The sequence below is a fragment of the Paenibacillus sp. Negev47 genome (genome assembly GCF_058313655.1).
The window spans coordinates 6,629,691-6,745,033 of sequence record NZ_CM177754.1; the positions used below are offsets into that span (position 1 = coordinate 6,629,691).

General features: G+C 46.2%; 95 protein-coding genes (2 of these 95 cut by a window edge). 28 read left to right on the plus strand and 67 right to left on the minus strand.

The window, feature by feature from the left end:
* From AC4G47_RS29765 to AC4G47_RS29775, 3 genes are all read left to right on the plus strand, one after another.
* Positions 1–407, plus strand: the final stretch of a protein-coding gene (locus tag AC4G47_RS29765; protein ID WP_491104114.1) for a leucine-rich repeat domain-containing protein. 1,111 nt of this gene lie to the left of the window's left edge; 407 of the gene's 1,518 nt are visible here — the last part of the coding sequence; the start codon falls outside the window, past its left edge; its stop codon occupies positions 405–407.
* Positions 408–691: 284 nt separating this feature from the next.
* The gene (locus AC4G47_RS29770) at positions 692–2,032 is read left to right on the plus strand and encodes a glycoside hydrolase family 30 protein (protein ID WP_491104116.1); all 1,341 of its coding nucleotides are present in this window, start codon (positions 692–694) and stop codon (positions 2,030–2,032) included.
* Between the two features lie 309 nt (positions 2,033–2,341).
* On the plus strand, positions 2,342–3,520 hold the full coding sequence (locus AC4G47_RS29775) for an MFS transporter (protein WP_491104118.1): 1,179 nt from the start codon (positions 2,342–2,344) through the stop codon (positions 3,518–3,520).
* A gap of 121 nt (positions 3,521–3,641) precedes the next feature.
* Here the strand turns inward: AC4G47_RS29775 and AC4G47_RS29780 are convergent, their stop codons facing one another.
* On the minus strand, positions 3,642–4,604 hold the full coding sequence (locus AC4G47_RS29780) for an endo-1,4-beta-xylanase (RefSeq protein ID WP_491104119.1): 963 nt from the start codon (positions 4,602–4,604) through the stop codon (positions 3,642–3,644).
* A gap of 251 nt (positions 4,605–4,855) precedes the next feature.
* Between AC4G47_RS29780 and AC4G47_RS29785 the strand changes: the two genes are divergently transcribed.
* Positions 4,856–7,144, plus strand: a complete 2,289-nt coding sequence (locus AC4G47_RS29785) for a 5'-nucleotidase C-terminal domain-containing protein (RefSeq protein WP_491104120.1) — start codon at positions 4,856–4,858, stop codon at positions 7,142–7,144.
* 137 nt (positions 7,145–7,281) lie between these two features.
* Here the strand turns inward: AC4G47_RS29785 and AC4G47_RS29790 are convergent, their stop codons facing one another.
* On the minus strand, positions 7,282–7,971 hold the full coding sequence (locus AC4G47_RS29790; protein WP_491104121.1) for a hypothetical protein: 690 nt from the start codon (positions 7,969–7,971) through the stop codon (positions 7,282–7,284).
* 51 nt (positions 7,972–8,022) lie between these two features.
* Positions 8,023–8,955, minus strand: coding sequence for a macrolide 2'-phosphotransferase (locus AC4G47_RS29795; RefSeq protein WP_491104122.1), 933 nt, complete (start codon positions 8,953–8,955; stop codon positions 8,023–8,025).
* 430 nt (positions 8,956–9,385) lie between these two features.
* On the opposite strand from AC4G47_RS29795, the gene AC4G47_RS29800 reads away from it, so the two are divergent.
* The 4 genes from AC4G47_RS29800 (at position 9,386) to AC4G47_RS29815 (ending at position 13,043) form a co-directional block, all read left to right on the plus strand.
* Positions 9,386–9,742: a hypothetical protein gene (locus AC4G47_RS29800; RefSeq protein WP_491104123.1), complete on the plus strand. Its 357-nt coding sequence runs from the start codon at positions 9,386–9,388 to the stop codon at positions 9,740–9,742.
* 67 nt (positions 9,743–9,809) lie between these two features.
* Entirely contained in the window at positions 9,810–10,421 is a 612-nt protein-coding gene (locus tag AC4G47_RS29805; RefSeq protein WP_491104124.1) for a TetR/AcrR family transcriptional regulator, read from the plus strand.
* Positions 10,422–10,520: 99 nt separating this feature from the next.
* A complete protein-coding gene (locus tag AC4G47_RS29810; protein WP_491104125.1) occupies positions 10,521–11,474 on the plus strand; it encodes an SDR family NAD(P)-dependent oxidoreductase in 954 nt (317 codons plus the stop codon).
* 123 nt (positions 11,475–11,597) lie between these two features.
* Entirely contained in the window at positions 11,598–13,043 is a 1,446-nt protein-coding gene (locus tag AC4G47_RS29815) for a DEAD/DEAH box helicase (protein WP_491104126.1), read from the plus strand.
* Between the two features lie 388 nt (positions 13,044–13,431).
* Here AC4G47_RS29815 and AC4G47_RS29820 read toward each other — a convergent pair whose 3' ends face one another.
* Positions 13,432–14,022: a hypothetical protein gene (locus tag AC4G47_RS29820; protein ID WP_491104127.1), complete on the minus strand. Its 591-nt coding sequence runs from the start codon at positions 14,020–14,022 to the stop codon at positions 13,432–13,434.
* Positions 14,023–14,251: 229 nt separating this feature from the next.
* Between AC4G47_RS29820 and AC4G47_RS29825 the strand changes: the two genes are divergently transcribed.
* Positions 14,252–15,112: a GNAT family N-acetyltransferase gene (locus AC4G47_RS29825; RefSeq protein WP_491104128.1), complete on the plus strand. Its 861-nt coding sequence runs from the start codon at positions 14,252–14,254 to the stop codon at positions 15,110–15,112.
* A gap of 90 nt (positions 15,113–15,202) precedes the next feature.
* Here the strand turns inward: AC4G47_RS29825 and AC4G47_RS29830 are convergent, their stop codons facing one another.
* Both AC4G47_RS29830 and AC4G47_RS29835 read right to left on the minus strand, forming a co-directional pair.
* Complete coding sequence (locus AC4G47_RS29830) at positions 15,203–15,472, minus strand: CD3324 family protein (protein ID WP_458124664.1); 270 nt, start codon at positions 15,470–15,472, stop codon at positions 15,203–15,205.
* Between the two features lie 263 nt (positions 15,473–15,735).
* Positions 15,736–16,644: a helix-turn-helix transcriptional regulator gene (locus tag AC4G47_RS29835; RefSeq protein ID WP_491104130.1), complete on the minus strand. Its 909-nt coding sequence runs from the start codon at positions 16,642–16,644 to the stop codon at positions 15,736–15,738.
* Between the two features lie 69 nt (positions 16,645–16,713).
* On the opposite strand from AC4G47_RS29835, the gene AC4G47_RS29840 reads away from it, so the two are divergent.
* Positions 16,714–17,256, plus strand: a complete 543-nt coding sequence (locus AC4G47_RS29840) for a dihydrofolate reductase family protein (protein ID WP_491104132.1) — start codon at positions 16,714–16,716, stop codon at positions 17,254–17,256.
* 121 nt (positions 17,257–17,377) lie between these two features.
* Here the strand turns inward: AC4G47_RS29840 and AC4G47_RS29845 are convergent, their stop codons facing one another.
* The 3 genes from AC4G47_RS29845 to AC4G47_RS29855 form a co-directional block, all read right to left on the minus strand.
* Positions 17,378–18,508, minus strand: a complete 1,131-nt coding sequence (locus tag AC4G47_RS29845; RefSeq protein ID WP_491106832.1) for an SGNH/GDSL hydrolase family protein — start codon at positions 18,506–18,508, stop codon at positions 17,378–17,380.
* A 219-nt stretch (positions 18,509–18,727) separates the two neighbouring features.
* Complete coding sequence (locus AC4G47_RS29850; protein ID WP_491104133.1) at positions 18,728–20,047, minus strand: ATP-binding protein; 1,320 nt, start codon at positions 20,045–20,047, stop codon at positions 18,728–18,730.
* Between the two features lie 231 nt (positions 20,048–20,278).
* Positions 20,279–21,430: a response regulator gene (locus AC4G47_RS29855; RefSeq protein ID WP_491104134.1), complete on the minus strand. Its 1,152-nt coding sequence runs from the start codon at positions 21,428–21,430 to the stop codon at positions 20,279–20,281.
* 258 nt (positions 21,431–21,688) lie between these two features.
* Here AC4G47_RS29855 and AC4G47_RS29860 point away from each other — a divergent pair, with 258 nt between their 5' ends.
* Entirely contained in the window at positions 21,689–22,759 is a 1,071-nt protein-coding gene (locus tag AC4G47_RS29860) for an SDR family oxidoreductase (RefSeq protein ID WP_491104135.1), read from the plus strand.
* 75 nt (positions 22,760–22,834) lie between these two features.
* Here the strand turns inward: AC4G47_RS29860 and AC4G47_RS29865 are convergent, their stop codons facing one another.
* The 6 genes from AC4G47_RS29865 to AC4G47_RS29890 all read right to left on the minus strand — a co-directional run bounded on the left by AC4G47_RS29865 (position 22,835) and on the right by AC4G47_RS29890 (position 27,272).
* The gene (locus tag AC4G47_RS29865) at positions 22,835–23,197 is read right to left on the minus strand and encodes a winged helix-turn-helix transcriptional regulator (RefSeq protein ID WP_145324899.1); all 363 of its coding nucleotides are present in this window, start codon (positions 23,195–23,197) and stop codon (positions 22,835–22,837) included.
* A 31-nt stretch (positions 23,198–23,228) separates the two neighbouring features.
* Positions 23,229–23,648 (minus strand): MarR family winged helix-turn-helix transcriptional regulator, encoded by a 420-nt coding sequence (locus AC4G47_RS29870; RefSeq protein WP_458124671.1) that lies wholly within the window; start codon positions 23,646–23,648, stop codon positions 23,229–23,231.
* Positions 23,649–23,714: 66 nt separating this feature from the next.
* Entirely contained in the window at positions 23,715–24,449 is a 735-nt protein-coding gene (locus AC4G47_RS29875; protein ID WP_491104136.1) for an SDR family NAD(P)-dependent oxidoreductase, read from the minus strand.
* Positions 24,450–24,632: 183 nt separating this feature from the next.
* Complete coding sequence (locus AC4G47_RS29880) at positions 24,633–25,595, minus strand: SMI1/KNR4 family protein (protein ID WP_491104137.1); 963 nt, start codon at positions 25,593–25,595, stop codon at positions 24,633–24,635.
* Positions 25,596–25,809: 214 nt separating this feature from the next.
* Positions 25,810–26,190, minus strand: coding sequence for a polysaccharide lyase family protein (locus tag AC4G47_RS29885; RefSeq protein ID WP_491106833.1), 381 nt, complete (start codon positions 26,188–26,190; stop codon positions 25,810–25,812).
* A gap of 209 nt (positions 26,191–26,399) precedes the next feature.
* Positions 26,400–27,272, minus strand: coding sequence for an AraC family transcriptional regulator (locus tag AC4G47_RS29890; protein WP_491104139.1), 873 nt, complete (start codon positions 27,270–27,272; stop codon positions 26,400–26,402).
* A gap of 295 nt (positions 27,273–27,567) precedes the next feature.
* Here AC4G47_RS29890 and AC4G47_RS29895 point away from each other — a divergent pair, with 295 nt between their 5' ends.
* Both AC4G47_RS29895 and AC4G47_RS29900 read left to right on the plus strand, forming a co-directional pair.
* Complete coding sequence (locus tag AC4G47_RS29895) at positions 27,568–28,305, plus strand: glycosyltransferase family 2 protein (protein WP_491104140.1); 738 nt, start codon at positions 27,568–27,570, stop codon at positions 28,303–28,305.
* The gene (locus AC4G47_RS29900; protein ID WP_491104141.1) at positions 28,305–29,030 is read left to right on the plus strand and encodes a glycosyltransferase family 2 protein; all 726 of its coding nucleotides are present in this window, start codon (positions 28,305–28,307) and stop codon (positions 29,028–29,030) included. Before AC4G47_RS29895 ends, AC4G47_RS29900 begins: the two co-directional genes overlap by 1 nt.
* 81 nt (positions 29,031–29,111) lie before the next feature.
* On the opposite strand, the gene AC4G47_RS29905 is transcribed toward AC4G47_RS29900, so the two are convergent.
* Together AC4G47_RS29905 and AC4G47_RS29910 are read right to left on the minus strand one after the other, a co-directional pair.
* Positions 29,112–31,220 carry a TerD family protein gene (locus AC4G47_RS29905; protein WP_491104142.1) on the minus strand — a complete coding sequence of 703 codons (2,109 nt, stop codon included), beginning with the start codon at positions 31,218–31,220 and terminating at the stop codon, positions 29,112–29,114.
* Between the two features lie 316 nt (positions 31,221–31,536).
* Complete coding sequence (locus AC4G47_RS29910) at positions 31,537–32,673, minus strand: response regulator (protein WP_491104144.1); 1,137 nt, start codon at positions 32,671–32,673, stop codon at positions 31,537–31,539.
* A gap of 418 nt (positions 32,674–33,091) precedes the next feature.
* On the opposite strand from AC4G47_RS29910, the gene AC4G47_RS29915 reads away from it, so the two are divergent.
* Positions 33,092–35,938 carry a hybrid sensor histidine kinase/response regulator gene (locus AC4G47_RS29915; RefSeq protein ID WP_491104146.1) on the plus strand — a complete coding sequence of 949 codons (2,847 nt, stop codon included), beginning with the start codon at positions 33,092–33,094 and terminating at the stop codon, positions 35,936–35,938.
* Between the two features lie 211 nt (positions 35,939–36,149).
* Here AC4G47_RS29915 and AC4G47_RS29920 read toward each other — a convergent pair whose 3' ends face one another.
* The 16 genes from AC4G47_RS29920 to AC4G47_RS29995 all read right to left on the minus strand — a co-directional run bounded on the left by AC4G47_RS29920 (position 36,150) and on the right by AC4G47_RS29995 (position 50,285).
* The gene (locus AC4G47_RS29920) at positions 36,150–37,655 is read right to left on the minus strand and encodes a malate:quinone oxidoreductase (RefSeq protein ID WP_458124682.1); all 1,506 of its coding nucleotides are present in this window, start codon (positions 37,653–37,655) and stop codon (positions 36,150–36,152) included.
* A 368-nt stretch (positions 37,656–38,023) separates the two neighbouring features.
* Positions 38,024–38,992: an ABC transporter ATP-binding protein gene (locus AC4G47_RS29925; protein ID WP_491104147.1), complete on the minus strand. Its 969-nt coding sequence runs from the start codon at positions 38,990–38,992 to the stop codon at positions 38,024–38,026.
* Complete coding sequence (locus tag AC4G47_RS29930; RefSeq protein ID WP_491104149.1) at positions 38,989–39,789, minus strand: ABC transporter ATP-binding protein; 801 nt, start codon at positions 39,787–39,789, stop codon at positions 38,989–38,991. Before AC4G47_RS29930 ends, AC4G47_RS29925 begins: the two co-directional genes overlap by 4 nt.
* Positions 39,786–40,640, minus strand: a complete 855-nt coding sequence (nikC, locus tag AC4G47_RS29935; protein ID WP_491104151.1) for a nickel transporter permease — start codon at positions 40,638–40,640, stop codon at positions 39,786–39,788. Before nikC ends, AC4G47_RS29930 begins: the two co-directional genes overlap by 4 nt.
* Positions 40,637–41,584 carry a nickel ABC transporter permease gene (gene nikB, locus AC4G47_RS29940; RefSeq protein WP_491104153.1) on the minus strand — a complete coding sequence of 316 codons (948 nt, stop codon included), beginning with the start codon at positions 41,582–41,584 and terminating at the stop codon, positions 40,637–40,639. The genes nikC and nikB overlap by 4 nt, the downstream gene beginning before the upstream one ends.
* Entirely contained in the window at positions 41,584–43,134 is a 1,551-nt protein-coding gene (gene nikA / locus AC4G47_RS29945) for a nickel ABC transporter substrate-binding protein (RefSeq protein ID WP_491104155.1), read from the minus strand. Before nikA ends, nikB begins: the two co-directional genes overlap by 1 nt.
* Positions 43,135–43,370: 236 nt before the next feature.
* Entirely contained in the window at positions 43,371–43,547 is a 177-nt protein-coding gene (locus tag AC4G47_RS29950; protein WP_491104157.1) for a hypothetical protein, read from the minus strand.
* Between the two features lie 153 nt (positions 43,548–43,700).
* Positions 43,701–43,892 carry a hypothetical protein gene (locus tag AC4G47_RS29955; protein ID WP_491104159.1) on the minus strand — a complete coding sequence of 64 codons (192 nt, stop codon included), beginning with the start codon at positions 43,890–43,892 and terminating at the stop codon, positions 43,701–43,703.
* A gap of 60 nt (positions 43,893–43,952) precedes the next feature.
* Positions 43,953–44,450, minus strand: a complete 498-nt coding sequence (locus tag AC4G47_RS29960; RefSeq protein ID WP_491104161.1) for a hypothetical protein — start codon at positions 44,448–44,450, stop codon at positions 43,953–43,955.
* Between the two features lie 64 nt (positions 44,451–44,514).
* On the minus strand, positions 44,515–44,844 hold the full coding sequence (locus AC4G47_RS29965; protein WP_491104163.1) for a hypothetical protein: 330 nt from the start codon (positions 44,842–44,844) through the stop codon (positions 44,515–44,517).
* Positions 44,845–44,877: 33 nt separating this feature from the next.
* The gene (locus AC4G47_RS29970) at positions 44,878–45,354 is read right to left on the minus strand and encodes a hypothetical protein (RefSeq protein WP_491104164.1); all 477 of its coding nucleotides are present in this window, start codon (positions 45,352–45,354) and stop codon (positions 44,878–44,880) included.
* A gap of 295 nt (positions 45,355–45,649) precedes the next feature.
* Complete coding sequence (locus AC4G47_RS29975) at positions 45,650–46,396, minus strand: hypothetical protein (protein ID WP_491104165.1); 747 nt, start codon at positions 46,394–46,396, stop codon at positions 45,650–45,652.
* Positions 46,397–46,795: 399 nt separating this feature from the next.
* Positions 46,796–47,203 carry a contact-dependent growth inhibition system immunity protein gene (locus AC4G47_RS29980; protein ID WP_491104167.1) on the minus strand — a complete coding sequence of 136 codons (408 nt, stop codon included), beginning with the start codon at positions 47,201–47,203 and terminating at the stop codon, positions 46,796–46,798.
* A gap of 100 nt (positions 47,204–47,303) precedes the next feature.
* Positions 47,304–47,870, minus strand: a complete 567-nt coding sequence (locus tag AC4G47_RS29985) for a hypothetical protein (protein ID WP_491104169.1) — start codon at positions 47,868–47,870, stop codon at positions 47,304–47,306.
* Complete coding sequence (locus AC4G47_RS29990) at positions 47,845–49,296, minus strand: WXG100 family type VII secretion target (RefSeq protein ID WP_491104171.1); 1,452 nt, start codon at positions 49,294–49,296, stop codon at positions 47,845–47,847. Before AC4G47_RS29990 ends, AC4G47_RS29985 begins: the two co-directional genes overlap by 26 nt.
* Before the next feature lie 185 nt (positions 49,297–49,481).
* Positions 49,482–50,285: a DNA-binding protein gene (locus AC4G47_RS29995; RefSeq protein WP_491104173.1), complete on the minus strand. Its 804-nt coding sequence runs from the start codon at positions 50,283–50,285 to the stop codon at positions 49,482–49,484.
* 164 nt (positions 50,286–50,449) lie between these two features.
* Between AC4G47_RS29995 and AC4G47_RS30000 the strand changes: the two genes are divergently transcribed.
* The gene (locus tag AC4G47_RS30000; protein WP_491104175.1) at positions 50,450–50,797 is read left to right on the plus strand and encodes a helix-turn-helix domain-containing protein; all 348 of its coding nucleotides are present in this window, start codon (positions 50,450–50,452) and stop codon (positions 50,795–50,797) included.
* A 74-nt stretch (positions 50,798–50,871) separates the two neighbouring features.
* Here AC4G47_RS30000 and AC4G47_RS30005 read toward each other — a convergent pair whose 3' ends face one another.
* The 5 genes from AC4G47_RS30005 to AC4G47_RS30025 all read right to left on the minus strand — a co-directional run bounded on the left by AC4G47_RS30005 (position 50,872) and on the right by AC4G47_RS30025 (position 58,022).
* Complete coding sequence (locus AC4G47_RS30005; protein ID WP_491104177.1) at positions 50,872–52,563, minus strand: histidine kinase N-terminal 7TM domain-containing diguanylate cyclase; 1,692 nt, start codon at positions 52,561–52,563, stop codon at positions 50,872–50,874.
* Positions 52,564–52,903: 340 nt separating this feature from the next.
* Complete coding sequence (locus AC4G47_RS30010; protein ID WP_491104179.1) at positions 52,904–53,674, minus strand: AAC(3) family N-acetyltransferase; 771 nt, start codon at positions 53,672–53,674, stop codon at positions 52,904–52,906.
* A 160-nt stretch (positions 53,675–53,834) separates the two neighbouring features.
* On the minus strand, positions 53,835–55,253 hold the full coding sequence (gene araA, locus AC4G47_RS30015) for an L-arabinose isomerase (protein ID WP_491104180.1): 1,419 nt from the start codon (positions 55,251–55,253) through the stop codon (positions 53,835–53,837).
* A gap of 273 nt (positions 55,254–55,526) precedes the next feature.
* Complete coding sequence (locus AC4G47_RS30020; RefSeq protein ID WP_036611813.1) at positions 55,527–56,222, minus strand: L-ribulose-5-phosphate 4-epimerase; 696 nt, start codon at positions 56,220–56,222, stop codon at positions 55,527–55,529.
* A gap of 198 nt (positions 56,223–56,420) precedes the next feature.
* Positions 56,421–58,022, minus strand: a complete 1,602-nt coding sequence (locus AC4G47_RS30025) for a xylulokinase (RefSeq protein ID WP_491104181.1) — start codon at positions 58,020–58,022, stop codon at positions 56,421–56,423.
* Between the two features lie 441 nt (positions 58,023–58,463).
* On the opposite strand from AC4G47_RS30025, the gene AC4G47_RS30030 reads away from it, so the two are divergent.
* From AC4G47_RS30030 to AC4G47_RS30050, 5 genes are all read left to right on the plus strand, one after another.
* Positions 58,464–59,555, plus strand: coding sequence for a GntR family transcriptional regulator (locus AC4G47_RS30030; RefSeq protein ID WP_491106834.1), 1,092 nt, complete (start codon positions 58,464–58,466; stop codon positions 59,553–59,555).
* A 423-nt stretch (positions 59,556–59,978) separates the two neighbouring features.
* The gene (locus AC4G47_RS30035; protein ID WP_491104182.1) at positions 59,979–61,061 is read left to right on the plus strand and encodes an iron-siderophore ABC transporter substrate-binding protein; all 1,083 of its coding nucleotides are present in this window, start codon (positions 59,979–59,981) and stop codon (positions 61,059–61,061) included.
* On the plus strand, positions 61,054–62,094 hold the full coding sequence (locus AC4G47_RS30040) for a FecCD family ABC transporter permease (RefSeq protein WP_491104183.1): 1,041 nt from the start codon (positions 61,054–61,056) through the stop codon (positions 62,092–62,094). The genes AC4G47_RS30035 and AC4G47_RS30040 overlap by 8 nt, the downstream gene beginning before the upstream one ends.
* Positions 62,091–63,122, plus strand: a complete 1,032-nt coding sequence (locus AC4G47_RS30045) for a FecCD family ABC transporter permease (RefSeq protein WP_491104185.1) — start codon at positions 62,091–62,093, stop codon at positions 63,120–63,122. Before AC4G47_RS30040 ends, AC4G47_RS30045 begins: the two co-directional genes overlap by 4 nt.
* Positions 63,122–63,922 (plus strand): ABC transporter ATP-binding protein, encoded by an 801-nt coding sequence (locus tag AC4G47_RS30050; RefSeq protein ID WP_491104186.1) that lies wholly within the window; start codon positions 63,122–63,124, stop codon positions 63,920–63,922. Before AC4G47_RS30045 ends, AC4G47_RS30050 begins: the two co-directional genes overlap by 1 nt.
* 62 nt (positions 63,923–63,984) lie before the next feature.
* Here AC4G47_RS30050 and AC4G47_RS30055 read toward each other — a convergent pair whose 3' ends face one another.
* The 7 genes from AC4G47_RS30055 to AC4G47_RS30085 form a co-directional block, all read right to left on the minus strand.
* A complete protein-coding gene (locus tag AC4G47_RS30055; protein WP_491104187.1) occupies positions 63,985–65,199 on the minus strand; it encodes an ATP-binding protein in 1,215 nt (404 codons plus the stop codon).
* Positions 65,200–65,397: 198 nt separating this feature from the next.
* On the minus strand, positions 65,398–66,537 hold the full coding sequence (locus tag AC4G47_RS30060; RefSeq protein WP_491104189.1) for a 5-methyltetrahydropteroyltriglutamate--homocysteine S-methyltransferase: 1,140 nt from the start codon (positions 66,535–66,537) through the stop codon (positions 65,398–65,400).
* 161 nt (positions 66,538–66,698) lie between these two features.
* Complete coding sequence (locus AC4G47_RS30065; RefSeq protein ID WP_491104190.1) at positions 66,699–68,552, minus strand: hypothetical protein; 1,854 nt, start codon at positions 68,550–68,552, stop codon at positions 66,699–66,701.
* 11 nt (positions 68,553–68,563) lie between these two features.
* Complete coding sequence (locus tag AC4G47_RS30070) at positions 68,564–70,855, minus strand: glycosyltransferase family 2 protein (RefSeq protein ID WP_491104192.1); 2,292 nt, start codon at positions 70,853–70,855, stop codon at positions 68,564–68,566.
* Positions 70,855–71,943, minus strand: coding sequence for a GtrA family protein (locus AC4G47_RS30075; RefSeq protein WP_491104194.1), 1,089 nt, complete (start codon positions 71,941–71,943; stop codon positions 70,855–70,857). The genes AC4G47_RS30070 and AC4G47_RS30075 overlap by 1 nt, the downstream gene beginning before the upstream one ends.
* Positions 71,944–72,215: 272 nt before the next feature.
* Positions 72,216–72,992 (minus strand): class B sortase, encoded by a 777-nt coding sequence (gene srtB, locus AC4G47_RS30080; RefSeq protein ID WP_491104196.1) that lies wholly within the window; start codon positions 72,990–72,992, stop codon positions 72,216–72,218.
* A 22-nt stretch (positions 72,993–73,014) separates the two neighbouring features.
* Positions 73,015–79,242 carry a DUF7601 domain-containing protein gene (locus AC4G47_RS30085; protein ID WP_491104198.1) on the minus strand — a complete coding sequence of 2,076 codons (6,228 nt, stop codon included), beginning with the start codon at positions 79,240–79,242 and terminating at the stop codon, positions 73,015–73,017.
* Positions 79,243–79,590: 348 nt separating this feature from the next.
* Here AC4G47_RS30085 and AC4G47_RS30090 point away from each other — a divergent pair, with 348 nt between their 5' ends.
* Complete coding sequence (locus AC4G47_RS30090; RefSeq protein ID WP_491104200.1) at positions 79,591–80,982, plus strand: CAP domain-containing protein; 1,392 nt, start codon at positions 79,591–79,593, stop codon at positions 80,980–80,982.
* Positions 80,983–81,146: 164 nt separating this feature from the next.
* Here the strand turns inward: AC4G47_RS30090 and AC4G47_RS30095 are convergent, their stop codons facing one another.
* Positions 81,147–83,270, minus strand: a complete 2,124-nt coding sequence (locus AC4G47_RS30095) for a 5'-nucleotidase C-terminal domain-containing protein (RefSeq protein WP_491104202.1) — start codon at positions 83,268–83,270, stop codon at positions 81,147–81,149.
* Between the two features lie 514 nt (positions 83,271–83,784).
* Here AC4G47_RS30095 and AC4G47_RS30100 point away from each other — a divergent pair.
* A complete protein-coding gene (locus AC4G47_RS30100; RefSeq protein ID WP_491104203.1) occupies positions 83,785–84,408 on the plus strand; it encodes a hypothetical protein in 624 nt (207 codons plus the stop codon).
* 178 nt (positions 84,409–84,586) lie between these two features.
* On the opposite strand, the gene AC4G47_RS30105 is transcribed toward AC4G47_RS30100, so the two are convergent.
* On the minus strand, positions 84,587–85,951 hold the full coding sequence (locus AC4G47_RS30105) for an ABC transporter substrate-binding protein (protein WP_491104205.1): 1,365 nt from the start codon (positions 85,949–85,951) through the stop codon (positions 84,587–84,589).
* A 202-nt stretch (positions 85,952–86,153) separates the two neighbouring features.
* On the opposite strand from AC4G47_RS30105, the gene AC4G47_RS30110 reads away from it, so the two are divergent.
* Together AC4G47_RS30110 and AC4G47_RS30115 are read left to right on the plus strand one after the other, a co-directional pair.
* Positions 86,154–86,867: a response regulator transcription factor gene (locus AC4G47_RS30110; RefSeq protein WP_491104206.1), complete on the plus strand. Its 714-nt coding sequence runs from the start codon at positions 86,154–86,156 to the stop codon at positions 86,865–86,867.
* 40 nt (positions 86,868–86,907) lie between these two features.
* Positions 86,908–88,806 (plus strand): sensor histidine kinase, encoded by a 1,899-nt coding sequence (locus AC4G47_RS30115; RefSeq protein ID WP_491104207.1) that lies wholly within the window; start codon positions 86,908–86,910, stop codon positions 88,804–88,806.
* Positions 88,807–89,021: 215 nt separating this feature from the next.
* Here the strand turns inward: AC4G47_RS30115 and AC4G47_RS30120 are convergent, their stop codons facing one another.
* The gene (locus AC4G47_RS30120) at positions 89,022–89,690 is read right to left on the minus strand and encodes a DNA alkylation repair protein (protein ID WP_491104208.1); all 669 of its coding nucleotides are present in this window, start codon (positions 89,688–89,690) and stop codon (positions 89,022–89,024) included.
* 218 nt (positions 89,691–89,908) lie between these two features.
* Between AC4G47_RS30120 and AC4G47_RS30125 the strand changes: the two genes are divergently transcribed.
* Positions 89,909–90,889: a YndJ family transporter gene (locus tag AC4G47_RS30125; RefSeq protein ID WP_491104209.1), complete on the plus strand. Its 981-nt coding sequence runs from the start codon at positions 89,909–89,911 to the stop codon at positions 90,887–90,889.
* Between the two features lie 223 nt (positions 90,890–91,112).
* Complete coding sequence (locus AC4G47_RS30130; protein ID WP_253504582.1) at positions 91,113–91,565, plus strand: HEAT repeat domain-containing protein; 453 nt, start codon at positions 91,113–91,115, stop codon at positions 91,563–91,565.
* 131 nt (positions 91,566–91,696) lie between these two features.
* On the opposite strand, the gene AC4G47_RS30135 is transcribed toward AC4G47_RS30130, so the two are convergent.
* Entirely contained in the window at positions 91,697–93,187 is a 1,491-nt protein-coding gene (locus AC4G47_RS30135) for an aldehyde dehydrogenase family protein (RefSeq protein WP_491104211.1), read from the minus strand.
* A gap of 28 nt (positions 93,188–93,215) precedes the next feature.
* A complete protein-coding gene (locus AC4G47_RS30140; RefSeq protein WP_491104212.1) occupies positions 93,216–94,301 on the minus strand; it encodes a 5-methyltetrahydropteroyltriglutamate--homocysteine S-methyltransferase in 1,086 nt (361 codons plus the stop codon).
* Between the two features lie 196 nt (positions 94,302–94,497).
* Here AC4G47_RS30140 and AC4G47_RS30145 point away from each other — a divergent pair.
* Positions 94,498–95,855 (plus strand): IS3 family transposase gene (locus AC4G47_RS30145; protein WP_491104213.1). Its coding sequence is split into 2 segments (ribosomal slippage): positions 94,498–94,951 and positions 94,951–95,855, totalling 1,359 coding nucleotides; the frame shifts between segments, so codons are not numbered across the junction.
* A gap of 191 nt (positions 95,856–96,046) precedes the next feature.
* On the opposite strand, the gene AC4G47_RS30150 is transcribed toward AC4G47_RS30145, so the two are convergent.
* The 9 genes from AC4G47_RS30150 to AC4G47_RS30190 form a co-directional block, all read right to left on the minus strand.
* Positions 96,047–96,943, minus strand: coding sequence for a sensor histidine kinase (locus AC4G47_RS30150; protein ID WP_491104215.1), 897 nt, complete (start codon positions 96,941–96,943; stop codon positions 96,047–96,049).
* A 21-nt stretch (positions 96,944–96,964) separates the two neighbouring features.
* On the minus strand, positions 96,965–97,729 hold the full coding sequence (locus tag AC4G47_RS30155; protein ID WP_491104216.1) for an ABC transporter permease: 765 nt from the start codon (positions 97,727–97,729) through the stop codon (positions 96,965–96,967).
* On the minus strand, positions 97,722–98,645 hold the full coding sequence (locus tag AC4G47_RS30160) for an ABC transporter ATP-binding protein (RefSeq protein WP_491104218.1): 924 nt from the start codon (positions 98,643–98,645) through the stop codon (positions 97,722–97,724). The genes AC4G47_RS30155 and AC4G47_RS30160 overlap by 8 nt, the downstream gene beginning before the upstream one ends.
* The gene (locus tag AC4G47_RS30165) at positions 98,645–100,090 is read right to left on the minus strand and encodes a serine hydrolase domain-containing protein (protein WP_491104220.1); all 1,446 of its coding nucleotides are present in this window, start codon (positions 100,088–100,090) and stop codon (positions 98,645–98,647) included. The genes AC4G47_RS30160 and AC4G47_RS30165 overlap by 1 nt, the downstream gene beginning before the upstream one ends.
* A 90-nt stretch (positions 100,091–100,180) precedes the next feature.
* Positions 100,181–100,873: a response regulator transcription factor gene (locus AC4G47_RS30170; RefSeq protein ID WP_491104222.1), complete on the minus strand. Its 693-nt coding sequence runs from the start codon at positions 100,871–100,873 to the stop codon at positions 100,181–100,183.
* 57 nt (positions 100,874–100,930) lie between these two features.
* The gene (gene rlmH / locus AC4G47_RS30175) at positions 100,931–101,410 is read right to left on the minus strand and encodes a 23S rRNA (pseudouridine(1915)-N(3))-methyltransferase RlmH (RefSeq protein ID WP_491104224.1); all 480 of its coding nucleotides are present in this window, start codon (positions 101,408–101,410) and stop codon (positions 100,931–100,933) included.
* A 469-nt stretch (positions 101,411–101,879) separates the two neighbouring features.
* Complete coding sequence (locus tag AC4G47_RS30180) at positions 101,880–102,047, minus strand: CxxH/CxxC protein (RefSeq protein ID WP_017691462.1); 168 nt, start codon at positions 102,045–102,047, stop codon at positions 101,880–101,882.
* 235 nt (positions 102,048–102,282) lie between these two features.
* Positions 102,283–102,816, minus strand: a complete 534-nt coding sequence (locus AC4G47_RS30185) for a hypothetical protein (protein WP_491104227.1) — start codon at positions 102,814–102,816, stop codon at positions 102,283–102,285.
* Between the two features lie 394 nt (positions 102,817–103,210).
* Complete coding sequence (locus AC4G47_RS30190) at positions 103,211–104,485, minus strand: S1C family serine protease (RefSeq protein ID WP_491104229.1); 1,275 nt, start codon at positions 104,483–104,485, stop codon at positions 103,211–103,213.
* A gap of 714 nt (positions 104,486–105,199) precedes the next feature.
* On the opposite strand from AC4G47_RS30190, the gene AC4G47_RS30195 reads away from it, so the two are divergent.
* Positions 105,200–105,412: a hypothetical protein gene (locus tag AC4G47_RS30195; RefSeq protein ID WP_036611899.1), complete on the plus strand. Its 213-nt coding sequence runs from the start codon at positions 105,200–105,202 to the stop codon at positions 105,410–105,412.
* Here the strand turns inward: AC4G47_RS30195 and AC4G47_RS30200 are convergent.
* The 8 genes from AC4G47_RS30200 to AC4G47_RS30235 all read right to left on the minus strand — a co-directional run.
* Positions 105,381–106,187 (minus strand): MBL fold metallo-hydrolase, encoded by an 807-nt coding sequence (locus tag AC4G47_RS30200; protein ID WP_145324957.1) that lies wholly within the window; start codon positions 106,185–106,187, stop codon positions 105,381–105,383. The genes AC4G47_RS30195 and AC4G47_RS30200 overlap by 32 nt on opposite strands.
* 6 nt (positions 106,188–106,193) lie before the next feature.
* Entirely contained in the window at positions 106,194–106,937 is a 744-nt protein-coding gene (gene yycI, locus AC4G47_RS30205) for a two-component system regulatory protein YycI (RefSeq protein ID WP_491104230.1), read from the minus strand.
* A 273-nt stretch (positions 106,938–107,210) separates the two neighbouring features.
* Positions 107,211–108,491 (minus strand): YycH family regulatory protein, encoded by a 1,281-nt coding sequence (locus AC4G47_RS30210; protein ID WP_491104232.1) that lies wholly within the window; start codon positions 108,489–108,491, stop codon positions 107,211–107,213.
* Positions 108,475–110,325 carry a cell wall metabolism sensor histidine kinase WalK gene (gene walK / locus AC4G47_RS30215; RefSeq protein ID WP_458124760.1) on the minus strand — a complete coding sequence of 617 codons (1,851 nt, stop codon included), beginning with the start codon at positions 110,323–110,325 and terminating at the stop codon, positions 108,475–108,477. The genes AC4G47_RS30210 and walK overlap by 17 nt, the downstream gene beginning before the upstream one ends.
* Positions 110,325–111,047, minus strand: a complete 723-nt coding sequence (gene yycF, locus AC4G47_RS30220; RefSeq protein ID WP_074092884.1) for a response regulator YycF — start codon at positions 111,045–111,047, stop codon at positions 110,325–110,327. The genes walK and yycF overlap by 1 nt, the downstream gene beginning before the upstream one ends.
* 246 nt (positions 111,048–111,293) lie before the next feature.
* On the minus strand, positions 111,294–112,826 hold the full coding sequence (locus AC4G47_RS30225) for a peptidoglycan DD-metalloendopeptidase family protein (protein WP_491104235.1): 1,533 nt from the start codon (positions 112,824–112,826) through the stop codon (positions 111,294–111,296).
* A gap of 526 nt (positions 112,827–113,352) precedes the next feature.
* Positions 113,353–114,120: a hypothetical protein gene (locus AC4G47_RS30230; protein ID WP_491104236.1), complete on the minus strand. Its 768-nt coding sequence runs from the start codon at positions 114,118–114,120 to the stop codon at positions 113,353–113,355.
* Positions 114,121–114,344: 224 nt separating this feature from the next.
* Positions 114,345–115,343 carry the 3' portion of an adenylosuccinate synthase gene (locus AC4G47_RS30235; protein ID WP_458124764.1) on the minus strand. It continues 288 nt past the right edge of the window, so only the last 999 of its 1,287 coding nucleotides appear in the window; the start codon falls outside the window, past its right edge; the stop codon is at positions 114,345–114,347.

A 115,343-nucleotide genomic window follows, 5' to 3' on the forward strand; every position in this document is an offset into this window, starting at 1 on the left:
CCCAGGGCAGCTTCCAGCGTCTGATTGAGGGGTCTACCACTGCCTATGTAGGTGATCGTGCTTATGCATTGGATGCTGCACCTTTTATTGATGAAGGCCGGACCTATGTGCCTCTGCGTTTTGTCTCGGAGCAGTTAAATGCCAGTGTGAACTGGAATAGCGATAAGCGGGAAGCCGTGATCACACAAAATGATAAGAACATTCGCTGGACTGTGGGCAACAAGCAAGTTATCGTGAACGATACGCTTGCGATTAATGATGCTCCTCTTTTGATGAAAAATGGCAAAGCATTTGTACCGGTACGCTTCATCTCGGAGCAATTCAATACGACGGTTGCGTATATCGGGAGCAGCAAAACGATTCTGATCTTCGAAAATAAACCACTTGCTGAGCGTACAGAGCCTTGAGTCGTATCTCAAATTCATTTCCAGCCATAAGAATCACAGCGAAAGTCCCTGTCTGAACCATCGGCGGGGATTTTTTGTGTTATCACATTGGATAATGGTATATGGACAGAGTCGTGTACAAGAAAGTACAGCATATTAACTGTCTGTACAGACTTGAACTTGTGACAGCCCATCTTGGATTAGGGTAAATTTTACACGGTTTAGCATATCTTCTTTTGCAGCGGGAGTTGTTATACTGAATCTAATTCATATGACAGCTGGGGTTCAAACGAGGAGGAAATCACATGACATTCACGTTCAGCGGCTATTCCACAACCCAAGACAGCCCGTGGAAAGAGTTATCTTTTGTACCGACAAATGAAAACGCTAACTTAAAGCTCACAGGGGAGCAGAACCAGCTTGTCGAAGGGTTTGGTGGTTGTTTCAACGAGCTTGGTTATATGGCTCTATCCCACTTAAATGAGGAGCAGCGCAACGAGGTATTCCACTCTCTCTTCCATCCGGATGGTGAGCATAAGTTTAACATCTGTCGCCTGCCGATTGGCGCAAGTGATTATGCAGAGCAGTGGTATAGTCACAACGAGGTGGACGGCGACGTGGCCATGGAACATTTTTCGATCGAACGTGATTTCAAATATCTGATTCCTTACATCAAGGAAGCTCTGAGTTATAACCCGAACCTGCAATTCTTCGCCTCCCCATGGAGTCCGCCAACATGGATGAAGTCGCCCAAAGCCTATAACTATGGCACACTGCGCTGGGAGAATGACATTCTGGATGCGTATGCCCTGTATTTCGTAAAATTCGTACAGGCTTACCGTGACGCAGGCATTACCATCCATCAGGTGCATGTGCAGAACGAAGTGATTGCAGATCAGAAATTCCCTTCTTGCATGTGGACAGGCGAGCAGCTTCGTGAGTTTATTGCCGATTATCTCGGCCCCGCTTTTGACAAGCATGGTCTGGATACGGAAATCTGGCTTGGAACGATCAACGCCCCTGATCCATGGGAGGAATTAACTAAGAAGAAAACCAATGACTTCGACGAGTACGCCGGGCTGGTGCTGAGTGATCCGAAAGCCTATTCCTACATCAAAGGTGTTGGATATCAATGGGCAGGCAAAAATGCCATTCAACGTACCGCGGCAAGCTATCCAGAGCTTCGTTACATGCAGACCGAGAATGAATGCGGCGATGGCAACAACTCATGGAACTACGCCAAATATGTATATAACCTCTACCAGCATTACTTCAGCAACGGGGTGAACGCGTATATCTACTGGAACATGGTTTTGGAACCCAAAGGCCGCAGCACATGGGGCTGGGAGCAGAACTCCATGATTACGATAGATCCTCACACAACGGAGGTTACTCGGAACCCTGAGTATTATGTGATGAAGCACTTCGCGCATCATATTGTTCCTGGTGCTCGAAGAGTCGGCCTGTCTGGCGCCTGGAGCGGTAAATCCGTCGCTTTCCGCAACCCGGACAACAGTCTCATCATTGTCATTAATAATCCATTCCAAGACCGTCGGGATCTGCATCTGACCTTCGAGGAAGGGCAGACCCTTCACATTGAGCTGGAGGGCGATTCCTTCAACAGCATGGTTATTCAACCGAAATAACAAACTTAACACATCGTTAAAAGCATAAACATCAATAGCGTCAGGCTCAGGAATTTCCCGGGCAGGCGCTATTTTTCATGGCGCAGGTCATGCTATTGTTATCATTTTTTCTTCTGTAGAACGCAAGCTGTAGATGAATTGAAGATAAGCCCTTTAACTTTTCATATTTACAAATCTATAAATCTAGATATAATGTAGTCCAGAGAACCTACTCTCATGTCCATCACATTATAGGAGGAAAGGCAGTCCCATTTTAGCATATTATATCTATTTATCTGTATATTTAAATACAATGGAGGTACGCTTTACATGAAATCACAACAGGTCAATCCGCTCCTTATCTTGATGCTGGCACTCGGAGTATTCGGGATTATTACAACGGAAATGGGAATCGTGGGGGTATTACCTCAGGTTGCGGATAAATTCGGTATCTCGGCTGCACAGGCAGGTTGGCTGGTCAGTATTTTTGCGCTGGTCGTAGCCATTGCGGGCCCTTTTCTTACCCTGCTGGCGTCGGGGATCAATCGTAAAATCATCCTTTTAGCTGCTGTGCTGATGTTTGCCATCTCGAACGTCGTATATGCCTACGCTACAACATTTGATACCATGCTTATCTTTCGAATGATTCCCGCACTGTTCCATCCCGTCTTCTTTTCCGTAGCCCTTGTCACCAGTGCCCAGCTCGTTCCAGCAGAGAAAAGCAGTCAAGCTGTTGCTAAAGTCTTTACCGGAGTTACCGCAGGCTTTGCCTTTGGCGTGCCACTGACATCGTATCTTGCTGAACGCCTATCTCTCGAAATCGCCTTTCTGTTTGGAGCGATGGTTAGTGTAGTCGCTTTGATCGGCATTTGGATCTGGTTACCCTCGATGCCCATCAAGGAAAAGATGTCCTATGGTAAGCAGCTCGGTATTCTGCGCAAACCTGGATTATGGCTGAATGTTGCCGCAGTCATTTTTATATTCGCCGCCATGTTCTCCGTGTACAGCTATTTCGCCGAGTATCTTGGACAGGTTACCCAGATGAGTGGATCATGGATCAGTGTCATGCTTACCGTCTTCGGTGTCGTCATGATTATCGGAAATTTGGCATTTGGACAGTTTCTGCGCAAGAGCGTGGTCCGTACTGTTCTCCTGTTCCCCTTGCTCTACATAGCAGCTTACGCACTCGTCTACTGGGCTGGTAATCACTTCATGTGGATGATTATTGTAGTCATCATCTGGGCATCCGTTCATTCGGGAGGATTGATTGTAAGCCAAACCTGGTTAACCGCTGAAGCGCAGGACGCACCTGAATTCGGCAACAGCTTGTATGTATCCTTTTCCAACCTCGGAATTACCTTGGGTACTGCCATCGGCGGATGGTTTATCGCAAACCTAGGGACACATCAACTGATCTGGAGCGGGATAATATTTGCACTCATCGCTTTTGTCTTGATTTGGATTAAAATCAAATGCTTCACTACACCAGGAATTGCGAAAAACAATTGAAACAATGCATCCGCACACAAGTAGCACCATGTCCCCATACTTATCAAGAGGAACATGGCGCTATTTGGTGGTATATAATCACCAGATTTAGATAAGAGCACAGACTCGTCCAAACGCAAGCTTAAGGATTGTTCGCCAAGTAATTTCTCAGCCATTGCATGGCTGGACGTTCTGTACCATTGCTGTTGACCAAGTGGGAGCCAGCCTGCCAGGTTTGATTCTGGTTGTAGCCCCACAGCGTCACACCTTTAACAGCAGAGTGTTTCCACAGGACGGGGAACTTCTGCTGATAACGCTGCAACTGTGTATTGTCATCACCTGTCATATCCAGCTCGGATACATAGATCGGCAACCCTGTCGCTGCAAGCTTGTTCAATACCGTGTTCATCGTGCTTACAGAGACATTGTCCATATTGAAGTAATGCGCTTGGATTCCAATACCATCGACTAAGCCTCTGTTTTTCAGAAGGTTAATAATCTGGATATATTGGTCCGCTTTAGCCGGATCGCCGATAATACCGTATTCATTGATCAACAATTTGGAGTTAGGGAAGGCTTGTCTCGCCTGTTGGAATGACCAGATAACCCAATCCCACCCCGTTGCTCCATCTCCGCCAATGGCATTGCGGTAAGATGGTTTCGCATGCAGAGGTTCATTCACCACATCAACGAAGGCAGACTTCGAATACCGCTGCCCTGCGGCCTTGATCCATTGTGTCACTTCAGCCTTCTGATCTGCGGCCGAGAGACCGTTAATCCAGGTCGGCTGCTGATTTCCCCATACGAGCGTATGGAACTTGAACGGAAATCCATTGTTGTTAGCATAATTGTACGCTATGTCCGCCTGGCCCCAATTCATTACGTTGCGTGTGCCTTCCACAGCATCCCACTTGGTTGAGTTCTCCGGAGTTACCTGATTCCAATACGGGCTAAAATTCGAAGGAACCTGGTTGGCAATAATATTGCCCAGAAATTTGCTGCCTTTCGCTAAACCTGCACTCACACTACCAACCGCAACAGATGCAGCGAGAATCCCTACCAATGCCAATGAGCCGACCGTCTTAAACCATTTGGACTTGATCAATGTATTTCCTCCTTCGTTTCTTATATTTTGTTAAGCGTTTACAATTACCACCTTACTGGATAATTATGGTTTTAGAAACCTGGCAAATTATAGTATTTTATCCCAATAATAGAATTATATATATATTTCTATCGATTTATCTGCTTAAACCCAACATAATTCTTACATTGGAGTTTACATTCCCCAAATGTTTATCTAGTATGAAATGATACATATCTTTACATACACTAGATAACAAGGGAGATTACAACATGCGCAAAATTTCAACGAAACGTATCGCCGGATGGCCCTTATCGTTCCTCTTATGTGCCTCCATTTTGTTCGCCCCATTTGCATCCACCCCGGTGAAGGCTGCTGAAGCAGACAAAGAAACCAAAATCACACTACTGGGAACATCCGATATTCATGGTCGATTCATGCCATGGGATTACGCGCTGGACGGCCCTAATGCAACAGGGAGTCTAACTCAGCTCTACACCATTGTGAAGAAGATTCGTACAGAGAATCCCAATACCATTCTGTTGGATATCGGGGACATGATCCAAGATAACTCGGCCGAACTGTTTAACGATCAACCGCAATCTCCCATGATGGTTGCAATGAACGAGATGAACTATGACGCATGGGTCATGGGTAACCATGAATTTAACTTTGGACTGGACGTACTGGAGAAGATATCTTCACAGTTCAATGGACAGCCTCTCGTGGGTAACATTTTTAAAGAAAACGGCGACCGCTACATGCCGGCCTATACGATTATTGAAAAGGACGGAATCAAAGTTGGCCTCATCGGGATGACAACACCCTTAATTACGGAGTATGAAAAAGGTACGGATCATCTCGACGGCGTTATCGTCAAAGATCCCGTGGAAGAAACGAAAAAAGTCGTTGCCGAGTTGAAGGGCAAAGTCGATGTCATGGTTGGAGTCATGCACATGGGACTCGAAAATGAGAATGGGAACCCGGGAACGGGAGTGACGGATATTGCCAATGCGAACCCGGAGCTGGCTGCCATCTTTGCCGGACACATGCATGCACTGATTGAATCCGAGACGGTGAACGGCGTATTGATCTCCGAACCGAATAAATATGGCTCACATATCTCGCGAATTGATCTGACATTTGCTAAAGACGGCGACAAAGTTGTGCTGAAAAGCAAGGAAGCTCAAGCCCTCGCTGTAAAAGCAGCTGACGGAACGTATGAAGTCTCCGATCCTGCGCTGGAAGAGACATTGCACCCGTTCCACGAGTTCGCTCGTGCCGATGCCAACATCGAAGTGGCTGAACTGAAAGGAACGAACCTGGTCCCTGCGGACGAAATCAAAGGCATCCCTGCTGTGCAGATTCAGGAGACTCCACTCTCGGACTTCTTCACCGAAGTTATGCTGCATTATAGCGATGCCGATGTGGTCGCGCACCAGATAGATAACGACAAGGCCAAGCTGGATGTAGGCCCGATCAAGAAGAAGGATATTGCGTTCAACTACCAATACACCTTCGGTGAAGTAACCGTGTATGAAGTGACCGGGCGTGATCTGATGGATTATATGGAGTGGTCTGCGGGGTACTTCAACTCTACACGCCCTGGTGATGTGACCATTAGTTTCGATCCGAAGCGTCGTGCTTCCAAATACAGCACCGATGATTTCTTTGGCGGCGTGACGTATGAGATTGACCTGACCAAGCCATATGGAAGTCGGATTACGAATCTCAAGTACAGTAATGGTACGGCAGTAAAAGAAGACGATACGTTGAAACTTGGCATGAACGCCTATCGAATGGAAGCCCTGATTGCGAAAGGCGGCGCCATGGAAGGACGTAAGTTCAAGCAGCTCTGGTCTTCCAAGGATGCCTCGGCATTTGGTGAGATCCAAGGTACGATTCGTAACCTGTCCATCGCCTATCTGAAAGATGTCATGAAGGGTGTCTACGAACCGAAGATTCAGCACAACTGGAAAATCACCGGCGTAGACCTGACTGCACCAGAACGTGCAGATGTGGTGGAGTTAATTAACGATGGCATCATGTCTGTGCCAACAACGGAAGACGGCAAATACACCAATATTGCCTCCATTAACATTTTGGATGCGGTGACTCAAGAAGAGATTGATGCTTTATCTGCCAAAGCAGGTGTGAGTGCAGCACAATTCGCAGGCGTGAAAACCAATGGAGCGTTCTATCAACAGCTGAACAAAGCTCGTAAAGCAGTTGGTAATGACGAGGAAGAAACCACACCTGAGAAGCCTACAACACCAACAGTACCAAAATCAACACCAACTCCAGGCACGCCGAAATCCGGCAAACCATCCACACCAAACACAGGTAAACCAGGTACCGTCACCAAAGGCAAACAAGCCAAGGTTACTGCAGCTTACCTGAACGTACGCGCTGGCGCTTCATCCAAAGCCAAGGTCGTATCTGCTGTACCGAAAGGCACCGTACTTGAAGTAATCAGCACAGACAAGTATGGCTGGGTAAAAGTGAAGCTGGATGGACGTGTAGCCTTCGTATATGGGAAATATGTAAGCATGTTGAAATAGCATAATCGTTACGCACCACGCTTAACGAAAAAGAAAAAGGGCGATTCTCCCATGGAAATCATGGTCGAGGTCGCCCTTTGTTATATTAACAAACCGTTAGGAGTATCGCTGTAACTGCTCTACGGGAATGAAGTCATTTAGCCTTGTGGCAGGTTCTTGATTTTATCCCTAAAAACGTCAAGTTTTATGCCATTCGTTTCTTCTGTGAAAACGCGTAATTCCTCCGATTCACCCTCATAGGCGGCAAGTACGTAATCCTCATCGACAATATAGTACGTGCCATAACGGGTGAAGGAATAGCCTCCGATCTGTTCTCCTGTCGTCCCTTTTTTGACTACAGCGATAATCTTCATACCCGGTTTAAGTTCCGGCTCCATACCTGCGAAGTCAGCGTTGTAGAACAGAAAAGTGTCCTCAGCTATATCATCCCCTGTTACCACTTCATGTATCTTCACCCCATAGGAGATGAATCTAGGCTGGTAGGGTGTCATCCCACTAGCCCTATCCTTATCAGCCATCTTTCGTTCAGGCGTGCCTGGTTCAGTCGACAGCTCCACACGAAAGCTCGGCATAACGTTCACAACCTCCGCCACAACGACCCCATCCCCAAATGCCATGACCTCCTGGAAGCTCACTTCTCTTATGTTAATCGTCGCAGGGACACCCGTCGAAAGTGGATATTCCTCGCGGAGTTCATTCATTCGATTAGAGGACAACCTGTTCCCCGCACCATTAGGCGATTCGGGAAATGGGGATGAGCACCCGGATAGGCTGACCACCGTCAATACGATACATAACAACGAACCAATCATCCGTACCCGTGCCATATATTCAACCCCCCTCATCTGACATCATTAAGATTCATACATCTTCGATGCTCAGCCCCTCTTCACATCCCAGCTCGCCAGCATGCCTCTCGCCATTTCCATCGTCGACTCTTCCCCTGTGGTTAGAGCAAATTTGGCAACCAGTGCCGGGTAAGCAGCCCATTGTTCCCGAATATGCTCAAACATCTGAGGCCATGTCCTTCCCCCTGCCTTCTCGTATCGCTTCAGCAGATCGCGCAGTCCATCATCTTGGAAAAGTCCATAAAGGATTACAAAATCCTTACCCGGATCAGCGATCTCCGCTTCCGTCCAGTCGATGAGTCCGGTTACCCGCTGTGTATCATCGACAATGATATGCGGTGGGTGCAGATCACCGTGATTAAACGTCGAGTGCTTCGGCCAATAGCTACCTACAGACAGCCACACCGTCCAGCGTTCAACTAGCTCGGTTGGCACCGAAAAGTTCTGCTTAATCTCCTCAATATTGGCTGCAAATTCTTTGCGAGCTTCCATAGGTGTCTTGATCCGCACTCCACCTTTCTTCGCCTTGTCGGGATCGATATTATGCAGCTTGGCGAGAGTCGTTGCCAGTGAATCTAGGAACTCGTCAGACAAGGTCTCCTGCGGGAAACGCCACGCATATCCTGCACCAGCAGGATCTACCACTGCAATCGGGTCGCCATCCAATAGTGGATAAGCGATAAGTTCGGGCGTGCAGATTCGCCAGTCCGGCACCTGTGCCGGAACACTCCCCCGGACCACATCCAACACCCTGCGCTCATTTTCGGCTCGCTCCCATACGTCTTCGCGTCGCGGCTGACGCAGAACCCACTTTTGTCCACTTATATCAGTGGCGAAGGCTACCCGGAAGTCCATCCCGGACTCATTGATTTCCATCGATTCCTTACGGATTTGAAGCCCATTTTGTTCAGCCAGCAACCATATATCCTGTGTGAAATCCACTTGTTCATTTGACTTTGTCATATCCAAACCTCCCCTTTTCCTTGGAAAAATAAAAAACACAGACATTCATGCCTGTGCTTTCGATCTCGGAATAGGGCTATACCTATTTTTGCGCATCCCCATAGTGGTACATCAAAGAACCACTCTTATGCAAGAGTGTCCACTACAAATAACGGCATACGTGTAAACAGGCAAACTTCTCCCGATGATCTGCACACAGGCAGTGAAACAGCAAGCGCAAGCAAACGTTCCGCTACTATCTCAATCGAAAAAAATTTACCACACGTATCCCTCCGTTCAGTAAGTTAACTATATGCTAACATATTCCAATTTTTAGTGCCATACTGAATGGACTGATTTTCGTTTTTTATGGATGTACAGGAACTTCGCTGACTCAGGTAACGTCCATAGTTATAGCTACACTAAAAAAGGATGAGAGGTGAGTAACCCAATGTACATTGTACGAAGATTATCCTTATTACCAGTCCTCTTGTTTCTGCTAACGCTCGGATGTGCAGAGCAATCTGAGGAACAAGGGAAAGAGAAGCCACATGTACGAGGAATTATTACGGATTATGAGGAAGAAAGAGGTCAGGTACTCATCGACAATAAAGAAGATGGAGGTGTTGAATCAGGACCGATTTGGATTTCGCTCAGCAAGAACGCCGAACTCATCATCGAAGGAGAGACTGTGACCGTCTCTTTGGATGAGACACTCGTTGGTCGAAGTGCAGAAGTGTGGATCAATGGAGTTATTGCTCAATCTTACCCTCCCCAAACCAAGGCTGTGAAGATGGTCATTCATTAACACAAGATTGAACACATGATATGTTATAATAACGAAATAATCTTATAAGGAACAGGGAAGGATTCGCATGGAAGCTAAACAACCCCCAGATCAGGAGAATCCCATTTCTCGTGGTCGACCAAGGAGTACAGAAGTTCACAAACGCATACTGGATGCCACGTTAACCTTACTTGGCGAAGTAGGTGTGGAGAAAATGAGTATGGAGTCTGTCGCACAGCTCGCAGGCGTAGGCAAAAGCTCAATCTATCGGCGTTGGAGCAGCAAGGAAGCGCTGGTCGTGGATGCACTGGAACGTCTCAAGCCGGAGTTCAGCACAGCTGTACAAGGCGAACTACATGAAGTGTTGTACGAGTTGGCCCAAAGTTTTGCCCATCAGATGAACAATCCGCTTGGGAAGCAGATGCTCTCTTTGCTGATTTCTACCCTATCTGGCAGTTCACAGATTTCAGAGTCGTATTGGGAAAACCATTCACTGCCGAAGACCAAGGAAATCTCCAGTCTGCTTGAACGTCATATCCCGAAGGAAAAACTCCGTCAAGGTACAGATCTGGATCTGGTGTCTGATTTTATAATCGGTTTTATTATGTATCAGCTATTGCTCAAACCGACTTCATTCGATCTGGATAACGAACTGAAACGCGGTATTGATATGATTTTAAACGGAATACAATCCAAATGATTTAGGTCTCGCTATGATTAGCAAGACCTTTTTTATTGACAATTAACGATACGATACAGTATCGTATATAATATAAAATCATACAAGGGAGTGTAGTCCATGAGTAAATCAAATAAAACAGTGATTATTACAGGCGGTAATACCGGTCTTGGATACGAAAGTGCCAAAGTGATTGCTTCATCTCAGAAGTGGCATGTCGTTATTGCTTCTCGCAGCCTAAGTAGAGGGAACGCTGCAGTGCAGACATTGATCCAATCTACGGGTAACCCCAATATCTCGGCTATGGAGCTAGATTTGGCTTCAACGACATCCATAAGGAAACTTGCAGCGCTATATATCCAAGCCGATCTTCCACCTCTCCATGCCATCGTTTGCAATGCCGGATCCCAATTTGTGCAAAATACACAATCCACTACGGATGGTGTCGAGGCAACCTTTGGTGTGAACCATCTGGGGCATTTCCTCCTCGTCCGCTTGCTGCTTGAGTCGCTTCAGGAACAGGGGCGAATCATCGTTGTATCCAGTGACACACACGACCCAGGAGCCAAAACCGGTATGCCTGCTCCTCGCTATGCTCATCCCAATATCATGTCTGATCCTGCCCAGTCTGATCAATTTCTCGCCGACCTCTCTCCTTCTGCCCGGGGACAACTACGTTATACAACATCGAAGTTATGCAATTTGTATTTCACCTATGAACTCACCCGCCAAGTCCAACAATCTGGCAGATCTGTTGCAGTCGCTGCATTTAATCCTGGGATGATGCCTGGCAAAGGTTCCGCTCTCGCCAGAGAGTATCGCCCGCTCCTTCGTTTCATGTGGAATTATGTAATGCCTCTGATGCGTTTCTTTAATGCTGGCATACGCACCACCAGGCAATCAGGAGCTGACCTTGCAAGCCTCGTATTACATCAACCTATAAGCGAATTGAAGGGAACATACTGGGATGGACCGAAGAAAATCCCTTCTTCCGAGGAATCCTACAGCCCTGAGCGTGCCGTAGAATTATGGGACTGGAGTTCAGAAAGACTTGGTTTGCATAATACGATTTAAACATCATTGTGAATTACTCCGTTAGGTTGCCCGCATATAGAGTATAATAAAAAGGTATACGATCAATGTACGGTGCAATGCTTGTATGTAGAGTATTCAAAACTAACGCAAAAGAGGTAAACAATGAGCGAGCAACAATTTAAAGATTATGGACTTGGTGAAGAGATCGTAAAAGCACTGGACAGTCTGGGCTATGAGACACCAACCGAGGTTCAAACTAAAGTTATTCCGGTAGCATTGGAGAACCAGGATCTTGTGGTCAAATCACAGACAGGTAGTGGTAAAACAGCTGCCTACGGCATTCCGCTCTGCGAGCTGGTGGATTGGAATGAGAATAAGCCACAGGCTTTGATTCTTACACCGACCCGGGAACTGGCTTTGCAGGTTAACGAAGATATTACGAATATCGGCCGCTTTAAGCGTATTAAAGCAACCGCACTATACGGACAGTCCCCTTTTCATATTCAAAAAGCGGAGTTAAAACAAAGAACCCATGTGGCTGTTGGTACGCCGGGTCGGGTACTGGATCATATCGAACGCGGCACGCTGCCACTCGAACGGATCGCTTATCTCGTTATTGACGAGGCCGATGAGATGCTGAATATGGGCTTTATTGAGACAGTACAGTCCATCATTCAGAAGCTGCCACAGGAACGAGTGACCATGTTGTTCTCCGCAACGTTCCCTGAAGATGTCGCCAAGCTGTCACGTAAATACATGAACAAACCGGTGGAGATTGAGATCAAGGCAAGCGGACTGACAACAGCCACCATTGAACATGCTGTAATTCACGTACCAGAGGTGAACAAAACCGCGTTGCTTCAGGATTTGTTCATTGTGGAGAATCCAGATAGTTGTATCGTGTTCTGCCGTACGCAAGAGAATGTAGATAAGCTATTCCGGGTCATGGCTGACCTTGACTATCCAGCAGATCGTATCCATGGAGGCATGGAGCAGGATGAGCGGATCGAAGTGATGAACGCATTCCGACGGGGACAGTTCCGTTATCTGATTGCGACGGATGTAGCTGCACGCGGTATTGATATCACAAATATTACTCATGTCATCAACTACGATATTCCTTTGGAAAAAGAGGGATATGTGCACCGCACAGGCCGTACGGGTCGCGCAGGCAAAACAGGTAAAGCCCTTACGTTGATCACACCGAAAGATGGCAGACGCCTGGCGGAGATTGAATCCTATATCGGATTCCAAATCCCTGTCGTGAAAGCTCCTTCCGAGGAAGCTGTGGATCGCCGCAGAGAAGACTTCGAGAAGCGATTGAAGATCGTGCCTGAACGCAAAAAGGACAAGCGTGAACAGCTGAATCAACAGATCATGAAGCTGAACTTCAACGGAGGCAAGAAGAAGAAACTTCGCGCCGTAGACTTTGTAGGTACCATCGCCAAGCTTGAAGGAGTGACTGCAGACGATATCGGGATCATTACGATTCTGGATAATGTAACGGATGTAGAGATCCTGAACGGCAAAGGCCCACTCGTACTGGAGCTCATGCAAAACACAACGATCAAAAAGATGCAGCTCAAGGTTCGCAAAGGTCATAAGTAGTTTAGTAGATGGGTTAAATAAATAGGTCCAGACCAAAAAAGGGTAATCGACTTGGAAAACATGTCGGCTATCCCTTTTTTCCGTGCTTTCGTTGTTGGTCAAATGGCTGCTTGTACGAAACATGAATTTTGAAAAAAAATTAACCCCGCTATGGCTTTACGACCGATGCTGTGCATTTCACAGCCCGTTATGTTGCGGATCAATATGGTGAACGCGGTTTTGTGGAATAATCCGGGTAACTGGTACACCCCACCCCAATGGTGAATACCAAAATCCGCCGTAACCAAGAAAAGGCCACTTCTTCAGAATAGAAACTTCTGAGAAGTGGCCTTTCTTTCGCCTACGGACGAACCAATGGACCGTTTTTTTTTGCCAAACTATACATGAACTATAGTGAATTATTGATGATGTCCGAGAATGCATCCCTATTGTAGGTATCATCCTGAATGCGCCATTCTCCCTGATCCTGCAAAAAGGTGATATCGCCCGATAGCGGAATAGACCTGAACTCCTTGTCGTTCTCATCTGTAAATTTCAAATCAAGTGTGTATTCCACAAGAATCCAGTCGCTCTTGCTATCTTTGATCTTGGTTTGTATATTTTCAGGATGCACCTTCGCTTGTTCGATGTGTGCTACCTGAAGAGGCAACACAATATATCGATTAGCCATGTACGCCTCATAATTTCTGGATGTCAGGAATTGCCTCATGGTGTCCCCTTTGGCCAATAACCCTTCCATTTCTAGCGTATCCTCATAGTCCTTGCCATCCACAGTGAGTTCTGTTGTTTTATACTCCAGCGACATTTCGAGCGCTTGCTGCTGCTCCGCCGTCGCCTTCTGTTCACTTACATCACTCGGCTGTTCTGCTTCTGGAGGAGTAACGGGTTTAGTGCTTTCCGCTGATTCAGATGAAGTGCACCCCGCTAACATGGCGGCGGAAAGAAATAATGTACCCCTCACATAAGCTAACTTGCGCATAGTTGATCAAACCCTTTCGCATCTTTAATACTCTCAATTATCTCTTCAATAGGATATAATATCCAGTTATTGGTCACATCTGAACAGACATCCAGTGAATTACATCCATTGGGTGTCATCTTCCTCATAGATTGTGTTATAGTCATCGGGAAGTGGACCGAATCTCGAAGGATAGCGCCTGCGGGTCCAATAACTGCGTGTTTCCTTCAACAATGAAGGTGTGAAAGCTATGTCAACCTATCAAATCGTTCCTATGGTCTATAATTCCAAGGAACAGATTGATGCTATTATTTTGCTCGAACAACAATGTAAACAGCTCGATTCCATTCATCTGAAGGCAGACCTTGACCATATCAGCAAAAAAGACGGAGACCACGCGCTTCTTGGTTATCGTGAAGGTGAATTGGTAGGACTCCTCAGCTGGTATCCTTCCGACGCCATAACCGGAAATATTAATGCCATCGTACATCCGCAGTATCGTCGCCAAGGTGTGTTCAGTAGTTTACTGAAACGGGCCATCATAGACATGAAACCACAGGGTATCAACCAACTCAGTTATCGCGTTCCTCAGGGCTTATCTCCGGGTCTTCTTACCGCTCAATCCCTTGGAGCCATTTATGATCGTGCGGAGTACTCAATGCTATTTACGAATGAAGTCCTTTCGGTCGTGGAGCCACCTGAACTAACGTTGTCCGTGGCAGAAGAAGAGGATATGGAGTTTATGGTCACTTGCTCATCCCAAGCCTTTGGAGATTCGGAGGACTGGACACGCAATTACTTCATGCAAACGAATGAACCCAGCCGAGTCACCTATGTAGCATGGCAGGATCAAAAGCCTGTTGGGTTGGTACGGGTTAACTCCATTAATACGACAACTGCTTTTATTCATAATTTCTGTATCTTACCTGCTTATCAGGGACAGAAACTGGGGCGCACCGCGCTTAGTATCCTGGTTGATCTCCTAAGGAAACAAAATTATACAGATATTCGCCTATCCGTTGTTACCGAGAACGAACGTGCTTTGAACTTATACCGCAGTGTTGGTTTTGAAGTGAATTCTGAGTACCACTATTTCAGCGGTAATTTGTAAAAGGCAGGTATCCTTCGTATGGCACCTACGTACTTGTAATATGTAAAGCAAAAAGCCACATTCGATTACTCGAATGTGGCTTAAATAGTTTTATCCCTTTTTGCCATATACAATTTTCTTGATGCTATCAACGGATAAACAGAATTGATCTGCAAGCTGATCGATGGTTCTACCCGCAGTGAATAGCTGGCGAATCTCGTTGTTCCGCTCCTGGACAACCCTTCTGCTGCCCGAGTCCTCGCCCCACTTCTTATGGGCATCCTTGGGCCTCGGAATATAGATCAGGCCGCCGGAGATATGACGCTGTATTTCTTTGAGTAATTCTTCCGGGAAGATCGTATCTGCATTAATATATTTCACGCTGCTCCACTCCTTAAAAGTTAAAATCTTTAAGGCAGCAGAGTCTTACAATGAACGCATTAGATATGCACTATAATGGTATGGCGGAAATGAATTTCAGGCTCTATGCAAACAACCGCCGTTGTTCATCGCATGGACTCTGCATAGAGCGGGTCGTTAAATTTATTATGAATCGAATCATGGTAGCCCCCCATTCAGTCAATCAAGATCAGGTTACTTTAGATGGTACTCCTATATCTTCCATGTCAGAACCTTATATCCTTCTACTCATCGATATATTGGCTTACACTCCGTTCCAGCAATTCTCTAACCTGCTGCCTCAACTCAGTCGGTGAGATCACCTTCACTTCTGGTCCATAGGAGAGTAACTTTCGCGCTGTAAAAGAAAACTCTTCAGGCGGAACCAGTCCTCGCCATGCATGACCTTGAACCGAATTAAACAAAACATCTGACGCAGCAATCCTTGCTCCGAATTCCGTGAATTGCAGTACCACTTCTACGCTTGCTCTGTCTTCTTTGGCATATAACCACGCTTTCAGACTCGGAACGGATTCATCCACCGAATCCATAACAGCCAACTGCTGCATGCGATCCACCCGATACAACAATACGCGATCCTTATTCCGGGCTGGCATGTACCAATGTCCCTGCTCATAGTAGATGCCATAGGGGTAGAGCTTGACTTTTTTAGGACCATTGCGGGCATGATACATAAACTCGATTTCTCTCTTTTCTACTGCCGCACCCAATATCTCAGTTGTTAATGGCTCCGCATGCTCACCGGGATGCTGGACAAAGGTGATATGTTCCCTCATTCGCATAATCAGATCCTGTACATCCTCAGGCAAAGTAGAAAAATACTGCTCAGCCAGATGTCCACGCATGGAACCGTACGGAAAATCCGGGACTTGCTGTAGATATTCCAGCATCATAAACAGTCCTAATGCCTCCTGCTGTGTCAGTTGAAGGGGTGGCAAAATCCGATTAGGCAACACCCGGTATCCGCCGTTCACGCCAACTTCTGTGTACAAGGGAAAACCCAGTGCCTGCAATGCATCCAGATCTCGCTGAATCGTGCGAACCGAGACGTCGAACCGTTCTGCCAATTCTCGGGCCGTGAACTTCTGTCTGGAATCCATCAGGCGCATGATGGCCAGCTTCCGATTATTCATGAATTCAACATCCTAACTACGTCATCTTTTGTCATAGTTAGAGTGTATCATACATTTTAGAAGGGAGCGATGAACATGTCTGATAACAAAACCATTTTGTACATTGCTATGAGTTTGGATGGATATATCGCAAGACTGGACGGTTCGGTAGATTGGTTATTTGATGTGGAGGGTGATGGTGGAGACAACGGATATGCTGCCTTTTATCAAACGATTGGTAGCGTCGTTATGGGACGTTACACGTACGAAGAGGTGCTCACACTATCTGAGGAATTCCTCTATGCGGATCGCCCAACGTATGTGCTATCCCGCTCAGAACAGCCGACTGCTCCACATGTACAGTTCACAACCGAGTCGGTAGAAACGCTCATTCCTAGGTTAAAGAAAACTTCTGATGGAGACGTATGGATTGTGGGTGGTGGTAAGCTCGTTCAAGCAGTAATGGAGAAAAAATTATTGGATGAGATTGAAGTTGCTATCATTCCAAAAATTCTTGGCGAAGGCATCCCATTGTTCCCGGTAGGCACTGTGCCAAGTCAATTCAAAATGATCCGAACCCAGACACTCGGGCAGATCATTTCGATTCGTTATGAGGTAAAACAGCTGAAATAGCCGATAAATGAAAAGAAGACAGCCCGATATGCAGTACTCCCAATGGTCCGATATATACACATTCTGCCTTTGGCGTATTGCACGATCTGGAGCTGTCTTTTATTTTAATTCTCTACATGGGTCACTTCGATGACAGAATCCCATTTAAGTATGCTGTCAGCACTTCTGCCGTCCTACGGTGAGATAACTCGCCGGGATGACTTCGAGCGCCCACCGTTTCCTCAGTCGTATCGGGAAGCTGAATGATCGAGACCTTAAGATCCCCCGTCTCTTTCGTATACGCATCAACCGCACGGTAGATGGCAGGCATCATTGGGAAACCAAGCATGCCATAAGCCCATACGAGTTGAGCATCTGGATTATTTTTTCGAAGCTTAGTCAGGAACTGTTCCACCGCTTTCTCAAAAGTGGCCAAATCCTCTTCATGATACGTACCATCTTCGTTCAGACGCTGCTTATACACCTTACCGGTATCCGGGTCTTTCCACTCAGGTGACTGAAACGCACCCCCATCATTGCTACCCAGATTTACAACCACCACATCCGGCTGCCAGGAACCAAAATCATGCTGATCTCCTGCGCCGAGCGCTTCGTTACGTCCACCGGTGAGCAGTCCACAGACTTGCTCATAATAATCGGGAATGTTCCCTTTGGGATTGTTATCCCAGCTTGTCAGCACACCCCAGCCACTTTGCGAGGTGACCCGGTATTCTGCATTCAATGCCTCTGCTGTCATAAACGTATAATTATGTATGGCGCTGAACCACATCGGTACCCAGTCTTCCTCCGCCTTCGCCCCAATGGCACCTTCACCGGATGTAATGCTGTCACCGATAAACTCAATCTTGTACGGTTTTTCCTCCACAGGCCGGAACGCTCCATCTGTCTTCACCGCATGAATCTGCAAGGAAGAACCCGGGTCGCCACTCATCGCTTGAACATCTTTAACGATCCGTATATTCTTCACCACATCTGCGTTCATGCCTCGATACACACAGACCCAGTACCGCCCTTCCATTAACATCTGTCTGCTCACCGGGACACCGTTGATCAGAATGCTGATCCATGACTCATATATATCATACTGCGACTCTACCTCAACCCATAGTTCGGAGCCCTGTACATTGAGTTCGACTGCACTCCCCGTCCAAAACAACGTCAACGGTGATCGCTCTCCAGTTGTTCTGCCATGCACTTTCAGATAAGTCAGTTCCGATAACGCATAAACCTGTAAACCGGTATTCGCCTGCACACTCACCTGTTATTCCCCCCTCATTAATTCAATAAAAAAATAATTATTAAGCGCTTTCTTTTGTATCGATAAAATGTCCCTCAGCAAGCCATGTTCAAGTCCATCATATCAGATGTGCTCAATCCATCGTTCGCCATCAGGAGATTTATTATTATTTTTTTGTTCACTTAACGCTCATACTTCCACTGTTCATTCACTTTGCTGAGTACATGCACCACATCATCCACGATCATGATAGAACGTGTCATCGACATCGGCCCCCTTGATTAGATTCATTTTGGGAATAGCTATAGCAAATGTTGTCCCTGTTCCTTCCGGAGGTCCCGATTCTACCTTAATTCGTCCCTCCAACGACTGGACGATATCACGTACATGGGACAGACCAATGCCTGTTGCGGCAATGCCAACTTCATTGAACTTGGTTGTATAGCCCGGTTCGAAGATAACCTCCCGTTTGGCTTCAGGTACGCCTTTTCCAGAATCCATCACGACGAAATGCACGTCATCTTCTTGCTCATACACACGAATTCGGACCGTCCCCTCACGCTCAATCGCCTCTACCGCATTGGCAATCAGGTTATTCATTACCGTGAGAAGAGGAATGTAATACGGAGACTCACAATCATACTGTTGCTCGATGTCGATCTCGACCTGCTTATGCAACATTTCGCTGTATTTTCGATTTGCTTTGCTGGCAAAGTTCAGTACTTCTGACAGGCTCATATTGACTGCCTTTTCGTTATCATACAGTTTCAGCAGACCCGCCAGAATGCGTTGTGAATCCTTCTTCACTTCATGAATCTGCTGAGCAATGCCCAGGGTACGCTGACTGTATTGGTTCATGTCCTGCTCCCGGAGATCACGATATAGATCATAGCTGTCTGCTGTAATGCCTTCTATCGTATTCATCGCTTTTTTTAGGTAAAAGACCTCGCCATACAGACCCGAGTTCACACTCAGCATCTGCTCCATCCGCTTCTCCTGCTCGGCATGTAAGAGCCGCATCTGCCTCACGGCCAAGCTGTTGTAGAGCCCAATCACAAAGTAACTTCGCAGACCGCCTACCACAAGCAGATACAACCATTCCTTCATATAAAAGATATTGGTCCCGCTTAACATTCCGCGAAGAAGTAGCTCAACAAGATTGGAGGAAAAATCGATGCAGGTAATCAGCCCGCCGAGCAGCAGAGGTTGCATTTCGTGAAGCCGATGCTTGAGCTTGCTAAGTCCATAGGCAAAGACCACGTAATACAAGCCTGCCCCCAGATTATCCCGCATGCTTTCCAGAATGGATACGGTCTGTACATGATTGATGAGATCTGCCGATTGAAGAAGGAAGTTCGCGATACCTGTCAGGATTCCTGTCTTCACATAAGACAGGTTCGGCATAATCATCAGCAGAAATAAAAGAATGCTAACGCCCAGCCCGATTCGGAAGTAATCTTCCCGGAACGGATTAATCTTAAATTGTGCCCCTACCGCTGTGGCAAAGGCAATGGCCGTCATCTGCACATTCTCATTTTTGACCCAATTGCGCATCGATCTCTTCACCCACTATACCAACGTTTAGCGCCCACTGCCTAACCCGCGCTTCTAATGTAAAATATACTAACATATGAAAGAAGCATTAGAAATAATTAAGATTAGGGAATGAACGCGCAAGCAACATAAAAAGGCCGGAAGTCTTCACTTCTACGGCCTTTTCCTTATAATTATCATATATCTGTAACGTATTACAGGTTTTATTTGCAGTGAATTCATAGATTATCATTACCTGACTTTGGTTAAACCGAGCTTCCAGTCCTGATACCATTTGCTAATATTCTCACTGATGGGTATCTCCAAATCATGCTCCATTCTGGTGGTTAAGAGACGGTACTGCTCCTCCACACCGAGATCGTTGTGCATTTCATCATAGAGTTTCATTAAAATAAAATAACTTTCTTCCTCATCCGGAAGCATATGCTGGATACGTCTTGTGCTCTCAATGACTTTCTCCCCTAGCCCCTCCTTCTGGTAATAGAGACTTAATTGTCTCATGTGATACAACCACAGGTAGCGTAACCTTTCTCGTTCAGGCTCCGCCCACATGTACTCGTAATTGCCAAGGTACGTGCCCTTATACAGATGAAGCGCTTGCTCATATGCATGAACTGTACTTGAGTCTACAACTTTCCATTGCCTGATTTCCTGTTCCCACTGCTCACTATCTAACTGAGCTCCACCCAATTCAAGCCTGTAGCCTGCTTCCAAGTGACCACTTTGAATTGTAATCATATCCATTCCGCATGTCTTGAGGGTTTGGCGGACATGATACATGGCAGTATAGAGTTGATGTACCGTCTTGTCCTCTTCCAATTCAGGCCACAGCATCTCAAGCAGTACACTGCGATGAATGGTCTGATTCCGATGATGGAGCAGATATGCAAACAGCTCCTGTGCCTTACTAGTGCGCCACTTGGCAACTTGGATCTCCTTGTCTGGAAGCTTGAATTGAATCTGATTAAAACAGCAAATTAAAGGCACATTTGTATTATTTGACCGCTGCTTGCGTTTTGAACTCAGTTTCTCCCGTACTCGGCTCACCGTCTGCTTTAGTCGATCCTTCTGAATGGGCTTCATGACATAATCCAACGCCTGTAGATCGAAGGCATGCACTGCATATTGGTCGTAGCTGGTCACAAATATAATTTCGACCCCAGGTGCTGTGGCCTGAATCTGTTTTCCCAGATCCATACCGTCCATCTCTGGCATATGGATATCCAGAAATACCACATCAGGCCGGTGCTCCATAATCCCCCCCATAGCCTCTGTCGGATTCATATATGTAGCGATAATTTCAATACCGCTTACTTCCTTCTCTAGTGATTTTTGAAGGCCTATCAACGCTAGACGTTCGTCGTCAACCAATATCACTTTCACCGGAGCTTCCTCCTCGACCCTAAAGTCTTGAGATTTATTTACACTATTATACCATATCAGGTAACAGATCCGGACTAGAAGAGAGGAAGGTTCCATATGTCAGATGCGAATCAAAGCTTTGGGGAAACCTTATAACGCTCATATCCTGTACCAGGCTCATATATTACTTCAAAGTACGTATGTGACTTTGAGGTGCGTACTTCTCATCCTTCTTTTTCTGACCCACAATATGAACAGAAGAAGAGAGGAGCATGTCCATTGAAACCCGAACAATTGGTTACCCGTTACACTGCGCTTGTCATCGGTGCTGGAGGCGTTATTGGGAGAAACCTTATTGATCATCTGATGACACTCCCGCAATGGAATGTGATTGGTGTATCACGCCGTGGAGGGCACGATGCCCCCAGGTTACGTTATATATCAGCCGATTTACTGAACAAAGTGGACACGCAAGACAAACTGAGTCATTTAACGACAGTTACTCATATCTTTTATGCTGCTTATCAAGATCGCCCAACCTGGGCCGAATTGGTGCAACCCAATCTGGCCATGCTCGTCAATGTGGTGAATGCGATTGAACCGATTGCCCCAAATCTCGAACATATCAGTCTGATGCAAGGTTATAAGGTGTACGGTGCACATCTGGGTCCATTTAAAACACCTGCCAAAGAAACGGACGCACATCATATGCCTCCTGAATTCAATGTCGACCAGCAGCAGTTTCTTGAGGATCGGCAACCCGGAAGCAGCTGGACCTGGTCAGCTCTGCGCCCTTCTGTTGTATGTGGATTCGCTCTGGGTAATCCAATGAACCTCGCGATGGTGATCGGGGTATATGCCTCTATCTCCAAGGAACTTGGCTTACCACTTCGCTTTCCTGGGAAACCAGGAGCGTATCATTCCCTTCTTGAAATGACTGATGCGACATTGCTGGCTCATGCAACCGTCTGGGCAGCAACCGAACCTCGATGTGCCAATCAGGCATTTAATATCACCAATGGCGATCTGTTTCGCTGGAATGAACTCTGGCCCAAAATCGCTTCATTTTTCGAACTGGAAACGGCTCCTCCACTGCCCCTCTCCCTTACAACGGCAATGGCAGATAAAGAAGCTCTTTGGAGTTCCATGATTGAAAAGTATGGTTTGGTAAACACCCCTTATGATGATGTCTCTTCCTGGGCATTCGGTGACTTTGTCTTCTCGTGGGATTACGATTTCTTCGCAGATGGTTCCAAGGCTCGCCGATTCGGATTTCACGAATTCATCGACACGGAGGCTATGTTCATGAATATTTTTGGGAATCTGCGTGATCGCAAAATCATTCCATAAAAGAGAGAAAAAACATAATAAGCCGAATCCTGAATTGCAGAATCGGCTTATTATACTCCTTCAACCATCCAACCGTCAGGTTGGCGGTTTAAACAGAATTTCCCCTCTGTCGCCATACACTTTCTCCACATGTGTATCACCCCATCTACACATCAGATGAAGAATTTCTTTAAGACTCCACCCATACTCTGTTAACTCATACTCCACTTTAGGAGGGACCTGGTGATGGGAAATACGGACAATAACCCCCGCCTCCGTTAGTTCACCAAGTTGCTGAGTCAACACTTTCTGGGTGATCGCAGGGATCAGCTTCATCAGTTCGCCATTACGTTTCTTGCCAAAGGTAAGATGGAATAGTATAACGGGCTTCCACTTGCCCCCGATCACTTCAAGAAAGGCTTCAACTGCGGTGTTATATACTTTGAGCGGTTCCTCCATATCACCTTCTGTCTCCCTTCCAGACTATTGCTCAATCTTCCCGATTCATCTTCTCAAAAATATGAACTAATTGCGCTCGATCCTCTTCGTTTAATTTCTGGAATAATTTCTTACGCAACTTCTGGCCTTCCAATATTGCTCTTTCGAGGACTTCCACCCCTTTATCCGTAATGTTCAAATAAATAATGCGGCGGTCCGCTTCATCTACCATTCTATCGGCTAATCCCTTGGCTACCATCTTGTCAGATAAATAACTGAGTGTAGGTGGAGTTAACCCCAAAATCTTGGCAATATCCGAAGGTCGGCTTTTTCCATTTTGGTGGAGATGGCTGAGTACAAGCACATGAGAGACACCGAGGTCCTCATTGAATGATTTGTTCCATTGTATAATCAATTTATTAGTGAAATTATCCATGTTGTGTATAAGCTCAAAAATGTTCTGTTCTTCCATTAGATCCTCCTCGAAAAAATAAACAACAGCCCTCATTCAACTTAAGGGCTGTCATCATTTTACACGCTATTGGGCTGAGTAGCCACCATCGATCACCAGTTCAGATCCCGTAATGTACGAAGAATCATCCGACGCCAGGAACAACGCTGCGTTGGCGATATCAATAGCCTGTCCCAGACGCTGCAAAGGTGTTGCCTGAATCAATCGTTCTAGCAGTTCCTTCGATGTGTTCAGGGATTGGGTCATTGGTGTTTCGATGATCCCGGGAAAAAGAGCATTCACCCGAATACCTTGACGTCCGAAGGTGGTCGCAGCGGCTTTGGATAATGCACGTACCGCGCCTTTGGATGCCGAGTAATGGTTAAAACCTTGTCCAATCAAAGCGGTGTAGGATGAGATATTGACGATGGAACCTTTCTTCTGGGCTGCCATATAAGGAGTGACATGCTTCATGCCAGCGAATGGGCCGAAACCGTTAATGGAGAGCATTTTCTGCCAATCCTGTACATTGATTTCCTCAAATGGTTTCTCAGAAGAAATGCCTGCATTGTTGACCAGAATGTCAATTTTCCCAAAACGTTCATTAACTACTTTCGCCAGTGCCTGCCAATCCTCATCCGAAGATACATTCAACTTCATTCCGTACACATTCTCTTTTTGGCTTGCTTTCTCCAGGGCTTCCTCATTAATGTCTGCAGCAATGACGATGGCGCCTTCCTGCGCAAATAGATCAACGATGCCCTCCCCGATTCCCGAGGCTCCGCCAGTAATAATGGCTACTGAGTAACTGCCTTTATGCAACGAGCACGCCTCTATATACTTATTTTGGATTCCTTAGCGAAGCTAACGGAGCTGAACAAAAAGCTCGGTATTGGCGACATTTCCGGCATATCGCACATAACTGCGCAGCATAAAAAAACTGCATCCGTCATTTACGGATGCAGCCTTTTCAACGGTTCGTATAAAGAGAAGCTCTTAACCTTACTACAGTGAACCCTGAAGGTTTGCAGGTTGATTTCCCTCATTCACCAGGCCTTGAATAAAGGTTTCGAAATTAGGCGCAAGCCAAGTGATCTTGTAGCTTTCTTTTTTATCCACATGAACAACCTCGGGCTCACCCGCATTGCCGGATTCACGATAATCCAGCATCACTACCTCCGAATCGGAAGGACACTCACATAGAACAACACCGATTTCGGGGTAACCCCCCTGTTCGATGATATACCGGCTGCCAGCTTCGCCACCTAACGAATGTGCTTTCTCCCGTCCAATACCCAATATTCCCGCTACCTCAACGCGGATCTTCTTGGCAGCCTCTGCTTGGCTAACAGGATAATACCGATAGTGGGGAACACCACCATTATGTAACTTCATCATGTTAATATAGGAAGTTGGCAGCTTGAACACCAACTGCTCCTCCACTGACTCGACCTGTCCATCGGTAGGCGGGGCCAATACATATTGATCCACAGCTTCAGCGCTGTCATTCCAAAAACCCATTGGTTCCAGATGGCTAACACGAACAGGTGGTGCGATTGAGATTTCAGTGACTGATGGGACGGTATCCACGGGCTTCTCTGCAGATTCGGACGGCTCCTCCATTTTGCTTCGAATCCACTCCAGAAATTCCAGCGTATCTTCATCTTCAGGATCCAATTCATCCGCTCTTTCGAACGCCTGCAGCGCATGAGCATATTGCTCCAGATAGTAATAAGCCAGTCCAATCCGATAATGCCAGAGTGGGTCACCTGTGCCCTCTTTAACAACCGTCAGGAATTGTTCGACTGCCTCTTCATATCGTTCCAGGTTATTCAGCGCTCGTCCCAGATGGTTTACCAGCTCATAATCCCTTTCTTCCACAGGAATCGCTTGAATTGCATCTACAATTTCTTGAAATTCATCTTCTTCATGCCACTCTTGCAATTGAACCAACAGATCGTCTCTCATTCCTTTGGCCTCCCCGTTCATTCTCTCATGATTACGTATTGAAAATTATACCACTATCCGGATCACCATCTCCAGCAAAGCAAGATCCTTAGGGATATCAGGAATCGATATCTTTTCATTTCCGATGAAAAGGCTAAAAAAGGTAACCTGAACCCTGTTAAAAAAACCAGGCAGGCTACCTCCTTTATTCCTTCCACTACATTGCATTCTTCATTCAATTCAGCAACTCAACACAATCGTAGACCCAACCCGCACTCAACCAGTTCCCCAAGTCACTGGAACCGCTAATCGGCGTAATGGTTATGGTATTGGAACCATTCACGAAGTAGGATGCTGGAACATTCCAGCTAAAGGTTGTGTTGTTGCCACGATAGGTACCAATGGTGAAACTGCGAGAATTGGGCTGTGAAGACGCGGCAGGATTAGTTAATGCATGTCCATTAACCGTTACGCTAGGTCTGCCATTATTGTAGGCTGCGGTAATACCGATGTTGAGCATATGAGAAGATGAAGCTTGAGATGCATTCAAGTTAAACGTTATTGTAGTTGGAGAATTCTCACCACGGAACTGGATTGCCGGGAATCGGTTGGAAATACCTCCTTGGAATCCATTTTATAAAGCGCTTACATTATAATCCATAACAACCGAAACTTCCGTCTCATATCTTACAATTCCAATAAAATAATACCATTATATTACATATATTTGCAATGAAAACAGAGCATTGACCTGATAGAAAATTCTGAAAACGAAAAAACGCAGCTTCAAAAGCTGCGTCCGCGGATACTCATCCAGAGAAGATATCATCTCTTCCGAACAGGTATCCATATCTCACTTCTATATTGCTCTACAGTAATATCCTTGTGCTCATTCCATAGCATTTCCGGACCCTCACTAAGCTCATAGTCTGATGAAGGAAACCACTCTGCGTAGATCCGGCCCCACACTTCCTGAAGCGTGTCTGGAAACGGACCAACGACGGTAAATACGGCCCACGTCGAAGCAGGAACCTCAAGCTGTGCCAGACCTTCAGGCGCTTCTTTGGTCGTAGCTGCACCAATGTAATGATCCAGTTCTCCCTGTTCCGCCATTCGCCCTTCACTGAAATGGGCCGATGCACTGATTAAGCCCGTAGGCTGGATGTTCGATAAACCCTTTATCGTATCGATCAGTTCCGGTGTAAGATGCTGGTACATCGCAGCGATCTCCGGATTCACCCCGTGAAATATGATCGGCACCCTTTTACTAATACCCACGATTCGAAAAGCCTCTTTGTCTTCAATACGGTAGTTCATTTCGCTTCCTCCTTGAATGGTCAGTTGAAATGTCATCCGCGGGAAAGCTTTAAGGGATGGGCCATGGCTTCGCGCCTCGGAGGGTGTAGTGCCATGCATGCTTTGAAAAGCACGCGAGAAAGAATCCGGCGAAGTATACCCATATTTCAGCGCAATATCAATGATTTTGCTGTCACTTTGGCTTAACTCCATGGCTGCAAGCGTCAAGCGGCGACGTCGAATATATTCCGAGAGCGTTACACCACTAAGAAAAGAGAACATGCGTGTAAAATGATACTCCGAGCAACAGGCAATTCGGGAAATCTCCTTCATATCCAGGACGTCCATCAGATGCTCCTCCATATAATTCAACGCTTCATTTAACCGCCTCAACGTATCCATATCATCCCTCCCACGTTAATTCAAGCTTAGCAAAGTCTTTCTCTTTGCATCCGACATTTCCTGCACCATTCTGCAGGTAGCTCCCACATCGTTCGAATCTTCCTGAAACAGGAAAAAACCTGGAAAGGATATGTTCATCTAGAAAAGAATCGAATGAAGACAATGGAGCAGACAGGTACATTGACAAGTTTTGTGCGTATTCTCCATTTTGCAGATATGCCGTTCCTCTTATTTGCCGTTCACATATTTTAAAGAGAGATAGTTTTGATCATAACGGATAAGGGGAGCGGTCAAAATGGGAGCCAGGCCAACAAGATCTATCAAAAAGCAGGGAGTTTCTATTATTGCCTGCACGAAACGCCAAAGCTATATAAGAAACCTGTTTAATAACTACAGCCGACAGAACCACGCCAAGAAAGAACTTATCATTATTGTTAACAACGATAACATCCCCCTTACTCCTTATCTAAGCTTAGCCAAAAAACTTCCAAACGTACACGTTTATCGTCTTCCGGAAAGTACCTCCCTCGGCGCTTGTCTAAATTACGCTATTAAGAAAACGAAATACAACTACATTGCCAAGTTTGATGATGATGATTATTACGCTCCCTACTACTTGACGGAAAGCGTGCAGACCTTTCAAAGAACCAATGCCGATGTCATTGGCAAGCGGGCACATTACATGTATTTACGCGGATCAAAGACGCTTATCCTTCGTTTTCCACAAGATGAACATCGACCTGTGACCCTAATCCCTGGCGCAACGCTTGTCTTTAAACGCAAGGTAGCAAACAAAGTTCAGTTCCCGAATCGAAGCGTCGGTGAGGATGATCTTTTTTGCATTAGAAGCAAACGAATGGGGTACAACGTTTATTCTGCTGGAAAAAGTAATTTTGTCGCGATACGCCGGAAAAACTCATCCAACCATACATGGATCATTAACGACAAAGAACTCATCTCCCAAAGCCAAAAAATACCATCCGTTACGCATTACAAGAGATATGTGCAGAAAAAGCCAAAGGGCGTATTATAATGGCGAACTCAGGGAATTCTCGTGATCTGAATGGGGTTTCCATCATCGTTTGTACCAAACGGCGACAATGCATGGGTAACCTTTTTCGTAACTACAACAGGCAGAATTATAGGAGTAAAGAGCTTATCATCATATTAAATAATAATAATCTGCGTGTGAACGAATATATGAAGGAGGCAAAAAAATATAGGAACGTAAGGATCGTTTCACAGCCGGAACATGTATCGCTTGGCTATTGCCTGAATTATGGGGCTTCACTATCTAAGTACAATCTCATTGCTAAATTGGATGACGATGATTATTATGCTCCGCGCTATTTAACGGATAGCGTGCACACCCTGTTAAAGACCAACGCAGATATTGTAGGGAAACGAGCCCACTATATGTATTTGAGCAGCAAAAATCTCCTTCTGCTTCGTTACCCTACCAAGGCGAATCAATATGTTCCCCTGATTCAAGGAGCGACCCTTCTCGTAAAACGACATGTGATAATCGATGTTGGTTTTCCGGATCAAAATCGAGGAGAATGCGTAACGTTTTGTTCCGATAGCCTGGCAAAGGGCTATACGATTTATTCAGGAGGTACAGCTAACTTCCTTGCGATTCGCAGGAGGAACTCCAAAGATCATACTTGGATCGTAAGCGATAAAGATCTCTTAACAAGAAATGTTAAGGTACTGAAAGTGAAAAACCCAAAAAAATTTGTATGTCGAAATGCAAATTAACGGCAGATTGAATCTCAAAAAAAAGAGCAGCATTCCGCTGCTCTTCTCTGTTCTCGACCCGATAGTCATATGTGCTTGGACTCAAGCCAGATATTCCGCCATGATCTGCTCAATATTGAATGGGGTGACCCCTTTCTCCACCGAATAGATCGTATCGGCCTCATCCAACGTATCCACCAGTTCACCTCGGGCCTTGGCATGGAGCGTGAACAAGTCGTACAGGTCCGGTTTACGCAACGTGGTCAGGGCTTTGCCCATCAGGACCATCCCTTTTTGATTGCCCTCGACATTATTGTAATAATCCGGGTGTCTGGTTAGCGCCAGATCCGTCCAGATTACCGTACGCTCCACCAGATCCATAATGACGGGAATCGCTATCTGCGTATCCGCACTGATATCAATCTTGTTAGCCACCATGGACGGCTCGAAGATCTCGCCAGAACCCGGCTTCTTCCGCATCATCCAACCCACAAAACATTCCGGCAAATCACAATACGGATGACTCGTAAAGGAAAGCAGACTCGCGACCACATAACGTCCGCCATAATCAACGATCGAAGGAATATGCAGATCAATGAATTCACTTGCCCCTTGAGGCGCTGTCACGATATCCCCACTGTGAACGGCCCGGTACTTGGATGAACGCAGATTGGTATAGGAGATATGCTCCACATAGTTCCAATCCTTATCGTACATCACCGCAGACAGGTCAATGTCCACGCGCCCTGTTGACTTGCCATCCACGTCCCCCTCTTTCCACCAGTTGAAGAAACGAATCGTATCCCCCTCTGCCATCGGCACACGGCTTCCACGAACAATGGTATGAAGAGCCTTGCTTGCTGATCTTTGGGAAAAGGGCACCAGATAACTATGGAGCTGCGGATCGACATAGGTCTTCCCAAGCGGGGAAAGGTTAGCGAATCGCTCTACCAGCGCTTGCTCGCACAATTGTACGACATCCTGACACGTTGCTTCATCGATCTCTGGCAGCTCATTCGGAACGGCAAAGGCTTTGGCTACATTACCTTTCGGGAAAAAGATACGCAGATCCTGCGGTTCATTACGGTGGGCAAAATGCTGTCGCACCTGTAACAATACTGGGGTAGATACCTGTGGTATAACTTCACCAAATGCCAGCAGTACATATGCTTCATCTTCAGTCATCCGCAGCAAGTGATCCAGTCTTCTCGCGAATTCACCTGGACGCTGTGACAACAGATCGATTAGACTCCAGACATTTCGATATTGAAAGGCAAGCTCCACACTTCCGTTGAAGGTCGCATACGGCTTATCATTACGCAGAATATCAAAGGCTTCTTCGCATCGCGGATACCGAAGCTTATATTCCGAAGGATGAAGAATTTCGCCGAGGCGAATCCAGCGGTCCTTATACCGCAGCATATCCTCCGTTATTGAACCACATTGCTCCAGCAATCCGAGTAGTAGTCGTCTTTCGCGACGTTTGAATTTCCGGAAGGGAGAAGCCTCAGCCAGACTAACGTCACCATTGGACCACGCAACAGCCAGACGGAGAACATCACTTGCCGTTTTAAAATACAGGCCGATTCGGTCGATACCTGCTTTTTCATGCTTCAACAGTGAGGAGACAACGAAGCCTACATTTTCCTTGAACGGAATTTCATCAGGCAGAATCGCATCCACTTCACTTGGGTCTGCATGCTCCAATACTGTATCGATATCTTTCTTGTCCGTTTCAGAGATGGAACCCTTGGCTTCAATGATCTGACGGATTAGCCCCTGAAACGCTTGTTTGTTTCCTAAACCGATGACTTTCAAGTCCGTCTTCTCCAGCAGAGGCATTCTCTCCACCGATGGTTGATCAGGATAGACAACATTCAGGTGAGTTAGATAATGAATAATCGCATTAAGATATAACTCTGCTTCATCCACTTGCATCACCTGCATCGGGAATCCTGCATACATCGGTTGGTACTTCACATGTGCGCCGACCATGACTCTCAGATCAGCCACAAGTTGAATATATACTGCTTCAAATTGTTCTTTGGACAGCTGCCGCATTGCTTGCATCAACTCATCCGAGAAAGTGTATCCGAGTGCTTCGATATTTTTAAGGGCAGTCGCCAGATGAGTCTTCGGCAACTGTTGCTTCCCTTCGTTTGTTTCGATAATAAGTTTGTTCGCTCTGCGCAAATAGATCGTATTGTTCATGATAAAAGAGTCCAGGAAAGCCACATCCCTATAATATTGGATTAGGGTAGAAGGAAGGAATGTGATAGCCTGGACGCCTCCTCTCTGAAATGAAATCTTCAGGAGAGCTGCGACCCTATTTTCGCCAATGAAGTTAGAAGGAAGGATCGCAATAGCCTGAAGGCCAGCGGTTCGAAGTTCGTCACCCGAACCTCTGGTGAACCCATCATCTCAGATTCCACGATCTTCCAACAGGGTGAAAGTATTACGACATGAATTTAATGATGTAACAAAAAAACAGCCTCGCAAACAAAGCTGCGAGGCTGTGTATTTCCAATCAAATATTTGAATGTTTCCACTGTTGGTACCACAACTCAACTTCCAAGCCAGGACGTATGCCCGCCTCTTGTTGTAACGCAGTAACTAACTGATTATACTGAGCGATCACGGCATCTTTATTGCCTAATCGATCATAGGTCTTCATTAACGCCAGTCCGACTTCCTCCAATGATGGCTCGAATTGCTGTACCCGGTGATATAGCGCGAGTGCTTCCGTATTCTGTCCCAGTCCGATGTAATATTGTGCGAGTTGCATGGCATGATTACGCCATAGTGCATGCAAGCGCTGACGCTCCAACTCAGCCCATACGTAATCGTCCTCACCATAATACTTGCCTTCATATTGATCTGAGGTCTGCCGATGCTCGACCATTGTAGTCGACGACAATGGAGATAACCGGTTAAGACGACTTTCCCATTCTTCCACATCAACCCTGAACTCTCCTGTTTCCAATAGATAGCCAAACTGTTGATAACGAATGGACATCTTGTCCTCGCCCATGAATTCGTTCATCATGCTGCGCAAGCGATGGATACCACTATGCAGATTGGATATGCCTCGCTTCTCATCCAACTCTGGCCACAATAGTTCAAGGAGCTTATCCCGTTTAATCCGTTTGTTCCGATGGTGAAGCAAATAGGCAAATAACTCTCTAATTTTGCTTGTTCTGAACTTCATATGCTTCGGTGGCTCATTCGGATGCGTTTGGACCTGAAGCATCCCCAAACACCGTATTACCATGGATGGCTTTTCTGCCATATTCGGACTGTTTGGCACACATCGGCGTTGATATATCTTCATCGTTTTTTCCAAACGGTCTCGCGTTACAGGCTTCATGATATAATCCAGCACTTCAAGTCCATAGGCCGTCAGTGCATGTTCATTATGTGCTGTTGTGAAGATAACCTCTGTTTCTGGGGAAACTTCATGAATGCGTTCGGTCGCCTCGATTCCGTTCATTCCGGGCATCTGGATGTCCATGAAGACGATTTCCGGCAAATGACGTTCGATATGATCTATGGCTTCCTCTGCCGTCAGAAAAGAGCCGATAACTTCACAATCCTCTCTTTCTTGCAACAGTTTGTTCAATCTGCTCAGAGCGAGATATTCATCATCTACCAAAATCATTCTCATACGTACAACTCCTCTGGCTCACTGATCATCATTTAATCTATAATTTTACCATAAATCCTTGAGTGGTACCGCTATCGTATGAATAAAGAGATAACGTTTCGATATTCAAAAAAATTCCTCTTTGTCAGAGATTTTGCAGGAGTTTGAAGTAAAATGTCGAAAACTAAAGTCTGCCATGAAACTAATAACCTATAAAAAGATACCCCGATATGTATTGCTGTCGATTTTATTCCTAACTATTTCACTTGGCTTTCGTTGGATATGGTCCGAGTCCTTCACTATACCCGCACATCCTGAACCAGCCGAAGGCGTGTTGGACCTTCGAGGATGGGACCTCACCAACGCTTCACCCATATCCCTGAATGGAGAATGGGGATTTTACCCCCAGGCGTTAATCTCTAATCGTGACGTAAAAATAGTGGACAACCCATCCACACGGATTCAAGTTCCCGGTGACTGGCGGAATGCATTACCACAATCCTCATCGTCATTCGGATATGGAACGTATCATCTTCGCATCCTTTTAGATTCATCTGTGAAAGAAGTCTCTCTCTGGGGTCAGAAAATCCAGACCTCATCGATCATCGAGATGAACGGGACCATTGTTGCCGAATTCGGTCAACCTGCCACCCATGCCGAAGCCTATCGACCGGAGAGGACTGCATTTACGACTTCCTATGCGCTTGGCGGTTCCACCGAAATCAATCTTCTGGTGCAGACCGCTAACTTCGATGACCCTTATAGCGGTGGGATCACACGCTCTCTCTATTTTGGTTCTCCAGAAGCCATTGGAAGTGAACGAGGATTGTCTATCGATCTGCAAAAGATCACGTTCGCCATACTGATCTTGCACAGTTTATACGCTTTTATCATGTTTCTGTTTATCCGGAAGGAACGAGCTCTGCTGACGTTCTCGATGCTAACACTGGTAGCTGCCCTAACGGTCACCTCCGACCATGACAATCTGTTATTGAGTTGGATGCCACTCAACTTCACTTGGATCGTTAAGGCCAAAGCATTGTCCTATCCGCTGTTCGCATTCTTTCTTCTACAGATGGCCAGAAGTTTCTCCCATAGTTTACAAGGGCGTAAACTGTTTCGTATCTACGCCAGCGTGCTTGGTTTGTATTGTGTATTTTTGCTAATCGCACCGGTGACCCTGATCTACCATGTACTTGAGATTGGACTATCTGACTTCCTTTATCTGTTTGCCATTGGCTGGTCTGTATACCTGTTCTTCCGAATGGCAGCTGAGAAACGAAGTGACGCCAGCTTTTTGCTCTTTGCGGCAACCAGCAGCCTATCCAGCGTGCTATGGGGAATTGTGAACTCGCGTAGCGAGATCACCAACGTGTATTATCCGATTGATGTGATCGCGGCCATATTCGGCTTCTCCGCCTATTGGTTCAGGAAATACTTCCGCAATTCAAGTCAGATTGAGCAGTTGTACGAACAGCTCAAAGAGGAGGATCGGCAGAAGGATCAATTTCTTGTGAATACGGCTCATGAGCTGCGTACACCGTTGCATGGCATCATTAATATAGCCGAGAGTATCGCGGTCCGTGAACGGCGTAAATCAGGTGGGCAGCAGGCAGATGACATGAAACTGTTAGTTACCATCGGTCGACGCATGTCCCAACTGGTTGATGACCTGCTTGATGTCATTCGTCTGAAGGAGAAACGTATTAAACTTCAAAAGAAACCACTTTCCCTTGCATCTGTCATCCCAGGTGTGATCGGTATGTTCCGATTTATGGCAGAGGGAAGGCCTGTCCACATGAAGGTAGATATTCCTGAATCACTGCCGTTAATTCAAGCCGATGAGAGAAGACTTGTACAGGTGCTCTATAACCTGTTGCATAATGCACTCAAATTTACCGATGAGGGTACCATTACAGTATCTGTTCGGGAACAAGGAGATTATGTCTTGATCCAGGTCTCGGATACAGGCGTTGGCATGAGTGAAGAGATACAACAGCGAATATTCGATGCATACGAACAGGGAACCCCAGAGGCTCGCTTGAGCGGAGGAATCGGCTTGGGTCTAAGTATCAGCAAACAGCTCACTGAGCTCCATGGTGGACAGCTCACCGTGCAGTCTGTGCCTGGGGAAGGATCGACCTTCCAGATCTCACTTCCACGGGAAGATACCGAAGCGCTCTCTGACCAGACTGAGCAGCGCTGGGACACTCACAGCTTTGATGAAGTTGCGATCGCGGAGCCGCAGCAGCAAACCATATCTCACGATAAGACTGCCGCCCGTATTCTTGCTGTCGATGATGATCCTGTAAACCTGCGAGTGCTGATCTCCATGCTTGCAAATGAACCGTATCATATTCAACCCGCGGCCTCGGCGCTTGAGGCACTCGAATTACTGGATCAGGAGCCGTGGGACTTACTGATTGCCGATGTTATGATGCCTCATATCTCCGGCTATGAACTGACCGAGAACGTACGCAAACGTTATTCGATCTCTGAGCTTCCCATCCTGTTATTGACGGCCCGTAACGAACCGGCCGACATCTATGCCGGATTCATGGCCGGAGCTACAGACTACGTCACCAAGCCTGTTGATGCCGTTGAGTTAAGACATCGCATTGGATCACTGATCGCGCTGAAACAATCCATCGATGAGCGGTTGCGTATGGAGGCTGCATACTTACAGGCACAGATTCAGCCACATTTTCTTTTTAATACCTTGAATTCCATCATGGTACTTAGTGAGATTGATACGGAGCGAATGCAGAAGCTGGGTGATGCCTTTACGGAGTATCTTCAGACCAGTTTTCATTTTGTTAATTCGGAGAAAATGGTTGAAATTATACACGAGTTGGAGCTTTCACGTGCCTATCTCTACATTGAGAAGGAACGATTTGAGAATCGATTGAATGTGATCTGGGATATCCCAGACGAACTTGATCTATCCCTGCCCCCCCTCACCATTCAACCGCTTATTGAGAATGCAGTTCGGCATGGCGTTCTAAGTAAAGTGGTTGGCGGAACTGTCTGTATCCGGATTATGCGTCAGGCAACAGGTACTTTGATTGAGATCGAGGATGATGGTGTAGGGATGCAACCGGAACAGATCGAACGGGCATTGGCATGGCCCAAGAAGGGACCAGGGGGAACCGGAGGCATTGGATTAACCAATACACATCGCCGGTTGACACAGATGTATGGACAAGGCTTAAACATCGTCAGTTCACCGGATCAAGGTACGAAAGTATCCTTTGTTATCCCCTTGGACCGCAACACAGGAGTCTAAGCGATAAGATAGTTCTATAACTCTACAACTGGCATTCTGTACGATCAGATCCGTATGCTTTATGTAAGAGTAAGGTGAACGCGATGATAGCAGGATATGTTCAGCTTCAGGTTCAGATATACCAAATAAACCAAAAGAGAGCTAAGCACGGTTCATCCCGGCTTAGCTCTTTCCTTTGGCTTGACCATTATCTAACACGATAGGCTAAATGTTATACGTGAAGGACATGTTTTTCATCCGATAACCCCAGCGCCTTGGCTGTAGAAGAATGAACCTCTTTGAGAAGATCCAAATTCTCCACAAGGGATATGCCATAGGAAGGAATCATTTCCTTGATCTTCGGCTCCCATGCCTCCATCTGCTGCGGGAAGCACCGCTGAAGAATCTCAAGCATGACCTGAACTGCGGTGGATGCACCTGGTGATGCACCTAGCAAGGCCGCAATGGTTCCATCTGCAGACGTGACCACTTCCGTACCGAATTGCAACGTTCCCTTGCCACCCTGGACGGTATCCTTGATCACCTGCACACGCTGCCCCGCCAGAACCATATCCCAATCCTCGCTCTTCGCACCCGGAACAAAGTCACGCAATTCTGCCATACGTTGTTCTTTGGATAACATCAGTTGTTGAATCAGGTATTTGGTCAAAGAGATTTCTTTGACACCTGCTGCGAGCATCGTAAGCAGATTATGCATCTTAACAGACGTAATTAAGTCGGCATTGGAACCCGTCTTCAGGAACTTCGGCGAGAACCCGGCAAACGGCCCGAATAGCAGCGACTTCTTATTGTCGATAAAACGGGTATCCAGATGCGGAACGGACATCGGCGGAGCCCCTACGGAAGCCTTGCCATATACTTTGGCATGATGCTGTTCCACAACTTTTTGATTTTTGCACACCATAAAGATCCCACTGACAGGGAATCCACCGATATGTTTACCTTCCGGAATGCCCGTCTTCTGGAGCAAATGCAGACTTCCGCCGCCTGCGCCGATGAAGACGAATTTCGCCTTATGGCGTTCGACTGCACCACTCTTCAGGTTTTTCACGGATAATTCCCATTGTCCATCGCTGGTCCGTTTCATATTCTTCACGCTATGTTGGTAGTGGATATCCACGTTTTGTTCCTTCAAGTGTCTGAGCAGCATACGCGTTAAAGCACCAAAGTTAACGTCCGTACCGGAGTCAATCTTGGTCGCTGCAACAGGTTCATTACTTGTACGATCTTTCATCATCAGCGGCATCCATTTCGCCAGCTCTTTTTTGTCATCTGAGAATTCCATACCTGCGAATAGCGGGTGATTCGATAAAGAGTCATACCGTCTTTTCAAAAACTGGACATTGCTCTCTCCATGCACATAACTCAAATGAGGAATCGGCATAATGAAGTCCCGCGGATTACGAATCAGACGGCTCTTGACGAGATAGGACCAAAATTGCTTTGAGATCTGAAATTGTTCATTCACTTTAATCGCTTTGCTAATATCTACGGTTCCGTCTGGTCGTTCAACGGTATAGTTAAGTTCGCACAATGCAGCATGCCCGGTTCCGGCATTATTCCATTCGTTGGAGCTTTCCTCTCCTGCAGTGGCTAGCTTTTCAAAAACCTTAATATTCCAGTCTGGTGCCAATTCTTTTAGCAAAGTTCCCAAAGTTGCACTCATAATTCCGGCACCAATCAAGATAACATCTGTACTCGTTTGTCCCTGGCTCATGTCTACCGTCCTTATATCCTATATTTGCCAAAAGGATGTAAGCGTTATCGATTTGGCATTTGCAGCAAGCCCATTCTTGAACGGGGTCGCACCTTCTCTGAATGAATATAACCTTGATCTAGTGTATCAATAATATAGAGCAATTTAAATATGCAATTTCAAGATATTTGCTATTCCATCAGTATACGCTAGTTTACATCGGAACGTTAGCCCGGTTATAGGCCTGAAAGATATATTTGTTCAAAACAAAGAAAGGAGCCTCGTTTAGCCGTGAAAATGGATGCGCCAAAAGCCGCTCTCGAATCTCTTCGTAAGGCGGCTTTATATTTAAAATTAACTATTACCACCCCCGGCGTTTCGGGGAGTACTCAGAAGATCGAAATTAGTTCTTTCGTATAGGGATGGCGTTCTTCAGCGAACAACGCATCCGCGCCAAAGCGGTCAACGATCTGACCTTCCCGCATAACGATGATGCGCTGGCTCATGCGATGTACCGCAGCCAGATCATGCGAGATGAACACGTATGACAGACCCAGCGATGTCCGGAGATCCGTAAGCAACTGCAAAACTGCACCTTGCGAGATCACATCCAGGCTGGCTGTCGGTTCATCCAGAACGACAACGTCCGGCTCAATGCCAATAGCTCGTGCGATCGTGACACGCTGACGCTGTCCACCACTTAGCTCATGCGGATATCGTCCAGCCATATCGCTTGGAAGTTCGACAGCTTCAAGCAGCTTTTGGACGTAAGCATCCTTCGACGTATAGGTAAAGTGGGACAGCTCGGCGTTCCGTCCAAGTTGTTCGTACGGGTCGATCAGCGAATCGGCAATCTTGAGCTTCGGATTCAGTGCTGCCATTGGGTTCTGGAATACAATCTGAATCTTCCGGCGATGAGGCCGTAACCGTCGGCCGCTCAGCCGCGCGATATCCTGTCCGCCCAGTGTAATCGAGCCCTTATCCGCATCTTCGATCCGCAGTAGACAGCGGGCAAGTGTACTCTTGCCACAGCCGCTCTCGCCAACCAGGCCTAGACACTCGCCGCGGTTCAGGGAGAAGGAAATATCATTCACAGCCGGTCGGTCTGCACCTGCATACGTTCGGCTGAGATGTTCCACGTGAAGCACAGGATCGCCGGAGATGCTGAACGATGAAACAGTCTCTGCACCGGCGATATCTATATCAGCATCTGTATCTGCATGATCTGTATCTGTAGTATTTATGACTGTACTACCTGTGTCTGCATGGTTTACGTCTTTTGCAAAGTCATGGCTTTGCACACCGTATTCTTCGGACTGCACAAGTCCACGGCGTTCTTCATTGGTGGTCGTCTTCATTCCGTTCCTGCCTCCTTCAATCCCGACTTCAGCGAGCGACTCAAAACGGGAGCCGCATTAATCAGCTGGCGCGTATATTCATGCTGAGGATGATCGAGAATGCGATGCTTCCCGCCAGATTCGACGATCTGCCCTTCCTTCATGACTGCCAAACGGCTGGCATAGCGACGTACATGGCGCCAGTCGTGCGTGATAAACAGAATAGCGCAGCCCGTCTCCGCTTGCTTGCGTGCCAGCAGCTCCAACACGCGATGCCCGGATACACTATCGAGCGCCGTCGTTGCCTCATCTGCAATCAGCAGACGAGGAGACAGCATCAGCGATGTAGCAATTGATGCCCGCTGAAGCTGTCCCCCGCTCAACTGAAACGGATAGCGGCGCAGCAATTCTGCACCAAGACCAACGGATTCCAATGCTTCCTCAGCCCTTTTCTTGCGGGTGGCAGAAGACTTTTCCCCATGTACCTTCTGGTATTCATCAAAGTGCCCACCAATGCTGCGAAATGGCGTAAATGCTCCCTGATAGTCTTGAAAAATATATGAGATGCGGCTTCCCCGCAGGGCGCGCATCTCCTTCGGCTTCCGTTCGAGCAGATTGCTACCTTCGAACATGACTCGCCCCGACGCATGCAGGTTGGGCGGCAGCAGACGACCAATCGCTTGCGAGAGCAAGCTTTTGCCGCTACCGCTCTGTCCAACGAGTGCCATGAACTCGCCTTCGCGAACAGCCAGAGAGACTTGGTCTACAATAGTACGATCCCGACTGGAGATGCTCAGTTCCTCAATGGAGAGAATCATGGCTGCACCTCCTTCTTCACGTCAAACCGGTCTCGCAGATAGTCACCCAGCATGTTGGCAAGCAATACTACCGAGACAATGGCAAGGCCCGGGTAGATCATCAGCTCTGGCCGAGACTGGAAGTAAGGCCGTGAGTCGTTCAGCATCGCACCCCATTCAGGTGTTGGCGGCTGTGCGCCAAGCCCGATGTAGGACAATGATGAGATGAGCAGGATGATTTTGCCGAGATCGAGACTGGCTAACACGAGCACATGCCCTGCGATATGCGGAAGCAGATGCTTTCTCATGATTCGACCATCCGATAGTCCGTTGGTCCGAGCGATACGAATGTAATCCTTCTGTGACTCCGATAAAACCGTACTTCGAACGAGGCGGGCGTAGCTAACCCACTTCACGATCACGATGGCCAACACCAGATTGCCAATTCCCGCGCCAAGCAGGCCACTGAGCACAATCGCCACGATGGTATCAGGGAAAGCAAGAAAGGCATCGGCAATCCGCATGAACAGCTTATCGACCCAACCACGTTTGTATCCTGCGATCAGTCCAAACGGAATGCCGATCAGCAATGCAGCACCGAGTGCCAGCAGGCTATAACCCATTGTTTGCCCGCCGCCAAGCAGCAGACGTGTCAGTACATCACGGCCCAGATGGTCGGTGCCGAATGGATGGAGAGCACTTGCGTCCTGCAATCGTCCGCGAAGATCGGTTAAGGTATGATCATGTTTCAGAACTAAAAAGGCATATACGGAGGCCGCGATGACTAGCAGTGCAAATAGCAAACCAACGATCGCCTGCCAGCTATGTTTTTTAGATTTTGTCGTTGAAATGGGCAGGGGCATGGTTTTCATCGGTGGGCCTCCTTTTCCTTGAGTTTCATTTCAGGATTCAAATAACGATAAGATAGATCAACCGCCGTATTCACGATGAATACAAAGATAGCCATGATCAGGATGTAACCCTGGATCAGTGGATAATCACGCTGGCGGATGGCGTCGACGACAAGCTTGCCGATGCCCGGATAAGCGAACAACACTTCAATCACGACGACTCCACCAATCAGGCTACCGAGGCTGACGCCGAATACTGTAATTACAGGCGGCAGACTGTGCCGAAACGCATGAAGCATGAAGATCCGACCTTCGGATAACCCTCTTGCCCGGGCGGATCGAACGAACTCCTGACTTAGTGAATCTAGCAGGCTGGAACGCAAAAGACGCACATAGACGCTGGAGATGGCTAGTCCCAGCGTCAGAGATGGCAGAATAAGCGATGTGAATCCATCCCGGCCCATGGTCGGCAGATTGCCGAAGCGTACGCCGAACATGTCGATCAGGATTAGACCCAGCCAGAAGCTCGGCACCGCCGCACCCACAATGGAGAGCATCCGGCTGCCGCGGTCAATCCAACTGCCGCGATGGAGCGCTGACAGCGAGCCGAGCGGGATCGCTATGACGAGCATGACCAGCAGTGCGCCTATCGTCAGTTCAGCCGTAGCTGGCAGCGCACGCATCAGGGTCTGCATGACGGGCTGGCCTGTCGAATACGATACACCGAAGTCGAGCCGAACGAAATCGAGTAACCAATTGCCGAACTGGACAGGAAGCGAATCGTTGAAGCCCATCTCCTCGCGTACAGCTTCGACCTGCTCCTGACTGACGGACAGTTCGTCTACGTTCAATATCGTCAGCACGGGATCACCAGGAGCCAGACGAATGAACAGGAAGCTTACAAACATAATGAACAGCAGAAAGATAAATACCTCAAGGAACTTTCGAAGCAAAATGCGAAACATTACATCACATCCAGCTTATTCGTAATCATGTAATATTCACTGCGGGTGGTAACCCAGTTCTTAATCTTCTTACCGTTATAGGCAACGATCGTACCAGGATGCAACACGAATGAATTCAGCACGTTGTCATGTACGTAGTTGGCTGCCTTCTCGGCAAGCTCTGCGCGCTTCTCCGGTGCAACTGTGAGATTCAGTTCGTCAATGATCTTGGTAAGTTCCGGATCTTCAGATCCACTGAAGTTAAGAGCACCCTTCGGATGGTAAGTCGCATTCAGGTAATAACCAGCATCCCCACGCGGAGCTGTCAAATTACTATACGTCGCAATATCCCAGTCGCGGTTGGACGCCATATAATCTTCCGGGGTGTCAATCTGGCGGATCTGCACGTCGATACCGATCTTCTTCGCATCAGACTGGAACACTTGAGCAATCAGTGGCAGATCGGCACGAGCTGAATACGTCAGCAGCGTCAATTGCAGCGGCTTGCCATCTTTCGTCATCACGCCATTTTGCAGCTCGTATCCAGCTTCCTTAAGATAGTTCACTGCGGCGTCAGGCCCAGATTGCTTAGCAGTCTCTGCATAATTCGGCGCGAACGGCAGCGATGGCAGGAACGGACCGATGGCTGCTTCGCCGTATCCGAGAAGGATCGTGTCCACGATGCCCTGACGGTCGATCAACGCATCCACCGCACGACGGACGTTAATGTCCTTCATACTCTCCCGCTGCATATTCGTCGTCATCTGATGCACGCGGAACGTCGACGTGGACTCCACAGTCATGCCATCCATTGCTTTGAGCGATTCGAGGCTCTCGACCTCTGGACGGTATACGATATCAACCTGACCAGATTTGAGCGCTAATGTGCGGGCATTGGCATCTTCATTGAATGAGAATGTGATGGAATCCAGTGGAGATGCTCCATCCCAATATTCATCGTAGCGATCCAGATCCAGCTTGCTGCCTGGGGTAAAAGAGGTCAGCTTGAACGGGCCCGTACCAATGGGCTTGTTCACAAGGTCCGGCTCACTCACGTCGATAATCGCCGTGTTCGGATTCACCAGCTCTGAAGCAAATTCCGGGAAAGGCTGAGTTGTGGTAATCTCCAGCTTGTCACCCTCGGCTTCTATCGTATCGATCTTCAGTGCGTTCTGAATCGCTACATTCTCTTCCAGCGCCCGCTCAAGGGATGCCTTAACGGATTCACCCGTCATCGGCTTGCCGTTCTGGAAGGTCACGTCATCTCGCAGGTCGATCGTCCAATGCTGCCCATCTTCGCTCTCCCAGCTCTCGGCGAGCCATGGAGCAACCGTTAGATTCTCTTCATCGAGACGAACCAGCGTTTCCGTAATGCCCGCGCGCAGCGGCACATAGCTGGAATCCACATGTGGATCTAACGAACTGGTGGAGAAGTTATATAGGAAGTGAACATTTTTATTATCGGTGGATGGTTGCGCAGCGGGACTGGACTCAGATGATCCGCAGGCGCTCAACAGTCCAGCGCTCAAGGCCAAGGAGACCAGCGCTAGCAGTGGCGTCTTTTTATTCAAGGTAATGCCCCTCTCTCTTAATCGTAATCATTATGATCTAAACAATGAGTATTATCATATCGTAATGATTACGTTTTGACAAGAGTTATATTGGTGGTGTAACGAGAAAAAATCCGACTCCCGGATGAGAGCGGATTCTTCATGTTTTTTGTTACATATGAGGGCTTGATTAGTAGGCATTTCCTTTGCAATTCGAGATTGTTTACAGGTAGAACCATGCAAGATTTCTCGAAGAGTTACAACCCTGTTTCGTAGTCTTCTAGCAAATGTGACCAGTAACCTTCGTCATTCTTCATTGCTATCGGATCAATCTTCTCAAAATAACCACGAAGTGCTCTAGCATACTCATCTGAGGTATATGTACCTTCCAGTCTCATTTTAGTTGCCAGTTCACTTCTAATTAGATGAAACAAAAAGAAGGTTCCCAAATTCTTATTGAGCATATATACGTTGGACTTATCCAATGATGACGTTGCGAAAAACATATCGCTCCCTTGTTTTAGATAGAGACCATACGAGTCACGCATACCATAACTTGCGAAGTGACCAATCTGAATATATTCCTCTCATTCAATAACTTTCACTTGGAAAGCTTCAGATTCATAAAAGGAAAAATCATCATATTGTTCTGGAACTCCTATGTCGATTAAAAAATGAGCATTCTCTTCACTTATGCCCAAATCTTTTAGATTAGTACAGTCATAATTAATTATTTCCGTGTCATAGTAGTCCTTTATCTCTACGATATCAAAATACATGATCTCACTCCTCTAACTTTTAAAATGCTTGAGCTAGAGCCATACGACTGATCTAAGAAATCACTGCTTCACCCAGGCTTCCAGTCCCTCATCACTTATATCAATTGGTGCCTGCTTAGACATGTATTCGGCATGCGCTAGAGGAAAAGCATAGCCACCTGTAATAATCTCACCATGCTGTCTTCTAATGGTTCCTCCTCTTTCGATTAAAAGAATCAAAGGTTCATACAAATCATTAAACTCCGACGCAATTTCATTTCCGGAATCAAATAATAACAACCATTCCAAATATGCTTCACACGTTCCTTTTAGGAAATTTTTTTTTAGTCCCTTTAATTGAGGACATTTTTCAGTTATATCCAGATCAACTTCATATCCGAACGAACGAGAAGCGTTGAAGAAAGGATACGATGTTTTCAAACGGTATGTAGTGGTCAATATTGCTGCTCTTCTAATATACTCCTGTAATAATGCCATGTTTGAGGGCTCATCTGTTCTACCGGAAGTACCCCAATTGATGCTGTTTATTCTTTCTATACCTTTACATAATTGATTCATTAATACCTCCTCCTCTAGAGTCAACTATTCAATTCTAATAACTTCCCATATAAAGCTACCAACCTCAGAATATATACAGATTTGTACTTTCACTAATAAATGCGCTAGGTAAAATATCTTGTAAATTTTCAATTCTACCCGTCATATAATCTAACTCACTCCCGTTTAAATGTTCCTTTGCCCACTCCCTTAATCGTTTTAACTCAACTACTGCAGCTTCTAATTGGTGAAAATATATTTTAGATCCATCCCGAATCAGGGCTATTCCTAATTCATGTATTGCTGCCTCCCAGTATTCATCATAAAATTCCTGAGTAGCAATATTCTCACTGAGTGTAAGCTCACAATTCCGGTCTTCTATATCCCCGTTATATCTGTATAGACCTACGGACATTAGTATCCCCCCAGTTTGATCAACATGATCCTTTTAGATGTCGCTAATATCTTGTACTGAAACATTTAAATGTCTCCAATAATTAAGAGGATACGCTGAACTACCTACAACCATTTCGCCTTGTCTTATGATGAAACTCCCGCCTCGTTCAAAGAATTTTATCATTGGCTCGTAGAGGTCGATATATTGAATTGCTTCATCCACTCCTTGATCTGCTAATTCGGAGACTTCTAAATAACCGCAGCAAATTACCTTCACATAGGGGTTTTGTATTTTGTCCAGTTTGGAACAGGCTCGATATACTTTTTCATCTATGGCTTTTCCAAGGATTTTAGCAAAACTAAATAGAGGATATTGATCTATTGAAGCATCCATTTCATTTAATAATTGATTAACACGTCTCAGATATTCTTTAATCAGAATATGAGACGATTCTAGTGAGCTATCTTTGGTATCCTCCAATGAAATAAACGACAAACGTTCAATAGCTTTGGTTAGTAGATGCCCCATGTTTTGCTCCCCTCTCATCGATTATTAAATCTATTCAAAGTTCCTTAAAAGGTAACGACTAAATAACGCAGCCCTAGCAACTGCGTTATCGTTTGAATTTATGTTCCTTGATCTCAATCACTTTGTCCGAAATCCTCCATTATTTCTGCGGCTATAATACAACCAGCCAAGGACAAGAAAATAAAATCCTAGACTGTCACCGTTTCTTGAATCTATCGTACCCGATAGTTAAGTCACTTATAACGAACTATACCCGCATGCCAATGAATTCTTCCGTCAATATGGCCGGCCATGGCTAGTTCTTCAATGCGTTGATTTCATCACTCATCAGTTGAATGAGATCTTCGCGAGCATCTATTATGGCCGGATTATACAACTGAATGAAATCATTCGAGTCTATCTCTATCTGGATCTCTTTCTGTTCTTTCCCCACTATAGGCTTTTTAATCTTATTGCGTTCATAAATATACTCTTCTATATACTGTTCAGTCGATATTCTGCTAAGACTTGATTGGTACTTATCTATCGCTGCATCAATTTCTGGTCCAAACATTGCTTTGGCCATATAGAAAGATCCGTTTAACTCTATCGAAGTTCTGTCGAATTCGTCTGCATATTTATATTCCAACGGAAAGTCTTTTTCCATTTTTTCGTATAACTTCCCATTCTGCTCAGTCGTCAAACTTTTCCCGTAGGATTGAACGCTAAACGCCAATGCAATAAGCAACTTAGAGTGGATCAGCGATTGTTGCTTGGACATGTTTGCGGAAATGTCCTCAAATATAGCGAATTTCCTTTCGTCAATATTATTTTTCAGATTATCTTGTTGCGTCGCTTTGTACTGTGTTTCCCATGAATTTTGTGTAGTCTCGGCAATTACCAGAGCAGAAATTACGGCCGTCAACATCCCTCCTAAGATCGTGATTAGATGCAAGATCAATGGATTTCGCTCTGCCCTCCCATTGACCTTGTTACCAGAAATTCTATATCTACTTTTGTTCTCCGTGTTATTGCTTCGAATCATTCTTAATCTCCGACTCATGTTCTTCTCCTTTTATCTAGTTGTCTTATCAACAATAACAAACAGATTCCTATTCTTCACAGTCGTCGACACCGATGATACCCCTGGAGGAGAAATCGGAACTGCTGTCGGTAGCTTAATGGCGTTTTCAGTCTACACTTTAATTTCCTAGTCTACAACTTTATTTTCTTCGAACCGCTGCAGCTGCCTGGCCATCTGCACCGCCTGCCGTCCGGGAACCAGGAACGTATATATGTAACGTCTAAGAACTGAGACATGGAATGGAAATCTATGTTGTTCAGACTAAGATTATCATAATTACAGCTACTCAACTTCCTGTAATCGTAGCTTCTCACCTTCTTGACCATTAGTCTCAACCCATTTTTTGTGAAGCTCAAATTTAAGGTCTAATTCATAACTTTAAAGGCCAACCTTTTTCAAAAAAAGTTCTAATAACTCGGCGTACTTCTCCTGATCTTCTTCATCAGCCCATTGGAATTGAGAAAGATCACTCTTGATAGTCTGGAGTAATCTTTTGAGTTGTGATAAGTCTCTGAAATTATTCGTTTCAATAGAATAAAGAAGCTTCAACAGATGTCCATCATACATCTCCCCAGCAAGAGGATCTTCTGATAAAATTTCTATACCCTTTTCTATACCAAGATCTATAAGCACATGTTGGCCCAACATTCTACTAACATCTTCTAAGTCAATCTCACTCATTTTCTTATTAATAAGTCTATCATACCAATGATCCAAAGGTGAATCAGACTTATCAGTCTGAATATTTTGATCTATTGAATATATTTCTTTAATTAATTTATTCATTTATTTTGTTCAGCTCCTGCATTTAAAAAAGGCCTATCTACAATCTTATAGGACGCAGGTAGGCCGCTTCATTTAAAAATCGCCTCGAAGGGCAAGGAAGTTATTGATTCACCCAAGCTTGCAAGCCTTCATCACTAATATCAATAGGTGCCTGTTTTGACATGTAGTCAGCGTTTGCCAAAGGAAATGCATAACCCCCAGCAATAATATCACCATGTCGTCTTCTAAGGGTACCTCCTCTTTCAATCAGAAGAATTAGAGGTTCGTACAAATCATGGAATTTCAATGCAATCTCATTTTCAGTATCCTGCAAGTTTAACCACTCTAGATAGGCTTCACACGTTCCTTTCATAAACGCATTTTTTAATCCACCCAACTCAGGACACTTTTCTGATATACCCAGATCACTATCAAAGCCAATTGCATGAGAAGCTTTAAAGAAAGGATACGGTGTTTCTAGATCATATAATGTAATTAGCACTGCTGCTCGTCTTATATATTCTTGTATTAGTGCCATATGGGAAGGCTCGTCTACAGTACCAGATAGATTCCAATCTATATTATTTATTCTTTCTATTCCTTTGGAAAAATAACTCATCGTTGCCTCCACTTTCCCGATTTTTTGTTTAGTATTTTTGCGATTATTTAAATGGATCAAAGCCTTCAAATGTACCATACTCCGGTTGCTCAGGTGCCTTTCTGTGTGCGCCATCATTCGGAGGTTGATCAGTATACGTTCTCTTATCATCTGACCATGACTCTATACGTCTGTACGGAATTCCCTCCCTCATTAATTTTGCTTCAGTAAGTTCATGATCGGCTAATTGTTTAAACCAATCCTTCTGGGCTTGATTGAGTTCTTTTTTCTGAGCTAATTGCCATGCATATGCTATTTCATCGTCAGGTGAGAAATGTTCTTTTTTGATCAGAATGCCTCCTGCTTTCGGAATTTCATGTTTCTCTAAAAATAAATGTTTCTTTAAATTTGTAATGTCTGAAATATTTAAACCAGTATTCTTAGCAACATCGGGAACATCCTCTAATTGCATATTCCTGATTTTATCATATGATTTCATACCGTAATCTGAAATGCTATCTTCAAAGAGGATAAGTTCATCCAACTTGTTAAACGAAGAATTCGGCATGTCATCTTTGTTGATTCTTACCACTTTATTATCATGTGTAACAATTTCAGAATAATTATCATATACAGTCACCTTTTTAGCATGTTTACGAATATCCTGTACATTATCTCCAGAGACTATTTTTCTTATCGCATTTTCAGTTTCAATGTTAGGTTTTCTTAATGCCTCTGTAGCTTTACCCTCTGTCTTACCATTCTTCGCCTTAGCAGCCTCAATATGCTGCTTAATCTTCGCCACAGCGGGATTGGAAGCTGGCAATCGATATGGCCCTTTACCACCCGGCATACTCCCGCGAACCATCTGAATCGCCATGAATATCTGACTAAACTTCAGAGAGGTCACCATCATCTGAGCATACTTATCTGATACAGGCTCTCCCGTCATAGGATGAATGCCCATCTCAAACGCCTTGATCTGTAACGCAAAAATATCTTCTCCAGGCGGTTCAACGTTCACAGCTTGCATGCGATTAAAGTCCAGATTTCCCTGATCCCTCTGATAAGCCTGAAGAGCAGCCTGATCCGCAACACCATTCTCGTTGACAGGCATCCATACCCACTTACCGAACATATTGATTTGCGCCATCCGATAGCCCTTATCACCCGAACCTGAATCACCTGTTGATTTGGTCATCATAGCTGCGGCACCGACTGCTCCAAACGCACCACCCAGACTTCCCTTCTGAGCATCTGCATCTTGGAAACGCGTGGCGATATCCTTCAATTCCTTCGATGTGTTCACCATACTCTCCAGCGCTTTATCCAGTATAGGTCGTGACTGCTCGAACTCATAGTAAAATCGCTCCTGCGTCGCGCCCATCCACATCATCTGAACAAACATGATCTGTCTCGTCAGATCACTTCGTATACTCTCCAACTGTTGTCTGGCTTGATCCACCTGATTCGATACGTGATGTAGTTGTTCAGGGGTAACTTTGATTGTACTCATACGTTTCTCCGCTCATTCGAAATAGGATTATCCTATGTTAGCAGAAGTGTAATATGTAAACTATCCGGCTAACATCCTGATTTCACCATGGTAAAAACACAAGCTGTGCTAATCATCGGTGCTATGGTCCTATATGCATATACCCACTTCAAGGCATATCCTACCAGTTTCAGTAAATACCTTTCCTACTTCATTTCCTCCAACATCACTCTATACCGTCCAATCTGCTCCGCTGTCGCCTCTTCCCGCAATGATTCCAACAATGCCGTACACCTTATAAAATACCGATCCATCCCTAGCTTATCCCCTAACCTGATTGCCTGCAAAATGAATTCCACGGCCTCTTGCGGTCTTCCCATCCACCGTTCATACAAAGCCCGCTGATAACAGTAATGGTACATATCATCGTTGTTTGAAGAATCCATTTCTCTGCCAACACCCTGTATCTGATCTTCAAACATATATAAAACCCGATCAATCTGCCACCTATGCCGCACTGCTGCTTCCGTAATCACTTTCAGACCTGCCAACCATTCCTCCGGATGCTCAAGCAAAAAGTTCACAAACTCCTCCAGCAATTGCACCTGCCCGGCTTCAATCTCAAGAGCATACCGATTCACCTGTGCCTTATGCTTGAACTCCTGAACCACCTTCATACCTACCTCATCCAGATCCTCCATCCACCCCAGTTCTGCATATTGGTCGATACATGCCCTCGCCTGATCTACCTGTCCCATCTTCTGGTGAGCCATACCCCGCATTAAGTGACTGAACCCGTAATAGTAGACCAAGGGCCGCTCGATGTGTATATGTGGTGCAGGCACTCCCTTTGACCGATACTCCTGCCGCTCTTCATGGATCGACTGCACACATTGATATAACATGTCCGCCCTCTCCATCACCTTGTTCCAATTTTCAAAAGCCACAGCCATGTCCAACATTTCACCAATGATGTCCGGTTTGAGTGACTTTAGGATAGATTTCCGCAAAGATAATCCTCCTTAATTATCCATTTTCATATAATTGTATAGATAAACCATAAGAAGATCAATATAAATTGTACTTATAAGTACTTTTATTTAAGGATACAGTTTGCACATATTAGTCTGTAAGGATTCTATAACCTCTTCTAACCTTAAGTGGAGGTGATCAAATGAGTTTACCAGAGGACGTAGGAAATCGAATACGTGAGTTAAGGAAGGCAAAAGGCTGGACTCAGGAACAACTGGCAGAAGCAGCAGGCCTTCATTACAGCTATATTGGTGGAGTTGAACGGGGAGATCGTAACATTTCATTGGAGACTCTTGAGAAAATAATGAATGGATTACAGGTTACTGCTGAAGAAATATTTAAATTCCAAGAAGACTCTGAGTACAAAAGAGCCTTGGACGAACATATAACTTTAATAAGCGGCAAAGGTACAGATACACTCATATCATTGACCAAAATCAGTAAAGAAGTTTTAAATGCTATCGAAAAATCACATAGAAGTTCCGATTAAATATAACTACATCAACATCATGTGCTAACAACAAAAAGAGTGGAGTAACCTCCCACTCTTTTCTTGTTTCTTTTTCAAACAACTTCCCGCTCAAACGCCGCAAACTCAATTCGATTTCGCCCATTCTGCTTCGCCTGGTACAACGCCTTATCCACCGCAGCGAACAGTTGGATCAAATACCCCTCTGGATTGTCTGGTACATGCTCAACCTCAAAATCCTCAAAGGACAGAATCCCAATACTAATCGTAATGGACACCTGCTTAATCTCGTGATCCACCATAATGCGGTTGGACTCCACAGCTAATCTTACGTGCTCCGCGATCTGGTTCGCCAAATCATGCTCTGTGTGTGGAAGGTAGATCATGAACTCCTCCCCGCCATAACGCGTCAGTATATCGGTACTGCGAATCGATTGTTTGACGGCTTCCGCCGTGCGAACGAGCACTTCATCCCCGATAACATGTCCGTAGCGATCATTAATCGCTTTAAAGTAATCAATATCCAGGAGCAGGAGTGAGAACGGGGTTTTATATTGAATATTGGTGCTTACTTCATGCGTCAGCTGCTGGGTCAGATATCGGCGGTTGTAGCAGTTGGTTAAACTGTCTGTAAGGGCCAATTCCTCAAGTTTGCGATTAGCCTCGGATAACTCCTGACGTATCAAGTCTAACGCCTGATTTCGCTCCTGAAGCACCTCATTCTGCCGATTCATTTCTTTCACATAGAAGCGCTCTTGGGAGACATCCTGAAACGTAAGGATATGGCCAATAGGCAACCGAGCAGGGCCAACAATTGGAGACGCCTGAAGGATGAAATGACGTTCGGTGCCACGCTCCATGACGACTTCAATTTGAGATACGATACTTCTCTTTCGCTTATACTGATCCAGAAACTTCTGGCTGCTGCCCTCTACACGAACAGACCCCAGAAACGTCTTCATATCAAAATAGTCCCCCACATGCAGATCCATAAAGGATCGGGAGGCTTTGTTCACTTCAATAATGGTTTGATTCTTATCCAATACCAGAATGCCATAAGGAATCGTATTGATCACATCCTCATGAGCAATCGAGACCAGATCGAACACATTATATCTTTTGATCACATAGACGAAGAAGAGGTCGGACAGAAATATCCCTAGCGAAGTCATGCCAGGAATGATCGGCAACCAGCGGGCTAGAACAACATTCAGAATCGCATCAATCGTAGCAAACACAGCCAATACCAAGATACCCCATAGGGTGACTTTCACCTGTTTTTTGATCATGGAGGACATCCGAGAAGAATACTGCGCCTTGAACAGGACAACGAGCGAAGATACGAAATAGATCATTAGAATAACCATCACAACCCAGAACCACGGGCCGTAATCTCGCTCGATATATCCACCCTCCAGTGAAATGACGAACCCGTTCCATGGATTTACGACCACACCTATAGCCCCGATCACCGCTGGGACAAATAGCAGAAAGGTCCCTTTTGCATTCAAACGCTCCGCATAACCGGAAATGAAGATCGTCAGCAGAAGCCAACCACTCCCAAGCAGGGATACGGCGACAAAGGATAGCGTTACATAGAATAGTTGCAATCCAGGATCATCCGTCAACGTAGACGCGAATTGGCAGAAAGGCCAGAGCATCATCAACCCATGGAACAAAAAGTAAACCTTATGTAATTTCGTAATTCTAACCGTAGCAAATACATACACACCTACACCAAACAATAGGACAAATAAAAAGAGATCATACCATACTAATGGGTTCACGAATCTTCTCCTTCTTAGATGCTACAATGACAACGTGGTTGTTCATGATTTTATCGTGATACTTATTTAGAAACTTCGATAAACACTTATATTCCATATTGCTACGCCAATCTTATTGGTTAATTTAACCATATCTTATCACACCACTATAAGGGTGAGTAGCCCATACACTGGAAGTCCGACCAACCTCTGATCGAAATCCTGATCTATTTCTGATTATTTGTGAATGCTTTTGAAGGCTTAGAGTACAAACAGGAGAGGAAGGTCATCTGCTCGGGAGATATTGGGACATTGTCATGTGATTCATATTGAGCCATCCGGCTACCGGACGGCTCTTACATTATTCGTTTACTTCATCCAGAGGGAGATTATCCGTGAATAGATCGGGGTTATCCTTGAGCATCTCCGTAATTACCTCTGCTGTCTTAGCCGCATCACATACTCTTACGACCGCATCGCCGAGCTTTCCTTTACGCATCGCACCTTCGCGAACCAGCACCTCATCTACTTTCCAGAAATGCTCTGACCATGGCAACCCACAATGTCTGCGGGACGGTACTGAAATCTGGGTTCCATCTGGTAAAACCGTATAAAGTCTCTCATGCTCGTCCGTCATTCGTCCAGGGATGTCCACCCACTCTTCGACCCCATGGATAAATGTATTCCGCTTCAAGTCAACGCCTACTAACAATATTGTCGCTTTCCGATCAAGCAGTTTCCCCCATGCCGAACCTCTCGCACACGGTGTATCGAAGAGATGATCATCCTTCGTAAACGCCTCTGCGTCCCCTCCCAGTGCCGCTACCGAGTGCGTCGGGTGCCACGAACGAACTACGCCCGGCCGTTTACGAAAAAGTTCAGGCAGAATGCCCACGCAACAGGTAGAATTTTCCACGTGGAACAATGGGTTATCCGCATTAATGGTAGACCATGTATGGGTGGGAAGCACCAGTAATCCGTCCTTCATATAGTCGCTAAAGGCATCCAACACTGTATCCGCTCCACCTTCAACCTCGCCTAAACTCTTCATTGAAGAGTGAATAAGCAACGTGCCTTGCCCATCCAAACCGAGATACTCTAGTTGCTGAATTAAACTTTCTTTTGTGTACATGTCTGTCCTCCTCCATTTCTTATCCCTTTTCGATGGAAAAGCAACTCCTTGCTCAGCTTCACATCATGCTTCCCAGCATAACAAACAAAGGGCCGAGGGTTAACCCCCGGCCGCAGACAACGAATTTGTATGAGTTCAGGCAGTAGCTGCCAATCCACTTTTACTTAATAATAACGTACTCCAGATTCACCAGCTTCGCATACGTCACGATCTGATCTGTAGTCAGGTTCAAGGATACAACCGTATGGTGACCGCCACCATTTTCGATCCATGCTTTTACCCCATCCTGGAAGTTCGGCTTCACGCTCCACAATACACGCGCTACCGGCAGGTTAGGCGCCGGAACGGTTGGCTCGAATGCAGATACTTCATTGATCAGCAATTTGTAGTGGGTACCGAAGTCTGCCATGGATACCACGACACCTTCGCCTGCTTTGCCGTCGAATACGAGACGTGCCGGATCTTCACGATCGCCAATGCCCAGTGGGGACACGATGATTCTCGGTTTCGTGCTAGCCAGTGTAGGATCTACTTCAAGCATGTGAGATTGCAGGATCGCTTCCTGTCCAGCAGCCATCTCGTATGTGTAATCTTCCATGAAGCCCGTGTTCTCGTTATGGGCCATGATTTTCAGCAAGCGATCCAGCGCAGCCGTTTTCCAGTCACCCTCACCGGCAAATCCGTACCCTTGAGCCATCAGGCGTTGTACAGCCAGACCCGGAAGCTGTTTCATGCCATGCAGATCTTCGAAGTTCGTAGTGAAGGCACTGTATCCACCTTCGTCCAGGAAACGTTTAATGGCAATTTCATAACTCGCTTGCACACGTACGCTGGCTTCCCAAGCTTCCTTGCTGTTCGTGCCATAATCGAATTCGTACAGGTCCTTATACTGAGCGATCAGATCATCGATTTCCTGCTCCGTTACGGCGTTCACGTATTGCACGAGGTCGCCGATGCCGAAGTAATCAACCGTCCATCCGAATTGGATCTGTGCTTCCACTTTATCCCCTTCGGTCACGCCCACGTTGCGCATGTTATCACCGAAGCGAGCGACTTTGAGGTTGAAGCCTTCGTTATAAGCAACTGCTACGTCCATCCAGTCTGCAACCTGCTGTTGCACTTCCGGGCGCTCCCAGTAGCCAACAACGATTTTATTTTGTTTTCTCAGACGGGCATTAATGAAGCCATATTCGCGGTCACCGTGTGCCGCTTGGTTCAGGTTCATGAAGTCCATATCGATGGTTGCCCACGGAATGCTTTCGTTGAATTGGGTTGCCAAGTGCAGCAAAGGTTTTTGCAGCAATTTCGTACCACGAATCCACATTTTCGCCGGGGAGAATGTATGCATCCATGTGATGACACCTGCTACTTCGTCGCGATAGTTGACTTCTTTCATCGTACTCGTGATTTTATCTGCGCTTACCGCCAGATCCTGCAATACGAGCGGGTACGGCAGTACGCCACTTGCATTAAGGGCATCCGTGATTTTCTGTGCATTGGCTTTTACTTCGCCCAGTGCTTCTTCTCCGTACAAGTGCTGTGAACCGACCACAAACCAGAATTCTTTTGCTGCTGACATATAATCATCCTCATTTCATTATTTTATAGTTGAACTAATGGGTTTACACTAGCACACTGCGCAGCCAGAATAATCTTTCGATCGCTGGTTATCCCCGGATTTTTTTGATTCCCTTTTTTAAAGGGAAAATCCTGTGATAAAGGCGAACGCTCCGCTTCTCCAGCTTTCTTCTGTCTTCTCCGTTATCGTGTAAAAAGTATAGGTTGAACAAATCATTCCCACACTAATCCACTTGTAAGCCAGAACATGCTTCCAGTCACTGTTATAACCAAATTACTTCTGTCCGTAATACGCGTCTTTTCCGTGTTTTCGCAGATAGTGTTTATCCAAGATGCCTTGTGGCAGTTCTTTCGCGAAGTTATTTAACTGCCGCGCGTACAGGTTCATTTTGCACACTTCCTCCAGCACGACACTGTTCACCACTGCAGACTTGGCATCTTTCCCCCACGTAAACGGTGCGTGACCATGGAGCAACACTGCCGGAACCGCCATAACATCAATCCCACGCTGTTCAAACGTTTCAATAATGACGCGCCCTGTCTCCGCTTCGTATCCGCGATCAACCTCGTCCTGATTCAGGAAACGCGCACAAGGTACCGCCCCATAGAAGGTATCTGCATGCGTGGTGCCCATCACAGGTACGTCCAGTCCGGCTTGCGCCCAGATGGTCGCCCATGTGGAGTGCGTGTGCACGATGCCGCCAATCTCCGAGTAATGCTTATATAGTACGGCATGTGTTGCGGTGTCCGAGGAAGGTCTCATCTCACCCTCCACCACGTTACCATCCAGATCGACCACAACCATGTCGCTTGCTTTCATCGTATCGTAGCTGACACCACTCGGTTTAATAACGAACAGACCGCTTTCCCGATCAATTGCACTAACGTTACCCCATGTGAATTTCACGAGTCCGTGCTTTGGCAGTTCCAGATTCGCCTGGAATACCTCTTCTTTCAGTTGCTCTAACATATTATTCCCTCCCGTTCTCTAATAGTGCGTGTTCAAAAAGTCGGTTTTCAGTACCGAGAAGATGGGATGAAGCTAGAAATGGAGTAGCGGAGCGTAGATAGAGCTACGTGAGCAACGGACATTTCGGCTGAATTCCATATTCGATGTTGATGATGCCACTAGGCATCCTTCGTAATCAAAAGCGTCTTTTTGAACAACCTATACCAGATGATCTACAGCTGCCTGCTCAATTGTGAGTCCACTCCGGTAGCGTTCGATAAATGCTTCAAACCCTTTCACATCCGATGCATCCGGCGCCACTTCGACTCCCTCAACATCGTTAAAGACCTTCTGCTCCAGGAACACATCCAGGCTCTCCTCTTGATCCTTGTTGATCATGTACGAAGCCAGAAGTGCCATACCCCATGCGCCGCCTTCACCAGCAGTAGACATTACCGATACGGGCACGTTCATCGCAGCAGCTACAATCCGTTGTCCAACAACAGGGGTTTTGAATAGGCCACCATGAGCCAAAATACTGTCAATGGCCACATTCTCTTCCTCTGTCAAAATGTCCATACCAAGCTTGAGTGCACCGAAGGCACTGAACAGATGTGTCCGCATAAAGTTCGCCAGATTGAAGTTGCTTTCCGGGGAGCGGACGAACAATGGACGGCCTTTCTCAAGTCCCGTAATGTTCTCACCTGAGTAATAACCGTAGCTGAGCAAGCCGCCACCATCTGGGTCTGCCTCCAAAGCCTTGTTAAACAACACGCTAAACAACTTGCCGTTATCCACTTCATATCCCATCGCTTGAGAGAATTCACGGAACAATCCAACCCATGCGTTGATATCACTGGAACAGTTGTTGGCATGTACCATCCCTACTGGACTGCCATCTGGCGTGGTGACCATATCGATCTCGGGATACACTTTGGATAATTCCTTCTCCAGTACGATCATCGCAAATACGGATGTGCCGACGGAGATGTTCCCCGTACGTTTTCTCACGCTATTCGTTGCCACCATACCCGTTCCAGCATCGCCTTCTGGCGGGCAAAGTGGAATGCCTGCTTGCAGATCTTGCGAAGGGTCGAGCAACTTGGCTCCCGCTTCCGTTAATGCACCTGCCTGCTCACCAGCGAGATATACCTTGGGAAGAAGGTCCTCGACTTTCCATGGATAACCTTTGCCTGCAATCTGTTCGTCGAACTGTTGAATCATGGATGGGTGATAGTTATGTGTAGACTCGTCAATTGGGAAAATACCTGAAGCATCGCCGATCCCAATCGCCTTATTGCCCGTTAGCAACCAGTGGATGTATCCAGCCAAGGTTGTCAGGTGATCGATCCGTGGCAGATGCGCCTCTTCGTTCAAAATCGCTTGGTACAAGTGGGCGATACTCCAACGTTCCGGAATATTGAATTGCAGAAGTTCCGTCAGCTCTCTTGCAGCTGCTCCCGTAGTAGCGTTACGCCAGGTGCGGAAAGGTACCAGCAGTTCGCCTGCGCTATCCAATGCGATATATCCATGCATCATGGCCGAGAATCCAATAGAACCGACCGTTCGCAGCGTGACTCCGTATTTCTGTTCCACATCTTGCTTCATCTCACGATAAGCCGTTTGCAGACCTTTGATGATATCCTCCTGGTTGTACGTCCAATATCCATCTTTCAGAAGGTTCTCCCATTCATAACTGCCTGAAGCGATGGTTTCAAAACGTTCGTCAATCAACACCGCCTTAATCCGCGTTGATCCAAATTCAATTCCAAGTGAAGTAGCGCCCTTGGTAATGGCTTCTTTCAAGTCCAATTGACTCATAATCACGTGTATCCCCTCTCCGGTCGCGATTTTACATCCCAAAAGATGCGTATATAAGGTGAAGCTTTTACTTATGGCAATAGCTAATAATGAATTTTGTATAAAAGGTTGTTCAAAAAGTCTGTGTTTTCAAAGAATACGCTTTCCTTTTCTGACAGCCTTAGTATATTTTTTGTACGTACATTTGTCAATAATATATAATAGTTATACTTACAAAGTACACATATTGCACTCTATTTGACCATTCAAAGGTCTTAAATAGCTATATAATGGCTATGCTGTAAGGTACACCTCTATGCAATAAGTCCGAATATGTACGGTTCAGTTCGAAAAATGTTCTGTTTTGTTTTCATCCCAACTGAATCATGATAAAATATGTACGTACAACTATTTGAACAACAACGTTTATATAGATGAGTAACGATGAAAGAAGTGGACTACGTGAAGCCAAAATACCAGGTCATCATTGATGATATAAAGAGTCATATCCTCTCGGGGACATATAGCATAGGCGAACAGATTCCAACAGAGTCCGCATTACAGGACAGCTACAACGTAAGTCGCCAGACGGTGCGGAAAGCCATTTTGGAGTTATCGAACGAGGGGTTTTTACGAAGTGAAAAGGGTTCAGGAACCTACGTTAGTAATCAGTACCGATCACGATCAGGCGGTCATACCTCGAAGAAAACGATCGGTGTAATCACGACATACATCTCGGATTACATCTTTCCTTCCATTATTCGCGGCATCGAGAGTCGTCTGAATGAGGACAACTACTCGTTACTGCTGGCCAGCACCAATAATGATGTGGCACAGGAGAAAAAAGCCCTCGAAATGATGCTCTCCTACGGCGTGGATGGTCTGATTGTCGAACCAACCAAAAGTAATCTGTATAATCCCAATATTGCATACTATCTGTCGTTCAAGGAGCAGGATGTGCCGTTTACGATGATTAATGCGTTCTATGAGGAGCTGGAGGTTCCGTTCTTCTGCCTGGATGACGTGCAATCCAGCTATCTTGCCACTCGGGAATTGATCTCCAAAGGCCATACCCAGATCGGCATTATTGCCAAAATGGATGACCTACAAGGAAAGTACCGGTTGAAGGGGTACATTAAGGCATTGGGTGAAGCGAAGTTACGGTTCCATCCTGAGCAAGTACTCTCCTTTGATACAGCATCAAAACCAGAGTTATCTTCTAATGTAGCAACGTATCTGGACGAAAACAGAGATGCGCTTACCGCGATCGTCTGTTATAACGATGAGGTGGGACTGGAGGTCGTGCACGCCTGTAGGCAACTGGGCATCTCGATCCCGGATGAGTTATCCATCATTGGGCAGGACAATTCGTACATCGCCAAGAACGCCAACATAAGGCTAACAACGCTAACCCATCCCCAAGAACAAATGGGCCGCGATGCTGCCGACTGGGTGATCAAAAATCTGCAAGGCAAAAAGGATCTGCCGACGAACACCTACTATCAACCCGTGCTGGTTGAAGGAGAGACGGTGAAGGAGATCGAAGTGGAATAACATTGGTCTGGAACGGAGCGATAAAGGTGTTTCAGAGCGTTTCTGTCCAACATGCATGAAGAAGGCCGTTAGAATCATCTGCGGCCTTCTTTGTTCTTGTTTAATATAATTTGGAATCAACTTTTTCCTACATATATATCTTCTCTAATAGAAACTACTTCGTCTGATCCGCTTCATCACTCACCAAACTTACAATAACGCCTTTCTTCCCCCAAAAATATAACCCTAATATGATATGAGCCTTTACAATTTTTTCATTGACACTCCCTTTGAATAAAAGATATATTTATTGATGTTGATAATCATTATCAGATACATAAAACGTTTTATATATTTACTTGTTCACATCCTCATGGATGTAATAGATCAACCCGGATATTCAGCACCATCAAATATATTTTAAGATTCAGGAAGGGGAAACACATGAACACAAAGAGAAAGCTTTCCTTAACAACATTACTTCTATCACTGGTCTTCATCTTGGCATTGGTAGGTTGTGGCAACCAAACAGCTGAGCCAGCAGCAACTCCTGCTGCAAGTGATTCGACAGCTCCAGCTACAGAAACACCAGCCGCTACAGATGAGAATGCCGGATATCCAATTACAATCAAGCATGCTTTGGGTGAAACGGTTATTGAGAAAAAGCCTGAACGTGTAGCTACTGTACAATGGGCGAACCAAGATGTCGTTCTCGCGCTTGGACAAGTTCCTGTAGGCTTCTCGGCAGCTAACTTCGGTGTTCAGGATGACAGCGGACTGCTGCCTTGGACAGCTAAGAAACTCGATGAACTCGGCGTAACAGACCCGAACGTTTTCCAAGATACAGATGGACTTGATTTTGAAGCGATTTCCGATTCCAATCCAGATGTCATTCTTGCAGCATACTCCGGTATCACTCAGGAAGATTATGATCTTCTTAGTGAAATTGCTCCGGTTGTAGCCTATCCAACGGCTCCATGGGCAACAACATGGCGTGAACAGGTTACTTTCAATGCGAAGGGTATGGGAATGGAAGCAGAAGGTGAGCAATTGATCAAAGATACTGAGGCCATGGTCAACGAAAAATTAGCCGCATATCCTCAGATCAAAGACAAAAAAGTGGTTTGGGTTAACTTCTCCGCTGAAGACATGTCCAAACTTCATATCTATACACCTGTAGATTCCCGCGTGGCCTTTCTTGGTGAGCTGGGATTGGTTGTCCCAGAGAGTATTACCAGCCAGATTGAAGATCCTAACAGCTACTCCCTGAGTCTAAGTGCAGAGAATGCTGAGGCTCTTAATGATGCAGATATCCTCGTTGGTTATGGTAATGCCGAGTTGCTGAAAGCCATTCAGGCTGATCCACTGCTAGGTAAAATCCCTGCGGTTAAACGTGGTTCCGTAGCATTCATTGAAGCAGACACACCTTTGGTTGCTGCTGGAACGCCAAACCCGCTGTCCATTTCCTATACTATTGATGATTACCTGAAATTGATTAGTGGAGCCATCGACAAGATCAATGAATAGTACATCGCTTTCGAACGATAATCGAATACGAGCACATGTCCCCAAGAACTTCATCTTGGTGTTAGTCATTTGTTTCATTCTGCTTGCTGCAACTATGATTGCCTCACTGGTCTTCGGCTCTAGACCCGTGAGGTTTCATGAGTTAATCGACGGATTATTTCACCCAGAGGTAGACTCATATGGGGCAAACATCGTGCGCAAACGGATCTCCCGAACGGTCTTCAGTTTGTTATGCGGAGTAGCACTCGGCGTGTCAGGAGCACTTATGCAAGCCGTTACCCGGAACCCGCTTGCCGACCCAAGCATATTGGGCGTCAATACAGGGGCATCCCTGTTTGTGGTGATGGGTATTGCATTCCTGAACATCAGCAGCGCCAATCAATATATCTGGCTGGCACTAGCTGGAGCGGCAATAACGGCCGTGTTCGTATTCGGAATTGGCTCAATGGGGCGTGGCGGAGCCACGCCCATTAAGCTTGTTTTAGCCGGAGCGGCCATAAGTGCCGCGCTCTCCTCACTCGTCACCGCCATTATGATCCCTCGCTCCTATGTCATGGACCAGTTCAGGTTCTGGCAAGTGGGCAGCGTAGGATCGGCAACCTGGAGTGGAATCAGTACGTTCATCCCTTTCCTGGTCATTGGGGTACTTATTGCATTTCTGACGGCGCCCGCCCTGAACGCGCTGGCCCTGGGTGACGATGTTGCGACAGGACTCGGTGTTCGCACAGGTACGCTTCGATTCATTGCGGCTCTTGCAGGGGTTTTGTTGTGTGGTGCAGCTACTGCACTTGCTGGGCCTATTGGTTTCATCGGATTGTTATCTACACACGTCATACGCCTTATACTGGGTCCTGACTTACGTTTTGTCATACCTATGTCAGCGGTAGCTGGAGCGATCATTCTAACCATATCCGATGTCGGTGGCAGACTCATCAGCAACCCTGGAGAGCTTGAAGTTGGTGTCGTTACTGCCTTTATAGGGGCTCCAATACTAATCATCCTCTCGATGCGATCGAAAGTGCGTTCATTATGAGAGATCAGTCGATTGAATTTATTATGGCGGGCAGACGTCATCGACGTCGCCGCTGGACACTTGTCACCAGTCTCCTTGCCATACTTGCATGTGCTCTTTGCTGCGCCATGCTTTTGCTCGGCAACACAATCTATCCGGTTAAAGATGTCATCAGCTCCCTTGCGGGAGAGAAGATCAAAGGTGTGTCTTTTGCCGTGAATACGATACGTCTACCAAGAATGCTCACAGGTCTCTTTGCCGGATTCGCCTTCGGCATTGCAGGTTATACCTTCCAGACCATGTTGCGGAATCCGCTGGCGAATCCTAATGTCATCGGGATCACGTCAGGTTCAAGCGCTGCCGCTGTGTTCTGTATCGTCGTACTTCATGCAAGCGGAGCCATTGTTTCCTTAGCTTCAGTGATTGCAGGTCTGGCTACGGTGATGTTCATATATGTACTCTCCAGAGGAAAAGTGTTCTCCATCGGACGGTTAATACTTATCGGGATTGGTATTCAAGCTATGCTTGATGCGGTGATCTCTTACCTCCTGCTGGTTAGTTCTGAAAAAGATATTCCTGCCGCAATTCGATGGCTCACAGGCAGTCTGAACGGATCTCAGATGAGTGCACTACCACCTCTCGTGATTACCGTACTAATCTGCTCACCCATCATCATGATGCTGGGTAAACATCTCAGTATATTGGAACTCGGAGAACAATCGGCATTTTCACTAGGTGTAGATACGGACAAAACCAGAATTGCACTTATTGTCAGTTCCGTCTGCATGGTTGCCATTGCTATCGCGACTACAGGTCCGATTGCCTTTGTCTCTTTCCTTGCGGGACCTATTGCGAAGAGGCTCGTAGGTGTTGGCTCCTCGAACATCCTCCCGGCAGGTCTGGTTGGCGTTAATCTGGTCCTGGCCTCCGACCTCATCGGACAGTTTGCTTTTGAGTACAGATTCCCCGTAGGCGTCATTACTGGATTACTCGGAGCACCGTATCTGATCTTCCTGTTAATCCGAATGAATCGTAAGGGGGAGTTATAATGAAACCGACACATGTATTTGAAGCGAAACAACTCGTTGCGGGATATGAAAATAAAACGATTATCCACGGTGTGGACATTGTCATACCGAGTAATAAAATTAGCGTCATTATTGGCTCTAACGGCTGCGGTAAGTCTACCCTTTTGAAAACGATGGCCAGGCTCATTAAGCCTACTTCGGGCAGCATTACGCTGGACGGCAAAGCCATTGGCAAAATCCCGCCCAAGCAATTGGCTCGGGTGATCGGATTACTCCCGCAGTCTCCCATTGTTCCGGAAGGCATTTCGGTAGCCGATCTGGTGGGTCGTGGAAGGTTCCCACACCAATCCTTGTTCAGTGGGTGGACCAAGAAGGATTATGAGGCTGTGGCCGAAGCCATGACCATCATGAACATCACCGAGTTTGCCAATCACAATATTGATGAACTCTCAGGCGGCCAACGTCAGCGTGTGTGGATTGCTATGGCGCTGGCGCAACAGACGGATATCCTGTTTCTCGATGAGCCGACGACCTTCTTGGACATCACCTATCAAGTCGAGATTCTGGACCTGCTTACGGAGCTGAATCGCAAACACGGAACGACCATTGTGATGGTACTGCACGATATCAACTTATCAGCGCGATATGCGGATCATATCTTTGCGCTTCATACCGGAAAGCTTGTGGCTCAGGGTAAACCTTCAGAGGTAATAACCGCCCCACAAGTGAAAGACATTTTCGGATTGGAATGTACGGTCATTGAAGATCCCGTTTCAGGATCACCGATGGTGGTGCCCAAAGGGCGATATCATGCGAGATAGACGAATAGCGGCAGTTGAGACAAAGATCCCTTTGTCCTAACTGTCGCTTCTTATTTTTACGCCTATACCGTTTTAGCTAAAAAGCGAATAGTCACCGAGGTCCCCTGACCTTTTGCGCTGTGATATTCGATCGTTCCCTCATACTTTTCCACGATATTATAGCAGATCATTAATCCAAGCCCCGTCCCATTTGTTTTCAATGAATAAAACGGAGTCCCCAGTGACTTCACCTCTTCCTCAGTCATGCCGTTTCCCTGATCCGATATTCTTATCTCTACCCATTGCTTCACTCGCTTCGCTGTTACTTGGACGGTTGTACCCGCATCCGAAGCTTCCAGCGCATTTTTGATAAGATTGATCAGCAACTGCTTGAACTCAATTGTATTAATAAGAATTATGCAATCCTCATCCACCTGCACATCCATATGTTTGTCCGACAACATCGCATAGGAGCTGAGCAGACCCATCACACCTTCAAGGACCTTCCTCACATCGAGCTTCTCTGGTCTCAGTTCTCTATTGGGTTTGGCAAGGGTCAGGAACTGAGAGGTCACCTGCTCTACGGTATTCAATTCATCAATCATTAAGGCAAACTTATTCCTCACCGGCTGCTCAAAAGAGGGATCTTCTCGATATAGCTGCAGAAAACCTCGCACCACCGTCACTGGATTACGAATCTCATGGGCAACAGCAGCTGTTAGATGAGCGATCATCTTCAAACGCTCTGATTGTTGTAATTGCTCAAAATAAAGTTCCTGCTTTCTCATTTGAGAAAAGGTCAGATGAAAAATGAGAAATAAAATGACCTGACTGCCCATAATATTGATAAAATTGCCTGCCACATCCGTATGTATATATGCATACTCATTCCCTTGGTTATACAGAAGATTGTAACCAAACGTAATGAGGAGCAATATTCCATTAAGAATTAACGAGAAATAAAATAATTTCAGATCATAGAACAGGATGGCGAGTGCTGGGAGTAGACATATGAGAATATAGGTTGTCCACGATTCGGGATATAAAATAGCAAGCGTATAGAAGTATGTAAATCCGATAAGAATGATGCTCAATCTGAAGGGAAACGTCTCAACCTTGGGGTACACCAATAAACATACGGCAAGAACGGTTACGCATAGGCAGTGGATAATATAACCTACCGTAATCCCGTTCAATTCTGTCGTGGACAGGATTAATCCCGATAACATCAGAGCAATAATCACTAGCATAGAAATATAATACGTTTTCCGATTCATCTGACTGTGCAATTCTTTCATGAATTCACCACTTTTAAATGGATTTCTACAGTATCATTGTATCTTATTTGGCGACCTGCATACTATGGGCCATGATCAAACATCCACTCCGAAAAAAGATTACAATGAAAAGCCATACGGATGATGTCCGTACGGCTATTTGGCAGTTGTTTTTGTTCATGCATAACATATGATGACTGACCATTGAAGATGCGAATGTTACTTCCAAAGCTCTTCGGCAATTTCCTTAATGAACGCAAGCTTGCGCCATTGTTGTTCCTCGGTCAGATGGTTGCCTTCTTCCGTGGAAGCGAAGCCACATTGTGGGCTCAGGCAGATTCGATCCAGATCAACATATTGTTTGGCTTCCTCGATCCGTTTCAGGATATCTTCCTTGTTCTCCAGCTCTCCGAATTTGGAAGAGAAGAGTCCAAGTACGACCTGTTGATTATCCTTCAGGAAACGAAGTGGCTTGAAATCCCCAGCCCGTTCCGTATCGAACTCCAGGTAGAAGCCAGAGTAGTTATCGATGCTCAGAAGTGTCTGCGCAATTGGCTCGTATCCCCCACCGACTCCTGCAAATGTCGATACATAGTTACCGCGGCAGACATGGGTCGTTACCACGAGATCTTCCGGCAGGCCGGATACCACTTCTTCGTTCAGTTTTGCGAGTTCGTTTGCATACTCTTCCACATTGACGCCAATCTGCTCCATCACTGTGATGAACTGTTGATCACATAGTGCGCCCCAAGTGCAATCATCGATCTGGATACTGCGGCATCCAGCTTCATAGAAGGCCAGAATGGATGCTTTGTATGCCCCAGCAATGTCCGAAAGAAGCTCTTGGCGGTTCGGATAGACAGCCTGTGTGCTTTCCTTATTATCTGCCCGGTCCAATTCGAATAGGAACTGTGCGGCCGCTGGAATGGATTGACGGGCAACAACGTCGTCGCCAGCCGTATCTTTTAAGAAGGCATAATGCGCTACAAATGGGTGATTGCTGTAGCTTATTTTGCCAGTCAGACGAGCTGTCTCCGGTCTGGATGTTGCACCGTTGAATCGATAGCCCTCATCAATGATTGTCCGCTCTACGCCATCCAGTCCCCAGAAGAAGTCCAGATGCCACCAAGAGCGACGGAATTCACCGTCCGTTACAGCCTGAAGACCAACCTCTTTTTGTTTCTGTACGAGTTTCACAATCTCAGCGTTCTCTACTTCATTCAACTGTTCCGTGGTAATTTCGCCGTTCTGGTATTTTAATCTGGCATCTTTCAACGCACTTGGGCGCAGGAAACTGCCAACAATATCATATCGAAATGGAGTGACGGTTCTTTGTTTAGGTTCGGTTTGTATGTTCATAGGTTAATCTCCCCGTTTATCATTATAGAATTAAATATAACATATCCGATCGGATTTATCGTTCTACGAAAGAGCTATAGCCTGTTATAGGTTTTAGCTATAACAGGCTATATTTAAGGAGACTCTATGTTGACCTTAACAGCACTTCAACGCCTATGATCTCACGTCAAAGTAAGAACGATCTGATCCCCGGAACGGGTGATTTTGTAGATACCCTCTTTCATGTCGATGCCATAATGCTTTTTCAGCAACCACTTGGCGTTAAGATCCGTCTCGACGACCACCAGATAATCGTAGCCGCTCAACAGATTGTCCATATTATCCTCATAGAACAACACGATCCCATCCACATGTGGAGCATACAAGAAATACTTTCCTACATATTGCATGTAATAGTTCGTGACCTGCTGGTCCCTGTCCGAGGCGTAGAAAAGATATCTGTTATTATCCTCCTGCCCTCCCTGGTACCACCGATCACCAGTAACCGCATGAATCTTGTAAGGGAGCGTTGTATCATAGCTTTGGGCTATGGAGACGATACCATTGTATTCAGACAAAAGAATCGTGGCAGCAACCGCCATACAACCGATAATCCCTTTTTGATAGTGACCCTTCGACTCAACCGTCTTAAAGGCTTGATAATCAGGCACTTCACCAATCCTATAGTGGAATGAACGTTCCAGGTCGATCGCAGCGCACAACACCAGCCCACCGGCGAACAGCACCACGATACTCGATGCATAACGCTCAAACCCAGCCAGGACAATCGCCTCATCCAGTGGCATGGAGAAGAGATACAACGCCAGTATGCCTGCATAGTACAGTAACAGTACAACATCCAATGCTATCAATGCTTTCCACAGGTTCCACTTCTTCTTGAGCACAACAACGGCAAATACCGAAGCTGCGATCGCGATAAGCTGGAAAAGAACAATTCCGATCACTGGGCGCGTCGTCAGATCCGTACTGGACTTCAAGAAAAGCCATAGAATCTCACGCATCTGCTCTGACGTCTTGCCGGCCTGAATTCCCGTGGTAGCCACATCGAACTTGTTATCAATCCCTTGGAATACCGTCGCCATACGCCAGCTCCAGCCGAAGTAAGGAATCAGTGCTCCACAGATCGTACCCACCACAGCGAGCGCCGTTTTCCAACTGAACTTTTGCCGATGCTTTAGCCACGTATATACCAGGAAGATGAGACCGATGGCTGCGAAAATAACCCCTGTGCTTTTGATAATGGTCAGCAATCCCGCAAGCGGGAGAACAACAATACATGCTTTTTTTATCTCATTACGATACTGGTAAACGACCGCCAGGATGGCGAGCGCGTAGATCGGAAGCAAGAAGTCTACAAGTAAGTTGGTGATCCGAATCGTAAGGTTGAAAAATGAAAGCGTAGATAACCCAAGTCCGAGAAAAGCATACAGAAGAAAGCGTTTCTTCTCCGAAACGATGCCAAACATGGCATAAAAGCAGGAAAAGATAAGTAGACCTTGTGCCAAAAGCATCACGGACTGGGAATGTCCCATGAAGCGACAGACATAATAAATAAATGACGAAGTCCCCAGCGGATAGTTTTTAAAATCAATCAGGCTGGAGTCTGGCGTCGGAAAAGCATCTGTGCTCAACATCTGCTTCAATACGATAGCCCAGTGGGAAAAATTATCGTAGTGTGTTAATTGGTTCTGAAAGAGTACCAGCAAGAAAACAAAAGTCCCTGCTAGAAATGAAAACTGGAATAAGGAAAAAGACATGCGAAAAGAGGTTCCTCGGCGTAATCCGAGAAGCACCATTCCCCCATACAAAAGCAAACCTACAATCAGAATGACAAGGCTGCCCGTAAAGAGCTGCCCTGCCAAACCACTAAGAAAAACAAGACAAGCAACCGAGGAAAACACAAATACGGGGATGAACTCCCAACGTAGGGAAAGTGCCTTCCGTACAAACTGCATATAGCCAAGAAAGGAGAATATCAATAAAACTCCCATCACAAGTTGAAGCATAATGAGCATCTCTATCTCTCCTAACCCTCTCTGGTGAAACTCTCGCTATGTGGATGGGTCAAATCTTTCAATAACTGACTAATCAGGCCACGCTCCACAATATCATCGATATTCTCAATGGAGAGAAGCACTTCGCGATGATTGGCCGTTGTTTTGCCCGTGTGTTGTAATAGGACTTCAATGTTACTCTTCGTATAAAAGGTAACGAGCGCTCCTGCCGCGATGTCACCGTGGAGACCTGTCGCGGAAAAGAAACGATAGTTGAAGCTGCGCAGCGTACATCCAGCATTATTGGTGAAATTGACCGGAAGCTGCAGGGAAAGCCGTGGCATTTTCCGCTGATCCGATCTAGGTTGCACGATACGTTTTTTCACATTGCGAAGCATATCGTCATAAGCCGTATCCCACAGGTTCATTTGCTCTGGCAATGAATGTTTACGATCATAGATGATTTGCATGTATTGGCGGTTATCCTTCTCATCGATCGGCTGAACGGTTGCGGAATAGCGCCAACCCTCTCCATCCTGTTTAACATAGACAATAACTGCATCAAGATTGGCCTCATACCGCTCGGATTTTACGACCAGCGAGATCGTCTTCTGTTCAGGTAGATATATGGGATATGGGACATAAAAGGCAATCCCTTGCTCGGATACATCAACGGTCTTAGCCTCGTAGCGTAGATTCGTGTCCTGATCATAGATCGTGACATCCTCCTGTGCCCGAATCCGCTCTGTCTCACGATACGCACGGCGACCGATCATGAAGAACAGGGCATAACATAGCGCGATCATGTTATGAATCAGCCAGAAAATAATGATGCTGCTGAAGAACAGCGCGATACCGTACTTGCCATTTACATATCGAATTACGGCTGCAATGGAAAGCAACAGCAGGAAAATATGCGGAAGGGCATATAACAGAGCAGACATCCATTGTCGACCACTCGCTCTACTTTTGTTCGTAACCTTGAATTTTTTCTCACGGATACCCAGTGTTTCCAGGAGAACCGGCCAGATGAGATAAGGCATAAATATCGTATCAATTACCTGACTCCATCGCTGGTTCCGAATATTGCTGGACAGATAACGCATCGAGACACTGTAGAAGAAATAGGACGGAAGCCAGAATACTAGGATCTGCCAGAAGGTTGTGTTTACAATCTGGAAATCGAATAACGCAAACAAAATAGGCGCCAAAATAAAAATCAACCGGTTAAAGAAGGACCACCAGTATAAGAAGCTGCTCAAATAGGTCACTCTTGTCCAGAAGGGAAGCTTCTCGGATAACGGAGCGCGCGTATTCTGCAGGCTCTGTATAATACCCCTTGCCCAGCGAATCCGCTGCTTAATCATGCTCTTCACGGTTGTTGTTGTCTGCCCGGCGGCTTGAACCTCTTGAGTCGCATAGGTAATATAACCTTCCTGCTGCAAGCGAATGCTTGTCTCAAAGTCCTCCGTAATCGTATTGAGTGGAAAACCTCCGATGTCCTCCATACCTTGCCGGGAAATAATCGTATTGCTTCCTGTATAGGCTACCGCATTGGAGGCGTTACGCAAGATGTTCACTTCTCGGGAGAAGAAATCCTGTTCATTCGGAATGCCTTGCTCTGCATACAGGTTAAACTGGAATAGATCCGGATTATAGAAGCTTTGCGGGGTCTGTACCAGACCAAGCTTGAACTTAGGGTCCATTTCATCCTCACGGCGAAGACGCCATTCCTCATTCTCCTTAATGAACGTGGAGAGCATGAAATAGGGGACCGTTTTCATCAGGAAGGTGTGCTGCGGAATCATATCTGCATCAAACGTTGCAATGAGCGGAGAAGAGCTTTTGCTCAGGGCATTATTCAGGTTGCCCGACTTGGCATCCTTGTTCCCCGGGAAACCCAGATAACCCACGCCGAACTGTCTGGCAAGCTCCTCCACCTCAGGTCTTGCTCCATCATCACAGATGTATATATGAACCTTCTGCTTGTCCGGATAATCCATGAACGTACAGGCATTAACCGTTTTATACAACAGATCGACGGGTTCATTATGCGTAGCGATAAATACATCCACGTCTGGATAATACTCTGGTGGAATAGTTGGAAAGTCGAGTTGTGTACGTTTCTTTTGCATCTTTTGAAAGAATAATTCAAAGGTTGTCAGTACCGTTACGGTTTCAGCCACAATCAGCAAGATACCGAAAATCACATTCAGTACGCCTTCACCCCATGGCAAAGTAAAGAACATGCGCCATAGCAAGTAAATCGTCATTAGAATCATGGTGATGATAAAAAAGATATTTTGCCTTTTCTCGTTTTGCACTACAGCTGCTTCCTCCTTGCTGCAAATACCCATCTTCGCTGCAATTGGAAACTGAGCAGGAACAGCAAGGCATCACAGACGAATTTCGCCAATTTCTCATCTACGAAGAGAACGGTATGGAATAGATATACGCCGGTACTGGAAAGCAAGATGACCACTCCGCATAACGTCAAATAGCGCCATAGACTTCCCTGGCTATCTTCCTTACGGAATACAAAATATCTATTCAGTACATAGTTGACCACAATAGAAATAATCCTCGCAATCACGGTTGCGAGCAGAATTCTTAGATAGTGTTGTTCACCCAACACAGGGCGCAAAGCATCGATCAAAAACCAGGCAATGCCCAAATCCACAACAGAACTTGCCACAGACGATGATATGAAACGCAGGAAATTGGAGAACAATACCCCCATGACCCGAGCACTATCCTGGATCGCTTTAAAATGAGTTCCTGCATTACCGCTTTCATAGATAACTTGAATTGGCATGGTATGGATCGGTATGCCGGACTGAATGCACGAGATGAGCATCTGCAACTCATATTCAAACCGAGTGCCGCGAACATCCTGCATAAACGCAAGTAGCCCGGGACCAAAAGCACGAAGCCCGGTCTGGGTATCTGATAGTTTCTTTCCATATAACATGGCAAAAATAAAGGAGGTCATCCGATTGCCTAACAGTGACTTCGGCGGTATGTTGCCTTCACTGAAGTTCCTTACCCCGAGAACTAACGAGTCCGGATGAAGTCTCGCTTCATGGGCAATTCGATATACATCCTCTGCTGCGTGCTGTCCATCTGAATCAGCAGTTACAACGAAGGAAGATGCATCATATTGTTGTCCAATATACTGAAAGCCGGTCTTGAGCGCCGCACCCTTCCCTTGATTCTCCGCATGAGTCAGAAGGGCACAACCGTTCTCACGGAGTTCCTCAAAAATCGACTGGTATGCCTTACCAGATCCATCATCCACAATAACAATATTCTTCAATCCATATTCTTGCAATTGCCGTACATAGGACAAAAGTCTCTCATCCGGTTCAAGCGATGGAATGAGGATGATCGTTTCGCCGTTTTGTTTACCCATAATCATCCTAATAAGCCTCAATTCGACATTTTTTTGCATAATCTTTTGGAATAAAGTGAGTATAACATCGATATGTTATACAGTAAACGAATAACTTATATATATATTGGTAAAAGAAATGTACACAATCATGAAGGTAGAACTAGGTGAAATTTACTAGAAAATCCGAGAGAATTTATTGCAGATTTCAAGCTGCTGTGGAACAAAAAATCACGCCCTCCATGGGGAGGACGCAATATGGATCAGATTGATTTTCGTGTGTCAACATCGCATTAACGCTTTCGGGCGACCACCGCTAACCGGCCATGTTCAGTGGAGTACTCACACGTGGAGAGTACAATAAGTTTGTCGCCATATTGAGCTGTTACACCCGTATCATAAAGAGCGAGTTTTCTGATGTTCTGAACATATGAATCAAACTCAGCTGACGTATTCACATTTTCAATCTGGTAGTATTTAAAAACGTCGTCCGATTTGCGATACACTTTTGATAGAATAACAGCCACAATCTCATACTCTGCCTTTTCGTAAAGTGTACTGAACTGAAGCGTAGCATGTTCTTGATAAAAGCTTTCGTCCTTGTACTTCATTAAATCTTTAAACATCCAACCACTTTTCATGTGATGACCATGAATCAGCAAAATGTCTGAATGGTTGGTCTCACTATGCGCGTCCAAAAAAGGAAGGCCACCTTGGTTTTCATTTTTATCAAAGTCATGATTGAGATAGTACTCCGAATCCTGTGGGTTCTGCATGACTGGGTACTCAATTCGGGTGCCGTCAATCTTCAGCCAGCCGAAGATGTCTGAGTTCCTCTCATAAAGCCCTCGGAATTCGGGAAGCATAACCGGCTCATTGCCTTTATTGAACAAAAGGGAGGGGAATGCATCCCCTCCACCTTGGTCTGACCCTTCTTTCCAAACCTTTGTTAACTCTTCGATTTTCTGCTGCTCCGCATAGTCCCGCAAAAAAATTCTCGCAATACTGACAAGAGAAAATACCAAGACAAGCAAGGAAACAGCGATAAGAATTTTTTTAGTATTGCTCATTTCCTTACCGCCTCCCCTTCCCTTACTGAATGTGCTTTTTCTTCTTGTTACCGAGCAGACAGAACCCGATCGTCATTAAGGACATCAGCGCCAATGCCATATACAAGAATGGCGATACGGTGTTATCTCCCGTTTTCGGAGCATCGTCCAACTCGTTGCTAACGTTCTTATTCTGATCGTTACCATTGCTTGGCTCGGGCGTTACGGTGCCCGGATCTGGCGTTACGTTGCCTGGATCTGGCGTTACGTTGCCTGGATCTGGCGTTACGGTGCCCGGATCTGGCGTTGCGGTGCCCGGATCTGGCGTTACGGTGCCTGGATCTGGCGTTACGGTGCCCGGATCTGGCGTTACGTTGCCTGGATCTGGCGTTACGTTGCCTGGATCTGGCGTTACGGTGCCCGGATCTGGCGTTACGGTGCCCGGATCTGGCGTTACGGTGCCCGGATCTGGCGTTACGGTGCCGCCACCGTTGTTACCATTACCGCCGGTGCCGCCACCAGAACGAACCGGCTTCATTGGCACGTCGTATCTTACAATGTCAAAATCGACTGAAATTGTACCACTCGTATGCGTTTCGTATCCGTCTTTCGTTACGATCAGATAGTAATCCGCTTCAGGAAACACCATGTACGCATAGAAACCATTTGTGTCACTATCCTGCTCTGGGCTTGCGTTGTCGTGCGGTGGGAAATTCGGAACCGCAGGGAGCGTTACTTTTGTACCCGGAATGCGGCCTTTGTCTCTATTGCGCTGAGTGTCCGCATAATACAGGGTAACTTTAGCTCCATCAATTTTCTTGCCAGTGATGGCATCTCCTGTCGTTTCATCATAAACCGTCCCGTAAGGGTCAACCAATTCCTCGGATATATTAAGCTCTCCGTCAGCTTTCACGTCCAGTTGTGTCACCTTCAGGAGCAGCTCCTCACCTGTGTCAGCCTTATAGCGAACTTCCATTGTGTACTTCTGTTCGCTTAGCCCTTCCACGGAGAACGTTCCATTTGAAGCCATCGGGAATGCCTTAGGGCGACCGTTTTCTTCAATATAAGTCCCGTCACTGTTCCTCAAATAAATATTCATGTGGCTGGTGAACAAATCGTTGAACAGTTCTGTTGTTCCGTTCAGTTGCTTGAACAGAATAATTCCCACAGCCGTAATGTCTGCTGGAACGGTCTCGTCCGTTACACTGCTGTTCACATTTGCTTTTTGTGTAAACTCGACAGGCACATCCTTACCACCTACCCGATACCACTTCGTATATGTGATCGTGTAGTCCGTATCCGCTACGGCTGGAATTGCATATTCACCCTTCTCATTCGTATGCGTCTGAATCTCTTCGCCTGTCTTCAGATCGGTTATCGTAATCGGCGCATTCGGAATGACTTCTCCTGTGTTGTTGTTACGCAATACGCCTTCCAGATAAGGGCGAGTATTGACAAAATGTGCTTCAGACACTTTCTTCTCTGGAATCGTGCCCGTGTGAGTGAGACTCTCTGGATCTGTCACATAACCATCTTTCGTATACTCATCCTGAGTCACCTTATACTGGAGATTGGTTGGCAGTCCCTGTACAGTGAGCGTCTGACCATCTGTAAGTTCGAAGGTATCTCCGTTCTTGATCATGCCCTTGCTGCCGTCTGACTTCACATAGTCGTAGGATTCATCCGATCCGTCACCTGTGAAGGTAACCGTGTACTTGAATGGCACCTTTTTGTCGTCATCTTTGCCTTTAACTGTGTTGCTGATTAACAGGCCGCCCTTCAATACTCGTACATTCGTATACGGGGCATCTTCATCTTGGCCCTTCATGACTCCGTTATAATACCGTCCTTCAGGAATAGTCACGTATTCATCGATGGTGTATTCCTTCTGGGTAACTGTATATTTCAGATTCTTAGGCAGATCCAAAATATCCAGTGTCTCTCCATCCTTGAGCTTGAAAGTATCCCCGGACTTGATCGTGCCTGGTGTACTCGTCTCGCCATCCGACTTCGTATACGCGTAGCTTCCATCCTTGCCTGAGTCCTCAAAGATGACGGTATACTCGAACTCCTTCGTCTTGTCGCCGCCGTTGCCCATAACCGTATTGCTCACGGTCAGCTTGTTAACGGTTCTTTCATTGACGAAGTCTGCCTTGTGATCGCCTCTATTCACGATTGTGCCAGACAACTCTCTTGTCTCTGGTGTGGTCGTATAGCCGTCAACGGTCGTATAATCGGCCTCAGTTACGGAATAGAGCAGATCCGCAGGTAATGCCGGAAGCGTCACAGTTTGGCCGTGCTTGAGCGTAATCTTGTCACCGCTCTTGATCGTGCTATACGTATTATCTGGCTTCATATAAGTGTACGTCCCGTCCTTGCCTTCACCAGTGAAGTTCACGGTGTACTCGAACTCTTTGTTCGAATCGCTGCCATTCCCCTCCACGCTATTGGTGATGGTCAGCTTGCCTTGGGCAGGTGTTGGTACGATCAGCGGATTGTTTGATTCCACCTTCTGTCCGTCAACAAGGACAGGCTTGCCCGGCGCATCGATAACACGTACCCGGTATACCTTTGTCGTAGGCAAGTAAGTGAGGGGGTCAATATAGGTCTGCTTGAGCATATAGTCCCCCGGCAACTGTATAATGAAATCTGTCTTGCCGTCCGTACCCGTCACTTTTTCTGCCATTTCATTATTTTCTCTATCCCTGGCTGGTGTACCGTCAGGATTGAACAACTTGAACTTTACATCCTTCAGCGGAGTGGTGCCGTCGGGTCCAACCTTCTTGAGGAAGAGCAAGCCGTTTTCGTTTGCACTTCCCGCCACATCGTTCGCGTCCAGCATAATACTGCTCTGCGCTCCGATCGGCGGAAGGGTATCATCGCCCATCAGCTTGATGGAATTCCCGGCCGTTCCCGGCTGCATACCCTGGGATTCGGTCTGGTAAACGATCTGATATAACTTGTTCGGGTCGGCAAAATCAAACCTAAGTGTCGAGCCCTCGGTCTCCGGGTCTGTGCCCGCGGTGACCTTCACCTCACTATTCGGATCCGCAAGATTCAGCGGCTCTCCGTCACGCTCCAGAGTGCCGTCCGGCTTCAACTTGCCGGGATAGACAGCAATGTCGGAAGATGCGAGGGAAAGACCTCCCTCTGCATTTTGGCGCAGCTTCAGTCCCTTGGCAAGGGTATCCAGCAAGTAGACGCCTGGTTTCATCTCGAATGGGGGCGTGTAATTCACCGTCCATTCCTGCACGCCGGAAACCGGCTTTTGTACCGTCTTGCTCAGAGACTGCATAGGCACAATAATTCTGTGCTTTTCATTGGCGCTATACGGTTTGTCTCCCCATTTCATGGAGAACTCAGCCTGATTCTCACCGGCATTATTGTTACCTAGCTGGTAAGTCGCCAGCTCTTCATTGGTTGGACGCGCCTTAACAAGAATGACGTAAGGGCTCTCCAGCTTGGAGAAGGTGAATGTGCCTACATTGCCGTTCTTGTCGAAGCTTACCACATGCTTGGGATCGTCCGGCTGAATGGCCTCGCCTGATGCTTGTGCGTATCTGCCATAACCGCCTGCACTTGCTCCTGAGCCCGCATTATAGCCCGTAACACCTTTATAAAGCCTATAAGCCTCACCCGGAGTATAATCTACAAATTCCCAGCCCTCAGGCAGCGTATCCACCAGCTTGATGTCACTGGCTACGCGGGTACCGCCATTCTTGGACATTTCCTCCGTATTGAACCCCGGCATGTTCACCGCCAGTCGGAAAGTGACTGTTCGATCCTTGCGGTCATAGCCTGCCAGGATGTATTTATCATCACGGGAGTCGTCCATATACCAGTTCGGATTATTGACGACAATTGGCCGCGTCCATGTGCTGGCGCTCCAGTTGCTATAATTTCGGTTCCAATCGGCGGCTATGTTTCCTAGCGCATTGCCGTTCTGATCGACTGAACTCGCGTACAGCATCTCCTTGTTCAGCATCCGCACTGGGTTCTTGACAGTGGCTTCTTTGTAGTTCATATAAGCGTCACCATCAAAGAACAAGGCTCGGTTACTCCATCCGCCTCCGAAATCTTGACGGAAAAGGTTATCCGGATTGGTAGTGACGGATTCAAAAGAAACGCTCCCCAGCACACTTCCTTTATACCCGGTCACCTTGATAAGATCAGCCACCGGGTTGTCGTCCACCGTCAAGGTGATTACATCTCCGGCTAGTCCACTACTAACAGTCAGCGTCTTGTCGCGGTATTTTTGCCAGAGCTGTTTGTCGTCGATTTGGCTTTTGATTGCATTCAGAGTGTCCGCCGTTACATTAGGATTAGGATCCAGTTTATCCAGCACATCGAGCGAACCGCCGTGAACCAGCAAATCATAGACGACTGGAGCATCCAGATCATACTGCGGCGTCAAATTGATCGTCCACCTTGCGCCTCCGACATTATACAGCGCGTAGGCGGTGGCATTGTTTGTTGCAACGCTTTTCGTGAAGGCATGTGCGCCGATTATAACCCTCGCAGTGTCTACAACGGCAGCGGGTGGAATCCAACCTGTCGCATCGTTGTTCTGGATGGCATCTCCTCCATCCAGAACATCCAATACCCAGTTTGCCCGCGCTTTGTAATCGAAGGTTGACTTGCTGCTGTCTGTCACCTTTGTCACAATCGTTAAATAGAGGGGCCCGTCCAGATTCCCGCCGATGGCGGATCCGATGTCGTACTCCCCTGAGGCGTTGCGGGTAATTGGGGTATCTATACCTCCGTCCCCATTCTTATAGGTTGAGGACACAAACTCCGTCCCCTCGGGCAGGATGTCTGTAATCATCACATTCTGCAAACCGGTTTTGGAGAGCAACCGGCCGTTGCTAATCGCCCTGTTGACCTCAACAGTCCAGGTAATGAGGGTATCGTTTCCGCTCTTGCCAGGCTTGCCGCCCACCACAATCCAGTTGGGGCGCACGGCAACCCGATGCGAGTTTGATGAAGCCTTTACATCGACATCAGTGTCACCCAAAAGCTTTGCGTTGTTTGTAACGGCAGTCCAGCCATACTGATCCCAGTTGCCGTTCTTCTCATAGTAATAAATATTTTTAGGAATCCACGTTTTGAAGGTAATCGTCGCCGTGTTTTTAACGTCATCGGCAGTAGATACGCTTGGGAACTTGTAGGAAAGTGTTCGGTCAGCAGCATAATTAGGATCTGCTTCAACTCCATTCACAGTAAAGGACCCCGGCACATATACACCGACGTTCGCAAGCTCGTCAGAGAAAGTTAACCCATCAAGCGGCATGGGAACGGTCTTATCGTCCGTATCGTTGGCATTGACTACCACTCGCCATGTAATGGTGCCTTCTTTAAAATGGGCGGTGCTGATTTCGCTGTTATCGTTGCCGTTGCTGGCCGACTTGACGTCAATACTGTATTCCGGCACTAATTCCGAGTTATTAAATTTATAGCCGTTTCCGAAAATGGCCGTATCCTTGCCTCCGCCAGGCGCCTGATCTGCCGCCTTGGCAGCAGCGGAAAAGCCGATTTTTACGTCGCGTCTACTCCCGTCATACACCCCTGCGCCATCAAAAGTAATTTTGATGGAATCGGCAAAAAACTGGACTGTAGCAATTTTCAGTCCGCCCTGGTTGATTGGTATAGGACCAGCGGGCGTCAAATTCACATCAGGGAAGTAGGTCGCCTTATCCAAAATGGCATAATCCCCCTGCTGGATCACGCTTTCGGACGGAGCATTGAGGTCGTCGCCCTTGGTCGGGACGGCGATATTATCTAACTCTAGGGTAAAATTCTCTCGGCCATTAATCTCGCCCCCCGCCGGAATCACAGCCGCAGGGTCCCCCTGCTTCACCGTGAGCATGAACGTCAGATTGGCATTCACCAGGACCGCCGTTTTGTCCGCCGGATCTGCCGCAATTGCCGCGGACGTCGTCTCCAGTGTCGACGGTGATTCACCTGGTGAGTCCGTCTCCGGTGCCGACGGTGATTCATCTGGCGCTTCCGCCTCCGGTGCCGACGGTGATTCGTCTGGCGCTTCCGTCTCAGGTGCCGACGGTGATTCGCCTGGCGCTTCCGTCTCCGGTGCCGACGACGGTTCGTCTGGCGCGTCATACACCGCCTCAGCCGACGACGATTCGGTCGCGTTCAGCGAGCCGGAATCTTCATCCGCATATGCAGCAGTAGGGAACACCACTGTCTGCAAGACAAGTACAACTGCCAGGCAGAAAGATAGCAAAGTTTTACCTATACTGCGTTTTTGTTTCAATATGAAAATCTCCTCCTCTTCTGAAAATTTGGTTGCGATCAGCAACCTTTTGCCCTTTCCTTGATGATCTTTAGAACTTACAACAGAAAGTGACAAAATGAGCCAAATTATATGGCATGCTTGACCATTCTAATATAGAGACCTATACAAAATCTAAACAATGGCCAATCTATGTTGGCGCAAAGTGAAATTACGCCTCTATTAAAGAAAAGAGTTATAACATCCGACATTAAATTAAGGGGGATTCACAATTTCCTCTTTGTCCAGTGACCCGGTTATAAGGCTTGTGATCACCTACCAGGCAAGTGAATGTCAAATATTTTAAAATAGAATCGAGGAGGCTGTAAGATGAAGAAACTAAACAAACTCGCGATTGCAACTGCATTATCTGTACTGCTAAGTGTATCCATGGCATCTGTTACAGAGGCAGCAGGCCAGCCGCAATTTAAAGACGTGCCGGAACAGCATTGGAGTTATTCAAGTATTAGCTGGGCTATTGACAATGGACTTGCCCAAGGAGACGGGCAGGGAAACTTTCGTCCATCTACTGCCGTAACTGAGCCGGAGTTTCTGGCGATGCTGATGCGGTTGTATAAGGATGAAATTACGCTTCCTTCCACTCATACTACCGATCGTTGGTACACCCCATATTATGAATCTGCATATGCGATGGGATGGCCAGTTCGTTACGGAGAGTCGTCAGCGGCATATTCAAGAGGTGACGCTGCTGCCTTGATTGCGTACGCAGCTTCAGGTGAAGAAACAGATACAACCACCGCGATTCAATATTTGCTCAATCAAGGGATTGCCAATGGGAAGACCTCCAATACCGTAAAAGGTTTCGGGGCATCGGACACGATTACTCGCGCTGAAGCGGTAACTCTACTCAAAAATGTGAAAGAGAAGTTACCCTCACTATCAAAAGTAACAACAGAAGGCCTTACCTTGCTCGAAATTTCATTAGGTGACTCCGAAGCAGCTGTCATCGGTAAGATCGGCCAACCTGACCGGAAAGACGCAAGTGGGTATGGATTCACTTGGTATATCTACAACAAGGATTATGCTAAGTATGCTCAAATAGGCATCGAGAGCGGAAAAGTCGTCGCATTATATTCCAACGCACCTGGCGTATGGAGCTCGGACAATGGTATTCAGGATGGCATCACTGTAAACGAGTTATCGAGTCTGATCGGGGAACAAATAGACCCTTCTAGCAAATCGTATATGACGAGTAAGCAGTTCGAGGATATTACATATTATCTGGATACCTCCAGTAATCAGAAAGTTGATGCCATTTTGGTGAGTAGCAGGCTCGCAACCGCAACTGGAGCCCATGCCTCTGAAGCTGGTAATCGTGAAGAACGGACACATGCCATGGAGCTGCAAGTATTCGACCTTGCCAATGTATTTCGACAGAAGAATGGCATCAGTCTCCTGCAATGGGATGACCACATCGCTTCAACAGCGAGGAAACATAGCCAAGACATGAGTGAGCGGGAATATTTCAATCATAGTAATCCGGAAGGACAGTCTCCATTCGACCGAATGAAGGCCGATGGTATCGTTTACTCCAGGGCAGCGGAAAATATAGCTTATGGGTACATTGATGCCATGGACGTACATAATGGCTGGCTGAACTCCTCCGGGCATCGCAAAAATATGCTGAACGGCAACCTCCAGCGTCTTGGCGTTGGCATTTTCCGAACCTACTATACCCAAAACTTTTATACGCCAAAATGAATAGACCCTCCGCCCGAATGCTTATGTAAGCGGAGCTGAGTTACGAGGGGAGTACTGAAGATCTGATATCTAAACATGAAAAAACACATCCTACATTGGGATATGGCATTCTCCAATAGGATGTGTTTTCCTGTTTTAAATATAAGGCGGGAATAAGTTCTACATTATGAAGCTTTGGCTGCAACAGCTTTTTCAATTAAAGCTTTTGCATCATTATTAGTAAGGCCTTGTTTAGGTTGGAGCGATTTTTTATCTGTTGCACCAAGAATACCTTTGTCAATCAGTTTTGCCATAGGCTTAATTGCGTAGGCAGACACGGATTTACCATCTTCGAAACCAGCAATGATCGCAGCTGCATTTTTATCCGTAGCTTGATCGTTCACCAATTTAGCAAGAATTGTGGCAGCTTCCTCACGCGTGATGTCCCGATCAGGATAGAAGTTTCCACCATAACCCTGAATGAATCCAGCGTGCGTAGCTTCAGCAATCGCATCTGCATATGCAGCATTGGCAGCAACATCCTTGAATGCAGGTGCTGTAGCTACTTCGTTTAGTTTCAACATGTCGACCAGAGCACTTACAAATTCAGCACGAGTAATGACTTCTGTGTCTACAGGTGTTTCAGTTGGCTCGGTAGATACAGCAAGGTTCTTGATGCGTCCTACATTTTTAGCCTCGATGCTACCGCCTTTATATGTTTCGACAATGTACTCGTAGAATACATCCAAATCGATAGGACCTGCCAAGGATGATTTAGCATCCAGCAGCACTTTATAGTTGTCTCCACCTGCGGCCATGAAGTTGTTAACTACAGCCGTATATGTTTTTGCAGGATCAATCGCTGTTCCATCTTCCAGACTAAGACCAGTAATACGTTCTGCAACTGGCTTATTGAAATCTGCAGTGTATTTCAAACCAGAGATTTGTAGTGTTTTGGTATTAGGTGTACCGTCAGCATTGATTCCCCATTGCTGTTGCAACAAGCTTTTAACCTGTTCACCAGTCAGCTCCAGTTTCACTAAAGTATTTCCGAACGGTTGGATTTTGGCAAGATCAGCAAAGGTCACATCGCCTTGTGGCAGATCCGCACGAATACCACCTGGATTCATGAATGCAAAGTCAGCATCGGTTGCTTTATCACCAAAGTCTGCTTGACGCATTGCATCTGCAATCAGGTTACCTAGAGGGGCTTCGTTATTATAAGCATCTGTACGCGTAACAGAACCATCCGTTGTACCTACTGGCTTTGTCAGCTCAGGATGCTTGTCCAATGATTTTTTAATAATAGCCAACGTCTCAGGGTCTTCTTTTACACCCTCTTGGAACGTCGTTGTAATCGTAGCTGATTTTTCAGTTACATCCCCGGTAGCAGGGTCAATCATCAGCTTGATATCTTCAAATGCCGTACCATATGAATAAGCTTGTACGATCAACTTTCCATTCACTTCACCGTTAGCCAAAGCATGATTGTCACCTGCAACGATAACGTCAACTGGGGAATCTGCTGGTAGAGCTTTTGCCAAATCAGCCGCTTCTCCTGTTGTTACGCCTTCTTTGGTGGTTGCTGGATCATGCGCCAAGACAATGATCGTTTCTACACCTTTATCTTGTAACTCTTTTGCATATTTATTAACAGCTTCCACTTCTTCTTCTGGACTTAAGAAACGCACACCAGCGGTGCCCGATGGGGATACTTTGGCAGGTGTAGATTTCGTCACTAATCCGATGAATCCGATTTTGACTCCGCCCACTTCTTTAATCACATAGGGCTGAATCAATGTTTTGCCAGTGGCGGTTTCAATGACGTTTGCATTGACGTAATCAAATTTTGCACCAGCATGCGTTACCTTACCTTCTTTGGGATCAAGACCACCAAAGATTTGTGCTTTTAGTGCACCGATACCATGATCGAATTCATGATTGCCCAAGGAAGCTACATCAAAGCCCATCATATTCATCCATTCCATCGTTGGCTCATCACGGTCGAGAGATGAGACTGGAGCAGATGCACCAACAGAGTCTCCATTATGGAAGAGTAGGGAATGTTCATATTTGGCTTGAGCTTCCTTGAGATAGGTTGCTAGAATTGGGGCAGATCCTGCCTTTTTATCACCAACCATCGATGTGGTATCTAACTGACCGTGCAAGTCATTGATTCCAATCAAGTGTACTTCTACATCGTTGCCTGCGGCAGAGACAGAACCTGCTGCGCCCAATAGTTGGGTGAGTAGTAGTGCAGTAGTAGCCACCCCAACTGTACTTTTACTCACAAATTTTTTCCAAGACATGAATTACAAAACCCCTCTCCAATTTCAGATCCTGTAATATTTTAGCATAAATTTATTCTTAAATATCGTAAAGTATATGAAACCAATGTAAAAATTTCAGAGTTTTATAGAAAAAAAACGGACGGACTGTAAAAAGATTTATATATATCTCAATTGGGTTATTCTTAGAGATTTTACATAGAAATATATGGCTTTTATCTTTTAAGTTGCTATAATGGTAAATAAAGTATTTAACTTGTAGAGTACAGTGAACCAACTATCAATACAGGCATCATTCTGACGTTACAACTCCCCAAAAGCATAATACTCACTACATCATTCAAAGCATCACACTATCCATTTAAGGAGGTGGTCCTGAGACCATAGAGGCTCGTAATTCCTCTTTTCCACCGATGGGGGAAGTGTTGACCTATCCTTCACCACGCCTAACTGAATGCAATAATGTATCACATAACAACCGAAATAATATACTTATCTATGTAAAACCATTATATGAAATGTAGGAGTGTGTCCAATGAATAAACTACTCTTCCCCAAATCTTTTCGAGTTCTTTTGGCTTGCTTGTTGATTTTAGCATTCGCAGTACCAGCAACGGCTTCTGCGGGTTATCTTGGAGATAAGCTCACGATCGGTCAAAGCATGGCGAAGGGTGACTACCTCACCTCCCAGGATGGTAGATTTTCAGCCATCTGGCAGAATGACGGGAATTTTGTCATCTATCAAAACGGTTCTTCTCTTTGGAGTAGCGGGACTAGTAACAGCGGGGCTCTTTCGTTCAAATTTGAATCGTTTGGGAAGCCGGTAATGTACTCTTATGGCGGATCATATCAAGATGTATACCAATATGGTTATCGTTATGGATTCAATCCTGTCTCAGGAAAATATGAGTATTACTACGGTTGGGGCTATGACCGGGTTTGGGTAACTGATACTTCAACACTTCAATCTATTTGGTCTCCCAATACCAACTCATGGATTGCAGGCCATCATGGGAGCAGCTTGCCAGCTAACACAACGGGTGACACACTGGTCATGCAAAGTGATGGAAATTTAGTTCTCTATAACACAACCCTGACCAATAGTAATTATCCGAATAGTTGGATTCCGGTCTGGGCTTCCAATACGGGCGGGCGCTAAAATAGATGGAGAGCCGCATAATGCGCGGCTCTTTTTTTGGTTTATCCAGGAAAGCTGATAGACTCATCACTTAACAAAAAGAGGCCAACCAGTAAACCACGGCTGACCTCTATATAATGTCGTATGAACTGTTCCGATTTCTACATTCCGAGGAAATATAACAAGTCTGGAGAACCTATTATTTTGCCGTCTGAGCCTTTTTCAATTTATCAGCAACAGCTTGAGTGCTGGATTGAATAGCAGCCGTTGCTTTGTCTAATGTTTTCTTCCCTTTTACTACCTGTGTCAATTCTTTCAATACAACTGATCGAAATCTCAATTCAAAATTTGGTGACTTGTCCATGAGAACATAACTTGTTATGGATGAATCCAGGTTAGGTTTTAATTTATAGAATGCATCCATCTTGTAACCAGAGTACTCCTTAATCATGCGAGATAGTGGAGCACCGATACTATTATTCGAGTTCTTGGGTTTATAGTATTCATTAGCGTATTCATCTCCATTGAAATGTTTGATGAAATCCCAAGCGGCATCAACCTGAGATGCGCCTGCTGGAATTGCGAATATCTCATTAACATACACGTTCCCTGTTGACTTTCGATCCTTAGCAGCAGGGCCGGCAGCAATACCAAGCTTGAAAGGTTTGTAATTCTTCACACCTTTTTTGGCTGCTTGCAGGGACTGCAACTGACTAATAGAGGCTACTTTCATAGCTGATCGTCCCATAATGAACGAGCTACTTTCCAAGTAACTTTTGCCGGACAGACTGATCATTTCGTCAAGTACCCCGGACTTCGTTGCCTCGCTCGACAGACGATAGGCATTTTTCCACGCTGTTGTATTTGCAGTGGCCTTTAGGGTATTTGGATTCATGTACGTTAATCCTTCTGTTCTGGCGATATCCATTACCAAATTGCTCGATCCAAAGGAGCTTAGGCCCCAAATTCGGGAGTTCTTATCTCCCTTGGTTGGGAATTTCTTAGCAAGATTCAATATCTCTTCCCATGTCATCCCATCCGTTGGAGTTTTAACATTGTACTTTTTAAATAAATCAGCATTATACAGAAGAGCGTAGGAATCCGCTTTTGGGCTTAACCCATAAAGTTTGCCACCGCCTTGTTTCTTCAATTCATCAAGCAAGCCGGGGTATAACGTTGTCGTGTCATACATATCTCGCTTAATTAAAGGGTCTAAATCGACCAGCTTTTTATCTTTAGACATTTGTTGGTATTGGTACGGGGGTAGCATCACAAGATCGGGTGAATACTTATTGATTGCCCCGTTGTAATCCTTAATCGCTTCCATACCTCCAGGTGTAACTACTTCAATATTTATATTCGGATACTTCTGACTAAACAGATCTCCATATGTCATTTTGAAATCATCTTCGTTCCAGTACAATACTTTTAAAGTACGTGTCGAATCTGCCTCGTTGTCCGAATTTGCAGAGACTTGCTTGCCTGTGCTAAAAACTGTTGAAATACCGATTAACATAACACTAAGGCTAACAAGCATGGCCTTCTGTAATACCTTATGCTTCAAAAATAAAACCTCCACTCATGTATTGTTCAAACGATTATTCGCTTGTGTTGTACTCAGTATAGAAACAAAAGCTTATCATCTAACTACCGAACTTCTTATCATTTCCTTAAATCATGCTGACGTTATTCAATGCATAAGGAATATCGCTTATAATTATCGAGATGCTCTTCAATTAAGGAAGATGCTGGAATAGGGAGGATCTATGGCAGAAAGCACAATTTTAATGGTGGATGATGAAGCGGAAATTATCCAATTAATGAGTATTTATTTCAATAACGAAGGTTACAAGCTACTGCAAGCATCGAATGGGATGGAAGCGCTGAAGATTCTGCAGACCAGGCAAGTGGATCTAATTGTACTGGATCTAATGATGCCGAAGATGGACGGTTTGCAAGCGTGTATGAAAATACGAGAGACGAATCCGATCCCCATCATTATGCTGTCCGCTAAAAGCCAAGATATCGATAAAATATCAGGCCTCAGTATCGGCGCTGACGACTACGTAACCAAACCATTCAACCCGCTCGAGCTGATCGCACGGATCAAGTCGCAGCTTCGGAGAATGAACCAGTTCAACTCCGTTTTGGGCAATGCGAACGAAATACATATCGAAAACGTAGTGATTAATAATGCATCACACACGGTAACGGTCGACCAGCAGGAAATCAAATTAACTCCCCGCGAGTTCGCGCTCCTTCACATGCTGGCTGTCAATAGAGGGATGGTGCTGAGCATGGATCGCATCTACGAAGAAGTCTGGAACGAGCCCTTTATGGAATCGAAGAATAGCGTCATGGTTCATATCCGTAAGCTCCGTGAGAAGATAGAATCCAATCCACGTGAACCGCGGATCATTAAAACCGTGTGGGGGATTGGATACAAAATCGAAAGCGATTTAAAAGCAAGGGGTGAGTAGGATCCAACCACAGTGGCTGTATACGATTCGGTGGAGATTAATGCTGATCATGGTTTCAAGCCTGGTTTTAACAGGCGTAGCTATTTTTTTGGGGTATGTCATGGCGGGAGCGCTGCAAAAAATTGAATACGTGGCTATCCCGATTAATTGGCTCATTGAGTATGCCGGGTCCATTCGCGTGATGATCATAACCGGTATCGTCTTGTTCCCTATCACTTTCTTCCTTGCCAGCCTCCGTTTGGTTCGGGATTTACGTGAAATCAACACAGGATTGCAGGAAATATCGGCAGGGCGGTTCGGGCAGGTCGTAAGGGTTAAGGGCAAGGATGAGTTAAGCGTCATCGCGGAGAGTATGAATCAATTGAGCAGTGAATGGGATCATTATCTTGCGGAAATCACACGCGGTCTGGGGGAGATTGCTAGCGGGCAGTTCGACCATCAAATCCCGGAAATTGCTGATCATCAACTGGGAGAGGTAGCGCTCAGCATCAACCGGATGAGCATGCAGTTGAAGCATTCGATTGCGGAGGAACGCAAGGCGGAAAAAACCAAAAACGATCTGATTACCGGTGTATCTCATGACCTGCGAACTCCTCTGACCTCCATTCTTGGCTTTCTCGAAGTCATCGAGAAGGATCGGTATCAAGATGAAGTGGAGATGCGCTATTACATCAACATTGCATATGAGAAATCTTTGGCGCTTCGGCGATTGATCGACGAATTATTCGAATACACACGGGTCAACAATGGCATGCCTCTGGAACTCAGCGAGCTTAATATGACCGGGTTAATTGGCCAGCTTGCCGAAGAATTCGTGCCGATTACCGAGAGTGCAGGCATGCAAATCAGGCTGAATGTTCAAGAAGGAGACTTCAAAATCCAAGCGGACGGAGCATTGTTGGTACGGGCATACGAGAATATACTCGCCAATGCCATCCAGTACGGGCGTACGGGCAAATATATCGATATCGATATTGCACAAGATGGAGATATGATAGTTGTGCGAATCCAAAACTATGGAGTCCCCATTCCCGAGCGGGATTTACCCTTTATTTTCGATCGTTTCTACCGGGTAGACAGCTCCAGGTCGAAGCAGACCGGAGGTACAGGTCTCGGTCTCGCCATAACAAAAAGTATTGTCGAGGTACACGGAGGAGGCATCACTGCGCACAGCAGCAAAAAGGCAACCTGGTTTGAGACACGGTTATCGGTGTTCGGACCCAATCAGACGCAAGTGGCTGTTACGGAAGAAGTTCAAAACGAAATCAATCGGATATCGACTGTGCTTCCGGAACAAGACCTTGTACCAAAACAAAGAATATTTCCTTGGATTCGGCGCCTGTCTCACTCTAGGATAGCTGCTGTACCCATGATCTTGTTGCTCGTCTGCGCGGTGGTACTATTCAGCGTGAATAATTCATTTACCTCTAATCTCGTGGTAAAGTTGCCTTCCATCTTCTCTGAAAATGAAAACTCAACGCTGATGCCAACAACCGAGAAGGATGAATTGGTTCTAATCACCGGTAAAACAGACAAAGACTATACACTGCTCATCCAAAGCTACCGTTACGACGGACATGACCTAATTATCCAATACTCTATGAAACATTCTAACCAGATATCGGAGACGCAGTGGGTGAAACAGTCGGTCAAACCGACTTTTACATTGGACTCTTCAACGATAAAAGCAGTTCCCAGCATCGCCACGGATTCAGGAGTAGTGTTTGCCAAAAACGGCACACTCCATTTTTATTTTATCGGGACTTCGCCACCTCCAGACCAGTTCCTGTTGAAAGTCAACGTAAATCAGTTAGTTCTGTCCAATGGCCCAGATCAGCAGGATCTGCTCACCGGAGACTGGAGCTTCGAAATTCCTGTGAAGAAAAATTATGAGCGAAAAGCTAACGGCCAAAGCGCGCCTTTGCTGAATTCAACCTAATTGAGATTCTTGAAATAAGCAGGGCAAGTAAAAGAAATAGTGTCGGCATGTTTAACCCTAAAATATTAAGCGAGGAAGAAAAAAATACGGTTATAATTGTCCTCCAAGCAAAAAGGATTTGGAAGCTTACATCCAGATCCTTTTTCCATATTGAGAATTCGAATTCCTTTATTTTCACAGCAAACAATAAACACTAATGAACTTTTTAGGGGTAACTAATTTTTATTTCGTTTATTAACTTCAATCGCAATGAACTCTGGCAAATAATTAGGAGTACAACCCTTTGATACCATTTCGTCTTTATAAAGACCTGTATTTTCACCAAGTTTAATACAGCGTGCACGATACTTTTGATCATAAATGCCTACCCAGCCTGCAATGAAATTCATAGCCCATTGAACTTCCGGTTCTTCCTGCGTAATTTTAGCTTCAATTGCAGATAGTAAGTCTTCGGTGTTATCAGGAGGTGTCTGTCCAGTCCATCTCAATCGCGCTTGATAATACCAAAAGGCTCGCCTTTGAAGAGCAGAAGGGCTATTCTCCCATGACTCCATCAATGCAATTGTCTTCTTGTCTTTGGTTAGCTGATTAGCCATCAACCAATCCATTAAGTTATTTCGCTCATCAAAAGTGTGAGTTTGCATATCTTTATCAAGCTTATTTAGCACTTCTTGTGAGAGAAGTTTTTTATCCATAATTAAGATTGCTAATAGTCTGGGTAAAAACGCTTCGGTTGACCAAAGTTCCATCGCTAGTTCGTGATCTTTTTTAATATCCTTCGCGATTTTTCGTAAGTCGCCTAGCTTAGTTTTACTATTGATCTGTTGTAGAATATTTTCTGCTTTTGAAGAGCATTTCATTTCTGTACCTTCATTCTTATTCATTTGATACCACAGCTCCTTTATGTCCTAATTTCGTTATAAGTCTTATTGCATATATTCTCCCATATGGATCCTTCTCGCAGTAAGATAAGCTTATTTTCATATATTGACAAATAAATGTGTTAGACTACTAAAAGAAGAATTGCTGATCTATACTAAAGAACGCTACACAACTGGATACAGGCAGTTATTACGAGAAACGTAGTTAGAAAGGAAACCCCATGAATAGTTCCCTGAAGCAACTAATGAAATCATTATTAGCACCAGTGTTTCCCGGTGCAATCATAGCCATCCTGATATTTAATCTTGATTACTTTCAATTCGAACTTGTTGAAAAATTTCTAATTTTTGCGGCTTTCGTCATTGTACCTCTTGTGATTTTACTTTTGAACCATGACGAAAAGAATAAACATCAACGAAGGATTTATGCTGCTATTAAATGGCTTCAATTTCCCGCTGCGCTTCTTACCCTGGCCTCGGTAATGAGTAGTAAGATGTGGGGGTTAGAAAGTACGGCAATTCCAGGGATTCTGTCCCTTGGGTGGCTACTGTTCACATTGCTGCTTGGCATTTATGGCTTGACCACTATTGTGATCTCTAAAGGAAAAGCAGCGGAAATAGCGATTGGCGCGGGGCTCGTTTATTTTTTTATCGGGGGCATTTGGTTTACCTTATATCAATATCAATTGAACCTTTTCCAAGCTAATCCTGCATCGCACGCGTTAAGCTCACTCCACTTTCATTTCTCATCTGCTATCGTTCCAATTTTTATTGGTGCACTGGGACGCATTATGACGAAGAAAAGCTGGTATCCCTGGGTCGTTGCCATCGATATCATCGGACCCATCTTGATTGCTATTGGTATGATTTTCTCCAAGCCGACTGAATACATTGGTGTCACTTTGTTCGCCTGTAATATTGTGGTTTACACCGCTTATCTCCTTACTTACTTGAGGAAAAACTCTTTGGATAATAAGGCGAGCATCTTTTTAGGCCTATCTTGTCTAGCCTTTTACGCGGTTGTCGTCCTTTCTATTTTCTATCCGTTACTGAGAAACATGTTTTCCCTAACTATACTCGATTTCATTCCCATTTACGGATCTCTGCATGCGTTTGGTTTTGTTTTATGTGGACTGATTGGTTGGGTGTACACGGTAGACTTCATTAAGAAAAAAAAGATTGTCGAGGAGAATAGAGGTTGATACATCTTTATGAGTGATTACATACAAAAATAAGTGGGCAAGCTGGATGGAACACAAAAATTCCCATCCTGTTGCCCATGCAAAAACATGAATTGGTGAATGTGATTTTCAGGCTGTCAATCGGCTTCATAGGAGTAGTTTAGTCAGGTTCGTGCTATAATAGTGATCACATAAATAACATTCATCATTCTGCCGAGATGGCGATGATTAAGGAGATTGAATTTTGACGAACAACCATGATATTGGAGCAGTTAACGAACTACCGGAGAACTTTGAAGAGCTCAAACGAGCGGCTAACCGGACGTCGAGCTGGAGAGAAAGACTGAATGCAGTGAACGAATTGGGGAACTGGAATACAGCCCCTACCATTAAATTGCTGCAGCATGTTTTGAAAAATGATCAAGTGTTTCAAGTGCGCGAAGCCGCATATCAAAAGCTCAAGCAGTTGGATGAAGATGTACAAATGCCTGCCAAAAACAAAGGTGAGCTGTTTAAAGGTACTAACAAAATTTTGCTACGGATTAAAAAAAGCCTTCCTGAAGGTCACACATTTGAGCAATTTAAGGAAAAACTGCAAAAGACACGTCTGGATATTTATGATACTTACGAGGGCGACAAAGATGCTGAGTTCGACTCCTGGCTCCATGGAATTTGGGAGACACTAGGTAGAAGATAGCCGCCGTTTACCGTATAATAGCTGAGTACAAAGCCACTCCAAAAAATGGAGTGGCTTCTTTATTTCTTAGAACCTACATTCAATTTCACATGTACATTCCCTGTACGATGCGAAGTTGTGTGCTACAAGATTTATTCTGGTATATAAGGAAGATCCAGTGTCTTCGGAACGTTGATGACATGTTTTTCTGTATAAGTGCGGATACCTTCCGCGCCGTATTCACGGCCAATACCCGATTGCTTGAAGCCACCGAAAGGGAACCGAACGTCGAGACCCTGCACAGCAGCTGTATTGATCATCGTCGTTCCAGCTTCGAGTTGACGTGCGACGGAGATGGCATCCTCTTCTTTCCCCCACACAGAACTCGTCAATCCATATATGCTTTCATTGTGTAGATGAATAACCTGCTCTTCATTGTCAAATGGCAGAATCGGAACCGTAGGACCAAACTGTTCCTCCACCACAATGGGATCATGAACATCGCAATCTAAAACAAGCGTAGGTTGTAGGTAGTAACCTTGGTCAAACAGCTTCTGATCAAGAATTTGGCCGAGAGGGATGACCTTAGCCCCGCGATTTTGCGCATCTTCCACCAAACCAAGCACGTAATTCTTCTGCTTCAGGTTATTAATCGGGCCTACTGTCGTATTTGAATCAAATGGATCACCAATTCGAATCCAGCGATTTGCCGCCTCTATATATTTTTCCACAAACTCATCATATATAGAACGGTGTACATACACACGTTTGGCGATCATACAGATTTGACCTGCTGTCAAGAAATTAGAAATGACAATTCGGCGCATTGCTCGCTCATCATGAACATCAAAGCTTTCCAAGAAGATAGCCGCATCATTACCCCCAAGCTCAAGCGTCATATCCTTAATCGTTTCCGAAGCAGCTTTGATAATATGCTTGGCTGTTGCAGTTCCACCTGTAAAGGCGATTTTAGTAACAAGAGGATTACTAGTAAGTTCAACGCCCACATCCGCATCACCATGAACGACATTGATTACACCAGCCGGGAACTCGCTCGCAATAATCTCTGCCACCTTCGCTGCCGCCAGTGGCGCATATGGACTTGGTTTAAGCACAATCGTGTTGCCCGCAAGTAAGGCAGGAGCGATCTTAATCGTAGATAAAGCAATGGGATAGTTCCATGGACTAATCGCTGCCACTACGCCGATCGGATCGTAAGAAAGAATCGTTTTACCATTCTCATGCTCTTTGATCTCTTCCTGTAGAGCCGATTTGGCTTCATTACAAGCGAACTCCATCCACATTAACGAAACATAAATTTCGCCGTGTGCATCATACAGGGGCTTGCCATGCTCTCTAGACAGCAAATGTACAATTTCATTCTCAGCTGCTCTAATCTTCTCTATCGCCTTGCGCATCATAATAATGCGTTCATCAATGGAGGTCTGCTTCCATGTTTTAAAAGCCCCTGCCGCCGCTTTAATCGCTTCAACCGCTTGTTCTTTCGTAGTGACAGGGAAATAGCCTACGATCTCAGTTGGGTTTGTCGGATTCTCTTTTGCTAACTGCGAAAGGGATTTTACATTCTGACCATTAATGAACGCTTCAACTATAATTGTCTCTTGGTCTGCTTGGATCGTCATTTTACATCCCCTCCGTTATTTAGATGGATTAATTCCAAACTTCTTCTGCAATTTCCTTAACATAACGTAGTTTACGCCATTGTTGTTCTTCCGTTAAAATATTGCCTTCTTCTGTAGACGAAAAGCCACATTGTGGGCTCAAACAAAGTTGCTCAAGTGGTACATAGGTTGCCGCCTCTGCAATCCGAGCTTTAATTTGTTCTTTATCCTCTAACTCGCCTGTTTTTGATGTGAGTAAACCAAGCACGATTTTCAAATCTTTTCGATTCACATATTTTAATGGCTCGAAACCACCTGAGCGCTCATCATCAAATTCTAAGAATAATCCATCTACGTTTAAGCCTCCAAAGATAACTTCAGAAGCGTAATCATAACCACCCGTTGAAAAATAGTTCGATTTATAGTTACCACGACAAATATGCATCGTCACAACTAAATCTGCCGGTTTATGAGACAAGGATTCATTAATCATGCGCTGCATCGTTTTCAACTCTTCCGCCGGTTCCAGACCTTTAGCACGTAGCTTATCGTGACCAGCGTCTGAGAACAGGTCGGCCCAAGCTGTATCATCTAATTGCAGGTATCGACATCCCGCATCATAGAAGGCTTGAATGGCTTTTTGATACGCCGCAATCGTATCCTGAAGGAATTGCTCTCGGTTCGTATAGATATTAGCGTCATTTTCCAATCGATATAGAAGCATGTTAGGACTTGGAATGGTCTGTTTCGCCACTGCATCACCTGCATGCTTTTTCAAAAACTCAAAATTCGCGACAAAGGGATGACTCGAGAAATCAACTTTACCAACAACACGAATTCCACCCTTGCGCGTTTGCATATTATGGAATTTTGGTCCATCTATTTGCTCATACAACTCTACGCCATCCAAGCCACCCAGAAAATCAAAATGCCACCAGCTTCTGCGGAATTCACCATCTGTAACTGCCAACACGCCATTTTCCTTTTGCTTTTCAATAATTCGAATAATCTCTTTATCTTCCACAGCTCTTAATTCCTCATATGTGATGTTGCCTGATTTATATTGTTCACGTGCCTGACTTAAATCTGCAGGACGTAGAAAGCTACCTACATGATCATTACGAAATGGTATCATAATTATTTCTCCTTCTAACTTTTTAGTCTAATGAGTATAGCATGATCAAAAGGAATGCTTGTTATATGAAAAAGGCATGGCTAGTCATAGCTTTTAACAATAGCTAAAGACTTTAATACGCAAAAATCCACAACCTCCTATGTGAACTGCACCCCAATTGTTAGACACAACTACCAATTGGAGGTGCAGTTTTTTTATGACTAAATTCAGTTCAGATGAAAAAATACAAGCCGTTATGCGTTATAAAAAGGGATCAGAAAGCTTGAAAAGCATTGCAAAATCAATCGGGCTTCACCATTCTGTCTTTTTAAACTGGATTAGACAATATGAGCATCATGGTGAAAAAGCTTTTAAAAAGGGCTATACATCATATCCTGCGCAGATTAAACTAGACGTACTTCATTATATGAACGAATTTGGGACGTCTGTTAGAGAAACGGCTGCTATATTTAATATTCCTAGCCATAGTACCCTTTTAAGTTGGCAAAAAAGCTTGGAATTACAAGGGATAGACGCCCTTCAACCAAAGAAAAAGGGGCGCTCATCCATGAAAAAAGGATCTAAAGCACAGAAGAATCAAACGCTAGTAGAAGGATCTGTAGAGGCTTTACAAGCAGAGGTAGAGCGTTTGAAAATGGAGAATGCTTATTTAAAAAAGTTGAATGCCTTAGTTCGAAACAAGGAAAAATCACCAAACAAGACAAAGCTCAAGTAGTCTATGAACTAAGGAACGAATTTTCGGTGAAAGCACTTCTAAAGCTAGCAGATATCCCTCGTAGCACGTATTATTACGTGGTAAAAGCGTTTGGTACGGTAGACAAGGATTTAGAGCTAAAAGACATGATACAAGCGATTTATAAGGAGCATGAGGGACGCTATGGTTATCGTCGTATTCGCGACGAGTTAATCAATCGTGGACACCATGTAAATCATAAAAAGGTACAGCGTTTGATGAAAGTATTGGGATTAAAGTGTTTGGTACGTATGAAGAAATATCGTTCGTATAAAGGGACAATTGGCAAGATTGCACCGAACCTATTAGAACGCAATTTCTACGCTGAAAGGCCAAACGAGAAGTGGGTTACGGACATTACAGAGTTTAAATTGTTCGGAGAAAAACTATATTTATCTCCCATACTTGATCTGTATAACGGAGAAATCATTACATATACGATTGGTTCAAGACCGGTCTACTCGCTTGTTTCCACGATGTTAGATCAAGCATTTTGCAGTTTAACAAATAAAGATAAACTCCTCATTCATTCGGATCAAGGTTGGCACTACCAGATGAGACCGTATCGTCATGCCCTTGAAGAACGTGGCATCACGCAAAGTATGTCCCGTAAAGGTAACTGCTACGATAACGCCGTCATGGAGAATTTCTTTGGCATTATGAAATCCGAATTATTATATTTAAAGGAATTTGAAAGTGTCTCACATTTTAAACAAGAGCTATCCAAATACATCGATTATTACAACAACAAACGCATTAAGGCAAAACTAAAAGGCATGAGTCCGGTACGGTACCGGATTCATGCCCAACAAGTTGCCTAAAGATATAATCTGTCTAACTTTACGGGGTCACTTCATATGGTAGTGGATTTATAGGGTGGAGCGAAGTGCAGTGGTCATAATGATAATTTCATTATGTTTATGTTCATCCTCGCATCTCTCAAAGTATTTTATATTTTAAATATAACTACTATTTATGATAGGGTTCACCGTATCATTCTAACGGCGAATAATCATATCTTCCATTCGCACTTCATCTCCAAGTTTCCGTCATGGAGCTCCGCTGTCAATCGCCCGTTCATCTTCAACATGAGACTAGCGGCAATGGATAAACCCAATCCTGTTCTTCTTCCTGATCTTGACCGATCCGCGGTGTAGAAGCGATCAAAGAGTGAGTCTATGTCTTTCTCGTTCAGATTGTTCGCTTCATTTTTGACGATAAGTACAATGTTCTTATCGTCTTTTTTTAAACTTATGGCTGCCTTTCCAGTCGCATGCTGAATCACATTGCCGATAAGATTTTCGAATACGCGCTTGACGGCCGATGGATCAACGTGTACAACAATCGGTTCATCCGTTATTTGCAAGTCTGGTCCCAGCTGCCGCTCGTTGAATTGATCGTAATACCCGGTCAGCACTTCCCATAACAATGCATTTATGGGCACTGGTTCAAGCTTAAGTTGATAATCCGTAGATTGCACGAGAGACAACTCGAAGAAATCTTGGAGTAAAGTATGTAATCGATCGGCAGTGGCTTGGATGATGGAAATATACTCCCGTCGTTTCTCGTCCGTGACAGAACTAGTTCCCAATAACTTGGTGTATCCGATAATAGAAGTTAACGGTGTTCTTAAGTCATGAGACATATTAGCGATCGCTTGTCTCAATTCGCGATCACTGCGTATTCGATCCCTGTTCGATTGAACCGCCAGATCGATCAATTGATTGATATTTCCGGCAAGCTCTTCGATATCTTTGTCCAGCAGAGCAATATCGACCTTCTTCCCGCTCGAGCCTTGATGAAGGCGTTCGACCTGGATCGATAAGCGTCTCATTTCCCTCTTGATCATCACAAGACGAAGGAGAAAAATGAACATAAGCAGAACCGAAGCGATCGCTATATAGATCATTTCCCTCCACCTTCACTAACTTTATTTAATTTCTTTCCTCTTAAACACCAAATTCCCGCACAACACCAGAATTAGAATGGTGCCGAACCCAACCGACAAAGACTGGATAATATCGGTATCGGTCATCTTGATTCGGAAGGAGTCAATAAGATGATGGAATATCGAATAGTGATACAATGTTTCCAAAATCCCCGGCAGCGGTCTAAGCACTTCTGCTAGGGAAATGAATACTGCGATTACGACAGAGATAATAATGGTTTTGCCGCTATCTTCCGCAAGTAGCGCGATCAGCATCAATAAGGCAACGAGGGCCAGCATATGAACAAGGAACAAACCTAATATTCTTGCCAAATAGCCCAATGCCGAGGGGTTTGTCATTGCGCCAAATCCGAACAATAGTTTCCCGCCAATGATTACAAGGAGCGGACATACCAGAACTAGAATGATTGAACCGAGTGCAAGTATAAGCAACTGGGCTGCAAAAATATGACTTCTGCGATTCCCGCTCATGACGATGTTCTTGACGAGGCCTATTGTAAAGTCATTCGCAATAAAAAATCCGACAAGCGTACTTAAGTATAACATGAAGTAAAACGGGGTTGCTGCAAGGGCAAGCGAAGAAAACAGCTCCAGTCCCACATCTAAAAACATGTTATTCATCTTCCACCATCCGATGGTGATCAGATAATGCAGGAGGGCAAAAACAATCGTTACGATAATCGTCAGCGTCCAAAACACTTTATTTTTACCGAGTTTGAACAGCTCCGCACGCAATAAATTAATCAAGAGTTTCGCCCCCAACCCGTTTGGTAAAATAGCTTTCCAAGTTATCCCCGCCTGGCGCAAAAAATTCAATGACGAGGCCGCAGCTTGTCAAAGCCATAGATACCCTTCTTACATCCTGATAGAGGCTGTAAAGCTTGATCGTGCCATCCTGCAGAACTTCATAATCCCGGGTGCCCAGTTCCGTTTCGAGAACCGTTGCTGCTTTGCTTACATCATCGACTCGGATACGAAGATGCTGCTTGCACTTTTCATTTAATTCCTCATGAGTCATCTGTTCCAGCAGTCTGCCTCTATGGATAATGCCGTACTTCGTTGCCATTTGATGCAGCTCGCTCAAGATATGGCTGGAGATCAGAATCGTTAATCCCAACTCGCGATTCAGCTGCTTGATCAGCTCTCTAAGCTCCACGATACCTCCTGGGTCAAGTCCATTCGTGGGTTCGTCGAGAATGAGCAGTTCCGGGTCGCCCAGCAAGGCGATTGCCAATCCCAGGCGTTGCTTCATACCGAGCGAGAAGTTCCTTGCCTTCTTCTTCCCTGTATCGTGAAGTCCGACGAGGGCTAGCGTCTTCGATATGCATGCCTTGCCCGGGATCCCTCGGAGCAATCGATGAAATTCAAGATTATCGTGAGCCGTCATATCGGGGAATAATGTCGGGCTTTCAATGATCGCCCCGACGCGCTTCCGGGCTTCAATCAATCCTGCCTGGCTGCTTTCTCCGAACAAGCTGACAGATCCGCTCGTTGGCCGAGCCAGTGCAGTCACGATACGCAGGAACGTACTTTTCCCTGCCCCGTTTTGCCCGATAAAACCGTATATATCTCCTTTTTCCACGACCATGTTTACATGATCCAAAGCAGCCTGTCCCTTATATTTCTTCGTCAAATCAGTGGTTGTCAGCACGGTCTCTCCCACTAGGAGTTGCCCCCTTTAAGCCGATAATACACCCTCATCCCTGTAAGGCATGCCGCACATAAGAAGATAATCGCTAACAGAATCGCCACAGCCGGCCATAAACGAAAAACATCCAGAGTCGTCGAACTATTACCTTGCAGTTGCGGAACAATAAACATTAACCATCCGATCCCTGCAATAGGAATCAATTGAGGAATCAATCGCGGATAGTATCGCAAGGCGGAATGTTGTTGACGTCGAGCCGACCACTTCGGGCTGCGGATGACCCCTCTAATCCCCAAGCTTAGAACGAGCAAGGTCAATAATCCGATTGAAATATCGATTATGGTAGGTACCGGTGTCTTCACCGAGGGTTGTTGTCCCTCTGTCAGCCGGATTATTCCTGTGCTAATCTCATAAGCGTGCTCGAAGGTGGTCGTGAAGCTATTAAGCATTACAGCAACTGCATACCCGCTGCTCAGGACGATGTCTTGTTGTGTCTGATAGCTTGATAGGGCTCCGCTATGCGAAATACGTTGAGGTCTAATATGCGAAGAACTACGTGACCATCCAAGACCGTAATGTTCACTACCAGGCTGCGGCGAATACGATTCATCCAACAAGGCTTGAGACAATAATCGTTCTCCTGATGCGCTTACCCCGCCTTTGGTATGCATAGCGAGCCATCTTCCCATATCCACAGCTGTAGTAACGACTCCCCCTGCACCAGCATTCATCTGTTCCATCTCGAGTATTGGGATCGCCGTTCCATATGCGGTTACATAGCCTTTCGGCAACCCGGGAATCGCAACTCTGGAGTTCACCGGCGCGAGCGAGCCGTCCATGCCGAGTGGAGTGAACAACTTCGTATCCATATACTCAGCGAACTCCATTCCGCTTACGTTCTGCACCAGCCATGCCAGAATCCAATAGTTCGCGTTACTATAGGAATGCTTTTCACCGGGACTCGATTGAAGCTTCCATTGTTGCAAACGCTCTACGCCTTCCTCCAAGGTATCGGCTCTAGGCACAATGATTGGGTTAGGAATCCCGGAAGTATGGCTGAGCAGTTGGCGTATTGTAACTTGTTGAAATCTGGGGTCGCCCATCGTCAGCTCAGGTAAAAATCGGACGATCGGATCGTCCAGTTTGATTGCTCCTTCATCAACGAGTTGCAGCACTGCAAATGCGGTAAACGATTTGGACACAGAACCGATTCTCATTAATGAATGTTCCGTAAGGGGATTGCCTTCGGAATCATGTCCGTAACCTTGTGCGTAGACGGTCTCGCCGTCCTTTACGATTACAATCGATGCACCCGGCAGTCCATTGCGTTCCAAATAATATTCAATATATTTATCAATTGCTTCCTTGTCGAGATGAGGTGCGGCTTGTGTCGTCGGAGGAAAGATAAGTACCGGGGCTAAAAGCACTATCGTCATCATTGCTATAAGAAGTTTTCTCATTTCACATTCTCCTATCTGATCGGATGAATTCATTGTAATCATCAGATCCTAATAGAAAATTAATCAAAACCTTAAAAAAACATTAATGCATTACTTCAATCGATACCCCATACCCCAAATGGTTTCAATATACTCGGCTTCCGGGTTTGCCTGTGCCAGTTTCTTTCTTAAGTTACTCATATATACCGTAATCGTGTTGTCATCGCCCAAGTAAGCCTCTCCCCAAACCGCTTCGAATAGATTCTGTTTGGTAAATACTTTCTTCGGATAGGACATTAAAAGTTCCAACACCGCGAATTCCCTTGCGGTCAAGATCACTTCGGCACCGTTTACCGACACGATTTTCGTATCTACGTTCAGATAAAGGTCTTTATGCTTCAATTGACGAGTGGGATAGGCCGACGCCGTACGTCGATATCTTCTCAGTAGGGTGTCGATCCTTGCGGATACCTCTTCAATATCAAAGGGCTTTGTAATGTAGTCATCCGCTCCCATGCGCAAGATAGAGACTTTCGTTTGAGGTTCTCCATTAGCCGATATCATGATGACGGGGAACTGACGATCCGGTCCCAGTTGCTGCAAGATTTCATCACCTCTAAGACCTGGAAGCATCAAATCGATCAAAACCATGCTCCACTCCTGCTCTTTGGCTAAATACAACAAAGCTTCCGTGCCGGAATAGGCCGGTTGCGGGAGATAACCACTTTTGGTGATGATCTCGCATAATAATTGATTAATTTCATTATCATCCTCAACGACCAATATTTTTATTCTTCCATCCATTTCATTCACTCCTCTCCATCTAAATCTTCAATAGAGATCTAGGGAATTGGATTCGCCCTACTTGTGGTACGGTTCCCCCCGATTTATCTTCACCGCGCGATAAATCTGCTCCACCAACACCAGCCGCATAAGCTGATGCGGCAGGGTCATGCGCCCGAAGCTCAAGCGCTGCTTCGCGCGGCTCAACACCTCATCGGAGAGCCCATGGCTTCCTCCGATGACAAACACGACATGGCTCGTCCCATACGTGCCGAGCTTGTCGATCTCCAATGCCAGCTCCTCGGAACTCCAGAGCTGGCCGTCCAGTGCGAGCGCGACCACGTGCGCCTCGCTCTTCACATGCGCGAGGATGCGTTCGCCCTCGCGCTCTTTTACCGCCCGAACCTCAGCTTCGCTCAGGGTATCGGGCGCCTTTTCGTCTGCGACCTCGATCATCTGAAACTTGATGTACGGGGCGAGCCGCTTGGCATATTCCTGAATGCCCAGCGTCAGATATTTTTCCTTCAATTTGCCTACGCCAATAATCTGAATAAACATGAAAAATCATTCCTCCTAAATTGTCTTGCGGGATATTCTATAAGTAAGATGCTTCATCGCATCGTTCGTTCCAACTGTATTATACCTATACTACGAATTTCTCCAAATTTAACGAACCCCACACACCTTAATCAGCCCCATTTCGGCTACTTTAAAATCTAACGAATCTGAAAACGCTATTCCACACAATACGATCTTTCCCCACCACTTTCGAGGCCATTTCAGTAATATAACATGTCTACGATTCGTTAGATTTCAACTAGGCGGTATTTTAAGGAGTCTCAGATTCGTTAGAGCTACTCGTCCCACGCCACGCTGCCTACTAACCACACCAATTCCCCCCACAAACACAAAAAGAGCGCTCATCACGCTCTCCTTGGCTTCTTGCTGTGATGTTCATACCGGATGGAAAGTCAGCCCGAAGCGCCACCCTAAGTCACGCCTCCAGCCGTCTAAGTCCTACAGTACGCTAAACGACGAGGAATTCCGCGTGCTGTTCGCACTCGGCACATTTCGCAGGCGGGTCCCAGTCGGCAAATTCCGTCTCCTTCAGATCAACGATATCTGGAGCGTCCTCATACTCATCGACAAACATGTCGATGGCAATGTCCACGTGTTCTTTGCATACAACGTACATCCGTTAAGCATCCTTTCTGTAACCAGCTATGTTCCCGATTCACAACCGCTTATCCCATTACAGGATAGCCACTTCTCAGTTCTATCACACCTGCCGTCGAAAAGAAACCCCCAGCCCCAATTTATCGTGCCCAACCTCCAACAAACCCCTCCATACGCCGTAAAAAAACACAAAAAGCATCCCTTCCAGATACCTCCACGGTACCCTGAAAAGAATGCTCCTTAATCCAAACTCTTTAATTCAATCCCGACTGAGCTTTCGTCAACAGCTTGCCACCTTGAAAAGCAATAACCGCGTTGGCGCCATTGCCAGCTGTACCTTTATAGTTGTAAACCACCATATTCTCCGCTTCACTCAGCGCTTCACCTTCGCCGCCAAGGATCTCAATGACATCTTCTACCGACATGCCAACCTCAAGCTTCTCATACTGGGCAAATGTAATCAGCACCCCATCGCCTTTCCCGGCCGATCCGTTGTTTCCCGAGGCTGCAGGCGCTTGACCACCGGCCTCACCTATCGCAATCACATTCGTACTCAGCTCATTCAACTTGGCCTCAAGCTCTGCGATCTTTTGTTCCTGCTCACTGCTCTTGGCTCCCTGTTCCACCAGTTTCTTCTCCAGGCCAGCGATCTTCTCCTGTAAAGCACTTGTATCCACAGATGCTCCTGTTGTAGCTGTTGTAGCTACCTCAGATCCACAGGCAGATAGCATAAACAGGGACAGCGCCAAGCTCGTTCCCCCAAGCATCTTTTTCCTCAATCGTTTCATTAGAAATACCCCTTCCATTCTAAAATAAAAAATGTGATCGACAAACGGATGTTATTTGTATTAGCGACCGTCTCCAACATATTGACAACAGTCTACCACAGCCCGAGTCTTATGTATCTGCTTCTTTGGCTCCGGGTCTAACTGATCATGAGGAGATAAAAATGGTTGATCTGCTCATTTACTGTCGAACGAACACGTCCAATCCCTAGTACAGCCAGTGTTGTTATTTAGATGTCCTGACTTATGTAATTACGACCTGCCCCACCTTATACAAACAAACATTATACATATTGCTGAACCAACAACTAAAAAAGAGTGGTCAGATATCTGATCACTCCTCTAGCATTGCCCTATTACACTCCAAACAACAGCATAGGCTCCGTTTGAAATCTCCTTATTCAGGCTTATCCGTCAGCTTCACCGATACTTTCTCAGCTTTACCATCCCGGTAGAAGGTCACTTCAATGGTATCTCCAATCTTCTTCTCATCGTACAGATATTTCCGCAGATCCAACGTGGAGGTGATTTTTTGCCCGTCAAATTCCGTAATGACATCATTCAGCTTCAAGCCTGCTTCCGATGCCGGACCGGATGCCTCCAGCACAACCACACCGCTGTCCACGTGAGATGGCAGCTTCAGATCCTTACGCTGCTCGTCATCCAGTGGTGCATAAGGGTTGCTCAGATCCACCGTATACACGCCGAGGTAAGGACGAGATACTTTGCCGTTCAAGAGCAGAGAATCGACCGTTCTCATCACTTCGTTCATCGGAATGGCGAAGCCCAGACCTTCAACGCCCGTATCCGAGATCTTCATCGTGTTGATACCGACCACTTTGCCGTTCAAATCAACTAACGCACCGCCACTATTGCCTTCATTAATCGCCGCATCCGTCTGGATCACGTTTTGCTCCCAGTCGTACACCCCGTCCTGATTAATCGATACAGGCAGAATACGATCCGTATAACTGACAATACCGGATGTCAGCGTACCACCCAGACCGAGCGGGTTCCCAATCGCCAGCACCGTTTGACCTCGCTGAAGTTTGCTGGAATCACCGATCTCTGCGACTGCACCCAGCCCTTTATCTTCTGCGGATAGTACCGCAATGTCACTTACACGGTCTTTACCAACTAGCTTCGCTTTATGTGTCTCCCCATCTACGGTCACAATCTCCAGATCACTCGCGCCCTCCACGACGTGGTGGTTGGTCATAATATAAGCCTTGCCATCTTCCTTCTTGAAAATGACCCCTGAGCCCAGCGCCGAATCTTCCATCGATAGACTGCTACCCGTTTTATGGTTCACAATGCTCACCACGGAAGGACGAACATGGGCTGCCGCCTGGATAATCCGGTCGTATGGATCAGCTGCCTGTGTGGCCTGTGCACTGCCTCCACCGTTGCCTGTAGCATTCGCCAGCGGTAACGAAGTGGGTTGTGTGATGAAGCTAAACAGCGTGACAGTCACGATGGAGCTGATCACCGAGCTGATCACCGCTACTTTCACTGTGGAACTGATTCCTGTACGCGATCTGCGCGGATTGCTCCAGCGGTCACGTCCACGTGCCCGGCCTCCAGGGCGGATAATCTGAAGTTTGCCTTTCTGTTCAGGTTCGGCGCGTCTTGATACTTTGGTTGAATAAAAATCGTCTCCAAACAATCCCATCGTGATCCTCTCCCCTTCGTTGTCACGCATCAAGACCCTGACTGCCGCCTAAGTTGTCGCATGGATCAACGATGGAGTTCTCACATACACCACTCCGCCAACAGACGAACCTTCCGATCGCTGTTACTCACAAATTTTTTGATCCCCTCTTCCAAGGTGAAAATTTGTTCCTAAAGGCGAACACTCTGTTTCTTCAGGTTTCTTCTGTCGTCTTCGTTACGTGAAGACTCCAACGGTTTCCCATGCTTTTTGCAATTTTATAAAATGGTCTTGCATATCGCCGCATCCCGGCATCAAATCGAGATACAGCGTCTATGTACAACAGAACGGACACTCCATTCTGTCAGTGACTCTATCAATCATGCTCTCGCATTCTATGACATGCCATTTCACACGCAAAACAGCCAAAATCACAATGCTCCTCATATACTAAACCCGACAAATCTCAAAAAGTTGCATAATTATGAAAATTAACGCAAATTTCCGCTATAACTCACTTAACAATAAAGGTCCATAGTATCTATCACCACAAAATCAGGTTCGCTAAGCGCCGTTTTGGCCATTTTGAAGAACTTTTTCACCCTTGCATAGTCACAGGTTCAGCATACACGCCTTATCACACAAATGTTAGCGGCAAAAAGAGGAATGTTTTCCACCCAGCCTGACTACAATAATAGTAAAGACAATTCAAAGCTTCATAGAGGAGGATGTAACATGGATCGCACACGTACACTTACAGCCATGGATGAAGTTCATATGGCGGCCAAGCTGGCCGATCTCAAGGAAGAACACTATCGTAATACCCTTGCCCTCAGTACCATCATTGAACTGCTTATCGATAAAGGCATCCTAACCCGCGAGGAAGTCGAGCGCAAAGCCGCCGAACTCGACAGCTTTATGGCTCACCCACCCTATCCCATGGCGTAGGACGGTCGTAATACGTATCACAGAGTTTGAACTCATGATCCCGATAGAAACAACCTCGGCTCTCCATCGCGTCACGTACCGACATTTTCGCCAAGTCCATCATATTATGATCTCGGCTAAGATGTGCCAGATACGTGCGCTTGATGCGTCCGTTCATCAGTTCACTAAGCGCTGCGCCTGCTGCTTCGTTCGACAAATGCCCGATGTCGCTCAAAATCCGGCGCTTGGTGTTCCATGGATAACGCCCCATACGCAGCAATTCGACATCATGATTCGCCTCCAGCACCAGGACGTCAGAATCTGCGATTGCATCGCGGACCTTGTCACTCATGTACCCAAGATCCGTTGCAACAGAGAGCTTCTCACTGCCGTCATCGAACGTATAACCTACCGGCTCAGCCGCATCATGCGAGATCCCAAAGGATTCCACACGCAATGACCCAAAATCATGCTTTTCACCTGTCTCAAATACCCTCCGGTTTTCCTCTGGAATCGCCCCAACCGACTTCTCCAGTGCCGCCCACGTATTCAGATTCGCATAGATTGGTAAATTATATTTCCGAGACATCGCGCCTAGTCCTTTAATGTGATCAGAATGTTCATGTGTAACCAGAATCCCGTCCAGTTCTGCCCCAGAAATCTCCCTTTCCTGAAACAGTGCATCCAATCGCTTCGCACTAAGACCCGCGTCAATCATGAGTGATGTGCCCCCATGTTGTATGACCGTGGCATTGCCTGTCGAACCGCTGGATAACACGGTAAAATATATCCCCATAACGCATTACTCCCCTGGTTTGTCTGTCTTGGGACTGAATACATCCCCACTGATGCCCTGCACGTACAATACTTCGCCACTTTCCAGCACGAACCGCCATGCCGGCATCGCTACCTGTATATCTGAATTGAACAACTGGCCGTAATAGCCCAGCTGAATATCTTTGACAATTGCATCATTTGGCAAAAAGTTCTCGATCAGCGTTCCCAGCGCCTTCGACGCCGGAAGCACCTGCTGATCGCTCTCCTCTGCGGTCGTAATCCGCACCGGAGTCTGACGGTAACCCGTTATTTTCTGGTCACTGTAGAATAGCTCCAGACTCACATTGAAGAGCGGCCATTTGCCATCCACCAGTGGGTGAAGCACAAAAGCTCCATCCTCGGCCATCAGCTGATCCAGCCGATACGTGCCGATCTGTGGAATCTCACGCTGTATTGCATCTTCCAGCTCGCTCTGCGAGAAGATCAACTTGCTATCTACAGGCTGTTCCAACTCCATATTAACGCCAGCCCTGTCCTCTTCAATGAACTCATAAGACAACTTTGGCAGCTTCGGCGTTTCATTCGGAATCGGAGCCAGTACCTGAATGCCCTTCTCTTCCATCGCCTGCTGTGTATTATCTGCCAGTGAGGTGAAGTCCAGATTGGCTCCGGCCGTCTCCCGCGCATCCATCCAGATCTGGTATCCCAGCACCAGATTGAGCAGCAGAAAGGCATAGATCAACACATTTTTCGCCCGTCCCCAATCCAAAACATTCACCTCCTTCAGTTAACTGGCTGAAATACTTTCTCAAATTGCCTACCCTTCCACCGGAACTAGCCGTTTACTAGCCTTTGAACTTAAAGCTATACGACAACGGAGAGGGCAGAAATAACCTGAAGAAGCGGAGCGTTCGCCTTTACCAACAGATTTCCCCCTTATTAAAGGGAGTTCAAGAAATCTGGGGGTAACAGCGATCGGAAGGTTATTCTGCACGCGTAGTGATAAAGTACAGCTACTCTTTAGTTCAATGACTATAACCTATCAAGATACGGTGGTTTCCTCCCCGTTTCCAAAGCGGATTACCCATACCGGGATCAGCTTCAGCCCATCCTCAATTGTAGAAGGACGATACGCCGGGTACACGTCCACCACCTGGCGATTCTCACCTGCTACCTTTTTAATCAGAGCCTGGAGCTTCTCCCCACCAGGTAATTTCACGGATTTCTTCGTCTCTGTGCCTTCGTTCAGGTATTCCAGCGATCGTTCGTAGCTGGACACCGTTTCCTGCCGCATCTCCATGCTGATCGTGCCGAAGCGGAACTGCATGGAATCCATAATCGGATAGCTGCCGTAGTACTGCTGGAATTCAAGCTGTGTCTTGCTGTCAGCGGTCTCTAGCATCATGCGCGACCTGCCTTTCCAGCCTCCATGCTGATTCACAAAATCAACCGCAGACAGCGCATCCTTCGCGGGATCAATCTGTCCCGCAGGCGGTGCGGCTGGGTCGGTGTAGCTGATCCAGCGTTGTTCCTGTTTTACCTGCAGACTACGTTTACTGTCCGTGTAGATCTCCGACCCATCCTTTTCCCGTATGTTCCGGGTCATGCTTGGATCGAAGAACAGACTGCGTTGCATCTGCTCAACCGTGAACTGACCTGTCGGCACATCTGCTTCAATCGTCTCCAGAGCTTCCATCGGGATATAATACCCGCCGTCCATCCGTGTATATGGCGTCCAGTTCGTACCGAAGTCGACATGCTGCTGAACGTCCTGTACCGTCAAGTCTGCCTGAGTTGCTTCGTATACCACATCTCCCTTGGCGCTGAGGAACAGCGCATGGGCCTTCGTTTCATTTTTAGCTGTATAGATCGAGATTCGGTTAATTGTCTCCCCTTGGAACAAGGAATCTGTCCCCAGTCTCATCACCCGCTGTAACAATGCTACGGGGATTCCTTCCTTGAACGAAAGCTCAAATCCAGAATTCTCCTTGCGAATCTGATCCCAATTCACCGATTGCACACTGCGGCGCTGAAAATCATCGAACGCTCGCCCCTGTAACCTTGAATAGATCAACTGATAGAACGTATTCCCAGGGTAAAACACCGTATGTTTGTCCTCGCCCAGATGAATAATCATCTGATCGGGGAAGATCAATTCTTCAATATTACGTTCCTGACCCATATTTTCCGTCTTCACATAGTTCGTCTCTGACGTCACGATGGAATCCCCGCCTCCGGGCAAACGATAGATCAGGAAATAACTCTGTACCAGACTGGCGGCGACAAGGGTAGCAAGCACCAGGGATTTAATCCGTTCCTTCACGGTGCTCCCCCCCTTCCTCGCGCATCGGCAGCGTGAACGTAACTGTCGTGCCCACGTCTACCTCGGACTCCAGAGAGATGCTACCATCATGCGCCTTCACAATTTCCCGGGCAATGGACAGTCCCAGCCCTGTGCCTCCCATACTGCGGGATCGAGCCTTGTCCACCCGATAAAACCGCTCAAAAATGCGATCCAGATCACGCTGTGGAATACCCATTCCGGTATCCGATACCGAGATGGCAAGTGTATGCTCCTCACTGCGTCTGGCCGCAATGGTAATGGTGCCACCTTCCAATGTATATTTCAGCGCATTGGACACGACATTATCCAGCACCTGATCGATCTGGTCACGATCCAGCGGAACAGCTGGAATATCGTTCTCTACAGACAGCACAGGTTGAATATCCTTCTGATGCATCTGGAACGAGAAACGATCCGTCACTTCCTCCAGCATCTCCAGAATATCGGTTGGCTGCTTGCGCAGCAAAGCTTCCTTGGAATCAAGCCGCGAGAGATGCAGCAGATCCGTAACCAGCCTGATCATTCGCTCCGTCTCGTTCTGAATAACACCAACGAAACGACCAGCAAGCTGCGGATCTTCCAGCGCACCGTCGTCCAGTGCTTCAGCGTAGCTCTTGATCGTGGTCAGAGGTGTCCGCAGCTCATGGGATACATTGGCCACGAATTCACGCCGGGATGCTTCAAGCTCTTCCTGCTCGGTGACATCCTGAAGTACGGCAATGGTTCCCGTGATACCCAACTCACGCCGATGAACCGGTGTGAACGTCATCCGAATGACCACAGGCTCTTCTTGTCCCGCGGGTGCGATCTGCAGCAGCGTTGAACCTGTAAAACCACTCGCGAGAGCTTCCGCATCCTCCGGATCAATGCCGAGCAATATGGCAAAATGTCTTCCTTCGATATCCGCAGGACGCATGCCCAGAATGCTGCTGGCACGGCGATTCACCAGAATGACTTTACCGTACTCATCCGTGGCTACCACACCATCACTCATATTGGTCAGAATGGAGGTCAGTTTCTCCTTCTCCTCTTCATTCTGCGAGAGTGCATCACGAAGCCTGCTGGTCATATAGTTAAAAGCCCGACTGAGCTGACCAATCTCATCCGTGCCGAATACAGGTGTCTGCTGATCAAAGTTACCTTCTGCGACCGCTGTCGCTCTCCGCGTCACTTCCTTAATCGGCTGTGTGATCGTATGCGACAGAATCACGCCAAGCACCGCCGTTAACACCAAGGCAATCAGAATGCCGGAAATAAAGATTTTGTTGATTCCCTCCATCGTGGAATACAACTCGTTCATGGATGCCGCGATGTAGACCGCGCCAATGATTTTGCCGCCGGACAGCACCGGCTTGGCGACGACCTTTTTGCGAACATTATCCTCGTCCACGATATATTCCTCATTGTCCCGAATGCCTTGCAGCGCACGGCTGACGACGGTCTGGGTATTTTTGCGCCCCACATAGTCCGAATGTGAACTTAGCGAGGTCGTGAGTACCTTGCCGCTGGCATCCAGCACCTGAATCTCGGCACCGTTAATGTTGAACAGGTTGTTCACCAGCACACGCAGATTTTCCGTTTTGTCCTCGCCAGCCTCTGCTTCTCCACCCGCCATCGTCTCCCCCACGAGAACAGACAGCATCTCGGCACGCGCCTGCAAGTCTTCCGTAAAGTTGCTCGTCAGCGAGTTCTTCATCGCGCTCACAAAATAAACGCCGATCAATTGCATCGCAATCAGAATCAGCAGTACATAGATAATAATCAATTTCGCCTGAATCGTTCGGAAGAACGAGAATCGCGCGAATCGGCCCATTATATCCCCACGCTTTTGGCACTGCGCACGAGATAGCCGAGCCCGCGGCGTGTCAGAATCGTTTCCGGTTTGCTCGGATTCTCCTCTATCTTCTCACGCAGACGACGGATCGTGACATCCACGGTACGTACATCGCCGAAATATTCATATCCCCATACCGCTTGCAGTAGATGTTCCCGTGTCATAACCTTGCCGGAATGCTTCGCCATATAATAGAGAAGTTCATATTCACGGTGGGTCAGATCGAGAGGTTCTCCGCCTTTGTAAGCCGTGTACATGTCCATATCAAAAGCCAGATCAAACAGTCGCATGACCTGCTTCTCCTCGTCTTCCGGCGCTTCTGCCGTAATTGCAAGTTTTTGCCGTCTGCGCATCTGTGCCTTCACCCGTGCAAGCAACTCACGCGTACTGAAGGGCTTCGTTACATAATCATCCGCACCCAGTTCCAGCCCGAGCACCTTGTCGATCTCGCCATCTTTGGCGGTAAGCATGATGATCGGCATCTCCAGATGAGCGCGCACCTCACGACAGACATCCATACCGTCCTTGCCCGGGAGCATCAGATCCAGCAGCATCAGATCCGGTTTCTCGGATAACGCCAATTCAACTGCACGAATGCCATCAAATGCACAGATGACCTCGTACCCCTCTTTTTCCAAATTAAACTTCAGAATGTCCGCGATGGGCTGTTCATCGTCCACCACCAAAATCTTCCCTTGCATCGGCTAAGTTCACCCCTATATCCTGCTTAATCCGCGTTAGCGTCTATCTCTCTCTTCTATGTTTAGCTTGTACCAAGCCTGCTTGATTGGTTTCTCTAGTTTGTTGTTTATACTCTATAGTTTAACATACCTGAACCACCGTCACATCCCGATCCGGTGCTTGGAAGGCCTTACATCTGAAAATATTTTACAGCAGCAAAAAACAAGGCCGGCATCATAGCCAACCTTGCTCTCCTTTAGCTTATATTAGTTCAAATACGTCATCGGATTCTCCGCTGTGCCGTTCTTCAGGATCTCGAAGTGCAGATGTGTCCCGGTCGAGCGTCCTGTATTACCCATAACGCCGATGCTCTCCCCTTTTTCAACCACTTGTCCAACCTTCACACCGATACTATCCAGATGACCATACAATGTTTCGTATCCATTACGATGGTTAATAATAATGACATTGCCATAACCACTCTTCTGTCCTGCAAAAGTAACCACGCCCTCATCGGCGGATTTCACATCCCGGTTACCTACCAGATCCACACCTTTGTGCTGGCGACCCCAACGTTGTCCGAAGCTGCTGCTCATCGTTGCATTCGATACAGGCCAAGCAAATTCACCCGTGCCCTCACCAACGACTTTTGTTCCACTTAGAACGACTTCAGTTACGGCGGCTTTGATCACTTCCTGGCCAAGCCATTCCTCTTGAACAACTTCACCATTTTCCTTTGTTATACGGTATTGCATGCTTTTCAATCCGCTTTGTCCAGGACGCACGACTTTCGTTATTCCTGCTTTCAGTTCGGCACTTTTTCGAACCTCTACTTGCGGTTTAATCTCAATCTGTTCTACCACTTGTTCAACCGATTTAACGGTAACAGCTGGCTTAGGTACGGTCAGGGTCAGTTCGTCTCCAATTTGGAGTGACGTTTCCTTGATGCCCGGATTATTTTTGCGAATCTCACTTTGTGTAATTTCATATTTGGCAGCGATCGAAGAGATCGTATCTCCTTCATGAACCACATAAGTTACAGGCGCGTCTTTACCAACGGTTAATGCTTTAACCGCCTCGGACACATCCCATATTTTGTTTGGATCAGCCTTCACCACATCCGTCGCTACATCTTCCTTGATGCCTACCGACTTCAGGGTTGTGCTCGGTCCCTCGTCTTTCTTCGAGGAATTAGCCGATACCGACTTCGTCTTCAGCGAACTTCGCACAGCCGATGCCGATATGTATTTGCTTTGCACTTGTTCCAGTATTGCATCCGCTGTTGCCTGATCTTTCACAATGCCAATGACTTCACCGTCTACCTTAAGCTCCACACCCTTGGCGTAAGCTGTCAGCATGTCGCCCAGTTTATCCAGCGTTTCATCACTGTTTACTTCAGGTTTGTATGCTTTTACCGTTTCGGTCGTGATGCCATCCGTGTTCAGTACCATCTCTGCATCCGGATATTTATGTTGATATTCCTCAGTTTTGTCTGTAAACAGTTGTTGTAGTTGTGCTTCATCTGCAATGGTACCAATCTCGCTACCTTTGACCATTACTTTATAGTACGGGACGGTGTTTGCAGTAACATATTGTTTGCCTGCGAATCCGATCGATGCTGCGATGAACACACCACATGCTGCTGTAATGATCCATTTGCGCGAGGCCAGAACGCGCTTCTTATTCACACTGAAGGTGGACATGCTCATGTTGTTTTTGTCTTCGGCCGTCCGGTGTTCTCCGGATTGTTCGTGTACCCGGTCTTTGCCCGGTTGGCGTATGCCTCTGAAACCTTTCATGATTCTCTCCTTTTCAGCACTTCTCAGTTCGCATTTCTGTCAAGACATCACCCATCGTGTCTGTCCCATGCTCGTTGATACTTGTATTGGGTGTCCGCAAAATCAGGACTTTAGCTGCGCTCGTAAAAGTGTCAAAATTTTAACCTTTTATCACACCCGTATACTTTAACACAGGTTTTACACTCTTTTCAACTCTACACGTCACACCGCAAAGCCACGCCCCGCGTGGTTTCCCTGAATTATCCATACGATGGGGCGGCTGGTCCATCACCCATTATGCCTCAACATCGGCTGTACTATGTACTTTACTCGCAATTTAAGACTAGGTTCTAAGACTCAGTGAAATATGCTATATTTTTCATAAAAATACAAATAAAATCCCCTACCAGATCAACTCTGATAAGGGATTACGTAAACTAATATTCGTGGTTTATCTTAGACTCGATTTCATTTCATGTCTACAAGTCCATTACAATATGAATCAGGCGATACCCGTCTATGAGCACGCCTGCTTTACCTTCCTATCTTACTCTGTTTGCAGTACTTCCATCAGGTTATCGTACTCTTCACTGGTCAGATACTTCGAGATTACCTGTTCAATCTCACGCAGTTCCTGTTCCGTTAGGCCACCTTCCATGGCACCTGAGATCTGTTGCATTTCTTTCTGCGGCAGTTTGTTCATGAGCAGGCTGAAGATCTTTTCTTTCTCCTCTACGGGCAGCTTATCCTTCGCTCCTGTGATGTCATCTGGTGATACTACAATGGCATCATTGCCCGAAGAAGCATCACCGCTGGCCGCACCGGTTCCGTTTTCTGAAGCTGAGCCATTACCCTCTGCTGTTCCTGAATCATTCCCCGTGCCTGTATCCGTCCCACTGCCTGCACTCGCGCCTGAGTTCGATCCTCCATCCGAATCTGTACCTGAGCCTTCTCCTGCGCCCTCGCCTGATCCGCCCCCCTGGGACGAACTGTTGCCTGCATCTACGCCAGATTTATCGCTCTCCGAACCGTTGCCCATCACCGAAACGGCATCTTCCGGAACACGTTCTTCTTCTGTCCCTGCAGGCTGATCTATCGTTCCATTTCCCGGCTTGTTACCCTCACTGGTTTTACCACCCAAGGCACCCTGAAACATAGTGGTTAATCCCATGGGTTGACCTTCCCACTGAATATTGAAACTCGCGAGTAGCGATTTCGCATATGACTGTACAATTAATCCGGTCGTGAGTAGTGTCAGTGAACTGACCAGCAACACCGTTAGCACGATTTTGACAAACCACACAAGCAACTTCATTCCGTTCTCTCCCTCCGATTATCCCACCCGTCTAGCATGCGCTTGTCGGGGTCTGTGACTCTACTGTTAACCAGTATTGACGGAAATCTCGAGATTATATCCGAAAAACATACAAAAAGCCTCCAGTCATTGCTATAAAAGCAACAACTGGAGGCTCTACCTGCCTGAGTGGGCAGTCTATCCTATTTTATAATCCAAGAAATATGATCTCTCTATGTGTTGAATTATTCGTAGATTGGAAGAACTTGATTCGTTTGCTCACGGTTACGACCAACAGAGAAGATGGCAATTGGAATGCCTGTCAGTTCGGATACGCGTTTTACATAATTCTGTGTGTTCACTGGCAGGTCTTCAAGTTTCTTCGCTCCAGTGATATCTTCGCTCCAGCCTGGCAGCTCTTCGTATACCGCTTCACATTCAGCCAGCATTTTGAGGCTTGCCGGATAGTGTGTGATGATCTCGCCGCGGAATTTGTATCCTGTGCAGATTTTTACGGTTTCCAGACCTGTCATTACGTCCAGAGAGTTCAGGGACAGACCTGTAATTCCGCTGACACGACGCGCGTGACGAACGACAACACTATCGAACCAACCCACACGACGTGGACGTCCAGTTACAGTACCGTACTCATGTCCAGTCTCGCGGATTTGGTCGCCGATGGCATCATGCAATTCCGTAGGGAATGGGCCATCTCCTACACGGGTTGTGTAGGCTTTCGCTACACCAATCACTTGCTGGATACGAGCTGGGCCTACGCCAGAACCGATACATACGCCACCTGCGGACGGATTGGATGATGTAACAAATGGATAAGTTCCTTGATCAAGATCCAACATAACGCCTTGTGCGCCTTCAAACAATACTTTTTTGTCCTCATCGATATATTCGTTCAGAACAACGGATGTATCACGTACGTAAGGGCGCAGAATTTCTGCATATCCCAGATAATCTGTCAGAATCTCTTCGACATCAACAGGCTGGCCACCGTAAACTTGCTCGATCATGCGGTTCTTTTCTTTGACCAGATGACGCAATTTCAGTTCGAACTCTTCAGCATCCAGCAGGTCAACCATCCGAATACCAATACGAGCTGATTTGTCCATATAACATGGGCCAATACCCTTGCCAGTCGTACCGATTTTGTTCGGGCCTTTGCTCTCTTCTTCGAGCGCATCCAGTACCATGTGATATGGCAAGATGATATGTGCGCGCTCACTGATGGA

What these genes read in the sequence shown, in the direction of transcription:
- AC4G47_RS29770 (WP_491104116.1), top strand. Translation starts at nt 692, where the DNA reads ATGACATTCACGTTCAGCGGCTATTCCACAACCCAAGACAGCCCGTGG.
- AC4G47_RS29775 (WP_491104118.1), top strand. Translation starts at nt 2,342, where the DNA reads ATGAAATCACAACAGGTCAATCCGCTCCTTATCTTGATGCTGGCACTC.
- AC4G47_RS29785 (WP_491104120.1), top strand. Translation starts at nt 4,856, where the DNA reads ATGCGCAAAATTTCAACGAAACGTATCGCCGGATGGCCCTTATCGTTC.
- AC4G47_RS29790 (WP_491104121.1), bottom strand. Translation starts at nt 7,971, where the DNA reads ATGGCACGGGTACGGATGATTGGTTCGTTGTTATGTATCGTATTGACG.
- AC4G47_RS29795 (WP_491104122.1), bottom strand. Translation starts at nt 8,955, where the DNA reads ATGACAAAGTCAAATGAACAAGTGGATTTCACACAGGATATATGGTTG.
- AC4G47_RS29800 (WP_491104123.1), top strand. Translation starts at nt 9,386, where the DNA reads ATGTACATTGTACGAAGATTATCCTTATTACCAGTCCTCTTGTTTCTG.
- AC4G47_RS29805 (WP_491104124.1), top strand. Translation starts at nt 9,810, where the DNA reads ATGGAAGCTAAACAACCCCCAGATCAGGAGAATCCCATTTCTCGTGGT.
- AC4G47_RS29810 (WP_491104125.1), top strand. Translation starts at nt 10,521, where the DNA reads ATGAGTAAATCAAATAAAACAGTGATTATTACAGGCGGTAATACCGGT.
- AC4G47_RS29815 (WP_491104126.1), top strand. Translation starts at nt 11,598, where the DNA reads ATGAGCGAGCAACAATTTAAAGATTATGGACTTGGTGAAGAGATCGTA.
- AC4G47_RS29820 (WP_491104127.1), bottom strand. Translation starts at nt 14,022, where the DNA reads ATGCGCAAGTTAGCTTATGTGAGGGGTACATTATTTCTTTCCGCCGCC.
- AC4G47_RS29825 (WP_491104128.1), top strand. Translation starts at nt 14,252, where the DNA reads ATGTCAACCTATCAAATCGTTCCTATGGTCTATAATTCCAAGGAACAG.
- AC4G47_RS29835 (WP_491104130.1), bottom strand. Translation starts at nt 16,644, where the DNA reads ATGAATAATCGGAAGCTGGCCATCATGCGCCTGATGGATTCCAGACAG.
- AC4G47_RS29840 (WP_491104132.1), top strand. Translation starts at nt 16,714, where the DNA reads ATGAACATGTCTGATAACAAAACCATTTTGTACATTGCTATGAGTTTG.
- AC4G47_RS29850 (WP_491104133.1), bottom strand. Translation starts at nt 20,047, where the DNA reads ATGCGCAATTGGGTCAAAAATGAGAATGTGCAGATGACGGCCATTGCC.
- AC4G47_RS29865 (WP_145324899.1), bottom strand. Translation starts at nt 23,197, where the DNA reads ATGGAGGAACCGCTCAAAGTATATAACACCGCAGTTGAAGCCTTTCTT.
- AC4G47_RS29870 (WP_458124671.1), bottom strand. Translation starts at nt 23,648, where the DNA reads ATGGAAGAACAGAACATTTTTGAGCTTATACACAACATGGATAATTTC.
- AC4G47_RS29880 (WP_491104137.1), bottom strand. Translation starts at nt 25,595, where the DNA reads ATGAGAGACGATCTGTTGGTTCAATTGCAAGAGTGGCATGAAGAAGAT.
- AC4G47_RS29890 (WP_491104139.1), bottom strand. Translation starts at nt 27,272, where the DNA reads ATGGATACGTTGAGGCGGTTAAATGAAGCGTTGAATTATATGGAGGAG.
- AC4G47_RS29895 (WP_491104140.1), top strand. Translation starts at nt 27,568, where the DNA reads ATGGGAGCCAGGCCAACAAGATCTATCAAAAAGCAGGGAGTTTCTATT.
- AC4G47_RS29900 (WP_491104141.1), top strand. Translation starts at nt 28,305, where the DNA reads ATGGCGAACTCAGGGAATTCTCGTGATCTGAATGGGGTTTCCATCATC.
- AC4G47_RS29905 (WP_491104142.1), bottom strand. Translation starts at nt 31,220, where the DNA reads ATGAACAATACGATCTATTTGCGCAGAGCGAACAAACTTATTATCGAA.
- AC4G47_RS29910 (WP_491104144.1), bottom strand. Translation starts at nt 32,673, where the DNA reads ATGAGAATGATTTTGGTAGATGATGAATATCTCGCTCTGAGCAGATTG.
- AC4G47_RS29920 (WP_458124682.1), bottom strand. Translation starts at nt 37,655, where the DNA reads ATGAGCCAGGGACAAACGAGTACAGATGTTATCTTGATTGGTGCCGGA.
- AC4G47_RS29925 (WP_491104147.1), bottom strand. Translation starts at nt 38,992, where the DNA reads ATGAAGACGACCACCAATGAAGAACGCCGTGGACTTGTGCAGTCCGAA.
- AC4G47_RS29930 (WP_491104149.1), bottom strand. Translation starts at nt 39,789, where the DNA reads ATGATTCTCTCCATTGAGGAACTGAGCATCTCCAGTCGGGATCGTACT.
- nikC (WP_491104151.1), bottom strand. Translation starts at nt 40,640, where the DNA reads ATGAAAACCATGCCCCTGCCCATTTCAACGACAAAATCTAAAAAACAT.
- nikB (WP_491104153.1), bottom strand. Translation starts at nt 41,584, where the DNA reads ATGTTTCGCATTTTGCTTCGAAAGTTCCTTGAGGTATTTATCTTTCTG.
- AC4G47_RS29955 (WP_491104159.1), bottom strand. Translation starts at nt 43,892, where the DNA reads ATGTATTTTGATATCGTAGAGATAAAGGACTACTATGACACGGAAATA.
- AC4G47_RS29960 (WP_491104161.1), bottom strand. Translation starts at nt 44,450, where the DNA reads ATGAATCAATTATGTAAAGGTATAGAAAGAATAAACAGCATCAATTGG.
- AC4G47_RS29965 (WP_491104163.1), bottom strand. Translation starts at nt 44,844, where the DNA reads ATGTCCGTAGGTCTATACAGATATAACGGGGATATAGAAGACCGGAAT.
- AC4G47_RS29970 (WP_491104164.1), bottom strand. Translation starts at nt 45,354, where the DNA reads ATGGGGCATCTACTAACCAAAGCTATTGAACGTTTGTCGTTTATTTCA.
- AC4G47_RS29975 (WP_491104165.1), bottom strand. Translation starts at nt 46,396, where the DNA reads ATGAGTCGGAGATTAAGAATGATTCGAAGCAATAACACGGAGAACAAA.
- AC4G47_RS29980 (WP_491104167.1), bottom strand. Translation starts at nt 47,203, where the DNA reads ATGAATAAATTAATTAAAGAAATATATTCAATAGATCAAAATATTCAG.
- AC4G47_RS29990 (WP_491104171.1), bottom strand. Translation starts at nt 49,296, where the DNA reads ATGAGTACAATCAAAGTTACCCCTGAACAACTACATCACGTATCGAAT.
- AC4G47_RS30000 (WP_491104175.1), top strand. Translation starts at nt 50,450, where the DNA reads ATGAGTTTACCAGAGGACGTAGGAAATCGAATACGTGAGTTAAGGAAG.
- AC4G47_RS30010 (WP_491104179.1), bottom strand. Translation starts at nt 53,674, where the DNA reads ATGTACACAAAAGAAAGTTTAATTCAGCAACTAGAGTATCTCGGTTTG.
- araA (WP_491104180.1), bottom strand. Translation starts at nt 55,253, where the DNA reads ATGTCAGCAGCAAAAGAATTCTGGTTTGTGGTCGGTTCACAGCACTTG.
- AC4G47_RS30020 (WP_036611813.1), bottom strand. Translation starts at nt 56,222, where the DNA reads ATGTTAGAGCAACTGAAAGAAGAGGTATTCCAGGCGAATCTGGAACTG.
- AC4G47_RS30025 (WP_491104181.1), bottom strand. Translation starts at nt 58,022, where the DNA reads ATGAGTCAATTGGACTTGAAAGAAGCCATTACCAAGGGCGCTACTTCA.
- AC4G47_RS30035 (WP_491104182.1), top strand. Translation starts at nt 59,979, where the DNA reads ATGAACACAAAGAGAAAGCTTTCCTTAACAACATTACTTCTATCACTG.
- AC4G47_RS30040 (WP_491104183.1), top strand. Translation starts at nt 61,054, where the DNA reads ATGAATAGTACATCGCTTTCGAACGATAATCGAATACGAGCACATGTC.
- AC4G47_RS30045 (WP_491104185.1), top strand. Translation starts at nt 62,091, where the DNA reads ATGAGAGATCAGTCGATTGAATTTATTATGGCGGGCAGACGTCATCGA.
- AC4G47_RS30050 (WP_491104186.1), top strand. Translation starts at nt 63,122, where the DNA reads ATGAAACCGACACATGTATTTGAAGCGAAACAACTCGTTGCGGGATAT.
- AC4G47_RS30055 (WP_491104187.1), bottom strand. Translation starts at nt 65,199, where the DNA reads ATGAAAGAATTGCACAGTCAGATGAATCGGAAAACGTATTATATTTCT.
- AC4G47_RS30060 (WP_491104189.1), bottom strand. Translation starts at nt 66,537, where the DNA reads ATGAACATACAAACCGAACCTAAACAAAGAACCGTCACTCCATTTCGA.
- AC4G47_RS30065 (WP_491104190.1), bottom strand. Translation starts at nt 68,552, where the DNA reads ATGCTCATTATGCTTCAACTTGTGATGGGAGTTTTATTGATATTCTCC.
- AC4G47_RS30075 (WP_491104194.1), bottom strand. Translation starts at nt 71,943, where the DNA reads ATGGGTAAACAAAACGGCGAAACGATCATCCTCATTCCATCGCTTGAA.
- srtB (WP_491104196.1), bottom strand. Translation starts at nt 72,992, where the DNA reads ATGAGCAATACTAAAAAAATTCTTATCGCTGTTTCCTTGCTTGTCTTG.
- AC4G47_RS30090 (WP_491104200.1), top strand. Translation starts at nt 79,591, where the DNA reads ATGAAGAAACTAAACAAACTCGCGATTGCAACTGCATTATCTGTACTG.
- AC4G47_RS30095 (WP_491104202.1), bottom strand. Translation starts at nt 83,270, where the DNA reads ATGTCTTGGAAAAAATTTGTGAGTAAAAGTACAGTTGGGGTGGCTACT.
- AC4G47_RS30100 (WP_491104203.1), top strand. Translation starts at nt 83,785, where the DNA reads ATGAATAAACTACTCTTCCCCAAATCTTTTCGAGTTCTTTTGGCTTGC.
- AC4G47_RS30110 (WP_491104206.1), top strand. Translation starts at nt 86,154, where the DNA reads ATGGCAGAAAGCACAATTTTAATGGTGGATGATGAAGCGGAAATTATC.
- AC4G47_RS30115 (WP_491104207.1), top strand. Translation starts at nt 86,908, where the DNA reads ATGCTGATCATGGTTTCAAGCCTGGTTTTAACAGGCGTAGCTATTTTT.
- AC4G47_RS30120 (WP_491104208.1), bottom strand. Translation starts at nt 89,690, where the DNA reads ATGAATAAGAATGAAGGTACAGAAATGAAATGCTCTTCAAAAGCAGAA.
- AC4G47_RS30125 (WP_491104209.1), top strand. Translation starts at nt 89,909, where the DNA reads ATGAATAGTTCCCTGAAGCAACTAATGAAATCATTATTAGCACCAGTG.
- AC4G47_RS30135 (WP_491104211.1), bottom strand. Translation starts at nt 93,187, where the DNA reads ATGACGATCCAAGCAGACCAAGAGACAATTATAGTTGAAGCGTTCATT.
- AC4G47_RS30140 (WP_491104212.1), bottom strand. Translation starts at nt 94,301, where the DNA reads ATGATACCATTTCGTAATGATCATGTAGGTAGCTTTCTACGTCCTGCA.
- AC4G47_RS30150 (WP_491104215.1), bottom strand. Translation starts at nt 96,943, where the DNA reads ATGATCTATATAGCGATCGCTTCGGTTCTGCTTATGTTCATTTTTCTC.
- AC4G47_RS30165 (WP_491104220.1), bottom strand. Translation starts at nt 100,090, where the DNA reads ATGAGAAAACTTCTTATAGCAATGATGACGATAGTGCTTTTAGCCCCG.
- AC4G47_RS30170 (WP_491104222.1), bottom strand. Translation starts at nt 100,873, where the DNA reads ATGGATGGAAGAATAAAAATATTGGTCGTTGAGGATGATAATGAAATT.
- rlmH (WP_491104224.1), bottom strand. Translation starts at nt 101,410, where the DNA reads ATGTTTATTCAGATTATTGGCGTAGGCAAATTGAAGGAAAAATATCTG.
- AC4G47_RS30180 (WP_017691462.1), bottom strand. Translation starts at nt 102,047, where the DNA reads ATGTACGTTGTATGCAAAGAACACGTGGACATTGCCATCGACATGTTT.
- AC4G47_RS30185 (WP_491104227.1), bottom strand. Translation starts at nt 102,816, where the DNA reads ATGAAACGATTGAGGAAAAAGATGCTTGGGGGAACGAGCTTGGCGCTG.
- AC4G47_RS30190 (WP_491104229.1), bottom strand. Translation starts at nt 104,485, where the DNA reads ATGGGATTGTTTGGAGACGATTTTTATTCAACCAAAGTATCAAGACGC.
- AC4G47_RS30195 (WP_036611899.1), top strand. Translation starts at nt 105,200, where the DNA reads ATGGATCGCACACGTACACTTACAGCCATGGATGAAGTTCATATGGCG.
- AC4G47_RS30200 (WP_145324957.1), bottom strand. Translation starts at nt 106,187, where the DNA reads ATGGGGATATATTTTACCGTGTTATCCAGCGGTTCGACAGGCAATGCC.
- walK (WP_458124760.1), bottom strand. Translation starts at nt 110,325, where the DNA reads ATGGGCCGATTCGCGCGATTCTCGTTCTTCCGAACGATTCAGGCGAAA.
- yycF (WP_074092884.1), bottom strand. Translation starts at nt 111,047, where the DNA reads ATGCAAGGGAAGATTTTGGTGGTGGACGATGAACAGCCCATCGCGGAC.
- AC4G47_RS30225 (WP_491104235.1), bottom strand. Translation starts at nt 112,826, where the DNA reads ATGAAAGGTTTCAGAGGCATACGCCAACCGGGCAAAGACCGGGTACAC.
- AC4G47_RS30230 (WP_491104236.1), bottom strand. Translation starts at nt 114,120, where the DNA reads ATGAAGTTGCTTGTGTGGTTTGTCAAAATCGTGCTAACGGTGTTGCTG.